At 66.1% G+C, this 110396-nt stretch carries 111 protein-coding genes, 2 tRNA genes, 2 pseudogenes and 1 riboswitch (2 of these 116 running past the window's edge); of the genes and pseudogenes, 58 read left to right on the top strand and 57 right to left on the bottom strand.

Annotated features, from left to right (window positions below; genetic code table 11):
• Positions 1 to 1957 carry the 5' portion of an ATP-dependent DNA helicase gene (locus AC59GX_RS09840; RefSeq protein WP_426283326.1) on the bottom strand. Its footprint begins 770 nt before the window's first position, so only the first 1957 of its 2727 coding nucleotides appear in the window; its start codon is at positions 1955 to 1957; its stop codon lies beyond the left edge, outside the window.
• A gap of 303 nt (positions 1958 to 2260) precedes the next feature.
• Here AC59GX_RS09840 and AC59GX_RS09845 point away from each other — a divergent pair, with 303 nt between their 5' ends.
• The 5 genes from AC59GX_RS09845 (at position 2261) to AC59GX_RS09865 (ending at position 7282) form a co-directional block, all read left to right on the top strand.
• On the top strand, positions 2261 to 2566 hold the full coding sequence (locus tag AC59GX_RS09845; protein ID WP_056053958.1) for a hypothetical protein: 306 nt from the start codon (positions 2261 to 2263) through the stop codon (positions 2564 to 2566).
• A gap of 57 nt (positions 2567 to 2623) precedes the next feature.
• Positions 2624 to 4189 carry a lysine--tRNA ligase gene (locus AC59GX_RS09850; RefSeq protein WP_426283324.1) on the top strand — a complete coding sequence of 522 codons (1566 nt, stop codon included), beginning with the start codon at positions 2624 to 2626 and terminating at the stop codon, positions 4187 to 4189.
• A 217-nt stretch (positions 4190 to 4406) separates the two neighbouring features.
• Positions 4407 to 4964, top strand: coding sequence for a 2'-5' RNA ligase family protein (locus tag AC59GX_RS09855; protein ID WP_497301617.1), 558 nt, complete (start codon positions 4407 to 4409; stop codon positions 4962 to 4964).
• A gap of 91 nt (positions 4965 to 5055) precedes the next feature.
• Positions 5056 to 6060, top strand: coding sequence for a histone deacetylase family protein (locus tag AC59GX_RS09860; RefSeq protein ID WP_497301619.1), 1005 nt, complete (start codon positions 5056 to 5058; stop codon positions 6058 to 6060).
• Positions 6050 to 7282, top strand: a complete 1233-nt coding sequence (locus tag AC59GX_RS09865; RefSeq protein WP_426283318.1) for an MFS transporter — start codon at positions 6050 to 6052, stop codon at positions 7280 to 7282. Before AC59GX_RS09860 ends, AC59GX_RS09865 begins: the two co-directional genes overlap by 11 nt.
• Before the next feature lie 167 nt (positions 7283 to 7449).
• Here AC59GX_RS09865 and AC59GX_RS09870 read toward each other — a convergent pair whose 3' ends face one another.
• Positions 7450 to 8679: a dipeptidase gene (locus tag AC59GX_RS09870; RefSeq protein WP_426283316.1), complete on the bottom strand. Its 1230-nt coding sequence runs from the start codon at positions 8677 to 8679 to the stop codon at positions 7450 to 7452.
• Positions 8680 to 8788: 109 nt separating this feature from the next.
• Here AC59GX_RS09870 and AC59GX_RS09875 point away from each other — a divergent pair, with 109 nt between their 5' ends.
• Positions 8789 to 9892, top strand: a complete 1104-nt coding sequence (locus tag AC59GX_RS09875; RefSeq protein ID WP_497301620.1) for an acyltransferase family protein — start codon at positions 8789 to 8791, stop codon at positions 9890 to 9892.
• On the opposite strand, the gene AC59GX_RS09880 is transcribed toward AC59GX_RS09875, so the two are convergent.
• From AC59GX_RS09880 to sucC, 4 genes are all read right to left on the bottom strand, one after another.
• Positions 9878 to 10633 (bottom strand): energy transducer TonB, encoded by a 756-nt coding sequence (locus AC59GX_RS09880; protein ID WP_426283313.1) that lies wholly within the window; start codon positions 10631 to 10633, stop codon positions 9878 to 9880. The genes AC59GX_RS09875 and AC59GX_RS09880 overlap by 15 nt on opposite strands.
• 508 nt (positions 10634 to 11141) lie before the next feature.
• On the bottom strand, positions 11142 to 12071 hold the full coding sequence (locus AC59GX_RS09885; protein WP_426283311.1) for an electron transfer flavoprotein subunit alpha/FixB family protein: 930 nt from the start codon (positions 12069 to 12071) through the stop codon (positions 11142 to 11144).
• On the bottom strand, positions 12068 to 12814 hold the full coding sequence (locus AC59GX_RS09890) for an electron transfer flavoprotein subunit beta/FixA family protein (RefSeq protein ID WP_056064107.1): 747 nt from the start codon (positions 12812 to 12814) through the stop codon (positions 12068 to 12070). The genes AC59GX_RS09885 and AC59GX_RS09890 overlap by 4 nt, the downstream gene beginning before the upstream one ends.
• A 247-nt stretch (positions 12815 to 13061) precedes the next feature.
• The gene (gene sucC / locus AC59GX_RS09895; protein WP_056053980.1) at positions 13062 to 14264 is read right to left on the bottom strand and encodes an ADP-forming succinate--CoA ligase subunit beta; all 1203 of its coding nucleotides are present in this window, start codon (positions 14262 to 14264) and stop codon (positions 13062 to 13064) included.
• Between the two features lie 340 nt (positions 14265 to 14604).
• Here sucC and AC59GX_RS09900 point away from each other — a divergent pair, with 340 nt between their 5' ends.
• The gene (locus tag AC59GX_RS09900; protein WP_056487867.1) at positions 14605 to 14934 is read left to right on the top strand and encodes a PilZ domain-containing protein; all 330 of its coding nucleotides are present in this window, start codon (positions 14605 to 14607) and stop codon (positions 14932 to 14934) included.
• A gap of 319 nt (positions 14935 to 15253) precedes the next feature.
• Here AC59GX_RS09900 and AC59GX_RS09905 read toward each other — a convergent pair whose 3' ends face one another.
• Positions 15254 to 16192 carry a ribose-phosphate pyrophosphokinase gene (locus tag AC59GX_RS09905; RefSeq protein WP_056064113.1) on the bottom strand — a complete coding sequence of 313 codons (939 nt, stop codon included), beginning with the start codon at positions 16190 to 16192 and terminating at the stop codon, positions 15254 to 15256.
• Between the two features lie 97 nt (positions 16193 to 16289).
• On the opposite strand from AC59GX_RS09905, the gene gltX reads away from it, so the two are divergent.
• The 11 genes from gltX to AC59GX_RS09960 all read left to right on the top strand — a co-directional run bounded on the left by gltX (position 16290) and on the right by AC59GX_RS09960 (position 24587).
• Positions 16290 to 17615, top strand: a complete 1326-nt coding sequence (gene gltX, locus AC59GX_RS09910; protein WP_426283307.1) for a glutamate--tRNA ligase — start codon at positions 16290 to 16292, stop codon at positions 17613 to 17615.
• A 527-nt stretch (positions 17616 to 18142) separates the two neighbouring features.
• Positions 18143 to 18808, top strand: a complete 666-nt coding sequence (locus AC59GX_RS09915) for a TonB family protein (protein WP_426283305.1) — start codon at positions 18143 to 18145, stop codon at positions 18806 to 18808.
• A gap of 56 nt (positions 18809 to 18864) precedes the next feature.
• Positions 18865 to 19212, top strand: a complete 348-nt coding sequence (locus tag AC59GX_RS09920; RefSeq protein ID WP_426283303.1) for a hypothetical protein — start codon at positions 18865 to 18867, stop codon at positions 19210 to 19212.
• 20 nt (positions 19213 to 19232) lie between these two features.
• Entirely contained in the window at positions 19233 to 20192 is a 960-nt protein-coding gene (gene ribD, locus AC59GX_RS09925) for a bifunctional diaminohydroxyphosphoribosylaminopyrimidine deaminase/5-amino-6-(5-phosphoribosylamino)uracil reductase RibD (RefSeq protein WP_426283301.1), read from the top strand.
• Positions 20192 to 20803: a riboflavin synthase gene (locus AC59GX_RS09930; RefSeq protein WP_107954251.1), complete on the top strand. Its 612-nt coding sequence runs from the start codon at positions 20192 to 20194 to the stop codon at positions 20801 to 20803. Before ribD ends, AC59GX_RS09930 begins: the two co-directional genes overlap by 1 nt.
• Positions 20787 to 21941: a 3,4-dihydroxy-2-butanone-4-phosphate synthase gene (gene ribB / locus AC59GX_RS09935; protein WP_136188794.1), complete on the top strand. Its 1155-nt coding sequence runs from the start codon at positions 20787 to 20789 to the stop codon at positions 21939 to 21941. Before AC59GX_RS09930 ends, ribB begins: the two co-directional genes overlap by 17 nt.
• Complete coding sequence (gene ribH, locus AC59GX_RS09940; RefSeq protein ID WP_426283299.1) at positions 21941 to 22363, top strand: 6,7-dimethyl-8-ribityllumazine synthase; 423 nt, start codon at positions 21941 to 21943, stop codon at positions 22361 to 22363. Before ribB ends, ribH begins: the two co-directional genes overlap by 1 nt.
• Positions 22360 to 22905 carry a GNAT family N-acetyltransferase gene (locus AC59GX_RS09945; protein ID WP_426283297.1) on the top strand — a complete coding sequence of 182 codons (546 nt, stop codon included), beginning with the start codon at positions 22360 to 22362 and terminating at the stop codon, positions 22903 to 22905. The genes ribH and AC59GX_RS09945 overlap by 4 nt, the downstream gene beginning before the upstream one ends.
• Positions 22898 to 23095 (top strand): DUF4169 family protein, encoded by a 198-nt coding sequence (locus AC59GX_RS09950; protein ID WP_426283296.1) that lies wholly within the window; start codon positions 22898 to 22900, stop codon positions 23093 to 23095. The genes AC59GX_RS09945 and AC59GX_RS09950 overlap by 8 nt, the downstream gene beginning before the upstream one ends.
• 253 nt (positions 23096 to 23348) lie before the next feature.
• Positions 23349 to 24164: a DUF1206 domain-containing protein gene (locus tag AC59GX_RS09955; protein WP_426283294.1), complete on the top strand. Its 816-nt coding sequence runs from the start codon at positions 23349 to 23351 to the stop codon at positions 24162 to 24164.
• Between the two features lie 48 nt (positions 24165 to 24212).
• On the top strand, positions 24213 to 24587 hold the full coding sequence (locus AC59GX_RS09960; protein ID WP_426283292.1) for a hypothetical protein: 375 nt from the start codon (positions 24213 to 24215) through the stop codon (positions 24585 to 24587).
• Between the two features lie 6 nt (positions 24588 to 24593).
• Here the strand turns inward: AC59GX_RS09960 and AC59GX_RS09965 are convergent, their stop codons facing one another.
• A complete protein-coding gene (locus AC59GX_RS09965; protein WP_426283291.1) occupies positions 24594 to 25088 on the bottom strand; it encodes a hypothetical protein in 495 nt (164 codons plus the stop codon).
• A 222-nt stretch (positions 25089 to 25310) separates the two neighbouring features.
• Positions 25311 to 26399 (bottom strand): alkene reductase, encoded by a 1089-nt coding sequence (locus AC59GX_RS09970; protein ID WP_426283289.1) that lies wholly within the window; start codon positions 26397 to 26399, stop codon positions 25311 to 25313.
• Between the two features lie 51 nt (positions 26400 to 26450).
• Here AC59GX_RS09970 and AC59GX_RS09975 point away from each other — a divergent pair, with 51 nt between their 5' ends.
• The 6 genes from AC59GX_RS09975 to AC59GX_RS10000 all read left to right on the top strand — a co-directional run bounded on the left by AC59GX_RS09975 (position 26451) and on the right by AC59GX_RS10000 (position 32527).
• Complete coding sequence (locus tag AC59GX_RS09975) at positions 26451 to 27443, top strand: DMT family transporter (RefSeq protein ID WP_426283287.1); 993 nt, start codon at positions 26451 to 26453, stop codon at positions 27441 to 27443.
• The gene (locus tag AC59GX_RS09980; protein WP_426283285.1) at positions 27440 to 28093 is read left to right on the top strand and encodes a COQ9 family protein; all 654 of its coding nucleotides are present in this window, start codon (positions 27440 to 27442) and stop codon (positions 28091 to 28093) included. The genes AC59GX_RS09975 and AC59GX_RS09980 overlap by 4 nt, the downstream gene beginning before the upstream one ends.
• Before the next feature lie 128 nt (positions 28094 to 28221).
• Positions 28222 to 28497 (top strand): FeoA family protein, encoded by a 276-nt coding sequence (locus AC59GX_RS09985; protein WP_056487822.1) that lies wholly within the window; start codon positions 28222 to 28224, stop codon positions 28495 to 28497.
• Positions 28498 to 28506: 9 nt separating this feature from the next.
• Entirely contained in the window at positions 28507 to 30381 is a 1875-nt protein-coding gene (gene feoB, locus AC59GX_RS09990) for a ferrous iron transporter B (protein ID WP_253071451.1), read from the top strand.
• Positions 30382 to 30389: 8 nt separating this feature from the next.
• Entirely contained in the window at positions 30390 to 30989 is a 600-nt protein-coding gene (gene ssb, locus AC59GX_RS09995) for a single-stranded DNA-binding protein (protein WP_426283282.1), read from the top strand.
• Positions 30990 to 30994: 5 nt separating this feature from the next.
• A complete protein-coding gene (locus AC59GX_RS10000) occupies positions 30995 to 32527 on the top strand; it encodes a sensor histidine kinase (protein ID WP_426283280.1) in 1533 nt (510 codons plus the stop codon).
• On the opposite strand, the gene AC59GX_RS10005 is transcribed toward AC59GX_RS10000, so the two are convergent.
• The 4 genes from AC59GX_RS10005 to metX form a co-directional block, all read right to left on the bottom strand.
• Positions 32517 to 32900 carry a response regulator gene (locus tag AC59GX_RS10005; RefSeq protein WP_136188802.1) on the bottom strand — a complete coding sequence of 128 codons (384 nt, stop codon included), beginning with the start codon at positions 32898 to 32900 and terminating at the stop codon, positions 32517 to 32519. The two genes, AC59GX_RS10000 and AC59GX_RS10005, sit on opposite strands and share 11 nt — an antisense overlap.
• Before the next feature lie 102 nt (positions 32901 to 33002).
• Entirely contained in the window at positions 33003 to 33590 is a 588-nt protein-coding gene (gene metW, locus AC59GX_RS10010) for a methionine biosynthesis protein MetW (RefSeq protein WP_426283278.1), read from the bottom strand.
• The gene (locus tag AC59GX_RS10015) at positions 33587 to 34021 is read right to left on the bottom strand and encodes a GNAT family N-acetyltransferase (RefSeq protein WP_426283276.1); all 435 of its coding nucleotides are present in this window, start codon (positions 34019 to 34021) and stop codon (positions 33587 to 33589) included. Before AC59GX_RS10015 ends, metW begins: the two co-directional genes overlap by 4 nt.
• Entirely contained in the window at positions 34018 to 35169 is a 1152-nt protein-coding gene (metX, locus tag AC59GX_RS10020) for a homoserine O-acetyltransferase MetX (RefSeq protein ID WP_426283273.1), read from the bottom strand. Before metX ends, AC59GX_RS10015 begins: the two co-directional genes overlap by 4 nt.
• Before the next feature lie 243 nt (positions 35170 to 35412).
• Here metX and hisC point away from each other — a divergent pair, with 243 nt between their 5' ends.
• Entirely contained in the window at positions 35413 to 36522 is a 1110-nt protein-coding gene (hisC, locus tag AC59GX_RS10025; protein WP_426283271.1) for a histidinol-phosphate transaminase, read from the top strand.
• The gene (locus AC59GX_RS10030; RefSeq protein WP_426283269.1) at positions 36522 to 37430 is read left to right on the top strand and encodes a prephenate/arogenate dehydrogenase family protein; all 909 of its coding nucleotides are present in this window, start codon (positions 36522 to 36524) and stop codon (positions 37428 to 37430) included. Before hisC ends, AC59GX_RS10030 begins: the two co-directional genes overlap by 1 nt.
• Before the next feature lie 120 nt (positions 37431 to 37550).
• Here the strand turns inward: AC59GX_RS10030 and AC59GX_RS10035 are convergent, their stop codons facing one another.
• From AC59GX_RS10035 to ftsE, 4 genes are read right to left on the bottom strand one after another with little or no spacing between them, the layout of a single operon-like run.
• Positions 37551 to 38231, bottom strand: a complete 681-nt coding sequence (locus tag AC59GX_RS10035) for a lysophospholipid acyltransferase family protein (RefSeq protein WP_497301627.1) — start codon at positions 38229 to 38231, stop codon at positions 37551 to 37553.
• Positions 38228 to 38764, bottom strand: coding sequence for a YdcF family protein (locus AC59GX_RS10040; RefSeq protein WP_426283266.1), 537 nt, complete (start codon positions 38762 to 38764; stop codon positions 38228 to 38230). Before AC59GX_RS10040 ends, AC59GX_RS10035 begins: the two co-directional genes overlap by 4 nt.
• Positions 38761 to 39654, bottom strand: a complete 894-nt coding sequence (locus AC59GX_RS10045; protein WP_426283499.1) for a cell division protein FtsX — start codon at positions 39652 to 39654, stop codon at positions 38761 to 38763. The genes AC59GX_RS10040 and AC59GX_RS10045 overlap by 4 nt, the downstream gene beginning before the upstream one ends.
• Complete coding sequence (gene ftsE / locus AC59GX_RS10050) at positions 39654 to 40370, bottom strand: cell division ATP-binding protein FtsE (protein WP_426283497.1); 717 nt, start codon at positions 40368 to 40370, stop codon at positions 39654 to 39656. The genes AC59GX_RS10045 and ftsE overlap by 1 nt, the downstream gene beginning before the upstream one ends.
• Positions 40371 to 40535: 165 nt before the next feature.
• Here ftsE and AC59GX_RS10055 point away from each other — a divergent pair, with 165 nt between their 5' ends.
• The 3 genes from AC59GX_RS10055 (at position 40536) to AC59GX_RS10065 (ending at position 41788) form a co-directional block, all read left to right on the top strand.
• Positions 40536 to 41303, top strand: a complete 768-nt coding sequence (locus tag AC59GX_RS10055; protein ID WP_426283264.1) for an MJ0042-type zinc finger domain-containing protein — start codon at positions 40536 to 40538, stop codon at positions 41301 to 41303.
• A 168-nt stretch (positions 41304 to 41471) separates the two neighbouring features.
• Positions 41472 to 41558, top strand: a tRNA-Leu gene (locus tag AC59GX_RS10060).
• 77 nt (positions 41559 to 41635) lie between these two features.
• Positions 41636 to 41788, top strand: coding sequence for a hypothetical protein (locus tag AC59GX_RS10065; RefSeq protein ID WP_165886441.1), 153 nt, complete (start codon positions 41636 to 41638; stop codon positions 41786 to 41788).
• Between the two features lie 179 nt (positions 41789 to 41967).
• On the opposite strand, the gene AC59GX_RS10070 is transcribed toward AC59GX_RS10065, so the two are convergent.
• The 6 genes from AC59GX_RS10070 to AC59GX_RS10095 all read right to left on the bottom strand — a co-directional run bounded on the left by AC59GX_RS10070 (position 41968) and on the right by AC59GX_RS10095 (position 50802).
• On the bottom strand, positions 41968 to 42219 hold the full coding sequence (locus tag AC59GX_RS10070; protein WP_056064202.1) for a hypothetical protein: 252 nt from the start codon (positions 42217 to 42219) through the stop codon (positions 41968 to 41970).
• A gap of 18 nt (positions 42220 to 42237) precedes the next feature.
• On the bottom strand, positions 42238 to 47265 hold the full coding sequence (locus AC59GX_RS10075) for a hypothetical protein (RefSeq protein WP_497301631.1): 5028 nt from the start codon (positions 47263 to 47265) through the stop codon (positions 42238 to 42240).
• A gap of 70 nt (positions 47266 to 47335) precedes the next feature.
• On the bottom strand, positions 47336 to 48472 hold the full coding sequence (locus AC59GX_RS10080; RefSeq protein ID WP_426283260.1) for a hypothetical protein: 1137 nt from the start codon (positions 48470 to 48472) through the stop codon (positions 47336 to 47338).
• A gap of 58 nt (positions 48473 to 48530) precedes the next feature.
• Positions 48531 to 49004, bottom strand: a complete 474-nt coding sequence (locus AC59GX_RS10085) for a DUF11 domain-containing protein (RefSeq protein WP_056064208.1) — start codon at positions 49002 to 49004, stop codon at positions 48531 to 48533.
• Positions 49005 to 49015: 11 nt separating this feature from the next.
• A complete protein-coding gene (locus AC59GX_RS10090; protein ID WP_426283257.1) occupies positions 49016 to 49948 on the bottom strand; it encodes a hypothetical protein in 933 nt (310 codons plus the stop codon).
• A 392-nt stretch (positions 49949 to 50340) separates the two neighbouring features.
• The gene (locus AC59GX_RS10095) at positions 50341 to 50802 is read right to left on the bottom strand and encodes a winged helix DNA-binding protein (RefSeq protein WP_056488335.1); all 462 of its coding nucleotides are present in this window, start codon (positions 50800 to 50802) and stop codon (positions 50341 to 50343) included.
• A 468-nt stretch (positions 50803 to 51270) separates the two neighbouring features.
• On the opposite strand from AC59GX_RS10095, the gene AC59GX_RS10100 reads away from it, so the two are divergent.
• From AC59GX_RS10100 to AC59GX_RS10120, 5 genes are read left to right on the top strand one after another with little or no spacing between them, the layout of a single operon-like run.
• The gene (locus tag AC59GX_RS10100) at positions 51271 to 52335 is read left to right on the top strand and encodes a type III polyketide synthase (protein WP_426283255.1); all 1065 of its coding nucleotides are present in this window, start codon (positions 51271 to 51273) and stop codon (positions 52333 to 52335) included.
• Positions 52332 to 53012 (top strand): methyltransferase domain-containing protein, encoded by a 681-nt coding sequence (locus tag AC59GX_RS10105; protein WP_426283253.1) that lies wholly within the window; start codon positions 52332 to 52334, stop codon positions 53010 to 53012. Before AC59GX_RS10100 ends, AC59GX_RS10105 begins: the two co-directional genes overlap by 4 nt.
• Complete coding sequence (locus AC59GX_RS10110) at positions 52991 to 54079, top strand: NAD(P)/FAD-dependent oxidoreductase (protein ID WP_426283252.1); 1089 nt, start codon at positions 52991 to 52993, stop codon at positions 54077 to 54079. The genes AC59GX_RS10105 and AC59GX_RS10110 overlap by 22 nt, the downstream gene beginning before the upstream one ends.
• A gap of 44 nt (positions 54080 to 54123) precedes the next feature.
• Positions 54124 to 54534, top strand: a complete 411-nt coding sequence (gene msrB / locus AC59GX_RS10115; RefSeq protein ID WP_426283250.1) for a peptide-methionine (R)-S-oxide reductase MsrB — start codon at positions 54124 to 54126, stop codon at positions 54532 to 54534.
• Positions 54535 to 54578: 44 nt separating this feature from the next.
• Positions 54579 to 56753, top strand: a complete 2175-nt coding sequence (locus AC59GX_RS10120; protein ID WP_426283248.1) for a transglycosylase domain-containing protein — start codon at positions 54579 to 54581, stop codon at positions 56751 to 56753.
• On the opposite strand, the gene AC59GX_RS10125 is transcribed toward AC59GX_RS10120, so the two are convergent.
• The 3 genes from AC59GX_RS10125 to AC59GX_RS10135 are packed head-to-tail and all read right to left on the bottom strand — an operon-like array spanning position 56729 to position 58431.
• Positions 56729 to 57403, bottom strand: coding sequence for a M48 family metallopeptidase (locus AC59GX_RS10125; RefSeq protein WP_497301634.1), 675 nt, complete (start codon positions 57401 to 57403; stop codon positions 56729 to 56731). The two genes, AC59GX_RS10120 and AC59GX_RS10125, sit on opposite strands and share 25 nt — an antisense overlap.
• A 15-nt stretch (positions 57404 to 57418) precedes the next feature.
• Positions 57419 to 57853, bottom strand: coding sequence for a YcgN family cysteine cluster protein (locus AC59GX_RS10130; RefSeq protein WP_133020171.1), 435 nt, complete (start codon positions 57851 to 57853; stop codon positions 57419 to 57421).
• Positions 57850 to 58431: an SCO family protein gene (locus tag AC59GX_RS10135; RefSeq protein ID WP_426283243.1), complete on the bottom strand. Its 582-nt coding sequence runs from the start codon at positions 58429 to 58431 to the stop codon at positions 57850 to 57852. Before AC59GX_RS10135 ends, AC59GX_RS10130 begins: the two co-directional genes overlap by 4 nt.
• 79 nt (positions 58432 to 58510) lie before the next feature.
• Here AC59GX_RS10135 and AC59GX_RS10140 point away from each other — a divergent pair, with 79 nt between their 5' ends.
• On the top strand, positions 58511 to 59119 hold the full coding sequence (locus AC59GX_RS10140; protein WP_244647334.1) for an ankyrin repeat domain-containing protein: 609 nt from the start codon (positions 58511 to 58513) through the stop codon (positions 59117 to 59119).
• A 145-nt stretch (positions 59120 to 59264) separates the two neighbouring features.
• Here the strand turns inward: AC59GX_RS10140 and AC59GX_RS10145 are convergent, their stop codons facing one another.
• From AC59GX_RS10145 to tsaD, 3 genes are read right to left on the bottom strand one after another with little or no spacing between them, the layout of a single operon-like run.
• Complete coding sequence (locus tag AC59GX_RS10145) at positions 59265 to 59762, bottom strand: MmcB family DNA repair protein (RefSeq protein ID WP_056064776.1); 498 nt, start codon at positions 59760 to 59762, stop codon at positions 59265 to 59267.
• Between the two features lie 59 nt (positions 59763 to 59821).
• On the bottom strand, positions 59822 to 60799 hold the full coding sequence (locus AC59GX_RS10150; protein WP_426283240.1) for an NAD(P)H-dependent glycerol-3-phosphate dehydrogenase: 978 nt from the start codon (positions 60797 to 60799) through the stop codon (positions 59822 to 59824).
• The gene (gene tsaD / locus AC59GX_RS10155; RefSeq protein WP_426283238.1) at positions 60796 to 61821 is read right to left on the bottom strand and encodes a tRNA (adenosine(37)-N6)-threonylcarbamoyltransferase complex transferase subunit TsaD; all 1026 of its coding nucleotides are present in this window, start codon (positions 61819 to 61821) and stop codon (positions 60796 to 60798) included. Before tsaD ends, AC59GX_RS10150 begins: the two co-directional genes overlap by 4 nt.
• 64 nt (positions 61822 to 61885) lie before the next feature.
• On the opposite strand from tsaD, the gene hemC reads away from it, so the two are divergent.
• On the top strand, positions 61886 to 62791 hold the full coding sequence (hemC, locus tag AC59GX_RS10160; protein WP_426283236.1) for a hydroxymethylbilane synthase: 906 nt from the start codon (positions 61886 to 61888) through the stop codon (positions 62789 to 62791).
• Complete coding sequence (locus AC59GX_RS10165) at positions 62788 to 64446, top strand: uroporphyrinogen-III synthase (RefSeq protein ID WP_426283235.1); 1659 nt, start codon at positions 62788 to 62790, stop codon at positions 64444 to 64446. Before hemC ends, AC59GX_RS10165 begins: the two co-directional genes overlap by 4 nt.
• Before the next feature lie 311 nt (positions 64447 to 64757).
• Here AC59GX_RS10165 and AC59GX_RS10170 read toward each other — a convergent pair whose 3' ends face one another.
• The 7 genes from AC59GX_RS10170 to glmM form a co-directional block, all read right to left on the bottom strand.
• On the bottom strand, positions 64758 to 65642 hold the full coding sequence (locus AC59GX_RS10170; RefSeq protein WP_056064245.1) for a bestrophin family protein: 885 nt from the start codon (positions 65640 to 65642) through the stop codon (positions 64758 to 64760).
• Between the two features lie 80 nt (positions 65643 to 65722).
• Positions 65723 to 66778, bottom strand: coding sequence for a dihydropteroate synthase (folP, locus tag AC59GX_RS10175; protein WP_497301636.1), 1056 nt, complete (start codon positions 66776 to 66778; stop codon positions 65723 to 65725).
• Between the two features lie 140 nt (positions 66779 to 66918).
• Complete coding sequence (locus AC59GX_RS10180; protein ID WP_426283231.1) at positions 66919 to 68058, bottom strand: site-specific DNA-methyltransferase; 1140 nt, start codon at positions 68056 to 68058, stop codon at positions 66919 to 66921.
• A gap of 176 nt (positions 68059 to 68234) precedes the next feature.
• Positions 68235 to 68873, bottom strand: coding sequence for a ribonuclease HII (gene rnhB, locus AC59GX_RS10185; protein ID WP_497301637.1), 639 nt, complete (start codon positions 68871 to 68873; stop codon positions 68235 to 68237).
• Complete coding sequence (thiD, locus tag AC59GX_RS10190; RefSeq protein ID WP_426283227.1) at positions 68861 to 69748, bottom strand: bifunctional hydroxymethylpyrimidine kinase/phosphomethylpyrimidine kinase; 888 nt, start codon at positions 69746 to 69748, stop codon at positions 68861 to 68863. The genes rnhB and thiD overlap by 13 nt, the downstream gene beginning before the upstream one ends.
• 338 nt (positions 69749 to 70086) lie before the next feature.
• Entirely contained in the window at positions 70087 to 70302 is a 216-nt protein-coding gene (locus AC59GX_RS10195; protein WP_056064261.1) for a DUF1272 domain-containing protein, read from the bottom strand.
• Positions 70302 to 71642 carry a phosphoglucosamine mutase gene (gene glmM / locus AC59GX_RS10200; protein ID WP_056487731.1) on the bottom strand — a complete coding sequence of 447 codons (1341 nt, stop codon included), beginning with the start codon at positions 71640 to 71642 and terminating at the stop codon, positions 70302 to 70304. Before glmM ends, AC59GX_RS10195 begins: the two co-directional genes overlap by 1 nt.
• A 69-nt stretch (positions 71643 to 71711) precedes the next feature.
• On the opposite strand from glmM, the gene AC59GX_RS10205 reads away from it, so the two are divergent.
• Together AC59GX_RS10205 and AC59GX_RS10210 are read left to right on the top strand one after the other, a co-directional pair.
• Positions 71712 to 72986 carry a dicarboxylate/amino acid:cation symporter gene (locus AC59GX_RS10205; protein ID WP_426283225.1) on the top strand — a complete coding sequence of 425 codons (1275 nt, stop codon included), beginning with the start codon at positions 71712 to 71714 and terminating at the stop codon, positions 72984 to 72986.
• A complete protein-coding gene (locus AC59GX_RS10210; protein ID WP_426283223.1) occupies positions 72961 to 73953 on the top strand; it encodes an aldo/keto reductase in 993 nt (330 codons plus the stop codon). Before AC59GX_RS10205 ends, AC59GX_RS10210 begins: the two co-directional genes overlap by 26 nt.
• A 121-nt stretch (positions 73954 to 74074) precedes the next feature.
• Here the strand turns inward: AC59GX_RS10210 and AC59GX_RS10215 are convergent, their stop codons facing one another.
• On the bottom strand, positions 74075 to 75868 hold the full coding sequence (locus AC59GX_RS10215) for a peptide MFS transporter (RefSeq protein ID WP_056487721.1): 1794 nt from the start codon (positions 75866 to 75868) through the stop codon (positions 74075 to 74077).
• Between the two features lie 117 nt (positions 75869 to 75985).
• Here AC59GX_RS10215 and AC59GX_RS10220 point away from each other — a divergent pair, with 117 nt between their 5' ends.
• Positions 75986 to 76561 carry a nitroreductase family protein gene (locus AC59GX_RS10220; protein WP_426283221.1) on the top strand — a complete coding sequence of 192 codons (576 nt, stop codon included), beginning with the start codon at positions 75986 to 75988 and terminating at the stop codon, positions 76559 to 76561.
• A 37-nt stretch (positions 76562 to 76598) separates the two neighbouring features.
• Positions 76599 to 76955 (top strand): GntR family transcriptional regulator, encoded by a 357-nt coding sequence (locus AC59GX_RS10225; protein WP_056053547.1) that lies wholly within the window; start codon positions 76599 to 76601, stop codon positions 76953 to 76955.
• Positions 76956 to 77175: 220 nt separating this feature from the next.
• Here the strand turns inward: AC59GX_RS10225 and AC59GX_RS10230 are convergent, their stop codons facing one another.
• Together AC59GX_RS10230 and AC59GX_RS10235 are read right to left on the bottom strand one after the other, a co-directional pair.
• The gene (locus AC59GX_RS10230; RefSeq protein WP_426283219.1) at positions 77176 to 77991 is read right to left on the bottom strand and encodes an arylamine N-acetyltransferase family protein; all 816 of its coding nucleotides are present in this window, start codon (positions 77989 to 77991) and stop codon (positions 77176 to 77178) included.
• 600 nt (positions 77992 to 78591) lie between these two features.
• Positions 78592 to 80304 carry an acyl-CoA dehydrogenase family protein gene (locus AC59GX_RS10235; RefSeq protein WP_426283217.1) on the bottom strand — a complete coding sequence of 571 codons (1713 nt, stop codon included), beginning with the start codon at positions 80302 to 80304 and terminating at the stop codon, positions 78592 to 78594.
• A gap of 46 nt (positions 80305 to 80350) precedes the next feature.
• Between AC59GX_RS10235 and AC59GX_RS10240 the strand changes: the two genes are divergently transcribed.
• Positions 80351 to 81370, top strand: a complete 1020-nt coding sequence (locus AC59GX_RS10240; protein WP_426283215.1) for an L-threonylcarbamoyladenylate synthase — start codon at positions 80351 to 80353, stop codon at positions 81368 to 81370.
• A 109-nt stretch (positions 81371 to 81479) separates the two neighbouring features.
• Here the strand turns inward: AC59GX_RS10240 and msrA are convergent, their stop codons facing one another.
• Positions 81480 to 82022: a peptide-methionine (S)-S-oxide reductase MsrA gene (gene msrA, locus AC59GX_RS10245; RefSeq protein ID WP_426283213.1), complete on the bottom strand. Its 543-nt coding sequence runs from the start codon at positions 82020 to 82022 to the stop codon at positions 81480 to 81482.
• Between the two features lie 59 nt (positions 82023 to 82081).
• Here msrA and galE point away from each other — a divergent pair, with 59 nt between their 5' ends.
• Positions 82082 to 83080 carry a UDP-glucose 4-epimerase GalE gene (galE, locus tag AC59GX_RS10250; protein ID WP_426283211.1) on the top strand — a complete coding sequence of 333 codons (999 nt, stop codon included), beginning with the start codon at positions 82082 to 82084 and terminating at the stop codon, positions 83078 to 83080.
• On the opposite strand, the gene AC59GX_RS10255 is transcribed toward galE, so the two are convergent.
• The 3 genes from AC59GX_RS10255 to folK all read right to left on the bottom strand — a co-directional run bounded on the left by AC59GX_RS10255 (position 83077) and on the right by folK (position 84396).
• Positions 83077 to 83550: a phosphatase PAP2 family protein gene (locus tag AC59GX_RS10255; RefSeq protein WP_497301642.1), complete on the bottom strand. Its 474-nt coding sequence runs from the start codon at positions 83548 to 83550 to the stop codon at positions 83077 to 83079. The two genes, galE and AC59GX_RS10255, sit on opposite strands and share 4 nt — an antisense overlap.
• A 239-nt stretch (positions 83551 to 83789) precedes the next feature.
• Positions 83790 to 83865, bottom strand: a tRNA-Lys gene (locus AC59GX_RS10260).
• Between the two features lie 21 nt (positions 83866 to 83886).
• Positions 83887 to 84396: a 2-amino-4-hydroxy-6-hydroxymethyldihydropteridine diphosphokinase gene (gene folK, locus AC59GX_RS10265; protein ID WP_426283105.1), complete on the bottom strand. Its 510-nt coding sequence runs from the start codon at positions 84394 to 84396 to the stop codon at positions 83887 to 83889.
• Positions 84397 to 84418: 22 nt separating this feature from the next.
• Here folK and AC59GX_RS10270 point away from each other — a divergent pair, with 22 nt between their 5' ends.
• The gene (locus AC59GX_RS10270) at positions 84419 to 85153 is read left to right on the top strand and encodes a uracil-DNA glycosylase (RefSeq protein ID WP_426283103.1); all 735 of its coding nucleotides are present in this window, start codon (positions 84419 to 84421) and stop codon (positions 85151 to 85153) included.
• A 133-nt stretch (positions 85154 to 85286) separates the two neighbouring features.
• Here the strand turns inward: AC59GX_RS10270 and AC59GX_RS10275 are convergent, their stop codons facing one another.
• Entirely contained in the window at positions 85287 to 86324 is a 1038-nt protein-coding gene (locus tag AC59GX_RS10275; protein WP_426283102.1) for an MBL fold metallo-hydrolase, read from the bottom strand.
• Positions 86325 to 86380: 56 nt separating this feature from the next.
• Here AC59GX_RS10275 and AC59GX_RS10280 point away from each other — a divergent pair, with 56 nt between their 5' ends.
• Positions 86381 to 86968: a DUF4337 domain-containing protein gene (locus AC59GX_RS10280; RefSeq protein ID WP_426283100.1), complete on the top strand. Its 588-nt coding sequence runs from the start codon at positions 86381 to 86383 to the stop codon at positions 86966 to 86968.
• Between the two features lie 137 nt (positions 86969 to 87105).
• On the opposite strand, the gene aguB is transcribed toward AC59GX_RS10280, so the two are convergent.
• A complete protein-coding gene (gene aguB, locus AC59GX_RS10285; protein ID WP_426283099.1) occupies positions 87106 to 87966 on the bottom strand; it encodes an N-carbamoylputrescine amidase in 861 nt (286 codons plus the stop codon).
• A 175-nt stretch (positions 87967 to 88141) separates the two neighbouring features.
• Here aguB and ung point away from each other — a divergent pair, with 175 nt between their 5' ends.
• Both ung and AC59GX_RS10295 read left to right on the top strand, forming a co-directional pair.
• Complete coding sequence (gene ung / locus AC59GX_RS10290) at positions 88142 to 88837, top strand: uracil-DNA glycosylase (RefSeq protein ID WP_426283098.1); 696 nt, start codon at positions 88142 to 88144, stop codon at positions 88835 to 88837.
• Entirely contained in the window at positions 88837 to 89136 is a 300-nt protein-coding gene (locus AC59GX_RS10295) for an alkylphosphonate utilization protein (protein ID WP_426283097.1), read from the top strand. Before ung ends, AC59GX_RS10295 begins: the two co-directional genes overlap by 1 nt.
• Before the next feature lie 36 nt (positions 89137 to 89172).
• Here the strand turns inward: AC59GX_RS10295 and AC59GX_RS10300 are convergent, their stop codons facing one another.
• Positions 89173 to 90027, bottom strand: a complete 855-nt coding sequence (locus AC59GX_RS10300) for a hypothetical protein (protein ID WP_426283096.1) — start codon at positions 90025 to 90027, stop codon at positions 89173 to 89175.
• 145 nt (positions 90028 to 90172) lie between these two features.
• Between AC59GX_RS10300 and AC59GX_RS10305 the strand changes: the two genes are divergently transcribed.
• Genes AC59GX_RS10305 through relB form a run of 3 tightly spaced genes read left to right on the top strand, consistent with a single transcriptional unit; the run spans position 90173 to position 90952 of the window.
• Positions 90173 to 90427 carry a type II toxin-antitoxin system Phd/YefM family antitoxin gene (locus tag AC59GX_RS10305; protein ID WP_426283095.1) on the top strand — a complete coding sequence of 85 codons (255 nt, stop codon included), beginning with the start codon at positions 90173 to 90175 and terminating at the stop codon, positions 90425 to 90427.
• Positions 90424 to 90690, top strand: a complete 267-nt coding sequence (locus AC59GX_RS10310; RefSeq protein WP_426283094.1) for a Txe/YoeB family addiction module toxin — start codon at positions 90424 to 90426, stop codon at positions 90688 to 90690. Before AC59GX_RS10305 ends, AC59GX_RS10310 begins: the two co-directional genes overlap by 4 nt.
• Before the next feature lie 43 nt (positions 90691 to 90733).
• The gene (gene relB / locus AC59GX_RS10315; RefSeq protein WP_497301646.1) at positions 90734 to 90952 is read left to right on the top strand and encodes a type II toxin-antitoxin system RelB family antitoxin; all 219 of its coding nucleotides are present in this window, start codon (positions 90734 to 90736) and stop codon (positions 90950 to 90952) included.
• 39 nt (positions 90953 to 90991) lie between these two features.
• Here relB and AC59GX_RS10320 read toward each other — a convergent pair whose 3' ends face one another.
• From AC59GX_RS10320 to AC59GX_RS10360, 9 genes and pseudogenes are all read right to left on the bottom strand, one after another.
• Positions 90992 to 91573 carry a Swt1 family HEPN domain-containing protein gene (locus tag AC59GX_RS10320; protein ID WP_426283092.1) on the bottom strand — a complete coding sequence of 194 codons (582 nt, stop codon included), beginning with the start codon at positions 91571 to 91573 and terminating at the stop codon, positions 90992 to 90994.
• Positions 91566 to 92096 (bottom strand): annotated as a pseudogene (locus tag AC59GX_RS10325) (DUF5343 domain-containing protein); the annotation flags it as partial. The gene AC59GX_RS10320 and the pseudogene AC59GX_RS10325, both read right to left, overlap by 8 nt.
• A gap of 147 nt (positions 92097 to 92243) precedes the next feature.
• Positions 92244 to 94211, bottom strand: coding sequence for a phosphomethylpyrimidine synthase ThiC (gene thiC, locus AC59GX_RS10330; protein ID WP_426283090.1), 1968 nt, complete (start codon positions 94209 to 94211; stop codon positions 92244 to 92246).
• Between the two features lie 39 nt (positions 94212 to 94250).
• Positions 94251 to 94360: riboswitch (TPP riboswitch) on the bottom strand.
• Positions 94361 to 94769: 409 nt separating this feature from the next.
• Entirely contained in the window at positions 94770 to 95642 is an 873-nt protein-coding gene (locus AC59GX_RS10335) for an outer membrane protein (RefSeq protein ID WP_056487675.1), read from the bottom strand.
• A 79-nt stretch (positions 95643 to 95721) separates the two neighbouring features.
• Complete coding sequence (locus tag AC59GX_RS10340; protein WP_333961058.1) at positions 95722 to 96771, bottom strand: ferritin-like domain-containing protein; 1050 nt, start codon at positions 96769 to 96771, stop codon at positions 95722 to 95724.
• Positions 96772 to 96820: 49 nt separating this feature from the next.
• Positions 96821 to 97813: a ferritin-like domain-containing protein gene (locus tag AC59GX_RS10345; RefSeq protein ID WP_056064415.1), complete on the bottom strand. Its 993-nt coding sequence runs from the start codon at positions 97811 to 97813 to the stop codon at positions 96821 to 96823.
• A 393-nt stretch (positions 97814 to 98206) separates the two neighbouring features.
• On the bottom strand, positions 98207 to 99049 hold the full coding sequence (locus tag AC59GX_RS10350; protein ID WP_107954165.1) for a MipA/OmpV family protein: 843 nt from the start codon (positions 99047 to 99049) through the stop codon (positions 98207 to 98209).
• 90 nt (positions 99050 to 99139) lie between these two features.
• Positions 99140 to 99529 carry a DUF2141 domain-containing protein gene (locus tag AC59GX_RS10355; protein ID WP_133020451.1) on the bottom strand — a complete coding sequence of 130 codons (390 nt, stop codon included), beginning with the start codon at positions 99527 to 99529 and terminating at the stop codon, positions 99140 to 99142.
• Positions 99426 to 99854: pseudogene (locus AC59GX_RS10360) on the bottom strand (sterol desaturase family protein); the annotation flags it as partial. The gene AC59GX_RS10355 and the pseudogene AC59GX_RS10360, both read right to left, overlap by 104 nt.
• 58 nt (positions 99855 to 99912) lie before the next feature.
• Here AC59GX_RS10360 and AC59GX_RS10365 point away from each other — a divergent pair.
• The 3 genes from AC59GX_RS10365 (at position 99913) to AC59GX_RS10375 (ending at position 102645) form a co-directional block, all read left to right on the top strand.
• The gene (locus AC59GX_RS10365) at positions 99913 to 100293 is read left to right on the top strand and encodes a hypothetical protein (protein WP_426283089.1); all 381 of its coding nucleotides are present in this window, start codon (positions 99913 to 99915) and stop codon (positions 100291 to 100293) included.
• A gap of 72 nt (positions 100294 to 100365) precedes the next feature.
• Entirely contained in the window at positions 100366 to 102327 is a 1962-nt protein-coding gene (locus AC59GX_RS10370; RefSeq protein ID WP_426283088.1) for a glycoside hydrolase family 127 protein, read from the top strand.
• A 117-nt stretch (positions 102328 to 102444) separates the two neighbouring features.
• Entirely contained in the window at positions 102445 to 102645 is a 201-nt protein-coding gene (locus AC59GX_RS10375; protein WP_426283086.1) for a hypothetical protein, read from the top strand.
• Positions 102646 to 102655: 10 nt separating this feature from the next.
• Here the strand turns inward: AC59GX_RS10375 and AC59GX_RS10380 are convergent, their stop codons facing one another.
• The gene (locus AC59GX_RS10380; protein ID WP_426283085.1) at positions 102656 to 103183 is read right to left on the bottom strand and encodes a GNAT family N-acetyltransferase; all 528 of its coding nucleotides are present in this window, start codon (positions 103181 to 103183) and stop codon (positions 102656 to 102658) included.
• Between the two features lie 444 nt (positions 103184 to 103627).
• On the opposite strand from AC59GX_RS10380, the gene crtY reads away from it, so the two are divergent.
• From crtY to AC59GX_RS10400, 4 genes are all read left to right on the top strand, one after another.
• Positions 103628 to 104794, top strand: coding sequence for a lycopene beta-cyclase CrtY (crtY, locus tag AC59GX_RS10385; protein ID WP_426283084.1), 1167 nt, complete (start codon positions 103628 to 103630; stop codon positions 104792 to 104794).
• Positions 104791 to 106269: a phytoene desaturase gene (locus tag AC59GX_RS10390; protein WP_426283083.1), complete on the top strand. Its 1479-nt coding sequence runs from the start codon at positions 104791 to 104793 to the stop codon at positions 106267 to 106269. Before crtY ends, AC59GX_RS10390 begins: the two co-directional genes overlap by 4 nt.
• 195 nt (positions 106270 to 106464) lie before the next feature.
• On the top strand, positions 106465 to 107046 hold the full coding sequence (locus AC59GX_RS10395) for an LOG family protein (RefSeq protein WP_426283082.1): 582 nt from the start codon (positions 106465 to 106467) through the stop codon (positions 107044 to 107046).
• Positions 107047 to 107230: 184 nt separating this feature from the next.
• The gene (locus AC59GX_RS10400) at positions 107231 to 108181 is read left to right on the top strand and encodes a phytoene/squalene synthase family protein (RefSeq protein ID WP_426283081.1); all 951 of its coding nucleotides are present in this window, start codon (positions 107231 to 107233) and stop codon (positions 108179 to 108181) included.
• 107 nt (positions 108182 to 108288) lie between these two features.
• Here AC59GX_RS10400 and AC59GX_RS10405 read toward each other — a convergent pair whose 3' ends face one another.
• Entirely contained in the window at positions 108289 to 108558 is a 270-nt protein-coding gene (locus AC59GX_RS10405) for a hypothetical protein (protein WP_426283080.1), read from the bottom strand.
• 82 nt (positions 108559 to 108640) lie between these two features.
• Here AC59GX_RS10405 and AC59GX_RS10410 point away from each other — a divergent pair, with 82 nt between their 5' ends.
• On the top strand, positions 108641 to 110396 hold the 5' portion of the coding sequence (locus tag AC59GX_RS10410) for an ABCB family ABC transporter ATP-binding protein/permease (protein ID WP_426283079.1). 74 nt of this gene lie beyond the right edge of the window; only the first 1756 of its 1830 coding nucleotides appear in the window; its start codon is at positions 108641 to 108643; the stop codon falls past the right edge of the window.

A 110396-nucleotide genomic window follows, 5' to 3' on the forward strand; every position in this document is an offset into this window, starting at 1 on the left:
CGGAGGTGACGAGCGCACCGTGCGCGGGCTTCAGGACGATTTCGGCGAACGGGCGGGTCGGATCGAGCCAGTGACGGTGGAGGCCGATATCGAACTCGCGCCCTTCGATCCGGTCGACCGCGAGCCAGTCGACGAAATCCCCATCGACCGGCCCGCCGACGCGCGCGAGCAGCGACAGCCACGACGCCACCGTCTCCGCGCGCCAGCCGATCGAGGCGATCGCGCCTTCGACTCGGGCTCGGGCGGGCGCGTCCATCCAGTCGGGGGCTTCGGCGAGGACGGCTTCGAGGCGGCGGCCGAGCGTTACGAGCGGGCGGACGAGCGCGTCGAGAGCTGCGGCGGCGGGCGCGGCGGCCTCGATCAGCGTCGCATCGGGTTCGGCAAGTTCGGTCTCCAGGCCGTAGCCCGCGTCGCCCGGTTGTTCGGCCCGCGCATAGGTCAGCCCACGGACGGCGGCGAGCAGCGTCTCGATCGGCCCGAACGGCGCACCCTCGCCAAGCCGTTGCAGCCACCCGTCGGACGCCAGCGCCCCCGCCGCCGTCACCGCGTCGGAGATCGCCCTGGCCCCCTGTTCGTCGTAGCTGGCGAGATCGGACAAGCGCGCCGCAAGACCCCGCCGCCGCCCGCGACCGCTCGATTCGGGGCCGAGAATCCAGCGGCGGAGTTCGATCGTCTCGGCGCCGGTCAGCGCGGTCGCGAACATCGAATCGGCGGCGTCGAAAATATGATGCCCCTCGTCGAACACGTACCGCGTCGGCCGCGTGGCGAGTTCGCGCCCCCTTGCCGCGTTGACCATCACCAGCGCGTGGTTGGCGATGACGATGTCGGCGTCGGACGAGGCGCGGGCGGCGCGCTCGATGAAGCACTTCCGGTAGTGCGGGCAGCCGGCATACACGCACTCGCCGCGCCGGTCGGTTAGCGCGGTCGAGCCGTTCCGGCGGAACAGCGTCGGCAGCCAGCCGGGCAGGTCGCCGCCGACCATGTCGCCGTCCGCGCTATACGCGGCCCAGCGCGCGACGAGGTGCGCGAGGATCGCCGCGCGGCCCGCGAACCCGCCTTGCAGCGCATCCTCCAGATTGAGCAGACAGAGATAATTCTCGCGACCTTTCCGCGTGACGACCTTGGCCTTCCGGATCGCCGCGTCGGGATAAAGGCGCGCGGTTTCCTGGCCGAGCTGGCGTTGCAGCGTCTTGGTGTAGGTCGAGATCCACACCGCACCGCCGGCCTTCTCCGCCCAGAGGGAGGCAGGAGCAAGATAGCCGAGCGTCTTGCCAATCCCGGTGCCGGCCTCGGCGAGGACGAGGTTCGGCGTATCGCGCATCGCCCGTGGCGCGAACGCGGCAGTGGCGGCGCCGGCATAGGCACGCTGGCCGGGACGTTCCTCGGCGCCGTGGCCGGTGAGATCAACGAGCCGCGCCTCGGCATCGCCCGGCTCGATCGTCACGGTACGCGGGGCGGGTCGCGGTGCGTGCTCCTCCCATTCGGGAAGCGACGAGAACAGCCAGCGTTCGTTGACCGCCGGCTTCTTCAGCCGCTCGGCAACGACCGGCGCCCAAGGCCAACGCAGCCGAAACAGCGATTGCGCCGCGGTCCACGCGCCCTCGCGCTCGGGCCAGTCGCCATCGGTGAGCGCCAGCATCGCTTCGGCCGCGCGGAGGAGGAACGGCGCAACTTCCCCGTCCTCGGTCGGCACGTCGAGGCCGGTGACCCGCGCAATCCCCTTCGGCGTCGGCACCGCGAACTGCGCGGGGCGGAGGAACGCGTAGAGTTCGAGCAGGTCGAGCCCCGACAGATCGGGATACCCGAGTCGCTGCCCGACCAGCGGCGCGTTGAGCATGATGACCGGCGTATCGGCAGCGATCCGGATCGCCTCGCCCCGCCCGATCGGACGCGCGCCGTCCGCGTTCGCGATCCAGATGCCGGCGTGGCTGGCGTGGAGGGCAGGATAGCGAAGCACCGCGCGACCTTGCGGGACACGGAACGAAAGGGCAACCTTTTGTGCTGCCAAGGGTGCTTCAGATTTGAATGCCTGCACAATCCTCCCCCGCCAGGGGGAGGTGGCAGGCGCAGCCTGACGGAGGGGGCGGCAGGCGACGACCCACGTTCCGTGTCCCCCCCTCCGACGCCTGCGGCGCCACCTCCCCCTTGCGGGGGAGGATTGTATCAGCACCCATATCGGCCGTTACGCAACCGGCACGGTTCACGTGCGTTGCGCACTCATCGATACCGAACTTTACCTACATCAACAGGGACGATCATCATGCGGAAGTTTCTCATGGCGCTGAGCGCGCTCTCGCTCGCAATCCCGGCAGCCGCCGTGATTCCTACGGGCAAGGCCGAAGCACGCTCCAAGCGCGAATATCGCGGCCATGACCGTCGTTACCGCGCCAAGCGTTGCCGTCATTCGAGCGGCACGACCGGTCTCGTCGCAGGCGGCGTCGGCGGCGCGGTGCTCGGCAATGCGGTCGGCGGCGGGCTGCTCGGCACGCTTGCCGGCGGCGCAGCAGGTGCCCTCGGTGGCCGTGCGGTCGACCGGACGATCACCGCGAAGGATCGTTGCCGCTAAGACGCATGCGGCAGTGGGGGTGACGGATCGGAGTGCACGCGCTAGTCGCGCTGCATCATGACCGACGAACTCCGCACCGCCGCCTTCGAGTCCAAAGCCTGGCCGTACGAGGAGGCGCGCAAACTCCTCAAGCGGTATCCGAACGGCAAGTCGGGCGACCCGGTACTGTTCGAGACGGGCTATGGACCATCGGGCCTGCCGCATATCGGCACGTTCAACGAAGTGTTGCGCACGACGATGGTGCGCAACGCCTTCCACGCCCTGAGCGATACGCCGACTCGGCTGATCGCGTTCTCGGACGATATGGACGGTCTCCGGAAAGTCCCGGACAACGTCCCCAACGGCGACATGCTGCGCGAGCATCTCGGCAAGCCGCTGACGCAGATCCCGGATCCGTTCGGCACGCACTCCAGCTTTGCCGCACACAATAATGCGATCCTGCGCGAATTTCTCGACCGCTACGGTTTCGACTACGAGTTCGCGTCGTCGACCGAATATTACACCGGCGGGCGTTTCGACGAGGCGCTGAAAGGCGTGCTCCGGCACTTCCAGGGCATTCAGGACGTAATGCTGCCGACGCTTCGCGCAGAACGCCGCGCGACCTATTCGCCGGTGTTGCCCATCTCGCCGACCAGCGGGATCGTGTTGCAGGTGCCGATCGAGGTGATCGATGCGGAGACGGGCCTGATCGCGTTCGAAGACGAAGGCCAGCGGATCGAGCAGAGCGTGCTGGGCGGCAAGGCGAAGCTGCAGTGGAAGGTCGACTGGGCGATGCGCTGGGTCGCGCTCGGCGTCGATTACGAGATGGCGGGCAAGGACCTGATCGATTCGGTCACGCAGTCGTCGAAGATCGCGCGCGTGCTCGGCGGGCGCCCGCCCGAGGGCTTCAACTACGAGATGTTCCTCGACGAGAATGGCGAGAAGATCTCGAAGTCGAAGGGTAATGGCCTGAGCCTCGAGCAGTGGCTGACCTATGGTCCCGAGGAATCGCTGGCGTTCTATGCGTACCGCGAGCCCAAGAAGGCGAAGTCGTTGCACATGGGCGTGATCCCGCGCGCTGTGGACGAATATTGGCAGTTCCGCGGCAATTACGCAGACCAGGACCTGAAGCAGAAGCTCGGCAATCCGGTGCATCACATCCATGATGGCAAGCTGCCGACCGGCGAGCTGCCGGTGACGTTCGGGCTGCTGCTCAACCTCGTCGGGGTGATGGGCGATGCGAGCAAGGAGCAGGTCTGGGGGTATCTGGCCAATTATGTGCCCGATGCGTCGGCGGAGAAGTATCCCGAGCTCGACCGGCTGATCGGCTATGCGCTGGCCTATAGCCGCGATTTCGTCGCGCCGACATTGAAGCGCCGTGCGCCCGAGGGCGTCGAGGTCGCGGCGCTGGAGCGGCTGGACGCGGAGCTCGCCGCGTTGCCGGCGGAGGCGAGCGCGGAGGATATCCAGAACATCGTCTACGAGATCGGCAAGACCGGCGGGTTCGAAACCCTGCGCGACTGGTTCAAGGCGCTGTACGAGACGTTGCTGGGGTCGGAGCAAGGCCCGCGGATGGGGAGCTTCATTGCGCTGTACGGGGTCGAGAACTCGCGGAAACTGATCGCGGAAGCGCTCGCCCGGTAAGACGACGCGTTCGAAGAAGTACCACCCCGGCGGAGGCCGGGGCCCAGTTGGGGGACGTTCATAACTGGACGCAGAGCGCCGTTACCACGACCTTTCCAACTGGGCCCCGGCCTTCGCCGGGGTGGTGGTTTCAGGTTGGCCGAGCGGCCGTATCGCCTCGACAGCTTAACGAGAACATATTAGCAACAAGTCCGCCTCCCCCGATTCGGAAACCGGCATGTTCCATCGACCGTTCGCGCGTCATCGCCTGTTCTTCGCGCTCCGCCCGCCACTCCCGCTAGCGCGCCAGATTACCGCCGCAGCGTCGTGGTTCGAAACCGACCGGGACAAGCTGCGCCCCGAGCATCTGCATGTGACGATCGATATCCTCGACGACCATGATCGCGTCTCGACCACGCTGGAACGCGACCTGAAAGCGATCGGCGATGCGGTCGAAGCAGTACCGTTCGCACTCCAGTTCGATACCGCGGTCGGCAGCGATCGCTCTATCGCCCTGCGTCCGCGCCACAAGAACGCCTCGCTCGCCGCACTGCATCAGCGGATTGCGGTAGCACGCGAGGCGGCAGGGCTACGCGCCCGCGAAGGCTATCGGTTCAGTCCTCACATGACGCTCGGCTACCGCGACGGCGTGTCGTTCACGCAACCCATTGCGCCGATCGGCTGGGACGTGGATACGTTCGTGCTGGTCCACAGCCATGTCGGTCGGACGCGCCACGACGTGATTGGGCGCTGGCTGCTCAGCGGCGACGACGATCGGCAACTGGCGCTGTTCTGAGCCGTCGGATTTGCCGAACGCGCGCGATCCCGTAGGACCCCGGACGCGATCGGTTGGTTCTTCCCTCATGACCGCGCACCAAGGAGCGAACATGCGGCTGTTCTTCGACGACTCCCAGCGAACCCACGCCCCTGCGCGCGAACTCCATAACGGCGCGTTCACTGCCTATGCGGAGACGCCAGCGCGCATCGACGCGATCCTGCACGCGATCGGTCCGGTCGAGACGCCGGAGGATCGTGGCGAGGCGCCGATCCTTGCGGTGCAGTCCCCCGCCTATGTCGCCTTCCTGAAGGACGCCGCGCGACTGTGGCGCGAAGCGGGGCGAGACGGCGACGCGATCCCCTACACCTTCCCGATCCGCGGCCGCCGTCCGCTCGACCTCACCCGAATCGACGCGCTGATCGGCGCACACAGCTTCGACGCGACCACGCCGATCACGCCCGAGGCCTGGGCCGCCTCCTATGGCAGCGCGCAGTCCGCGCTCGCCGCGACGCACGCGGTCCTCGACGGCGACCGCGCGGCGTTCGCGCTCTGCCGCCCGCCCGGCCATCACGCCGGCGCAGACTATTGCGGCGGATACTGCCACCTCAACACCGCCGCGATCGCCGCCCAAGCCGCCCGCGACGCCGGTATCGCGCGCGTCGCGATCCTCGACATCGACTATCACCACGGCAACGGTACGCAGGACATTTTCTATGCCCGGAGCGACGTGTTCTACGCCTCGGTCCACGCCGATCCCAAGACCGACTACCCCTTCTACTGGGGCCATGACGATGAAACCGGCGAGGGCGAAGGGGTCGGCACGACACTGAACATTCCCCTCCCCCATGGCACACGGATCGAGGCCTTCCGCACCGCGCAGACCACCGCGCTCGACACGATCGCCGCGTTCGATCCCGGCCTGCTCGTCGTCAGCTTCGGCGCGGATACGTGGGAGGGCGATCCGATCTCGCACTTCAAGCTGACCACGCCCGACTATACGGCGCTGGCCAGAGATATCTCCACACGGGGCTGGCCGACCGCGATCGTCATGGAAGGCGGCTACGCGATCAATGCACTCGGCCACAACGTCGCGAGCTTCCTGAGTGGCTTCTGAAGCGCCTATCGCTCTCGGCACGCCCGCCTATCGTCGGCTTACGTTGGCGATGCTGTTCGCAGGGTTCTCGACCTTTTCGCTGCTCTATTCGGTGCAGCCGTTGCTGCCGCTGTTCGCTGCCCAATTCGGGCTGACCGCGGAGGGCGCGTCGCTGGCGGTGTCGCTGGCGACGGGTCCGCTCGCGATCGGCATCCTGTTCGCGGGGTTCGTCTCGGACCGCGTCGGCCGGCGTCCGCTGATGATCGCGGCGATGTTCGCGGCGGGCGCGCTGACCTTGGCGGCGGCGGTCGTGCCGGGGTGGAGCGGGTTGCTCGTGCTGCGCTTCCTCACCGGCGTCGCGCTCGCAGGCGTGCCGGCGGTGGCGATGGCCTATGTCGCCGAAGAGGTCGATGCGGGCGCGGTCGGCGCGGCGATGGGGTTGTACATCGCGGGCAGCGCGCTCGGCGGGATGGCGGGGCGGCTGGTCGTGAGCATCGTCGCCGATCTCGAAGGCTGGCGCTGGGCACTCGCCGCAGTCGGCGTCGCGGGGCTCGGTATGGCGGAGGCATTCCGTCGGCTCGCGCCGCTATCGCGCAATTTCACGCCGAGCGTGGGCCGACCGGGCACATTGCTGCGCAGCGCCGGCGCGCTGTTCACCGATCGCGCGATGCCGTTGCTGTACCTCGAGGCGTTCCTGCTGATGGGCGTGTTCGTCACCGTCTACAACTATGCGGGCTTCCGGCTGATGAGCCCGCCCTATAGCCTCAGCCAGGCAGCGGTCGGCGGAGTGTTCCTGTTATACGTGCTGGGATCCGTGAGTTCGGCGAAGTTCGGGACGCTGGCGGGACGGCTTGGGCGACGGAAGGTGTTCTGGATCCCCGTCGTGCTGCTGATCGTCGGCGTCGCGCTGACCGCGATGACGCCGCTGGTGCTGGTAATCGCGGGGATCGCGGTCGTGACGATCGGCTTCTTCGGCGCGCATTCGATCGCGAGCGCCTGGGTCGGCCGGCGGGCGCAGGGTTCGCGGGGACAGGCGGCGGCGTTCTACCTGTTCTTCTATTACATGGGGTCGAGCGTGCTGGGATCCGCGGGCGGGTTCGCGTGGACGCATGCCGGATGGCCGGGGGTGACGGCGTTCTGCCTTTTGCTCGGCATGGCTGCGCTGGTGATCGGACTGGTGTTGCGCACGGTGCCCCCGCTGATAGTCGAGCCGCCCGCACCGCAGCGGATGCCGGATCCTTGAAGGGCGGATTCTCGCCTCCCTGAAAGGGAGGAGCTGGGGGTGGGTTGGCGAGTATGAGTCATCAGCCTTGGAATTCGCGGAACCAAACCCACCTCCGCCCCCTCCCTTCTAGGGAGGGGAGAAGAAGTCCGCCTTTGCTTATCCTTGGGTGAGGGCGGATCGATCGTTCACCGAGACGCCACATCGGTAGCATCAAGCGGCGGCATCCCCACCGTCCCCTTCGCAACCGCTTCCACCCGCTCCATGACGTGCAGGACATTGCCGCCCGATAGCTTCGCCAGATCGCCATCGCTCCATCCCCGCCGCGCCAGTTCGGCGAACAGCAGCGGATAGCCGTCGACGCCCTTCAAGCCGATCGGCCCGGTCCCCTGAATGCCGTCGAAATCGCCGCCGATCCCGACATGATCGTGACCGGCGATCTTCGCGATATGCTCGACATGATCGGCGACGGTCGCGGCGGTGACCTGAGGCTCGGAATGCGCGGCGTCCCATGCCACCAGCGGCGCAGGCGATTTCGCGCCATAGACGTTCGCGGGCACGCCGACGGACTTCGCATAGGCCGAGCGTGCCACATCCCAGGCCCGCCACTCGCCTGACAGGAACGACGGATAGAAGTTCACCATCACCACGCCGCCGTTCGTGCCAATCGCGCGGAGCAGGTCGTCGGGGATATTCCGCGGCGCATCCGCAATCGCCCGTGCGCTGGAGTGCGAGGCGATCACCGGCGCCCTGGTGACGGCGAGCGCGGCGGCCATCGTTGCGTCCGAGACGTGGGAGACGTCTACGATCATCCCGATCCGGTTCATCTCCGCGACCACCTGCCGCCCGAAGTCGCTCAGCCCGTTCGCACGTGGTGCGTCGGTCGAGCTGTCCGCCCAGTTCAGGCTCTTGCCGTGCGTCAGCGTCATGTACGCCACACCGAGCGCGCGATATTGGCGCAGCACCGACAGCCGCCCGTCGATCTGATGCCCGCCCTCGACGCCGATCAGTGAGGCGATCCGCCCGGCCTTCTCGATCCGACGGATGTCCGCGGCAGTGGTGGCGAGTTCGAACGTCGCCGGGTTCGCCGCGACGAAACGGCGGACGATGTCGATCTCCTCCAGCGTCATCTCCACCGCGCGCGGCGCATCGGCGGGAATGTAGACCGACCAGAACTGCCCGCCGACATGACCTTTGCGCAGGCGGGGAATATCGGTCTGGAGCGGGTTCGGCAGCCGCGCTGTGTCTACGGAAAGATCGACCGCCTCGACCTTCGCGTCGTGCAGTTCACGGATCTCCCAGGCCAGATCGTTATGCCCGTCGATCACCGGGCTGCGCTCCAGCACGCGCTCGACACGGCGTGATAGGGCCACGTCGGGGCTCGCCTGCGCGGCCAGCAGCAGGAATGCGGCGATCATGTCTTGGTCCCCCATGGCGTCCACTCCATCCTGAAGGAGGTGTTCGCGCGCGACAAGCCGGGTAAGGCGCTCGCCGAACGTGAGAAGAGGGTCGGGATTGGATACGGGAATGGCCGAACCGGCGCGCGAGGCGGATAGCCGGCTCTCCACCGCGATCGCGATCGCGCGGCTGATCGGGATCATGGGGATCGTCTACGTCCACGCTTGGACCGGACGCACTGCCGAGGAATTGGCGGCAGCGGCGTTCAGTTGGCAGGCGGTGCTGCGAACGGTGCTCGGCGAAGTGTTCGGGCGTAGCGCGGTGCCGCTGCTAGGGATGATCTCCGGCTGGCTGGTCGTCTCGACCGCGACGCGCCAGGGCTACGGCCCATTTCTGCTCGGCAAGGCGCGGACGATCCTGCTGCCGATGCTGCTGTGGAATGCGATCGCGATTGTGCTGGTGGGGGCGGCGGCGACGTTCGGCGACCTGAAAGCGCCGACGCCGACGAGCATCGGTTGGACGCTCAACGAACTGGTGCCGCTCGTGCATGCGAATGACGTCAACGTGCAGATGCCGTTCCTGCGCGACCTGTTCGTCTGCATGATGCTCGCCCCGGTTCTGGTACGTGCGTCGGCAGCGTGGCTGGCGCTGGTCGCATCGATCGTGATCGTGTGGAGCGTTTCCGGGGTGCACGTCCCGCTGTTGCTGCGACCGCAGATCCTGCTCTTCTTTACCGCTGGAATCGCCGCGCGGCGATTTGGCGTGGCGGAGCGGGTAGCGGGGTGGCCTGTCGCCCTATGCGCGCTGCCATTCGTCGCACTGATCGCGCCGCGGCTGTGGACCGCGCTGCTGGGGAACGCGTTCTTCGACGCGCATCCGCATGTGATGGCGGCATTCGATATCGTGTTTCGAGTGGCCTCCGCGGTGCTGTTCTGGCGGCTCGCTTGGGGCTTGGCTGGGAGCAACCTAGCGGACCGGTTGCGCGGGATCGAGCGGTACGGGTTTCTCGCATTCTGTGATCACCTGGTGCTGCTGTGGCTCTTCGGGCCGGTGATCGGATTGGCGACCGGCGCGCTGGGGGCGGGGTTGTATCCGGCATATCTGCTGGTCCAGCCGCTGCTGGTGCTCGGCGTCACGGTCGTGCTAGGGCAGGTGCAGATGGCGCTCTCGCCATCGGTCGCGCGGGGGCTTAGTGGCGGCCGGCTGGGGCGATCGGCGTCAGTTACCGCGTGACGGCGGATCGAGCTGGTTCACCCATTCCTGGTTGTGGACCACGGTAGAGCGAACCGGCCGACCGGCGGCGTCGAGCCAGGGGCGATAGCGGAAGCGCAGTTCGATCAGGCGGCAGGTGGTCGCATCGAGCACGCCGTTTCCACTGGAGCGCGTGACCATGCAGTGCGTGACGCTGCCGTCGGTCTCGACGGTGTAGCGAACGCCGACGACCCCGCCCGCGCCGATCACCGCCTCGGCATTGGGGAAATCCTTGTTCTTGAAGCGGCCCTTGATGAGGCGGGGCGGCGTTTCGTCGCCACCGTCGCCGTCGCCATTTCCGGAGCGACCGCTACCGGTGCCGTTCCCCTCGCCGCCTGCGCCGGTCCCTGGTCCGGGAACGGGGGCAGCGCCCGTGGTGGCGTCGCTGCCGGGGCCTGGTGTCAGTGTGACGATAACCGGGGGCGGTGGAACGATCGGGGTGATGATTGGCTTGAGAACGACGACTTCAGTCGCCTTCGAGCGAAGGTTCGCAGGGGACGCTGCGCCTTCGGGGCGATGGCTTTTCGCGGGGCGTGGGATGATCTTTTCAGGCGATGGCAGCGGTTTCGGGCCGACGGCAAACGTCTTCAGCGCGTCGGGGATGGCGCAGGGAATGCTGACGCCGAGCCCGAGGATCAGCGTGTAGCCGATGACGGCACAGAGTATCGCGGCGCTGCCAGCGGATATCAGGCGGTCGCGCGGGTTCGAGTGGACGCCGTACATGGTGGGTAATTGGGGAGGCGGGCGGTGGGCGGCAACGTCGTGGTTGGGGGTCGCATGTGCCGTTCAGTGGCTGAAACGTCCGACGTCTCTAGAGCGAGCCCGGTGTTCGCTGCTATCCTTGGAGCAAAGGTAGCGTGTTTCCCCGCGAAGGCGGGGACCCAGACTGGACTCCCGCCTTCGCGGGAGAACAACGAAGAGCGTGCTGTCGTCCGAACGCGGCCGTATCCTTGCTTCGCGGGGATGAGCACCGACCCTTTTTGAAGGGCACCGTTTTTAGTAACCTGGGCGTGCCCGGGGTGCTGTGTGGTGGATGCTGATACGAGCCCGCAATCACGGACGCGGACGTGCATCGATATTGGTCTGTACGAGGACGGGCGGCGCGACCGAAGTCACACCGCCCATTCGTGGCGCGCGACGCGGGAGTAAATCCCGCGTCGTCGGTCGGCGCTGGAGCGCCGCCGGCCGGGCTTGCTGTTGCGCTAGGCTTCGCCTCGCGCAGCGGCTTCGCCTACAGCTTCGCCGTCAACTCCGGCACGATCTTGAACAGATCGCCGACCAGGCCGATGTCCGCGACCTGGAAGATCGGTGCGTCCTCGTCCTTGTTGATCGCGATGATGACCTTCGAGTCCTTCATGCCGGCGAGATGCTGGATCGCGCCCGAGATACCGACCGCGACATACACTTCCGGCGCGACGATCTTGCCGGTCTGGCCGACCTGATAGTCGTTCGGGGCATAGCCTGCATCGACCGCGGCGCGCGAGGCACCGACGCCCGCGCCGAGCTTGTCGGCCAAGGGATCGATCATCGCGTGGAACTGGTCGCTCGATGCGAGCGCGCGGCCGCCCGAGACGATGATCTTCGCGCTGGTCAGCTCAGGACGCTCGTTCTTGGCGATCTCCGAACCGGCGAAGGTCGACAGACCCTTGTCTCCGGTCGATGCGACCGCTTCGATCTCGCCCGATCCACCCTCGGTCGCGGCCTTGGCGAATGCCGTGCCGCGCACCGTGATGACCTTCTTCGCGTCGGTCGACTGCACGGTTGCAATCGCGTTGCCGGCGTAGATCGGCCGCGTGAACGTGTCTTCGCTCTCGACCGACAGGATGTCGCTGATCTGCATCACGTCGAGCAGGGCTGCGACGCGCGGCGCGATGTTCTTGCCGTGCGTCGTCGACGGCGCGACGAACGCATCGTGCGCGCCCATCAGCTCGACGATCAACGGTGCGACGTTCTCGGCGAGCGCATGCGCGAACGCTGCGTCGTCGGCGACGTGCACCTTGCCTACGCCGGCAATCTTCGCAGCCTCGGCAGCGACGCCGTCGACGCCCTGGCCGACGACCAGCAGATGGACTTCACCGAGCTGCGAGGCGGCCGTAACCGCCGACAGCGTGGCATCCTTGACGGCCTGACCGTCATGTTCGACCCAGACGAGCGTCTTCACTTGGCGACTCCCATTTCCTTGAGCTTGCCGACCAGTGCGTCGACGTCGGCGACCTTGATCCCGGCCGAGCGCTTGGCGGGCTCGACCACCTTCAGCGTGGTCAGGCGCGGCGTCACGTCGACGCCGAAATCGGCCGGCGTCTTCTGCGCCATCGGCTTCGATTTCGCCTTCATGATGTTCGGCAGCGAGGCGTAGCGCGGCTCGTTGAGGCGAAGATCGGTGGTGATGATCGCGGGCAGCTTGAGCGTGTCCGTCTCTGCGCCGCCATCGACTTCGCGCGTCACGTTGACCGAACCGTCGGCGATCTCGACCTTCGACGCGAACGTGCCCTGGCCCCAGTTCAGGAGGCCGGCGAGCATCTGCCCGGTCTGGTTGTTGTCGTCGTCGATCGCCTGCTTGCCGAGGATCACGAGGTCGGGCTTTTCCTCCTCGACGATCTTGGCGAGGATCTTGGCGACGCCCAACGGCTCGACCTTGGTCTCGCTGACGACGAGGATCGCACGGTCGGCGCCCATCGCGAGCGCGGTGCGGAGCGTTTCCTGGCTCTTCTGCTCGCCGATCGAGACGACGACGATCTCCGTCACGCCCTTGTCCTTGAGGCGGATCGCTTCTTCGACCGCGATCTCGTCGAACGGGTTCATGCTCATCTTGACGTTCGCCAGATCGACGCCCGTTCCGTCCGCCTTCACGCGGGGCTTCACGTTGTAGTCAAGCACGCGCTTGACCGGCACCAGCACCTTCATCGGGGTTCCTTCCAAGGTGAAATCATTCGTTTCGATCACCGTCACAGTATGGCGGCGTTGGCGCGACAGATGGCCGTTTCGAGCCGTTTTCGCAAGTCCGGTATGGAAACATCGCTATGCCGTAGCGTCACGGCGAGATGCCGATCGGACCACCTGCCGGATAGTGTACGACATCAACGAAAAAGGGCCCGGACGTTTCCGTCCGAGCCCCTCTTTTCGCAGAATCAGTATGCGAGGTCGACGGCAGTTAGGCCGCGACCTTCTGCACTTCCGCGACGATCTTCTTAGCGGCATCGCCAAGGTCGTTCGCCGGGACGATCGCGAGGCCGGAGTTCGCGAGGATCTCCTTGCCCTTCTCGACATTCGTGCCCTCGAGGCGGACGACCAGCGGCACCGAGAGGTTCACTTCCTTCGCCGCGGCGACGATGCCGTCGGCGATGATGTCGCACTTCATGATGCCGCCGAAGATGTTGACGAGGATGCCCTTCACGTTCGGATCCGCGAGGATGATCTTGAACGCCGCCGTCACCTTCTCCTTGTTGGCGCCGCCGCCGACGTCGAGGAAGTTGGCCGGGAACATGCCGTTGAGCTTGATGATGTCCATCGTCGCCATCGCGAGGCCGGCGCCGTTGACCATGCAGCCGATGTCGCCATCAAGCTTGATGTAGGCGAGGTCGTACTTCGACGCCTCGAGCTCGGCGGGATCTTCCTCGGTCTCGTCGCGCAGTTCGAGCAGGTCCTTATGGCGGAACAGCGCGTTGCCGTCGAACGCGACCTTCGCGTCGAGCACCATCAGCTTGCCGTCGTTGGTAACCGCGAGCGGGTTGATCTCGATCTGCTCGGCATCGGTGCCCATGAACGCGTCATACAGCTTCGACGCGGTGTTCGCGGCCTGCTTGGCGAGATCGCCGGTGAGCTTCAGCGCAGCAGCGACGGCACGACCGTGATGCGGCATGAAGCCGGTCGCCTGGTCGATGTCGATCGACTGGATCTTCTCGGGCGTGTCGTGCGCGACCGCCTCGATGTCCATGCCGCCTTCGGTCGAGACGACCATCATCACCCGGCCGGTGGTGCGGTTGAGCGTCAGCGCGAGGTAGAATTCCTTGTCGATGTCGACGCCGTCGGTGACGTACAGGCGGTTGACCTGCTTGCCCGCGTCACCCGTCTGGATCGTGACGAGCGTGTTGCCGAGCATGTCGGTCGCGGCTGCACGAACCTCGTCCTCGGTCTTGGCGAGGCGGACGCCGCCCTTGGCATCGGGGCCGAGCTCGACGAACTTGCCCTTACCACGGCCACCGGCGTGGATCTGCGCCTTGACGACATAGAGCGGTCCGGGAAGCTTCTTCGAGGCCTCGACGGCCTCCTCGACGGTCAGCGCCGCGAAACCGGCAGGCACGGGGACGCCGAACTTGGCCAGCAGTTCCTTGGCCTGGTATTCATGGATGTTCATCGGGAAGGCTCCACGCAATTTTTAGGAAACTCGGGAATTGGTTGGGCGTAAAGCACAGGGCGGCCAGCAAATCCACCCTTAAGGCATTTGCAGTTGCGCATCATTATCATTAGATCGATTTAATGACCACGAGTGGCCTGATCTAAAGCAATTCCTTTTGCGTCGCGCTCCGCTGCCTCTACAGCAGGACCATGGCGATCCGACTCCGAATTATTGCGCTCCGCAGTTACCTCGCCGGTGCCGATGGTACATTCGTCCAGCCACGCGCGGCCAAACCTCAAGCGGCCGAATCGTAAGGCGTTTGGAGATTAGTAACCACTTGGGGAGCAGTGTTCCGGACATGACACAGCCCGTCCCCATCCCCCCCGCCGAACCGAAAGGCGAGGAGCTCCGTCAGGCGCTACGCAAGGCCGTCAAGATGCGCGCGCATTTGCGCGATCGGGGCCAGACGCGATTCGAGATCGAGGTGACGGATTTGTCGCTCTCGGGATTTCGTGCGGAGACGAGCTTTACGTTGTGGCCGGGGACGGTGGTGTGGCTGACGTTGCCGGGGCTGGCCGCGCTTGAGGCGGTGGTCGCGTGGCGCGACAAGTTCAAATATGGCTGCGCGTTCGCGAAACCGCTGCATCCGGCGGTGTTCGAGCATATTGTGGCACTGAGCCAGCGATAGGCGGGGCTACGCCCGCGCTGATGCGCGAGCGTAGCGGTGCGCAATTGCAAGCTCGGCCGGTGGGTCGCCCAAGCGAACCCATCCGACGGCGGCTTTGCCGACGTGGCAGTATTGTTCTCCTGCGGACGCAGGAGCTTAGGGTACTAAACGCGCAACTAAGGAAATTCTGGGTTCCTGCGTTCGCAGGAAAACACAGTGAGACAAGTTACGGTAGGCAAAGCCGCCGTCGGTCGGTTCGGCTTCACCGAACCGCCGGCCGAGTCGGACACTGCCCGCTATGCGAGCATTGGCGCGGACGCTGCCGCACCTGCGTCCGTCTTCAGTCGAACAGACTCGATACGCTAGTCTCATCCGCAATCCGCTTGATCGCCTCGCCGAGCAACGGCGCGATCTGGAGATGGCGGATCTTGCCGTGAGCGTCTTTGATGACCTCGTGGTTCCCGATCGAATCCGTGATCACCAACTCGCGCAGTTCCGAGCCTTCGACTCGGGCCACAGCCCCGCCCGACAGAACGCCGTGCGTGACATACGCGACCACGTCCTCAGCGCCCGCCTCCTTCAACGCAGCTGCCGCGTTGCACAGCGTCCCCGCCGAATCGACGATGTCGTCGACCAGGATGCAGAAGCGCCCCTCGACTTCGCCGATGATGTTCATCACCTCCGATTCGCCCGCGCGCTCGCGGCGCTTGTCGACGATCGCGAGCGGGGCGTTGTCGAGTCGCTTGGCGAGCACGCGCGCACGGACCACGCCGCCGACGTCCGGCGAAACGACCATCAGGTTCTTGCCCTTGAAGCGCGCGAGAATATCCGCCGACATCACCGGCGCCGCGTAGAGATTGTCCGTCGGGATATCGAAGAAGCCCTGGATCTGCCCGGCATGCAGGTCGACCGACAGCACGCGGTTAGCGCCCGCGACGGTGATCAGGTTCGCGACCAGCTTGGCGGAGATCGGCGTGCGCGGCCCTGGCTTCCGGTCCTGTCGCGCGTACCCCATGTACGGGATCACCGCGGTGATGCGGCGCGCCGACGCACGCTTCAGCGCGTCGATCATGATCAGCAATTCCATGAGGTTGTCGTTGGCGGGATAGCCGGTCGACTGGATCACGAACACGTCCTCGCCGCGGACGTTCTCGTTGATCTCGACGAAGACCTCCTCGTCCGCGAACCGCCGCACGCTGACGTCGGTCAGCGGGATCTCGAGATAAGCGGAGATCTCCTGCGCGAGTGGCAGGTTCGAATTGCCGGTCATCAGTTTCATGAAAGTCTTCCCCGCTCGATCACGCGCACCCCTTAGGCGCACGAATCGTGTCGTGGAAGGGTTTGCCCGCCGACCCGCCGCTCCGTACAGCGGCGGGATGACCGTGATCACCCGTTTCGCCCCCTCGCCCACCGGCCGACTGCACGTCGGCAACATCCGCACCGCGCTCCATAACTGGATGTTCGCGCGGGCGAATGGGGGGAAGTTCTTGCTGCGGATCGACGATACCGATCCCGAGCGCAGCGAAGAGCGCTTCGTAGACGCGATCCGTGCCGATCTGGACTGGCTCGGGATGACGCCCGACGCGGAGGAGCGGCAGTCGGCACGGTTCGCGCTGTACGAGGCGCGGTTCGCGGCACTGGTCGCGAGCGGCCACGTGTATCCCGCGTACGAGACGACGCAGGAGCTAGACCTGAAGCGCAAGATCCAGGCCGGGCGCGGGTTGCCGCCGATCTACGATCGCGCGGCGCTGGCGTTGGACGACTACGCGCGGGCGAAGCTCGAGGCGGACGGCGTGCAGCCGCACTGGCGGTTCAAGCTCGATCACGACTCGGCGATCGCGTGGGACGACCTGATCCGCGGCGTGGCGCATTTCGAGGCAAAGACGATGAGCGATCCGGTCATCCGGCGCGCGGACGGGTCGTGGCTGTATATGCTGCCGTCGGCGATCGACGATGCCGAGATGGGCGTGACGCACGTGGTGCGCGGCGAGGATCACGTGTCGAACACCGCGCTGCAGTTACAGATGTTCGCCGCGCTCGGCGTGACTCCGCCGCGGTTTGCGCATGAGGCCTTGCTGACCGGCGCGGAGGGCAAGCTGTCGAAGCGACTCGGCTCGCTTGGCGTCGATCATTTCCGCGAGGTCGGGATCGAGTCGCAGGCGGTGCGCGCGCTGCTGGCGCGGATCGGGACGAGCGACCCGGTCGAGCCGATCGCCGACGCCGCGCCGCTGATCGCGGGGTTCGACTTCGCGCGGTTCGGACGGGCGCCGGCGCGGTTCGACGAGGCGGAACTGGCGGCGTTGAACGCGCGGATCCTGCATGCGCTGCCGTATGAGGCGGTGGCCGAGCGGTTGCCCGAGGGCATGGACGTGGCGGCCTGGGACGCGGTGCGGCCGAACTTGGTGACGCTGGCGGATGCGGCGGACTGGTGGGGGGTGATCGAGGGGCCGGTCGCGGTCGAGGGCGACGTCGATGCGGCGTATCTCGATCAGGCGTTGGCGGCGGCTGAGGAGATCGACTGGTCGAGCGATCCCTGGCACGCGCTGACGGCTCGGTTGAAGGCGGAGACGGGGCGGAAGGGGAAGGCGTTGTTCCTGCCGCTGCGGCTGGCGCTTACGGGGCGGGATCACGGGCCGGACATGGCGGCGTTGTTGCCGCTGATCGGGCGCGAGCGGGCGCTGGAGCGGTTGGCGGTGCGCTGATCAAGCGTCCCCCCAAGTCCGGTCTTTCGGAAAGCTTGTTCTCCCGCGAAGGCGGGAGTCCAGTCTGGGCTCCCGCCTTCGCGGGAGAACAAGGAGGGGCGGGCCGGCGGTGGAATTGATCGCAACGGACTATACCTTTGCCGGTGGCCACTTTGCCCGCGGTCGAAGAAGCCCACCCTACCGAATGCCGCCACCCCGGCGAAGGCCGGGGCTCAGTTGGAAAGGTCGCGGTAACTAGCGCCGGCTTTAGTTAGCAATGTCCCCCAACTGGACCCCGGCCTTCGCCGGCGTGGCGGCGTGGGGGGATGGGAATGCTGAAAACTGGTCCGATTGGTGCGTCGAACCATTCCGGCCGGTCGAGCAAATCGCGATCGTATTCGACGCCGACGAAACGTCGATAAATAGCGCCAAAGACATTTCCTCACCCCATCTCCAACACCCTTGCCCCCAAAATGTAATGATGTACCATCCCAACCGGCGGTACCTATCTCGCCGCCATCCTCGAGGAGAAGCGAAGGAGACGGAAAATGTACGCGGATCGACTGAACCGGACGGGCGGATTCAATCCCGGGAGCCTCGGCGTCGCGCTGGCCATCAACTGCGCGGTGATCGGAGCGTTATTTTTTGCAGCGCCCAACGTGCTGCCGTTCGTGCCCGACAAGCCTCTCGTGACCTATGTGCCGTACACCCCGCCGCCGCCGCCCGAGCCGGTGCCGCCCGCCGATCCTCTGATCCGCCAGCAACCGCGCCCCGCCCCGCGTCCCGACGCGCCGATCCCGTTGGTGCCGACGATCACCGATAACGGCTTCACGGTCGCGCCCGATCCGCTCCCCTACACGCCGCCGATCGGAGTCGAAGGCACCGGAACCGGCACCGTCGCGGTCGATCCGCCGAAAGCTGCACCGGTATTCGTCCAGCCCGGCATCGACCCGCGTTATGCTGCCGAGTTCCAGCCGAGCTACCCGTCCGAAGAGCGTCGCGCCGAACGCGAAGGTCGCGTCGTGGTCCGCGTGCTGGTCGGCACCGACGGTCGCGTGAAGCAGGTCGAACGGGTCAGCGCGACCACCGACGCGTTCTACCGCGCGACGCTCGACCGCGCGCTGGCAAAGTGGCGGTTCAATCCCGCGACGCGCGACGGCGTTCCGGTCGAGGCATGGCGGTCGATGGCGCTGACATTCGTGCTCCAGAACTAAAGCTTGCGAGGGTGCGGGGCTGGCCTAGCCAGCTCCGCCCCCCTATCTTGGCGCGCATGGGCTTTTTCAGTCGTTTCACGCCGATCGTCGCCTATCGCGACCTGCGGCTCTTCCTCAGCCAGCGCCGGCCATACGAGCTCATTTTTCTCGTGGCGGCGCTCTGCGTCACCAGCTTCCTGATCTACGCGTTCATGAAGGACTCGTACGTCGAGAAGGAATACCGCCCGAAGATCATTTACGTCGAGCAATGGTCCGCGGATCGCACCGATGCGCAGATCGTCGCGCAGCAAAAGATCGACGCACCGATCAAGGCCAAGGCGGTCGCCGAGCAGAAGGCCCGCGAGGACGCCCAACGCGAGTCGTTCAAGCGGCTAGACGACAAGCTGAAGGCCATGGGGATCTGACCCAGGCCGACACGCGCTGGATGGGCGCCGCGCTGGCACTCGCCGAGCGCGGCCGAGGACGGACCGCGCCCAACCCCAATGTCGGCTGCGTGATCGTGCGCGAAGGCCGCGTCGTCGGGCGCGGCTGGACGCAGGCGGGCGGACGTCCGCATGCCGAGGCGATGGCCTTGGCCGAGGCTGGCGCGAAAGCACGAGGGGCTACGGCTTACGTGACGCTGGAGCCGTGCGCACATCGGTCTCCGCGCGGGCCTGCGTGCAGCGACCTGCTGATCGAGGCAGGCGTTGCGCGTGTTGTTGCCGCCCTCGAAGACCCCGACGCACGAACGTCAGGCTGGGGGTTTGCCCGGCTTCAGGCGGCCGGCATCACGGTGACGTGCGGTGTTCATGCGAACAAAGCCAGACGTTCGATGGCCGGCTTCCTGACCCGGCAGGCGCTCGGTCGTCCGCACGTCACCCTGAAGCTTGCGACATCGCTCGACGGCTGCATCGCGATGGCGGACGGATCGAGTCGCTGGATCACCGGTCCGCAAGCGCGCGCCCACGCCCATCTTGAGCGGAGTCGGCACGAAGCGATCCTCGTCGGTCGCGGCACGTATGACGCCGATGCGCCGCGACTCGACGTGCGGCTACCGGGGCTGGAAGCTCACGGACCGATGCGCGTGCTTTTATCTTCGGCGGTCCAAGACGTGTCCGGTTGGACCGTCATCCCTTCACCGCACGATATCGCCACCCTTCCAGGCGTCGACCACATCCTCGTCGAAGGCGGCGCGGCCGTAGCGTCGGCGTTCCTCGCGGCGGATCTGGTCGACCGGCTCCTTCTCTACCGCGCGCCGATCCTGATCGGCGGCGGCAAGCCGGCACTCCGCGACATCGGCTTGACCGACCTGACTGAAGCACATGGTCGCTGGGCGATCGTCGATGCGCGGCAACTTGGCATGGACCGGCTCGAGGTCTACGAGCGCGAACGAAACGAGGCATAATGTTCACCGGAATCGTCACCGACATAGGCACTGTCGCGAGCGTGGAGTCGCCAGACGACACACGCGTGGTCGTCAGCACCGCCTATGATACCGCGACCGTCGATCTCGGCGCGTCAATCTCTTGCTCCGGCGTCTGCCTGACGGTCGTGGATAAAGGCCCGAACTGGTTCGCGGTCGACGTCTCGGGCGAGACGATCAGCCGTACCGCCAAGGACCAATGGACCGAGGGTCGCAAGTTCAATCTCGAACGCGCCATGAAGCTCGGCGACGAACTCGGCGGCCATATCGTCACGGGCCATGTCGACGGCCTCGGCACCGTCGTCGCGCTTGCGGAAGAAGGCGGATCGCACCGCGTCACCATCCGCGCAGGGGCCGACATCGCGCCGTTTATCGCACCCAAGGGATCGGTGACGGTCGACGGCGTTTCGCTCACGGTAAACAGCGTTCAAGACATCGATGGAGAGGTCGAGTTCGGCCTCAACATCATCCCGCATACCTGGGCGGTCACCACGCTCGGGACGATCCAGATGGGGCAGTCGGTCAATATCGAGATCGACGTCCTCGCCCGCTATCTCCAACGCATGGAGCATTACCGTGTCAAAGCCAGCTGAATTAGCCCGTCTCAAGCACGGCTACCTGTCGAGCCCCGAAGAGATCATCGACGAGGCGCGCAACGGCCGGATGTTCATTTTGGTCGACGACGAGGATCGCGAGAACGAGGGCGACCTGGTCATCCCCGCGCAGATGGCGACCCCCGAGAAGATCAACTTCATGGCGAAGTTCGGTCGCGGCCTGATCTGCCTCGCGCTGACCAGGGAGCGCACCGAGGAGCTCGGGCTCGAGCTGATGAGCCGCAACAACGGCACCCGTCACGAGACCGCGTTCACCGTGTCGATCGAGGCGCTCGAAGGCGTCACCACCGGCATCTCGGCCGCCGATCGCGCGCGCACGATTGCGGTCGCGGTCGATGCGACCAAGGGCAAGCCGGACATCGTCACCCCTGGCCACGTCTTCCCGCTGGTCGCGCGCGACGGCGGCGTGCTGATCCGCGCCGGTCATACCGAGGCGGCGGTCGACGTCGCGCGGCTCGCCGGGCTCAACCCCTCAGGCGTGATCTGCGAGATCATGAACGAGGACGGCACGATGGCGCGGATGGACGACCTCGTCACCTTCGCACAGTTCCACAACGTCAAGATCGGCACGATCCGCGACCTGATCGCCTATCGCCGCCGCCACGATCACCTCGTCGAGAAGCGCGCGGAAGCCAAGTTTACCTCTGAATGGGGCGGCGACTGGAGCGCGCTGACGTTCTGGAACAAGGCGACCGGCACCGAGCAGGTCGCCCTGGTCAAGGGCAAGATCGACCCCGCCAAGCCGACGCTCGTCCGCATGCACGCGCTGTCGCCGTTCGCGGACATCTTCGGCGAATCGGGCGATCGCGGCCGGATCCTCGCACGCTCGATGCAGATGATCGCGGACGAGGGCGCGGGCGTGATCGTCGTGATCAACCGTCCGCGCAGCAACACCTTCACTTCCGCAGTGATGAAGAAGGCCGGCGCGGAGATCACCCCGGACATGGAGGAACTGCGCGACTACGGCGTCGGCGCGATGATCCTGACCGAACTCGGCGTCCACGACATGGTACTGATCACCAACACGCATCACACGCTGGTCGGCCTCGACGGCTACGGCCTGTCGATCGTCGGCGAGCGCCCGATCGCGTCCCTGAACACGGAAAAGAGCAACTGATGGCGCATCTCCTCATCGTCGAAGCCCGGTTCTACGATCACCTCAACGACCTGCTGGTCGAGGGTGCGAAGGCCGCGATCGAAGCGGCCGGCCACACGCACGAGACGATCACCGTGCCCGGCGCACTCGAAGTCCCCGGCGCGATCGCGCTGGCGGCCGAGAGCGAGACGTTCGACGCGTATGTCGCGCTCGGCGTCGTGATCCGCGGCGAGACCTATCATTTCGAGATCGTCGCAGGCGAGAGCGCACGCGGGATCATGCAGCTGACGATGGACGGCCTGCCTATCGGCAACGGCATCCTGACGACCGAGAACGAGGCGCAGGCGCTCACGCGGGCGCGTCCGACCGAGGGCGACAAGGGCGGTGGTGCAGCGAATGCGGCGCTGGCGATGCTGGCGCTTAAGGACCGCTTCATCGCATGACCGCGCCGGTGCTCCTGACGGAGCGCCTGTTGCTCCGGCCCTTGGGACCGGAGGATGCCGAGGCGTGGTATGCGTTCCACGCCGATCCCGTCACGATGCGCCATCTTGGCGGCGTGCAGTCGCGCAGCGTCGCCTGGCGCGGGCTGTGCGCGATGGCGGGTGCATGGAGCATCCGTGGCTTCTCGATGTTCGCGGTTACGCTGCGCGATACCGGCGAATGGATCGGCCGTGTCGGTCCGTGGCAGCCCGAGGACTGGCCGGGGACGGAAATCGGCTGGGGACTCGCATCGCAGTTCGCCGGTCGCGGGTTCGCGCGCGAGGCTGCGACGGCGGCGATCAACTATGCGGTGGACGTGCTCGGCTGGACCGACATCATTCACACCATCGCACCCGACAACGCCGAGTCAATCGCACTCGCGCAGCGGCTTGGGTCGACCAACCGCGGCCGAACGACACTGCCCCCGCCGCTCGAAGCGCTGCCGGTGGACGATTGGGGCCAGAGCGCCGCCGACTGGCGGGCGCGGAGAGCAGGCCGTGGGTAACGTGATCAACCTGCGGCTCGTCCGGAAGCAGCGCGCGCGAGACGAGGCATCGGTGCGGGCGGATCAGAACCGCAGGCTGTTCGGGCGGACGGTGGCCGAGAAGGCGGCCGACGCGGCTGCGAAGACTCGGATCGAGAAGACGCTGGATGGCGCGCGGCTCGATTCCATCTCCGACACGTTCGAAGAGTAACCTCGCCCTCGTCTTGCCGACGGCCGCTGTGGGTCCCTCCCCTTGCGAGCGCCAGACCGAACCAACGTCCAACCTACGATCGTCCTCCTGACGGGGGAGGATCGATGAGGTCCGCATTCGACAAATAGCGGCTCGCTTACCGAATGTCGGTCGTGCACCCTGAAGACAGTCGCGGCCTCGACCGCCTAGCCCGCCCCTGCGCAGGAACGTCCCACGTCGCGCACCGTTATGCCTGCGTAACAAGGGGGCTATCATGATCTCGGATGCGAATGCGACGTGGCTCGCCAAGCTCGGCTTTGCCGCGCGCGGCGTCGTGTATATCCTCGTCGGCTGGTTCGCGGTCGACGCGGCGCTGCACGGCGGCGAGATCGCCGACAACCAAGGCGCGATCGGATCGATGGCGGGCGGACCGCTCGGCCCGGTGCTGCTGGCGATCGTCGCGGCGGGGCTGCTCGGCTATGCGATCTGGCGCCTGACCGAGGCTGCGGCGAACCCGGAGCAAATCACCCGCGATGCCAAGGGCAGCCTCAAGCGGATCGGCCATGTCGTCAGCGGTATCGCTCATCTGATCCTCGCCTGGACCGCGACGCGGCTCGCGCTCGATCTGGGCAAGGGGAAGATCGCCGTCTCGCCCGGCGACGAAAGCGCGCGCGACTGGACCGCGCTGCTGCTCGATCAGCCGGCCGGGCGTGTGCTGGTCGGCGCGGTCGCGGTCGGCGTGCTGGTCGCTGCGTTCCAGCAGGCGCAAAAGGCGTGGCGGGGCGACTTCATCCATGACCTGCGCGGCGATGCGCCCGCGCCCGGCTATGTCTGCACGATGGGCCGGATCGGCTACGGCGCGCGCGCGCTGGTATTCCTGATCGTCGCGGGACTGTTCGGCCTCGCTGCGTGGACCGCGCATGCGAGCGACGCGGGCGGCGTGGCCGAGGCGCTGGAGCGGCTGCAATCGCAACCCGGCGGCAAGTGGCTGCTCGCGCTCACCGGGATCGGTCTCGCGCTGTTCGGTGCGTACAGTCTGGTCGAAGCTCGCTTCCGGCGGCTGCATGTCGACCTGCCGGGGACCGATTAAAGTGAACGACAGCATATCGTTAAGGTGCCGATGCTAGCGGACGGTGGCATGTACACGATCAGCTTCGACACCCCTACCAAGACACTCACTATCGTCACCGAGGGGTTCTGGTCGGTTGCGACGACCGCGGCGTTCTCCGCCGAACTTCTCGCGCGCGGCACGGCTGCACGCCTGTATCACGGCCGGTTCGTCGTGCTCGCCGATCTGCGCAAGGCGGCGATCCAGCCGTTGAAGGTGATCGATGCGCTCGAGGCGATGATGCCCAAGGCGCTGAAGGTCACGTCCGCACCGATCGCCGCGGTGGTTGCCTCGCATCTGGCGAAGCTCCAGACCGAACGCTACCTGAAGGCTGAAAACTGCCGGACGTTCCTCGATATCGATGAGGCGAAGGCGTGGCTTGCGAGCGACCTCCACGCCGCCTGACGGCGTTCAGTCCTCCGATGCGGTCTCGATCAAGGCCGCCTCTACCTCTTCGATCGTGATGCCGAACGCGCCGGCAAGCCCCGCCACCGACGCGCCGCGATCGGCGAGCGTGCGGATCCGAGCAGTGTCGACGATGGTCTTGTAGCTCCGCGTGTCACGGTCGGTCTTCGATTCCGCGCCGCTGCGCGCGAGCGCGCCCGAACGTCGGCGTTTGGAAATCTTGAGCGCCTCGACATCGGTGGTCGGCGGCGCCTCGAGTCGCGCCTTGATCCGCTGATCCTCTTCGATACGCCGGCTTTCGCGGGCGCGTTCGCGTTCCTGGGACTGGAGATCGCGTTGTGCAGCGCGCGACTCGGATCGCTGTTCGGACGCGGCCAGCCGCTCTTTCGCGCGCTGCTCGCGGCCGTTGGCGCGCTCCTCCGCCCGTTTCGCGGCCCGGTCGGCGGTGCCGGGCATGAGCGGCCCCGTTCCCCTGCCGCCGCTCGGCCAGCCGTCGGTCATTAGATATCCTGTCGTCACCGGTACGCTACCTAAAGCGCGGAAGCGCGCTGCTAAGCGATGGCGGCGCGGGTGACCAGAGGCAGCCCTTCGTGATCCTCCCCCGCCAGGGGGAGGTGTCGCCGCAGGTGACGGAGGGGGAAGACACGGAACAGCGGTTCGCGCGTGCCTCCCCCTCCGTCAGGCTGGCGCCTGCCACATCCCCCTTGCGGGGGAAGATCAAGCTCAGGCGTTCGCGGTTTCGAGCGCGGGGTAGTCGATGTAGCCCTCGGGGCCCTGGCTGTACCACGTCTTCGCGTCGTCCTTCGCGAGCGGTGCGCCGGTGCGCAGGCGCTCGGGCAGGTCCGGGTTGGCGATGAACGTGCGACCGAAGGTTATCGCATCGGCATTGCCCGAATCGAGCTCTGCCTGTGCCTCCTCGACCGTCGTGTAGTCCGAGTTGACGATCAGCACGCCCTTGAACACTTTCCGGATCGCCGGGCTGAGCTTCGGTACGTCTGTCTTGCCGAAGGTGCCGTCGGGACCAGGCTCGCGCAGTTCGAGGAACGCGATGCCGAGATCGGACAGCGCCTTCGCCGCTGCGGTGAACAGCTCCTTCGGGTTGCTATCGTCGACGCCCTGCGAATCGCCGTTCGGCGACAGGCGGACGCTGACACGGTCGGCACCGGCGACCGAGATCACGCGCTCGGCGACTTCACGCAGCAGGCGAACGCGGTTCTCGATCGAGCCGCCATACTGGTCGGTGCGGAAATTGGCGTTGTCGCGCAGGAACTGGTCGATCAGATAGCCGTTCGCCGCGTGGATCTGCACGCCGTCAAAGCCGGCCGCAAGTGCGTTCTTCGTTGCCAGTTCGTAGTCGGCCAGCAGGCGCGGGATCTCGTTGGTCTCGAGCGGACGTGCGACCTCGAAGTCCTTCTTGCCCTCGAACGTGTGGGCCTGGCCTTCGGTCGCGGTTGCCGACGACGACACGGGCTGCGTCTCGTAGACCGACGAGTGGCCCTGGCGACCCATGTGCCACAGCTGCGCGACGATCCGGCCGCCAGCGGCGTGGACCGAGTCGGTGACGGGCTTCCAGGCGGCGACCTGCGCATCGGTCCACAGGCCCGGCGCGAACGGCCAGCCAAGGCCTTCGCGGCTGATGCCGGTGGCTTCCGAGATGATCAGGCCAGCGCTCGCACGCTGCGTGTAATATTCGACCATGATGTCGGTCGGCACCGCATCCCTGTCGGCACGCCCGCGGGTGAGCGGCGCCATGATGATGCGGTTCGGCGCTTCGACGGCACCAAGGGTAATCGGATCGAAAAGGCTAGGCATGGAAGCTCCTTATTGGCCTGACGGGCGGAAGATAGGAGGCTACAGGGCGGCATGCATCGCCCCGACCCGCAAAGATTATCTAGCGTGCCCGATACGGCGCACGGTTTGACGCCGGCCGCGCAAAGTGTTGCCGCGCCGGGACTTATCGCTTTTGCGGCGCTTCTGGTGGCGAACGTCGCGCTGGCATTCGGGCCGTGGTTCGTCCGTGCGACCGAGGTCGGGCCGGTGGCGGCGGGGTTCTGGCGGCTCACACTCGCCGTGCCGTTCCTGATCGCGTTGGCGGTCCAGCAAGGCGCGCGGCCGACCCGGTTGAGCCGCGGCGTGTGGATCGGGCTGATCGTCGGTGGCGTGTGCTTCGCGGCCGATCTCGGTGCGTGGCATCTCGGCATCCGGCGCACGACGCTCGCCAATGCGACTCTGTTCGGCAACGCGGCGACGCTGATCTTTCCGATCTACGGTTTCCTGATCGCGAAGACGTGGCCGACGCGGACTCAAGGCTGGGCATTGGTACTGGCGGCGACGGGCGCTGCGCTGTTGCTCGGGCGCTCGTATCAGCTCGATGCGAAGAACCTTGTCGGCGACCTGCTCTGCATCCTCGCAGGCCTGCTCTACACGGTCTATTTCATCCTGATGGCGCGGGCGCGGGCGACGTTGGCGCCGCTGTCCGCGCTTACCTTGTCGACGCTCGCGGGGATCGTACCGCTGCTGGTGTTCGCGCTGGCGATGGGCGAGCGGGTGATGCCGACGCACTGGGGGCCGCTGATCGGGCTCGCACTGTGCAGCCAGGTGCTGGGGCAAGGGCTGATGATCTATGCGCTTGGGCGATTTTCGCCGCTGGTGATCGGGATCGCGTTGCTGATCCAGCCGGTGGTCGCCGGCGTGGTGGGCTGGCTGGTGTATGGCGAGCGGCTCGGCGCGGCGGATCTGGTCGGGGTCGTGATGGTCGCGGTCGCGCTGGTGCTCGTCCGCCGGGGACCTCCCCCGGAAGTCCCCCTTGAAGACGCGCTTGATACGCCTGATTTTGAACGGCAGGAGACGGTATGACCCAGGACCTTACGCTCGACGAAATCCGCGCCCTGCTGGCGCCCGGCATCGCCGCCAATGCTGCGTTCGACGGCTGGAGCGACGCCGCGCGCGACATGGCCGCGCAGGCCGAGGGGATCGACACCGACATCGCCGCGCTCGCGTTCAAGGACGGCCCGGTCGACATGATCGACGCGTGGTTCGCGCATATCGACGGCGTGATGCTGGCCGCGGTCCCGCCCGAGCGGTCGGCGCTGATGAAGATCCGCGAGAAGATCACCGCCCTGGTCGAGGCGCGGCTCGACGCGACGTCGATCGATCGCGAATCGCTGCGGCGCGCGCTCGCGATCCTCGCGCTCCCGCAGAACCTGGCGAAGGCGACGCGGCTAGGCTTGCGGACGGTCGACACGATCTGGCGTGCCGCCGGCGACGTCGCGACCGACTATAATTACTACACCAAGCGGACGATCCTGCTCGGCGTGTACGCGTCGACGATCACGGTGTTCCTCGACGACGAAAGCGAAGGTCTGGCCGAAACGCGCGCATTCCTCGGTCGCCGGATCAACGGGATCATGCAGTTCGAGAAGGCCAAGGCCGGGTTCCTCAAGCGCACCGAACACGGGTTCAGCCTGTCGCGATTCGTCGGCCGGCTGCGCTATCCGACTGCGTGAAGCCATCAACGCTCGGCTAAGTACCTCTGGCGTCAAGCTTTCGTCAGGATCGCGAGGCGTTGAGACGGTCGTAGCCCACGACGGTTAGGGCTTCCCTTCCCCGGGCGTTACTGATAATCACTCGCATCATGGACACTCGCCCCGATCGTTCCGTCAGCCTCGAAACGCTGCCTCGCAAGCAGCATGGCATCGTTGCCGCGATCGAATGGGCACGACTTGCCGATCCCGAGGCGCGCCGACTGCGCGAACTGGGTTTCGATGAGGGTGTCGATGTCGAGGTTTTGCACCGCGCGACGCTGGGCCAGGGCCCGATCGCCTGCCGTATCGGCCGGATGACGGTTGCGCTCCGCCGAGCCGTTGCTGGCGCGATCCACGTCTCGCCAATGCCTGCCGCGGCTGAATAATCCCATAAAATGAATGCAGCACCGCTGGTTGCGCTGGTCGGCAATCCCAATGCCGGCAAAAGCGCGCTGTTCAATGCGCTGACGGGTGCACGCCAGAAGGTCGGCAATTATCCCGGCGTCACGGTCGAGCGGAAGGTCGGGCGGCTGATGCTCGACGACGGCCGGCCGATCGAGCTGGTCGACCTCCCCGGCGCGTACAGCCTCGAACCCTCCTCCCCCGACGAGCGAGTCACGCGCGACGTCGTGACCGGCACACAGGACGGCGAGCGCCTGCCCGACGCGCTGGTCGTCGTCGTCGATGCCGCCAATCTCGACAACCACCTGCGCTTCACGCTCCAGCTGATCGCGCTCGGCCTGCCGGTCGTGGTCGCGCTCAACATGGTCGATCTCGCCGAGCGCGACGGGCTGAAGCTCGATCCCAAGGTGCTCGAACGCGAACTCGGCGTACCGGTGATCCCGACCGTCGCGGTGCGCAAGCGTGGCCTCGACGAGTTGAAGGCGGCGCTTTCCGGCATCGTCGTCAATGGCCCGATGCGCCTGCGCAAATCCGACGGCAGCGTGCAGGACGACATCGTCACGCTCCAGCGTCGCGCGCGCCAGATCGCGACGTCCGCGACCGTGTCCGAGACGCAGGTCCGCCGCTGGACGCACATGCTCGACGCGGTCGCGCTGCATCCTGTGGCTGGCCCGATCCTGCTGCTCGCGATCATGTTCCTGATGTTCCAGGCGGTGTTCAGCTGGGCACAGCCGTTCATGGACGCGATCGACGCGGGCTTTACCGCGTTGCAGGGGTTCCTGACCGCCGAACTGCCCGATTCGCTGCTCCGCTCGCTGCTGGTCGACGGCGTGATCGCGGGCGTCGGCGCAGTCATCGTCTTCCTGCCGCAGATCCTGATCCTGTTCCTCTTTATCCTCGTGCTCGAAGCCAGCGGCTACATGGTCCGCGCGGCGTTCCTGATGGACCGGGTGATGGCGAGCGTCGGGCTGTCTGGCCGTGCTTTCATCCCGCTGCTGTCGAGCTTCGCCTGCGCGATCCCCGGCATCATGGCGACGCGGACGATCGACGACGAGAAGGACCGGCTGACGACGATCCTGATCGCGCCGCTGATGACGTGTTCGGCGCGCCTGCCGGTCTACACGCTGATAATCGGCGCGTTCATTCCGAATACGCAGGTGCTGCCGTTCGTCGGGTTGCAGGGGCTGGTGATGCTCGGCCTGTACGTGATGGGCATCGTCGGTGCGTTCGTCGCCGCGCTGGTGCTGCGCCGGACGGTAACCAAGGGCGTGTCGTCGGGCTTCATGATGGAGATGCCGAAGTACCAGTGGCCGCAGTGGCGCGACGTCGGCATCGGCCTGTGGAGCCGCGCGCAGATCTTCCTGAAGCGCGCCGGCGGCATCATCCTGACCTCGACGATCATCCTGTGGGTGCTGCTGAGCTTCCCCAAGCCGCCCGAACAGCCCGCTGGCGCACCGAAGATCTCGGCGGTCGATTATTCGGTAGCCGGACGCATCGCCAACGGCATCGCGCCGGTGTTCGCGCCGATCGGCTTCAACCGCGACATCGTCCTCGCGCTGATCCCGGCGATGGCTGCGCGCGAAGTCGCGGTCGCGGCGATCGGCACGGTCTACGCGATCGACGATCCCGCCAGCAACCAGGGCGGCAAGGCGATGATCGAGAACCTCCGCGGTCGCTGGAGCCTGCCGACCGCGCTCGCCTTCCTGATGTGGTTCGTGTTCGCACCGCAGTGCATTTCGACGATCGCCGTCACCCGTCGCGAGACCAATGGGTGGAAATGGCCCGCCTTCATGGTTGGCTATTTGTTCGCCGCCGCCTACATCATGGCCGGAATCACATATTGGCTGGCGGTGTTCGCCGGCCTCTGAGGGGCATCATGGCAGGCAGCGTCAACAAGGTCATCATCGTCGGCAATCTGGGTCGCGACCCGGAGAGCAAGGCGTTCCAGAACGGCGGCAAGGTCGTCAACCTGCGCATCGCGACATCCGAGTCCTGGAAGGACAAGATGTCGGGCGAGCGCAAGGAAAAGACCGAATGGCATTCGGTCGCGATCTTCAACGAAGGTCTCGCAAACGTCGCCGAAAAGTATCTCCGCAAGGGCTCGAAGGTCTATATCGAGGGCGCGCTCCAGACCCGGAAGTGGCAGGACGCGCAGGGCCAGGACAAATATTCGACCGAGATCGTGCTGCAGGGCTTCAATAGCGTGCTGACGATGCTCGACGGTCCGAATGGCGGCGCAGGCGGTGGTGCAGGCGGCGGCGGTGGTAGCCGCGGCGGTGGCGACGACTGGGCCGGCGGCGGTGGCGGCAACGACTTCGGCGGCGGTTCGTCGGGTGGCGGCGGTTACGGCGGCGGCGGCGGTGGTCGTGGCGGCAGCGCACCCTCGGGTGGCGGTGGCGGTGGCGGCGCACGCGGCGGCAGCTTCGGGCAGACCGGCGGCTTCTCGGACGATCTCGACGACGACGTGCCGTTCTGATTGCCGTGACGACGCTGTATTCCGTTCCCAATACCGCCACGTTCGACGAGGCCGAGCGCTCTCGCGTGATCTCGGCCTACGATGTCGCCGGCGCGCGCGCGAAAGGCCAGCTCGACGACATCGTGGCGTTCGCAGCAGAGCTCTGCGGCGCCCCGGTCGCGTTGCTGAGCCTGGTCGAGGAGGAATATCAGCGTTTCCTGGCGCGGACCGGGTTCGACCTGGAGCAGACTCCGCGAAGCATGTCGTTCTGCGCGCACGCGATGCACCATCACGAGGTGATGGAAGTGCCCGACGCGCAGGCCGATCCGCGGTTCGTCGACAACCCGCTGGTGACCGGCGAACCGTATGTGCGGTTCTACGCCGGCGCGCCGCTCGTCTCGAGCGAGGGCGTGCCGCTGGGCGCACTCTGCGTGCTTGCGAACGAGCCTCGCGAAGGCCTGACCCGGTTCCAGCGCGATGGCCTCACGCTGCTGGCCAAGGCCGCGATGGGCCGGCTCGACGACCGCCGCACTGCGCGCGAACAGGCTATGGCCGAGGCCGAGGCGCGCCGCACGCTGGAGGCGAGCGACCTCAAGTTTCGCACGCTCGCCGACACCATGCCGCAGATGGTGTGGTCGACGCTGCCCGACGGCTTCCACGATTACTTCAACGCGCGGTGGTACGAGTTTACCGGCACGCCCGTCGGGACGACCGATGGCGAAGGTTGGAACGACATGTTCCATCCTGACGACCAGGATCGCGCCTGGGCGATCTGGCGTCAGTCGCTCGACACGGGCGAGCCTTACAACATCGAATACAGGCTTCGGCATTTCGACGGCACGTACCGCTGGGTGCTCGGCCGTGCGCTACCGGTCCGTGACGAAAACGGCGCGATCACGCGCTGGTTCGGGACCTGCACCGACATCCACGAACAGAAGCTGGCCTATGAGGAGCGCGAGGTCATCAGCCAGGAGCTGAGCCACCGCATCAAGAACATCTTCGCGGTGATCGCCGGACTGATCGCGTTCTCGGCGAGGGGAAAGCCGGAGTTCGCCGGGATCGCGACCGATTTGCGCCACCGCATCAACGCGCTAGGTCGCGCGCATGATTTCGTGCGCCCGCATAGCGTTAACTCACGACCATCGATGGCGCAGAATAGCCTGCATGGCTTGCTGCATGAATTGTTCGAGCCGTATCAGCGAATCGATGGCGCCCGTGTCAGCGTCGTGGGCGACGATGTGACGATAGATGATCGTTCCGCGACTCCGCTCGCGCTGATGTTTCACGAACTTGCAACCAACGCGACAAAATACGGTGCGCTAGCGACCGAACTCGGCACGGTGCGGATCACCGTCGCGGCCAATACCGATACGGTGACATTGCACTGGCGAGAGGTGGGAGGCCCGTCCGTCACCAAGCCTACGACGCCACCGGGCTTTGGCACGCAATTGATCGAGATGAGCGCGGTGCGTCAGTTAGGCGGCAACGTGAACCGGACGTGGAACGACGACGGCCTAATTGTCGCCCTGACTATTCCGAAGACCGCATTCAGCCGCTGACGCGAATGACGTCGTCGTGCGCGCTTGTGTCGTCGTTGCACGCCAAAGCGGCAGCCGCGAGGATGGCCGAATCGCTGAACGGCTTGCGAATATACCCTAGGCATTCCGCATCGCCAATCTGGGCGGGGTTTGCAGTCACGAACACGACCTTTACGCCGTAGTCCTGCGCCATCCGCCTGGCGATCTCCGGGCCGGTCGGTCCGTCGCGGAGGTTGATGTCGACGAAAGCGAAGTTGCAACCGGGTGCCGCCGCGATCGCGCTGTCGCGGTCAGCCGCGATCCCCGCGACGCCGTAGCCGGCATCCATGAGGATTCTCTCTAGGTCGAGCGCGACGAAGATTTCGTCTTCGACAATGAGGGCGGTCTTGGTCATCGGCGAAGTAACCAGTCGACCGCCGATCGGTTCCGCCAAATCGGTGATTTAGATCAACCGCTTGTCCCGATATGGCCTGATCGTTGCCGATTCCGCAATCGATTACCGTCGCAGCAGGAATACCGCGTGCTCGGCGAACAGGTTAGCACCCCCTGCCCCGGTGCGCTTGTCGCCCGACAGGAACCAGGCGTCCTCGACGGTGATCCCGCGCGCTTTCACGAAGGCGCGGAAATCGTCGATCGTGACGTGGTGGATGTTCGGCGTGTCGTACCAGCTCTCGGGCAATTGCCGCGTCACCGGCATGCGGCCGCCCCACAATAGCGACAGCCGCACACGCCAATGCGCGAAATTGGGGAAGCTGACGAATGCGCGCCGGCCGATCCGCAGCAGGTGATCGAGCACGAGATCAGGCGCGCGTGCGGTCTGCAGCGTCTGGCTGAGGATCGCGTAATCGAAGCTCGCGTCGGGATAGCCGGCAAGGTCGATATCGGCATCGCCCTGGATCACCGACAGGCCGCGCGCGACCGCAGAGGCCACGTTGTGCGCATCGATCTCCAGCCCGCGGGCGTCGACGTCGCGGGTATCGCGCAACGCCGCCATCAGCGCGCCGTCGCCACAGCCGATGTCGAGCACACGGCTGCCCTGCGCGACGTTCTCGGCGATGACGGCGAGGTCGGTACGTAAGGTCATGATGCGGTCCGCAGTTGCTCGGCGAGGCCGGGCGCGAGGCGTTCCATGTAGCGGTCGGCGCGGACCAGCGGGTGGAAGCCGAGGTCCGCATACACGCCATGCGCGTCGGCGGTGACGAGCCCGAACCTGCGCAACCCGGCGAACGACGGATGCTCGAGGAACCAGCTCACCATCCGTCGGCCGAGCCCCTGCCCGCGCGCCGACTCCTCGACCCACACGTCGGCAAGCCACGCGAAGGTGGCGTGATCGGTGATCATCCGCGCGAAGCCGACTTGCGCATCGTCCTGATACGCACCGAGACAATGCGAGCCTGCGATCGCGCGTTCGACCAGCGTGCGCTCGATCCCCGGCGACCAATAGCTGCTCGCGAGCCATGCGTGGATGCGATCGACCTGCAACCGGCTCGCGTCGTCGGACAGGATACTCGTCATCGGCCAGCCCTCAGGAAGCCGTCGACCACCCGGTTGAGATCGGGTGCCTCCAGCAGGAACGCGTCGTGGCCATAGGGGCTCGACAGCTCGACGAAGCTGACCGGTGCGCCCGCCGCGTTCAAGGCCTGGACGATCGCACGCGATTCTGAAGTCGGATATAGCCAGTCAGTGTCGAAACTGACGAGGCAGAAGCGCGATTTAGTCGCGCGAAACGCGTTGGCAAGCAGCCCGCCATGCTCCTCGGCGAGGTCGAAATAATCCATCGCCCGCGTGATGTAGAGGTACGAGTTCGCGTCGAACCGGTCGGTGAAGGCGAGCCCCTGATGGCGCAGATAGCTCTCGACCTGGAAATCCGCGTCGAACCCGAACGACTTCGCGTCGCGCGCCTGTAGGCGGCGGCCGAACTTCTCGGTCAGCCCCGCCTCCGACAGATACGTGATGTGCGCCGCCATCCGCGCCACCGCGAGCCCGGCGGTCGGCGCCGCGTCGTCATGATACTCACCCCCGCGCCAGTTCGGATCGGCCATCACCGCCTGCCGCCCGACCTCGTGGAAAGCGATGTTCTGCGCAGTATGACGCGCCGTCGAGGCGATCACCACGCACGCCTTCACCCGGTCGGGGAAGGTCGCGGGCCAGCTAAGAGCCTGCATGCCGCCCATCGATCCACCAACCACCGCGTGGAGAACGCCGACGCCAAGATGATCGAGCAGCATCGCCTGCGCGCGCACCATGTCGCGGATCGTGATGACCGGGAACCCCATCGCCCAGGGCCGTCCAGTCGCCGGATTGATCGTCGCGGGGCCGGACGTGCCCATGCAGCTGCCGAGCACATTCGCGCAGACGACGAAGTGCCGCGCAGGGTCGATCGGCTTCCCCTCGCCCACCATCCGCGTCCACCAGCCGGGCTTGCCGGTGCGGGGGTGATTCGACGCGACGTGCTGGTCGCCGGTCAGCGCGTGGCAGATCAGGACGGCGTTCGAGGCGTCTGCGTTGAGCGTGCCGTAAGTCTCGTAGGCGATATCCACCGGGGACAGCAGCACGCCGCCATCGAGCCTGAGCGGTCCCGGCAACGTGACGCGCCGCGCAAGGCCGAAGCGCTGGTCGGTGTCGTGGCCGGTGCTGGGGTCTATGGCAGGCGGGTCGAGCATGCCGCGCGCTACCATAGGGGGACGCCGTCATGCCAGCGCCGCTTCCTCGATCCTCCCCCGCCAGGGGGAGGTGGCTGGCCCTTGCCAGACGGAGGGGGAGGACAGGAAAACCGCTGTTGCGTCACCCTCCCCCTCCGTCGCCTTCGGCGCCACCTCCCCCTGGCGGGGGAGGATCGTGAAGTCCCCCACCCACCGCGCACAAAGATTGCCACCGCGCCACCGCGCCCGCTATGTCCCGCGGCCATGACAAACATCACGCCCGCTCCTGCGCCGAAGCCCTGGATCCTGGGGATCGCGCCGTACACGCCCGGTCGCTCGACGACCGATGACGGCCGCATTGTGATCAAGCTGTCGTCGAACGAGAACCCGCTCGGCACCAGCCCCGCCGCGAAGGCCGCATTCGATGCCGCCGACCGCACGCTGGAACGCTATCCGGATGCGGGCGCGGTCGAACTGCGCGAGGCGCTGGCGGCGCATTACGACCTTGATCCGGCGCGCGTGATCTACGGCACCGGCTCCGACGAGATCCTCCATCTGGTCGCGGGCGCCTATGCGGGCCCCGGCGACGAGATCATCCACGTCCGCTACGGCTTCGCGGTGTATGAGATCGCCACGCGCCGCGTCGGCGCCGAGCCCGTCATCGTCGACGACCGCGACTATGCGACCGACGTCGACGCGATCCTCGCCGCCGTCACCGAGCGCACCCGCGTGGTGTTCGTCGCGAACCCGAACAATCCGACCGGCACGTTCACGCCGCGGGCGGAAATCGCGCGGCTGCATGCCGGGCTGCCGAAGTCGGTGCTGCTCGTGCTCGACCAGGCCTATGCCGAATATCTGTCGCCCGAGGAGGACGATGCGGGGCTCGCGCTGGCGATGACCGAGGCGAACGTGCTGGTGACGCGGACCTTCTCGAAGATTCACGGGCTGGCCGCCGAGCGGATCGGCTGGGGTTATGCCTGCGCGCCGATCATCGACGCGATGCACCGCATCCGCGCACCGTTCAACGTCACCACCGCGGGTCAGGCCGCCGCGGTCGCCGCGATCGGCGACACCGCTTTCGTCGACGCGACGCGCGCGCATAACGACACGTGGCGCGGCTGGTTCGTCGAGCAGATCGGGCAGATGGGCAACGCCGGGCTTCGCGCCGTACCGTCGAAGGCGAACTTCGTGCTCGTGCTGTTCGAGGGCAAGCTGACCGCCGATGCCGCGTATCATGGGCTGATGGACGCGGGCTACATCGTCCGCTGGCTGCCCGGCCAGGGCCTGCCCAACGCGCTGCGCATCACGATCGGCACCGAAGAGGAAACGCGCGGCGTCACCGCGGCGCTGCGCAACTTGGTCGAAGCCGCCTGATGCTGCCGTTCGCGCGCGTCACGATCATCGGGCTGGGTCTGATCGGCTCGTCGGTCGCGCGCGCGGTGCAGGCGAAGATGCCGACGGTCCGCGTCACCGGCTACGATGTCGACGCGACCGTGCGCGAAGCCGCGGACCAGCTGCAATTCTGCGACGACGTCGCGGACTCAGCCGGCGCGGCGGTGATCGACGCCGACCTCGTAATCCTGTGCGTGCCCGTCGGCATCATGGGCGAGGTCGCCGCCGAGTTCGCGGCTGAGCTTCCCGCGGATGCGATCGTCAGCGACGTCGGCAGCTGCAAGGCCGAAATCGTCCGCGCGCTCACCGAAGCACTGCCCAACGCGACTGTCATTCCCGCGCACCCGGTCGCAGGCACCGAGCGGAGCGGCCCGGAGGCGGGGTTCGCGACGCTGTTCCGCCATCGCTGGTGCATCGTTACGCCACCAGAAGGCGCTGACCCGGTCGCGGTCGAGCGCGTGTCCGAGTTCTGGCGCAGGCTGGGCGCGCAGGTCGAGACGATGGCGCCCGAGCATCACGACCGCGTCCTCGCCGTCACCAGCCATCTGCCGCATCTGATCGCCTACACGATCGTCGGCACCGCCGGTGATCTGGAGGAAGTGACCCAGTCGGAGGTCATCAAATATTCCGCCGGTGGTTTCCGCGATTTCACGCGCATCGCCGCGTCGGACCCGACCATGTGGCGCGACATCTTCCTCAACAACCGCGAGGCGGTGCTGGAGATGTTGCAGCGATTCTCGGAAGATCTGAGTCATCTCCAGCGCGCGATCCGTTGGGGTGACGGCGATGCGCTGTTCGACCTATTCACGCGGACTCGGGCGATCCGGCGGAGTATCGTCGAGCAGGGGCAGGACGACGACGTGCAGGATTTCGGGCGTACGCACGGGTAAGAGTAACCACCCCGGCGGAGGCCGGGCCCAGTTGGGTAGGCCAGAGTAACAGCTCGCAACGCACATTAGCGACATCGCCCAACTGGGCCCCGGCCTTCGCCGGGGTGGTGCCTCCCCAACCTAATCCAGCGCGTTCATCGCCGCGTGGACCCGCTGCTCCGCTTCCTCACGCGGCAAACCAGGCGGCACCACTTCGCCGAACCGGAACGTGATCACCCCCGGCAGCTTCGGCCCCTTTTTCGGCCACACCAGCCCGCTGTCGCACGCGATCGGCACCGTCGGCATTTTCAGCGCGCGATACAGCCCCGCAAACCCCGGCTTCAGCGGCGGATGCTCGCCCGGCGACACCCGCGTCCCCTCCGGAAAGATCAGGATCGAGCGGCCGGTCGCCTTCGCCGCGGTCGCTTCGCGCATCATGCTGCGCATCGCCGTCGCCGATGCTTCGCGGTCGACGACGATCGCGCCGTAGCGCCGCGCCGCCCACCCCCAAGCCGGGATATCCGCAAGTTCGCGCTTCAACACGATCGCCGGACCGTCGAGCAGCGCCTGCAACTCAAGCGTCTCGAACATCGCCTGATGCTTGCACGCGTAGAAGGCCGGCTCGGTCGGTCGCGTCCCCTCCACGCGGATATGCACACCGAGTATCCACCGCGCGCACCAGCGGTGGAAGCGCGTCCAGATCGTCGAATGCACGATCACCGCGCGCGCGCCGAACAATGCCGAGATCGGCACGGTCACCACGATCGGCACCGAGATCGTGTAGAAAACGAGCATGAACGCCCAATTACGCAGCCAAATCATCCGCCAAATCCAATCCACAACGCGATCCGGCGAAGGATCAACTTGTTATATTCGTTGACCAAAGTCCCGAGCCGCGGCGTCCCCGGCACGCCATCGCCGAGGATCGCGACATTCTTGTCGAGCGCCGCCGCCAACTCCATCCGCGCGCGCGCGACGTGCCAGTCCGACGTCACCAGCCGCACCGAGCGGTATTTGTGCACGCGTACCCACTGCGCGGTCTCCTCCGCATTGGAGCGCGTATCGACCGCGTCCGCGCCCAGATCGATGCAGCACGCGAACAACGCGGGCGACGTACGATACTCGAGCGCAAGATCGATCGGCCGCACCCCTGGCGCGACGCCGGTCACCAGCATCCGCTTCGCCTGGTTATCGCGGAGCAGCGCGATGCCGCGGTCGATCCGCCCTGCCCCACCGGTCGGCACGACGATCGCATCCGTCGTGAACCCGTCGAGCGGCTTGGGCAGCAGCAGCATGAACAGCGCGAAGCCGAACGCCCAGGCGAGCGCCATGATGCCAAACAGCCGGACGATCACAGGATATGCCTCAGCGCGCGGACGATCGTCACGCGGGCGGCGAGCGTGGCGAGGACGACGAACGCGATCGGCAGCATCGCGAGGGCGACCCAGTCGACTCCGTCCAGCGTCACCCCGCCGAGCAGTTCCGAACCCAGTCCGTGCAACCGGATCCCGACGAACGCTACCACCAGCAACGCCGCGACACCGCCGCCAAGTCCGCCGATCGTCGCGTCGAGCGCGATCCGCCGCTGGAACAGACGCGCGACCTGGAGATCGGTCGAGCCGAGCATGTGCATGACCGCGATCGTCTCGCGGTGCGTCTCCAGCCCCGCGCGCGCGGCGAGCACGACGACCGCGGCTGTCGCGCTCGCCATCAGCAGGACCAGCGCCAGTGCGAGAAACGTCAGCGAGCCCATCACGTCGTTGACCGGCGACATCCAGCTTTCGTGGCGGTCGACGCGGACGATCGGGCTCAGGCGGCGGACACTGGTCGCGACCCGCGCCGCGACCGCCTCGTCCTGATTGCCAAGGTCGACGTCGATCATCGCCGGCACCGGCAATTGCGGATCGGCGCCATCGGACCCGAGCCAGGGTTGCAGCAGTCGTGTGAGTTCGGCGCGATCGACCGGCGTTGCCGTCGCCACCGCCGGCATTCTCCGCAGCGCAGCCAGCACGCGCGCCGCGACGGCGTCACGACGGACCGGATCGCCATCGACGACCTGCACTGTCAGCCGGCCCGCCAGTTGCCGATCGAGCAAGCGCGCCGCGCCCGCCGTCGCCAACCCCAGAGCTGCGGCAAGCATCGTCAGGAACAGCATGATCGCCATCACCCACGTCATCGCGCGCAGGCCGCCCGCTTCGTCGAGCACGCGGCGCTCGACCGATGATCGCGTCTTCGACACCCTCATCATTCGGGCCGCGTCGGCGGATAACGCAGCGCCCCCGTCGGATCGAGCAACCGACCGCGATCGAGCCGCATCATCTGCGCGCCCGGAATCCGCCCAAGCAGGTGGAAGTCGTGCGTCGCGACCACGACGGTCGTCCCCAGCTTGTTGAGCGATTCGAACAGGTGGAGCAGTCGCTCGGCCATGTCGGGATCGACGTTGCCGGTCGGCTCGTCCGCGACCAGGATCTCGGGGCGCGCGATCACCGCGCGGGCGATCGCGACGCGCTGTTGCTCGCCGCCCGACAATGTTGCCGGCCGCGCATCCGCACGCTCGGTCAGCCCGACCCAGGCGAGCATTTCGCGCACCGGTTGCTCTATATCCGTCTCTGGCATGCCGGCGACGCGCAACGGCAGCGCGATATTGTCCCAGGTCGACAGATGCGGGACCAGCCGGAAATCTTGGAACACCACGCCGATCCGACGCCGAAATCCGGGCAGCCGATCGCGCGACAACACCACCGCATCCTCGCCGAACAGCCGGATCACGCCGCGTGTCGGGCGCTGTGCGAGATAGAGAAGCTTGAGCAGCGAGGTTTTCCCCGCGCCGCTCGCACCGGTCAGGAAATAGAACGCGCCGCTGCGCAGCGTGAAGCTGAGGTCCGCCAGCGTCTCCGGCCCTGCATCGGACCCCGTGCCGTAGCGAAGCCCGACATTCTCGAATTGGACGATATTCGCCATGACGTGGTTGCGCCCGCTCTCGCCCGCTTGATGTTCGTGCCAATGCCCGTATCGGCGCTTTGCCATGAAAGCGCGCGCCGCTTCAAGCTTGCCACATATGCGGGCCGCGTGCTTATTCGGCACGAGATACGGTCGCGCTCCGGCGGCCGCTGGTGAAGCGTACCCATGATCCTCCAATGTCCCGAGTGCAGCACGCGCTATCTGGTCCCCGACAGCGCGATCGGGACCGAGGGGCGCACCGTGCGCTGCGCCAATTGCAAGCATAGCTGGTTCCAGGCCGCCGCACCGGACGTCGAAGATGCACTGGAGATACCGGAGCCGACGCCGCTTGCGCCGGCACCGCCACCGCTCGCCCCTCTGGCGCGGCCGCCGATCGCGGAGCCGGCCGAACGGTTCGCACCTTTCGCTCCTGCCGCACCAATCGCGCCCGAGCCTGCGGTCGTAGCACCCACATTCGTTCCACCGGTAACACCGCAGATCGAGAACCTGCCCGTTCGCCTGCGTCGCAACACGACGCGGCGCTGGACGATCGTCGCGGTGCTTGCCGGGCTGATGATGCTGATCGCGGCGGGGGCTATCGTGTATCTCGGTGCGCCAGGCGTCGCGGCCAAGCTCGGTCTCGGGACCGGCAGCGACGAGACACCGCTGCGGTTGCGCGACAATCCGATCGAGCGCCGCGAACTCGACAACGGCTCCGAACTGTTCGCAGTCAGCGGCCAGGTCACCAACCCGTCGAACCAACGCCAGCGCGTGCCCGACATCCGCGCCGAACTTCGCGATGCGCAGGGACGGCTGGTGTATAGCTGGACGATCACCCCGCAGCAGAGGACGCTGGCGCCTGGTGGCGCGATCGACTTCAACTCCGCGACGCTGAACGTGCCGGCGAACTCGAAGCGGTTGGAGCTGAGCTTTGCCGGCGAGGCGACCCGCTAAGTCTACGATCGCCTCACGCCAGCGGAAAAGCATCGTGTTGGCGCTGGAAAAAACGTGACGATCGGATTTGGCTAGCGGCTTTTTCGCAAAGGGCGTTGCACGATGCAGAAACCCTTGCTAGTGGCGCTCGCCTACCAGATGCCGGGTCCGCCCGGTGATGTTTCATGGGCGGCCATGGCGGAACTGGTAGACGCGCAACGTTGAGGTCGTTGTGGGCGAAAGCCCGTGGAAGTTCGAGTCTTCTTGGCCGCACCATTTTTCAGATTAGAGTAAACACCCCCTTCGAGGGTCCCCCTTTCGCTGCCGTGCGTTGGGCTTGGCGGAGGCATTGCATGAGTTCGATCGACGACACGATCATTGACACGCCCGAGGGCCCGATGACGTTTGCGCAGTGGAAGAAGAAGAACCCGGTCCAGCTGCCCTCGCGCCGGACCAAGGGGAAGAAGCTGCCCAACAAGGTGAAGCTGACCACCGACGAGAAATAGCGGTGGCTGGGGCTGGAGTGCCCGACCGATAAGCCGACATGCTCCCCTCCCTGGAAGGGAGGGGTTGGGGGTGGGTTGGCTAGCTTGTGTTACGACGGTTCGGATTTTGCGGAGGCCGACCCACCCCCGGCCCCTCCCTTCCAGGGAGGGGGGGAAGATAGCGGAAGCGGTTTTGCCGCTCAGTGCTTCCCCGAACTCCCTGACCCCTGCCGCGCCCGGATCATCCGCGCCTGGAACTTCACGCGTTGCCAGAACGTCGCGTCGTCGAGCCGCCATTGGCGGATCGCCTGCGTCGCCAGCGTCTCGATCAGCGCCTCGCTGGTCGCCGCATCCTGCGCCGCAAACGCCCGTGCGAGGTCCTCGACGCACGGACCGTGGTCGGTGAAGTCGCGCGGCAGCGGCATGGGTGTGGGCTGGCTCGGCATCGGCATATATCTCTCTCCCTGTAATTAACGTCGACCACCGAACAGGGCGCGCGTGGCGCCACCCAGCGTTGTCTGGTCGAACTTCAGCCGCATCGTGAGGTACGGCCCCTGCCGCGTGTAGCGGTCGTCCTCGAAATCGCGGTCGCGGTAGCCGGACAAATTGTAGCCGGCGCTGATCCACATGTTCTGCGCGGGCGACACGCCGACCGACGGTCCACCGCTCCACGACCAGGCGCCGCGCGACCACGCATGCTGGACCGAACCGCTGACGCCGATGTCGAACCGCGTGCCGACATCCTGGCGCAACTCGAACCCGGTCACGTCGATATACCCGTCATAGGTATCGTCGGCGAAGCGCCCGGCGACGTATTTCGCACCGTAATACAGAGTCGCCTCGGTGCCGTGGCCAAGCCCTTCGGGGCCGGTGCGATAGTTGACCGCCAGATTGTTGATGATCCGCGACGTCACCTGATCGCCGCCACCGTACGCCGGCACGCCGAGCGAATTGGTGTCGGTGAACCCGGCATCCGCGCTCTCGTGCCGCAGTTCGAGCCGTTCGAGCACCGACCAGCGGCTGTCGAGCGGACGCAGCGCGAGCGCGACGTCGGCGGTGGCATAGGTCGCGACCGCACCGGTCTTGTCCTTGATCGTGTACGCCTTGATGCTCGACGCGAGCGTCTTGCCCTGCCCCAGCGTGCGCAGGAAGTTGGTGGTGATCCCCCAGCGATCGCCGCTGTCGGCGTTGCGGTATTCGAGGCGGCCGTTCACCGACCAGCGGGCCTGGCGGTAGGTCGCGCCGAGCGTCACCGCGGCATAATCGCCATTGGTCTGGTCCTGCCCGACATAGCCACCCGAGGTGACCGGCTGGAACGCGTTGACGACCGCGCCGTCCGGAATTTGCCCCTTCAGCGTGTTGCTCGCGTCGAGCGTGCCGTCGACGGTCCAGTTCTTACCAACCGGCACCGACTGGCTGAGCCCGTATTGCGCATAGGTGCGCGCGCCGTTCTCGCCGATCGCCTGCTGGTTGAGCGTGCTCATCAGCTTGGCGCCGGTCCAGGGGGCGACGTCGACGCCGAACTGCTTGGTATGCGCGACATAGCCGTCGCCGTTCGCAATCTCGTACCCGCCGATCAGGCGGATGCCGGGCTTGATCCGGTAGGCGAGCTGGATCTGGTGGCGGATCGGGAAGTCGACGCTGTTGCTGTCGCCACCGGGCGCAAACTGCGTCTGCCCGGTGAGCGTCACCGCATTGCCGAACAGCGCTTGCGTGCCGCCAACCGTCAGCAGACGACTGTCGCGGTTCTTGCCGTCCATGCCGCGGTCCGACGCGAACTGTCCGCCGACGAAGATCGTGCCGGTGTCGCGGCGATATTCGAGGCGGGCCTCGCCGGCGGCGCGCGTGCCCGGGTTGGTCAACTGCTGCTGGTACCAGGCAACCCCGGTCACGCTCAGCCGATCGGTCAACCGCAGCCGGCCGTCGAGCCCGAACTTGCGCGTCCCCGCCTCGACCAGGTTCTGCTGGCCGACGCCGAACGCAGTATCTTGCTGGCGGGCATAGGCGAGCAGATCGAGCTTGGTGCCGTGGTGATCGACCTCCGCCAGATAGGCGAGGCCACGCCCCAGCCCACCGCGACCGCCCTTGGCGATCTCGCCGCGCAGTTCGGTATTAGCGGTGACGTGCGCCTTGATATCGGCGCCGAGCACGGTGGCCTTGCCTACGGTCTCGTCGCGGATGACCGCGGCGCCGACTTCGACGCGGCCGTTCGCGAGCTTGGTCGCGACGCGCGCGGCGGCTGCGAGCTTCGCCGACCTGCCGCCCTCGACCTCATAGTCGGCGACGATGAAGATCGGATTCAGGTTGCCGTCGCGGCTCAGGATCGGTTGGCGGAAGCGGACCGTGCCCATCGAGGTGTCGATGTCGTAGTCGATGTGCCGCGTGAGTTCGGTGCTGGCGACGATCAGTTCGGAGCGGAAGCGATCGCGGGTTTCGAGTCGTAATTTATCGCTGTTCGGCACGATGTTACGTCCCGACAGGCGGTAGGGACCGGACAGCCCGTTGCCCTGGATTTCGTCGCGCGAATAGAGCGTGTCGGTATGCGCGGCGAATCCGGTCGCACGCACTCGCTTGCCCTCGTACGCGGTCTTGATGCCGTTGAGCGTGCGGTTGTAGCGCGTCAGCTGCGTATCAGTGAAGCCGGTCTCGAAATCACCGAACAGCGCGTAGAACTCACGACGCTCGAGCCGCAGGTACAGCTTGCGACGCGTGGCCGCGTCATAGCCCTGGCGCGAGCCGTCGCCGTAGACGGTGTAGTAGCGGTCAGGGTCGATCGTACCGAGCAGACCGCGATCGGGATCGTATTTGCGGTCGCTGTCATAGGCGATCGTCGCCAGCCACGAGCCCTTGACGCGACCCTTGGCATAGAAAGCAAGCTGGCCATCGGTGACGACGCTGTTGCGCTGCGATTTGGGCAGGCCCGACTGGCGCTTGCTGAGCATGTCGTAGCCGAGCGAGCCTGCGCCGAACCCGACGACGACCCAATCCTTTTGCGATGCGGCCAGCCAGGCGCGGACTTCGCTGCTGTGGACGATCTTGTCCTCGGTCAGCGAGACGATCGCGTGGACGGCGCCTGCCTGCGTGGTCGGCTGGAGCGCGATGAAGGCCAGACCGTCGTCGCCGACCACCTGTGCGGTGGTGGACGATCGCTCACGACCGGCAAGCTGGCGGCCCTGTTCGAGTTCGGCCTCGACCGCCGCGGTATAGGGCGGGTCGACGGTGAAGGGGATCAGCGTGCCTGCGCGCACCGGACGACCGGTCTTGTCGGTCACGCGCACCGCGATCAGCGGGCGCGTCAGGCCGTCGGCGACGAGGCGGCTGCTGGCGGCGTCGAACACCGCGCGGACGCCGGGCCCGGAGTAATGCACCATGCGGTCGAGCGTCTTCACGACGCTGCCGTCGGCGGCGAGCACGCGTGCCTGAAGGCGATTGTCGCCGTCGATCAACGGGATACCCGTCCAGCGCGAAATTGCGATGTCGGTGCCGTCGCGCTGATCGGTGCCGTCGAACGCGAGCGGCTCGACCTGCTTGCCGTTGATCGTCAGCGCGACCCGCTGGCCGGGCGCGTGCTTGACGACCGCGCGGACGATCGGTGCGCGCGGGTTATGGTCGGCCTGTGGGAACAGCCAGTCGATGCCGGCCGTCTGATCGCCCGCCAGCCAATCGCGGCTGCCCGCGGCGACGGCGGCATCGGCGACCGTGACGGGGAGGCCCGCGTCCGTCGACGCAGCCTTGCCGGTCGGCTTCAGCTGGAAGTCGACGCGCTTGAGCAGGCCGCCGTCGCCCTCGACGAAGCGCGAGATCGAGCTGTTCGCCTGGCGCGTGTCGATGTCGCAGGCGACCGGCGCGTGCGTCGCGGGGATGCTTGACGTGTCGATCTGGACGACGTGGCGCCCGGCGCGGACGCCCTCGAAATGGTACAGCCCGTCGCGATCGGTGGAGACGAACGTGCCGTCCTCCATCAGGAGGCGGATTCCGGGCACGCCCTTGCGCTTGTCGACCGGATCGCCGCAATTTCCCTCGGTCACGCGGCCAATGATGGTCATCGCATCGGTGAACAGCAGCGGACGCAGGCGGACCGATGCCGCGGCCTCGTTGCTGGTGACGGTGCCCTGTCCGACGACGCGCGCGCGGTTGAGCGCTTCGCCGGTGGGTGCGCCGGGGGCGATGCTGACGACGTATTTGAGCTCGGTAGACGCACCGGCGGCGAGCACGGGTATGATGAAATCGAGGCTGCGGCCGTCGGTCGACACGGTCGGCTCGTCGCCGCCGCGCGCGGAATTGCGTTCGTAGCGCAGTCCCTTGGGCAACGTGTCGGCGACGTGGAGCCCGCGCGCGGGGACCGAATCGCGGTTCGTGATGCGCAACAGATACTGGACGAAATCGCCGGGCGCCGCTTCACGCACGGAAGCGACCTTAGTCAGCAGCAACGTACCGGCGCCGGGTGCGTCAAGTGGGATGTCCGCCGAAAATGGCTCCGGCGTCGATAGCGTGAACGTATCGCCGAAGCTGGCGTCCTTGAGGATGAACGGCGCGCCCTTAGGGTCCTTCAGCCCCGCCAGCGTTGCGCGATCGACGGTCGACGGCGCGACATAGGTGCCCGGCGGCGTGACCTTCAGCGCATAGCGTCCGGGTGCCGTCAGCGGAAAGCGATAGCGGCCGGTCTCGCCGGGATACACACGCCCGCTGCCATCGGTGACGCTCTCGCCCGTCACCATCGTAGAGGGGTAGCTGCTGACGCCGTCGTCGCCGAACACCGTCGCTGGCTGGCCTGCCTCGTCGACCAGCGACACGGTGGCGCCGTCGACCAGCGCACCAGTCCGCGAGTCGAACGTATAGCCGGCCGGATCGATCAGGATCGACGCGGTCGACGCGAAACTGAAATCGTCCTCGGCGAAGCTGAGTGTAATCTTCGCGCCGCGCGTACGCACTTCGCAGGGTTCGAGATCGGCGTATCTGCCGGTTTCGGTCGACGGAACGCCGCCGGCGAAGATGCCGCTGTCGGGCGTGGTTTCGGTCAGCGTCAGCGTAACGTTGCTCTCGCCGATATTAGCGGTGATGATCGACGTTTCGCGGACGGCGGGGTCATGATTGCCGGCCTGGTTGTCGAGCACCAGGATCATGTCCTCCTTGACGTCAAGCGCGGCGACCTTGGGCGCCGCCGCGAAGGTGGCTCCATCGATTGGCGCCGGGGTGAAGAGATACGTGGGGGCGGTCTGACATTTCGCGCCAGTGAAAGCGTAGTTCGCGGGCGCCAGCCGGAACGAGAGCGTCGTCGGACGCTTGCCACGGTTTACGTCGAGCGAGACCGTGTTGGACGGAACGGTGCGTAAGCCGGAATCGCTGCCCGCGTCGTCGAACGACAGCGTCGCGGTATTCTGGATACGGCCGGTTTGAGCACCCGCTTGCGCAACCGCCGGCGAGGTGCCGACGATCAGCCCGAGCAGGAGCATCTGGAGCAGCGCGCAAAGGCGCGAAAGGCGAAGGAAGCTGGACATGAAGGGTCCTCTCCCGACGCGCGTCTCCACGCGCCGGGATCGGTCGTTCCTTTGTGCGAGGGCGTGGAGCTTAGTTGATCGTCACGCGGAAGAGTGCCGCGACCGATGTCCCGCCGAGCAATGTCGGAATCGTCGCACTCACCGTCTTTGTGCTCGTGTTGTACGAACCGGTGTAGTTCAGCAGCGGTACGGTGACCGAACCATTGTCCGCCAGCGGAACGCCGCCGACGATACCCGTCAACAAGCAGGTGTTACCCAGCGCGATCGCGCCGATCGAAATCGAGTTGGCGACATAGGTCGTGTTGGGCGGGATTATGTCGGTCAGCGTGACATTGGACGCCGGCGTTCCCGTAGTGGCGTTGTTGACGACCAGGCAATATTGCACGACCGCACCTGGGATCGCCTTCGGCGCGACGAGCTGATTGATCGGATCGGACAGTACCAGCTGCGACTTCGCCACACTCAGGGAGACATTGCGCGTGGTGATCTCATAGCCGAGCGATGCGCGGCCCTGACCATTCAGTGCCGTATCGAGGCCCAGACCATCCGAGTCGTTATCGGCAAAGACCACGTCTACGACATTATCGTCGTTGAGCGCGACGCTGGCTGCCAGCGGCACACCCTGCGCGGCGATGTCGCCACCCGCAGCCACCTGGGCGATCAGCGTGATACCCGCGAGTGCGGCACTCTGCTGATTGGGGACGTCCGCGACGATGAACACGACCGCCGACGCATCGGCAGCGAGTTCGTTGATGTAGGTCGCGGTATCAGTGCCGACCTCATACGTGCCGTTGTTGTTCGCATCGACGAAGATCTTGATATTGCTGACGTCGAAATTGTCGCCCGTGAACAATCCCTGGATCGGCGTCTGGCTGGTCGACAACAGGAAATCCTGCGTGCCGTTGGTATTGTTGGTCACCTTGAACGTCGTCACCGCGCCGGCTTGGCCGATCGCGACCTGCGTGTTGGCGGGCTGGTTGGTGGTGACTGTGAGGTTGACCTTGCGATCGACCACGAAGCTGACCGGGTTCGACGCCGCCGTTTGCTGGACGCCGTTGACCGAATAGCTCGCCTGCGCGGTGTTGGTGACCGTCGTGCCGGCGTTGGTGCCGGCCGGTCCCGGTGCGGTCTGCGCCATTGCAGTCCCTGCGGACACGATGGCGGCCGTACCGGCCAGCAGCGTGCGTATTACCCCTTTTGCGTGCATCGTTAGGTCTTCCTTCTGTGATGGTTTTGGTCGGGTGTGGAGAGAGAGATCGGCCGGATCATTTGAGGACGGCCTGGAACGCGAACTGGCCCTGCGAACCCGCCGCTAACGGACTTGCGAGGCGCCACCGGACGCTGGTGACATCGTTGGGGCTCGCCGCGCGCGTGCTGCCGTCGGGGCTGCGGACGCGGAGGGTGGCGAGCGAACCGTAAGTTTTGCCGTCGACCGAGACGTCGGGCGCGGGCGAACCGGGATTGGCCGATCGGTAGGCGATCTGGCGCGGCAACGGGTTGTCGAGCACCACGTTGGCCAGCGGCTGCGCGCCGCTGTTGCGATAGGCGAGGACGAAGATCACCTTGTCGCCCGGCGTCACCTTGGTCGGCTTCACCAGCGTAACCCGGGTGGTGCCGTCGGCCGCGGCGCTGCGGGCCTCGACTAGGATGCTGCTGCTGACCTGCAACGGACCGGCAGCCGCGGAGGCTGCGGCGGCCGTGGCGACCAGAACGGCGGCAGTCATTGGACGCGTAATCATGGCTTTGCTCCTCATTGAATCTTGGCTTTGAACTGGACGGTATGGCTGGACCCGGCGGCGACCCGGCCGAGCGCGACGGTGACGCCGGCACCCTGCGCGGCGCTCGGGTCGAAGCGCCCGGCATCGTCGTCGACGCTATCGCTAAGCGGCGCACCGTCGAGCGTCAGGCTGCCGGGGACGAAGACGGTGCCGACAGGGATCGGGTCGGCGATCCGCGCGCCGGTGACGGCATCGGTGAAGCGCGCCTCCAGCGTGTAGGTGATGACCGCGTCGCGCACCGCGGTCTGCGATCCGTCGGCGGCACGCACCGACTGGCTCTTGAGCAGCACCGGGCCCGCGAGCGCGGTGCCGAGCGGGACCGAGACGGTAGCGAGGGCGCCGGTCGGCCCCACCACCGCATCGCCACCGCCATCACCCGCGCTCGGATAGACGTTGCCCGTCGCGCCGGATCCCGTCGTCGAGCGCGCGGTGACGGTCAGCACGGCGTTCGTGGCGCCACCGTCCGGCGTCGCGACCAGGATCGCTAGCAGCTTGAGCGACTGGCCGGGCGACAAGAGCGGCGTCTTGCCATCGACCGGCGCGACGTCCTTGGCAGGATCGTAGAGGCCATCGCCGTCGGTATCGATCACCAGCGCGCGCAACGTCGCCATGCCGGGCGACACGGATGCGGCCAGCACAAACGATTCGGCGCCATTGTCGAGATTGGTTAGCGTGAGGGGAATGGCGACCGGCTGCGCAGACACAACGATCGCGCCCTGCCCGTCGCGGACCAGCGCCACGTCGAGTCGCTCGGCGACAATGATCGTGACGGTGTTCGAGCTTGTCGACTGCGCCGTACCATCGACATCGTATCGCAGGCCGGCGGTATTGACGATCGGCGTACCCGCTGGCGTGCCGATCGGCGTAGCTATCGTTGGCGTCTGGGCAAGCAACGGCTGCGGCAATCCCGCGCTCAGTATGCAGGACAGCAGGCAAGGTGCCGCAGCGCGTCGAAACCGCCCGCTCTTTCCTCCATGCTGTGACATTAGACGAATCAATTTTGTTCCCTTCGATCGGGAACAAATTGTCCGAAGCCACTTAATCAAATACTACGAAATCATAATGGGATCATAAAGCCAAACTATGATAGTTAATGTGACAACATCCGTTTTCAGATGAACGTTCGTTACATCACATAGCAAAACGGTATCTTTCGTCATTGCCGTTCTATTGTTGAGCAATCCAGAACCGTAGTGGCTTTATTTACGCAGATACTGTCAAGGCGCAAAAAGGCCGGCCAGACGACGTCCCTGGAGAAGACGCGTCATGGCCGGCCGTGACAGGCGTAGTGATCGAGCTAGTCGCGAAGAAGCGCGCGCAGATAAGCCTTCATCTGCTGATCTCCGGTATAGCTCAGCGATATCTCGACGCGGCGCCGATCGGTCGGGTCGGTGACGCGGTCGATCAGTTTCAGTTTGTGCAGATGTTCGATCCAGCGCTGCGATGTGGTGACGGGTGCGTCGGACATGCTGACCAGCGCCTTGATGTTCATGGGCATACGATCGTCGCGCGACGCGAACAGCGCGAGGAGCATGTCCCAGGCCGGTTCATGGAACAGTTCGCCGGGCAGGAACTGCCGCCGCAATCGCCGTTGTTCGAGCACCGCATTCGCATGCTCGACGAGCGCGGCATCATTCGGTTCGTTCCCAGCCGGCACCGGTTCCGCGGCCTTGGCGACCCGTCCGTTGAATTCTTCGGCGACGGCCGACAATTTTGCAGTCAGATCCTTGATCAATTCCACGACGGTTTCGTTTTTCACCAAAGGCTCCCCATTGCCATCGACCCGTTACCATCGACCCCCGACCGGAACCGCCATGCCCGCAGCCTGTCGCTGCTATCGCACGTCAATCCTCGACCACCCCAGATACGGACTGAGACACCCCAACCTTCGAACTAAACGCCAAAACCTCAGTGCTGTCCTGCCGATTTGTTAAATGCGGAAACGCACGTCAACAAATAGAACTATATCTAAGTATGATATTCAAACTTATTTTATATTAATCAAATCGTTATGGGTCTTATAAGCTCGCCAGCTGTCCATTTTGGGTTTGGATGAGAACCACGAACCGGTATATTTTTAGCAACGCGCAAGTTAGGGTTGAGGATGCTTTAGGGCCAACATATCGCTTCAGACGCGAAACCGATTTGCGACGAACAGATATAGCGTGCGTCCCATAGTCCGATCGAACGTGCCATGCGTTGGGCGTCGATCGCAGGAAAGGGTATCGTGTCCGCTTATCTCAACGCCGTAGGGTCCGCCGTTCCCGGTCACGATATCCATGCGGCGTTCATCGCCTGGGCGCGAGGGCGCGTCGATGCCCGAGCCGAGCGCGTGTTCGACCGGATGGCGTCGCGATCGGGCATCGGCCACCGCTGGTCGGTATTGCCGCCGACCGCGGACGGTGGCTCACCGGTCGACGATGCCGGCTTCTACGCGACGGAACCCCATCCGGGGACGAGCGCGCGGATGGTCCTGTATGCCGAGCATGCGCCCGACCTCGCGATCCGCGCGATCGAGGCGTTGCGCGAGAAGGTCGCGGTCGAGGGCATCACGCATCTGGTCGTGGCCAGTTGCACGGGCTTCGTCGCGCCGGGGATCGACCAGATCATCGCGCGCAGGCTTGGTCTTTCGTCGAGCGTGGAGCGGCTGCTGATAGGCTTCATGGGGTGCTACGCGGCGATCGTCGCGTTGCGGAGTGCGCGGCATATCGTTCGCTCCGAGCCCGGCGCGCGCGTGCTGGTCGTCACCGTGGAGCTGTCCACGCTGCACCTGCAACCGGCCAACGACATCGAGGCGCTGCTGGCGATGCTGCAATTCGGCGATGGTGCCGCGGCGGCGCTGGTGACGGCGGATGCGACCGGGTTCGCGCTCGAAGCGCCGTTCGCCGCGTCGTTGCCCGATAGCGAGACGCTGATCCGCTGGGACGTCACGGATGCGGGCTTTGCGATGCATTTGTCGGGCGAAGTGCCGGGACGGATCGCCGCCGCGCTGTCCGACGAGGATTTCCGTGCGATCGTGAGTGCGGGGCAGCCGCCGGAATCGATCGATGGCTGGGCGGTCCATGCCGGCGGGCGATCGATCCTCGATGCGGTCGAGCATGCGATGCATTTGAACCCCGACGCACTGGCGGCGTCGCGGCAGGTGCTGGCGGACAATGGCAACATGTCGTCGGCGACCTTGATGTTCGTGTTCGAGCGATTGCTCGCCGGGCCGCCCGTGGAGCACGGCGTGGCGCTCGCGTTCGGGCCGGGGCTGGCGGCGGAGGGCTTCGGGTTCCGGAGCGCCGCATGAGCCTCGCGGTCCGCAGCCAGGCCGAAGAGCTGATGGACGCCGACGATCTCGATGCGGCGACCTATGCCGACGTCGTGGGCGATCTCGCGACGGTCAACACGGTGACGATGGCGCGCCGGCCGACGCTCGACTTTCTCGCGCGGGCGACTGCGGGGCGGAAGAGTTTCCGGTTGCTCGACGTAGGGTTCGGCGATGGCGACATGCTGCGCCGGATCGCAAATTGGGCGAAGGCGAAGGGTATCGAGGCGGAGCTGGTCGGGGTCGACCTGAACCCGCGCAGCGAACAGGCGGCGCGGGCGCATGGCGGCGACATCCGCTACGTCACGGGCGACTATGCCGACCTTGCCGGCGAGCCTTGGGACGTGATCGTCAGCAGCCTCGTCGCGCATCACATGAGCCACGACCAGTTGATCGCGTTCCTGCGGTTCATGGAAGGACATGCGAGTGCAGGATGGTTCGTCAACGACCTCCACCGGCACGGCTTCGCGCATTGGGGCTTCCCGGTTCTTGCGACGATCGCGCGCTGGCACCCGATCGTCCGCCACGACGGCACGCTGTCGATCGCGCGCAGCTATCGCCCAGACGAATGGCCGCCGCTGCTCGCCGAGGCCGGCATCACCGAGGCGAAAGTCCGCCGCGTATTCCCGTTCCGGTTATGCGTCGAACGCCTGCGCTAATCGTCGGCGGCGGACTCGCCGGGGCCGCGACCGCGATCTGCCTCGCGCGTGCCGGCCGGCCGCATCTGCTCGTTGAGCGATCGCGTGAGACCGGCGATGCGATCTGCGGCGGGTTCCTGAGCTGGCGGACGCTGGAGACGCTCGACGGACTCGGGATCGATCCCGACACGTTGAACCCCGACCGCGTGACGCGGGCCCGTATTTTCGCGGGCAATCGCCGTGCGGAGGCCGCCCTTCCCCATCCGGCGGTCTCGGTGTCGCGTCGTCGGCTTGATACAGTGCTGTTGGCGGAAGCCGAACGGCTCGGAACCCCGGTCGAGCGCGGGATCACCGTGCGCGAGATCGACGCGACGAGCGCACGGCTCGCAGACGGTGCGACGATCGCGACCGACGCGCTGTTCCTCGCCAGCGGCAAGCATGACGTACGCGGCATGGCGCGTCCCGAAGACGCGCGTGGCGACGACCCGACACTGGGAATACGGGTCCGGATCGCCCCCTCGCCTACCCTCAGCCGAGCGCTCGCCGATGGCATCGAACTGCATCTGTTCGACCGCGGCTATGCCGGGCTGGCGATGCAGGAGGACGGCACCGCGAACCTGTGCATGGCGGTGCATCGTTCGCGGCTCCAGGCGGCAGGGTCGCCCGCGCAATTGCTCGAAACGCTGGGTCGAGACATGCCCGCGCTCGGCGAATGGATCGCGCTGATCGCGCCGACCGCGTCGATCGATGCGATCGCCAACGTCCCTTACGGCTGGCGCCAACGCACCGGCGTCGACGCGATCTTCCGGCTCGGCGACCAAGCGGGCGTGATCCCTTCGCTCGCTGGCGAGGGGATGGGCATCGCGCTCGCCAGCGGCGTTGCGGCTGCGCGCGCCTACGAAAAAGGCGGCGCCGCCTCCGCCGCGCAGTGGCAGGAGACGTTCGCTCGCCGCCTCGCCCGCCCGATAGGTATCGCGAGCATCGTCCGTCACATCGCCGAAAGCGAACGCGCCGCGTGGCTGCTTCCGTTCATGCGGCCCGCACTGATCCAGGTCATCGCGAACGCAACCAGAATGGGGCAATATTGAAATCCGTCCCGCCAGCACGACCCGCCAGCAAGAGATGCATGTCCATGAATCAACTCAATCTTTCCGAGGCCGAATGGCGCAAGCGGCTGTCCCCCGAACAATATCACGTACTGCGCGAAGGTGGCACCGAGCGCGCCTTTGCGGGCGTCCTCAACGACAACAAGGCCGACGGCATCTATCGGTGCGCGGCGTGCAGCAACGAACTGTTCGACAGCGCCGACAAATATGATTCCGGCTCCGGCTGGCCGAGCTTTACCCAGCCGATCGGTCCCGACGCGGTCACCGATCACGCCGACCGCAGCCACGGCATGACCCGCATCGAGACGCGGTGCGCGCGCTGCGACAGCCATATGGGCCACGTCTTCCCGGACGGTCCGCCGCCGACCGGGCAGCGTTATTGCATGAACTCGCTCTCGCTCGAATTCCGGCCGCGCAAAGCGAACGTCGCGGCCTGATGTCGCTTGTAGGGCGGGACCATCGCGCGTAATTCTGCGGCCACATGGCTCGTACGCGTTCTGCTCCCCCGTCCCGTCGGTCCCCAACTCCCCCGGCGTCACGCTGGCGGCGGCGGCTGGTCGTCTTTCTCCAGGTCATGGTCGGGATCGGCGTCCTCGCGCTCGGCGCGCTGGCGATCGCGGTCTATATCGCGATGTCGCAGCTCCCCAGTTTCGACAGCCTGAAGTCCTCGCCCAACGGCCAGATGATCCGCGTCCATGCCGCCGACGGCACGGTGATCGTGTCGATGGGACCGAGCTTCGGCGAGTGGCTGCCTTACGGGCAGATCCCCAAGGTGATGCGCGACGCGACGGTGTCGGTCGAGGATCGGCGCTTTCGCTCGCATATCGGCGTCGATCCAGTCGGCATCGCGCGCTCCGTGAAGGTGCGGTTCGATCGCGGACACTGGACGCAAGGGGGATCGACGATCACGCAGCAGCTCGCGCGTACCGTCTTCCTCAACAACCAGAAGAAGTTCGGGCGGAAATTCCGCGAGGGCATCCTGGCGTTCGCGCTCGAATGGAAGTTCTCGAAGGATCAGATCCTCGAACTGTATCTGAACAAGGTCTATTATGGCGGCGGCGCCTACGGGATCGACGCGGCTTCGCGGAAGTTCTTCGGACACGGTGCGGATCATCTTAGCCTCGCCGAGGCTGCGGTCATCGCCGGCCTCGTCAAGGCGCCGTCCAACTATTCGCCGACCGCCGATGCCGAGGCCGCAATGGGCCGCGCCGGGGTGGTGCTGGAGACGATGCAGGAAACCGGCGCGATCACCGCGTCGGAGGCTGCCGATGCCGACGTATCCGGGCTGAAACTCGCGCCCGAGCCCAAACAGAACAGCGTGCGGTACTTCACCGACTGGGCGCTGCCGCAGCTCGATACGCTGATCGACGAGACGACCGAGCCACTCGAGGTGTGGACGACGCTCGACCTAACGATGCAGCGCCAGGCAGATGACGCGATCCGCGCGAATGCGCCTCCTGGAGCACAGGGCGCGCTGGTCGCGCTCGATCGTGGCGGCGAGGTCCGCGCGATGGTCGGCGGCAAGGATTACGTCTCGTCGATCTACAACCGCGCGACACAGGCGGTCCGCCAGCCGGGCTCGTCGTTCAAGCTGTTCGTGTACCTCGCCGCGCTCGAGGCTGGCCACAAGCCTGAGGACTCGATCGTCGACGAACCCGTCACGATCAACGGCTGGAGCCCACGCAACGATTCGCGGCGCAATTCCGGCGCGGTCTCGTTGCGGACCGCATTCGCCTATTCGCTCAACACCGTCGCCGCCAAACTCGGGCAGGAGGTCGGCTTCAACACGGTCGCCGACATGGCGCGGCGGTTCGGGATCACCACCCCGGTCAACGTCCATCCGTCGATGGTGCTCGGCACGTCTGAGGTCCGCGTGATCGACATGACGCGCGCGTTTGCTTCGGTCGCCAACAAGGGCGTTGCGGTGACTCCGTACGGGATCACGCGCGTGACCGCTAACGGCCAGACGATCTACACGCACGAGGTCGACCGCAGCCACGTGCTCGTCGCACCCTATGTCGCCGCCGAGATGACCGACCTGTTGCAGACCGCGGTCAACACCGGCACCGGGCGCGCTGCGCAGATCGGCCGCCCAGTCGCGGGCAAGACCGGCACCACCACCGCATCGAAGGACGGCTGGTTCCTCGGCTTCTCCAGCGGCATCACGACCGGCGTGTGGATGGGCCGCGACGACGCCAAGCCGATCGCCGGCCTGCATGGCGGCACCGCGCCGGCAAAGGCATGGGCGGCGTTCATGAAGCCTGCGACAGCCAACCGTCCGATCGAGCAGTTCGATACGAAGGTCACGCTACCCGAATGGCAGCTCGAGCCCGACGAGGAGAGCTATTTTGGCCAGCCAGACAATGGCCAGATGGCGGTCGACGCGGACGGCAATCCGATCGAGCAAGGCCAGCCGCCGGTGCCGACCGACGCGCAGACCGGCGACACGATCCCGCGGCCCGATGCGGATCAGCCCGAGGTGGCACCTGCTCCGCCTCCACAGCAGATGAACCAGGATTGGATCGACCGGGTCACCGGGCGTGAGCGGCGTGAGCCGTCACCGGCTGGCCGGCAACCTCTCCAACGCGATGTGCCACGCGACCAGGTGCAGACGCAGCGCTTCCAGAGCGATCAGGAAGAGCGTCCGAACCAGTGAAGCTCCGCGCCGTGCGTGCGTAGCCAGACGCGCGCGGGCGTCGGGTCTTCGCCGTACAATTGCTCCACGAGTGCGTGGAAGACCGGCGCGTGGTTCATGTGGACGCGGTGCGCGACTTCGTGCGCGACGGTGGCGCGACGGACCCAGCTTGGTGCGAGGATCAGCCGCCAGCTGTAGCGGATGATCCCGCTCGGCGCGCAGCTTCCCCAGCGGCCCTTGGCATCGCCGACCGCGACCTGCGCGACGCTGACCTTCGCCTTGGCGGCGTATTCGGCGGTCTCGGTCTCCAGCACGGCGAGCGCGGTGCGTTTGAGCCATGCTTCGACGCGACGGGCGATGGTTTCGGCCGGACCGGACAACGACAGGACCGAGCCTTCGCGGACCACGGTTCGGCGGCTGCCCGGCGTCCACTCGATCGTCAGGGGCTCGTCGGCGACGGCAAGGACCGCGCCGGGCACGAACGGGCGCGGCTGGGGGAGAAGCGCGCGCTGTTCGGCGATCCAGCCCGCCTTGTCTTCCGCCCACGCCAGCGCCTGCTTCAACGCTGCGCGCTTGGGAAGGACGAGCCTTGCCCGGCCACTCGCGGGATCGATTGACAGTCGCGCGCGGCGTGCGCGCGGGTGACGGACGATCTCCAGGCCCTCGATCATCGGGCTATCACTGCGTCACAGTTCCCGGTCGATGACGTGGTATTCGAGCTCGCCGGCCTCGTCCTCGCTGATCGTCCAGCCACGGACCGATTGCTTGGCGCGGTGGACGGCCTCGCGGTCGCCGCAGACGAGGTAATGCCATTCGGGCAGTTGCTCGCCGGCTGCGCGCAGGCGGTAGGCGCAGGTCGACGGCAGCCAGTCGATCCCGCGGACGTTGCCGGTCGTCAGCCGCACGCATTCGGGCACATAGGCGTGGCGGTGGCGGTAATCGGAGCATTGCCCGCTGCGCCGGTCGAGCAGGCGGCACGAGACGTTGGTCGCGACGAGCTCGCCGGTATCCTCGTCCTCGAGCTTGTGGATGCAGCATTTGCCGCAGCCGTCGCACAACGCTTCCCACTGGCCGCGATCGAGCTGGTCGATCGGCGTATCTTCCCAGAAGCGCGCGCTCATCGAGCCCAGCGCTTGATTTCCGTCACCACTGCGTCGGGCCCTTGTTCCTGCGGCAGCAAAGCGAGGGGCTTGCCGTCCGGGTCCATCAGATAGGCCTGGCGCGAGTGGTTTACGAGGTAGCCGCCGCCGGGGGAGGCGTCGCCCTTGCTCGAATAGACCGCGTATTCGGTCTTGATCCTGGCGATCTGGTCGTCGGTGCCGGTCAGCCCGACCATGCGCGGGTGAAACGCGGAGACGAACTGCTTGAGCACCGCGGGGGTGTCGCGCGTCGGGTCGACGGTCACGAACACGGGCACGATCTTCGCGGCGAGCGCGGGATCGCTCGCCTCGAGCTTTTTCACGGCGGCGCCGATCGCCTGGACATCCGTCGGACACACATCGGGACAGAAGGTGTAGCCGAAATACATGATCCGGTATTTGCCGTCGAAGTTGCGCTCGGTAACAGTCCGCCCGTTCTGGTCGGTCAGCGTGAAGGCGCCGCCGATCCGCGCACCTTCGAGCGGCGGTTTGGCGGGCGGTGCCGAGGCGGTGCACGCGGATAAGGCGAGTGCCGGTATGAGAAGGAAACGGAGGGTCATGGTCCCGCCAGCCTTGATCTGTTCGCTACTGCGGCGCAAGCGTCACCCTATATCCAGGACGAACCAAGGAAGTCTCTCGATGCGTATCCGCCTGATGCTCGCCGCTACCCTCCTGACGCCTGCGCTCGCCTGCGTCGCGGCGCCCGCGTTCGCGCAAGGCCAGTCGGAGGGGTACAAGTTCCTGTCCGCGGTGCGCGATGCGAAGAACAACGAGGTGCTGGAGATGCTCGGCAAGCCCGGCAGCAACATCATCAACACGCGCGACGTGACCAGCGGGGAGGGCGCGCTCCACATCGTCATCAAGCGCGGCGACGAGGTGTATCTGCGCTTCCTGCTGCAAAAGGGCGCGGATGCGAATTTGCGCGACGGCAAGGGCAACACGCCATTGCTGCTCGCCGTGACGCTGGGTCAGACGAACATGATCCCGATCCTGACCGCGGCTGGGGCGAATCCGAACCTCGCCAATTCGGCGGGCGAGACACCGCTGATCCGCGCGGTGCAGCGTCGCGATGTGGGCATGATCCGGGTGCTGCTTGCCGAGAACGCCGACCCCGACCAGGCGGACATCATGGCGGGCATGTCCGCGCGCGCCTATGCCAAGCAGGATGGACGCAACCCGATCGTGAGCAAGCTCCTGGAAGATGCGCCGAAGAAGGTGCGCAAGGCCGTGTCGGGCCCGAAGTTCTGAGTTTTGAAGTTCTGATCCTCCCCCGCCAGGGGGAGGTGGCTGGCGCTTGCCAGACGGAGGGGGAGGAATGGGTAACAGTCGTTGCGTGTTCCTCCCCCTCCGTCACCTGCGGTGCCACCTCCCCCTGGCGGGGGAGGATTTAGTGTCAGAACGCCAACCCGTCGGCGTCCGGGTCCATTTGCGCGATCAGCCGCCGTGCCGCGCGCCGGGCGAACGCCAGCGTACACCGTTTCCGCACATGCGCGGGCAGCGGCACGGTATGCGCCTCGCGCACGATCGCCGCGTCATAGCGGTCGGCGACGATGATCCCGGTACGCTCCGGCAGGAACGCGGGCCCGTTCAGCGGCCCGACGTCGAACCCGGCCGGGACCGCCCAGAAATACCGGTCGCAATGCCCGAGATAATCCGGCCACTTCCCGTCGCCTAGCAGATCGGCACGCGACACCTTGATCTCGACGATCACGATCTGGCCGCGCGCGTCCACCGCCATCAGGTCGGCACGGCGGCCGCCATCGAGCGGGACTTCGGTCATCGCGGTGAGATCGTGGCGCAGCAACATCCGGATCACGCCGCGCGCTACGTCGGCCGCACATAAGGGTGATCCAGGTTCGTCGATGCAGGAGTCCGGCGGCATATCGAGCATGCGGCGGAAATAGAACAATCCGCGAACGAGGCAAGCCCATTCGCGGATTGGTCGCGTCGTCAGCCCGCCTCGCCCTTCAGCGGCCGGGCGAGCAGATCGCCGATAACGTCGCTCACCGGAGCGCCCTCCAGCAGTCGGCAGACGGCTTCGGTGATCGGCATGTCGACGCGCGCGTCGCGCGCCGCTTCGCGCAAGACGGGCGCGGTGAAGGCGCCTTCCGCGACGGTCCGGCGATCTGCCAGCAAGGTCGCCGCCGACTCGCCGCGCCCGAGGCCGACACCCAGCGAGAAGTTGCGCGAACTGGTCGAGGAGCAGGTCAGCACGAGATCGCCCAGCCCGGAAAGCCCGGCGAGCGTCTCCGCGCGCGCGCCGCGTGCCAGCCCAAACCGCGTCATCTCGGCGAACCCGCGCGCGATCAACGCGGCGCGCGCGTTCTGGCCGAGCCCTGCCCCCTCGACCACACCGCAACCGATCGCGAGGACGTTCTTCACCGCGCCACCGATCTCCGCACCCGCGACGTCGGTCGAGGCGTAGGTGCGGAAATGGCGGGCCGCGAGGCGTGTCGCGAGCCGCTCGCCGAGCGCCGCATCCTCGCAGGCCAGCGTCACTGCGGTCGGTAACCCGGCAGCAACTTCGTGCGCGAAGGTCGGTCCCGAGAGCACCGCGATCGGCGCATCGGGATGTACCGCGCGCGCGACCTCGCCGACGAGACGCTTGCTCCCCGCCTCGATCCCCTTCGCGCAGAGCACGAGCGGAATGCGGCCGATCGGGGCGGCCGCGAGCACGCTGCCGACGTGCTGGGCGGGCGCGACGACGAGGATCGCATCCATGTCCGCGAGCGCGGCGAGGTCGTCGGTCGCGCGGATCCCCGGCGACAGCGCGACGCCGCCGAGGAACAGCGTGTTCTCATGGGCAGTGTTGATCGACTCGACCACCGCGCCCTCGCGTGCCCACAGGATCACCTCGCGACCACCATAGGCCGCGACCTGAGCCAGGGCCGTGCCCCACGCGCCGCCTCCGATGACGCCGATTTTCATGCCTTCACCCCTGCGCCACGCACGGCTTCGGCATTCGGATCGAGCGGCCAGCGCGGACGCGCGGCGACATCGAGCGGATCGGTGAGGCCCGCGGCGAACCGCTCGGCCCCCGCCCAGCCGATCATCGCGGCGTTGTCGGTGCACAGCCACAAGGGCGGCGCGACGAAGCGGAGCCCGTGCGCAGTTGCGAGCCCCTGCAACGCGGTACGGACCGCCGTGTTGGCCGCGACTCCGCCCGCGACGACGAGCGCGGTGGCGCCATGCGATGTCCGCAGAGCCTTGGTCGTGCGGTCGATCAGGCAGTCCACCACCGCCGCCTGGAACGAGGCGGCGATGTCCTCGGACGAATACTGGCCGACCACGCGCGCGACCGCGCTCTTCAGTCCGGCGAACGAGAAATGCGGCTCGGCCGAGCCTTTCAGTGGCCGCGGGAGGGGGACGGCCTTGGGATCCCCCAACGCCGCGGCCCGTTCGACGGCAGGACCACCGGGGAAGCCGAGGCCGAGCAGTTTGGCGGTCTTGTCGAAGGCCTCGCCCGCCGCATCGTCGATCGTCGTGGCAAGGCGCCGATACGCACCGACGCCCTCCACCAGCAGCAACTGGCAATGCCCGCCCGACACTAGCAGCAGCAGGTATGGGAACTCGAGGTCCGGGTCCGACAGGCGCGGCGACAGCGCGTGGCCTTCGAGATGATTGACCGCGATCAACGGCTTGCCCGCGGCGTGCGCGAGCGCCTTGCCGGTGACGAGCCCGACCATCACCCCGCCGATCAACCCCGGCCCCGCGGTCGCGGCGATCGCGTCGACATCGGCCAGCGTCAGCTTCGCGTCGGCCAGCGCCGCGACGATCAACGGCTCCAGCGCCTCGACATGCGCGCGCGCGGCGATTTCGGGGACGACGCCGCCGAACGGTGCGTGCGCCGCTTCCTGTCCGAGCAGCCGGTGCGCCAGAACCTGCCGGTCGCCGGTGACGAGCGCGGCGGCGGTTTCGTCGCAGGAGGATTCGATGCCGAGAATGATCATCGCGTGTCTGTATAGGCCTGCGTGAAGCTTGTCGAAGGGGGCCCCTTTCTGCATGGCATCCAGCATGACAGTTTTTCGGCTCGGTACGCGCGGTTCGCCGCTGGCGCTCACCCAGGCAGGCCTGGTTCGCGATGCCCTGTGCGCGGCACATGGCTGGTCGGCGGACAAGGTCGAGACGGTCGTGATCCGAACGACGGGCGACCGCGTGCAGGATCGCGCGCTCGCCGAGATCGGTGGTAAGGCGCTGTGGACCAGGGAACTCGATCGCGCGCTGCACGACGGCGACATCGACTGTGCGGTGCATTCGATGAAGGACGTCGAGACCATCCGGCCGCACACGCTGAGAATCGCCGCGATGCTGCCGCGCGCCGACGTGCGCGATCGGCTGATCGGAGCGGAGACCTTCGCCGACCTGCGTCCGGGCGCCGTCGTCGGCACGAGTTCACCGCGACGCCGCGCGCAGATGCTGAGGCTGCGGCCCGACCTGGAGATCGTTCTGATCCGCGGCAACGTCGACACGCGGCTCGGCCGGGTGGCGAGCGGCGAGATGGACGCCACGCTGCTCGCCGCCGCCGGGCTCGATCGCCTCGGGCGCGACGACGGCCATGCGATCCCGACCGATATCATGCTGCCCGCGCCGGCGCAGGGCGCGGTCGGGATCGAGGTTCTCGACGGCAGTGCCGCGCATGCGATCGTCGCCGCGATCGACCATGCCGACACCAGCCTGTGCGTGCTGACCGAGCGCGCGTTGCTCGCCCGGCTCGGCGCGGACTGCCATTCGCCAGTCGCGGCGCTCGCGTCGCTGGCAGGCGAGACGCTGACGTTGCGCGCCGAGCTGATCGCCGAGGACGGGACATGCGATGTCGCCGGATCGATCGAGGGCGGTGCCGGCGAAGACCTGGGTACGATGCTGGCGGTCGACCTTCTCACGCGCGCGCCGGCCAGCGTCCGTCGGTTGTTCGCGGCATGACGTCGCCCCACGCGGTCGTCGTCGTGCGGCCGGAGCCTGGCAATGCGCGGACTGCGGCGGCGCTGCGGGCGCTCGGGCTCGACGTGCGGCAGGTTCCACTGTTCGCCGTAACGCCCGTCGACTGGAGCGTACCGGATCCGGCGGGGTTCGACGGACTGTTGCTGACCAGCGCGAACGCGGTGCGGCATGGCGGTGCAGGACTGGACGCGTTGAAGCGCATGCCGGTGATCGCGGTCGGCGCTGCGACGGCAGCAGCGGCGACCGACTCGGGCTTTGCGGTCGCGGTCACCGGATCGGGCGATGCGCGCGATGCCGTCGCCGAAGCGCGTGATCGTGGTTTTGCGCGACTGCTGCATCTTGCCGGGCGCGATCGTGCCCCGACCGACGACGGGGTCGAGGCGGTCACCGTCTATGCCAGCGATGCCGTACCGATCGACGCAGCGGTGGCGCGATCGTTCGCCGATACCGTCGTGCTGCTGCACTCCGAACGCGCCGCGACCCGGCTGAAGGAGGTGCTGGATATTCCGGGCATCGACCGATCCGGCATCGAGATCGCCGCGATCAGCGCCGCCGTTGCCGAAGCGGCCGGAACCGGCTGGGCGACCGTCTCGATCGCGCCGCAACCGAGCGATCCAGCGCTCGTCGCGCTGGCTGCTGCACGTGCGAACATACGCGCGATTGACCATCCGGTGCGTGGCGGGGATAAGCACGCCATGAGCGACCATGTGCCGACCGATCGCCCACGGGCACGCGGACCCAGAATGGGCGTCATCATCGCCCTCACCGCGCTCGCGTTCATCGCCGGGCTCGGGCTGATGGCCTATGCGGCGAGGAAGCTGCCCTGGTTCGGCGCCACGGCGTCGACCACCGCTGGCGCACCCGTCGCAGGCCAGAAAGCCGCCGCGGGCAATTCCGGGTATATCCCGTCGCAACCGCTCGGCCCGGATGGCCAGCCCCAGGCGGCCGCGCCGGTCGACACCGCCGTGCTGGCAACCCGCGAGGCGACGCTGGCGGGCCAGTTGACCGCGCTCGAGGCGCGCACCGCAGCGATCACCACCGACGCAGCCGCAGCCGGTGGGCAGGCGACGCGCGCAGAGGGGCTTCTGGTGGCGTTCGCCGCGCGCCGTGCGCTCGATCGCGGGGTCGGGCTCGGCTATCTTGAGGAACAGTTGCGCCTGCGGTTCGGCCAAGCCCAGCCGCGTGCGACGATGCTGCTGATCCAGGCTGCGCGCCAACCGGTGACGCTCGAGGACCTGCGCCAGGGCCTCGATGCGATAGCGCCGGACATCACGAGTTCGACCGGCGAGAACTGGCTCGATACGATCCAGCATCAGATCGATTCACTGGTAGTCTTGCGCAAGGCGGGCACGCCCTCGCCGATGCCTGCCGACCGCCTCGCACGCGCGCGCCGACTGCTTGGCGCTGGCCAGGTCGAGGCGGCCCGCGCCGAAGTCGCTCGCCTCCCCGGCGCAGCCCAGGCCGGCAACTGGATCGACGCGGCACGACGCTATGTCGTCGCCCGCCAAGCGCTCGACCTGATCGAGAACACGGCATTGATCGGCCAGGCGGGACAGCCGCAACCGGCGCCGGTCGTCATGCCAACGCCACAAACGGCAACCGAAACGGACACCGCCCCGGACCCGTCGGGTATCTGAGCTGAACTCGTTTTCGCTGGTGAACAGCGATCGACGGCCAATGGCTTTGCATTCGGCTGTCGGCTGTCCAAGATTCGACGGCGAGACCGTTCGATCTCTTTCCGATTGCATGATAGCTCTCGAATAGCGTCGTACCGACAAATCGTCCCAGGAACACCCACGGGGTCACGCACTGAAGTCGGCGGTGTGTTTCGATCTACGACTGTCCGGAACCGATTTTGCGTGATCCGGCCTTAATTTTCTTCGACGCGCCAGCGGGACAGCCGTTCTGTAGAGGAGGTCGACGCTCCATGGCGCCGACCTTTGTGTTCCTACCACAGCACGCCGCGGACAGGCTGCAACGGCTCTGGAGCCTCGTCGCCGATCGCCTGGAGGAGGTCGATCTCGATCGTTCGGCACATTGCGTTCAGCGGGACGTCGTGGATCGTGTCCGCGAACGGATCGACCAGATCGTCGCCGATCTGCAGCACGGCCAGGAACATCAGCCCGGCGATCGTCGAGCCGATCGGCGTCGCGAACCCAAGCGTCTCGACTAGACCGATCGGCAATAGGATGCAGAACAGCCGCGTGAAGATGCTGGGGAAAAAGCGATACTGGTTTGGCAGAGGCGTGTTCTTGATGCGCTCCATGCCACCCTGCGCGTTGGCGATATCGACGAGGATCGCCTCGAATTGCGTCTGCTGGATGGTGTCGATCCAGCCGTTGCGGCGCGCTATATCGATTCGGCGGCCGGTGCCGTCGAGCAGGCCATTGGCGATATTGGTGCGATCGAGCGCGAACGACGCCTCTTCCTTCGACAGGAAGCGCAACACTTCGGGCGGTGCGGGCTGCTTGCGCAACTGACAGCGCAATGCGTTCACATACGCGATCTGGCGGAGCACGATCGTCCGCTTCATATCGTGGCCTTCGGGCTCTGGCAGCATGTTGCGCGCCATTCGCGCCAAATTGCGCGAGGCATTGATCATCAGGCCCCACAGCCCGCGGCTTTCCCACCAGCGCTGATACGCGGAGTTGTCGCGGAAGCCGAGGAACAGCGCCAGCGCGGTACCGAACAGCGTCAAGGGCAGGGCCGGCGCATGAAACGGCAGGACGTAATAGGTGATCGTGACGACGACGTCCCAGACGAAAAGACCCAGCAGCGGGCGCCAGACCTCGCTCAAAATTTGACTGAGGCGCGGTGTTGCAGTGACGATCAAACGAAAGCTCCCTTGTTAACAGGGCTTTTAATGGGCGAAGAGACGTTTCGCTGCAATGCAGCGACGATCAGCCGCCCCGCTTAGCCGCCAACGAGCGACTGATCGCGCAGACCTCGCCAGATCTTCACCGCCTGCACCGTCTCTGCGACGTCGTGGACGCGCAGGATCTGGACGCCGGCCTCGGCGCCCTTGAGTGCCAGCGCGAGCGAACCAGCGAGGCGCTGGTCGACCGGCGCTTCGTTCGATAGCGCGCCGATCAGACGCTTGCGGCTGGCGCCGAGCATGATCGGACAGCCGAGCCCGTGGAAGATCGCCAGACCGTTGAGCAGCGCGAGGTTCTCGGCGAGCGTCTTGCCGAAGCCGATGCCGGGATCGACCATGATCCGCGTGGCGTCGACGCCACCCGCGACGACGGCGGCAATTCGGGTTTCGAGGCAGTCGAACACGTCGGTCAGGACGTTGGTGTAGCCGCCGTTGCCGTGTCCGCCTTTCTTCGGGTCGGGCGAGTGCATCAGGACGACGGGGCAGCCACTTTTTGCGACAACATTCAGCGCGCGGTCGTCCCACAGGAGCGCAGCCACGTCGTTGACGATGTGCGCGCCGGCAGCGAGCGTCGCCTCCATGACCGCGGCCTTGCGCGTGTCGACCGAGACGATCGCACCGGCGCGTGCGAGGCGTTCGACGACGGGGACCAGACGAACGATCTCGTCGCCTTCCCAGACCGCGGGAGCGCCGGGACGGGTGGATTCCCCGCCGACGTCGATCAGCGTGGCCCCGACTGCGGCCATGTCGATTCCCGCGGCGGCCGCTGCGGCTGGGTCGTCGACATGCTTGCCACCGTCGGAGAAGCTGTCGGGGGTGACGTTGAGGATGCCGGCGACGATCGGCTGGTCGAAACGGAGTGTGCGTTCGCCGAATTGCAGTGCGGCGCGGGGGGTGGTGATGGCGGCGTGGAGGTGCGCGGCGCGCTCGCCCAGCGTTGCGACTTCGGCGACAGGGATGGTGCGGCGGGCGCGGCCTTCGATCACTTCGTACGCGGCGAACCACTGCATCCCGCCCGCCAGGCGCGCGACGCTGTTGTCTTCGTGGCCGATCGGGGTGTCGACGAACTGGACGGGGCGGAGGTGGAGGCTCATCGATCTACTCCGTCAGCGGGGCGTGTCGGATATGATCGTTCGCTCTCCCGGCCAAGCGCGATTTGTTTCCCCGCGAAGGCGGGGACCCAGACTGGACTCCCGCCTTCGCGGGAGAACATTGCAGGGCTACCCGGTGTTGTTCAGATCGTGTTCGCCAGCAAATACGTCTGGCGAAGGTCGTCGATCGGTTTCAGCCCCTTGTCGCTTTCGTAGTGCCAAAAGCTCCAGCCGTTACAGGCGGGGGCGTTCTGGAGCGTCGAGCCGAGCTTGTGAATCGAGCCGATCGTGCCGCAGTCGCTGAGCAGCGAGCCGTCCGCGCGGATCGTCGCGCGCCAGCGGCGCTTCGAGTCGGTCAGCACCGCACCGGGGGCGAGATACGCGTTCTCGACCAGCACGCCGAACGCGACTTTGGGCTGCGTGCGGGGGCTCATCATCGTCGCGAGTGCCGATTCGTCCAGCGGAAGAGCCGCCTCGATCCGTTCCTGCGCGGCTTCGATGTAGTCGCCTTCGCGGTCAATGCCGATCCAGTTGCGACCGAGACGCTTGGCGACCGCGCCGGTGGTGCCGGTGCCGAAGAACGGGTCGAGCACGACGTCGCCGGGCTTCGTGCACGCCAGCAGGATGCGGTAGAGCAGCGCCTCGGGCTTTTGCGTCGGATGGACCTTGGTGCCGTTCTTCTTCAGCCGCTCGCCGCCGCCGCAGGTCGGGAATTCCCAATCGCTGCGCATCTGGAGTTCGTCGTTGAGCGTCTTCATCGCGCGGTAGTTGAAGTGGTATTTCGCCTTCTCGCCCTTCGACGCCCAGATCAGCGTTTCATGTGCGTTGGTGAAGCGCGTGCCGCGGAAGTTCGGCATCGGGTTGGTCTTGCGCCAGACGATGTCGTTGAGGATCCAGTAGCCGAGATCCTGCACCGCCGCACCGACGCGGAAGATGTTGTGATAGCTGCCGATGACCCAGAGCGCGCCGTCGTCCTTGAGGATCCGGCGTGCTTCCTTGAGCCAGGCGCGGGTGAAGCGGTCATAGGCGGCGAAGGTGTCGAACTTGTCCCAGTCGTCGGTGACCGCGTCGACGTGGCTGCCGTCGGGGCGGTAGAGTTCACCGCCGAGCTGGAGATTATAGGGGGGATCGGCGAAGATCATGTCGATCGAGTTCGACGGGAGCGCCTTCATGTGCTCGATGCAGTCGCCGCGCAGGATCTGGTCGAGCGGAAGGACGGCTTGAACCGCCGGCTCCACTGCCTTTTTCGCACGCGGCCGTGCGATCGTGTCGATCAAACCCATGTTTTCCGCCCCTTATCGACGCCCATAGCGGCGGAATTGTCCGACTCCGTCAAGCAAACATTCGTTAACGGCGTTTCGATGCGATTCCGTCGCTGCGACCAAACGAGTCGCCGTTGCCCAGATGTTGAGTCGTGGGAGACTCGCGGCTCAAGCCCTTGGGGTGTGGCGCGAAAGACTCAGCTCGTCGTTTCCTGTGCGAAAAGTCCCTCGCGCGCCAGATAGGCGGCGGCGACGGGGGCGAAACTGCGGCGGTGAATCGGCGTGGGACCGTGATCGCGGAGCGCCTTCATGTGGTGCGCGCAGCCATAGCCCTTGTTCGAATGCCAGTTATATTCGGGGTGCACGTCGGCGGCGGCGATCATGATGAGGTCGCGCGTGTGCTTGGCGACGATCGAGGCGGCGGCGATCGACAGCGACTTCGCATCGCCGCCAACGAGGGGCGTGGCGGGGTAGGTCCAGCGGGGCAAGCGGTTGCCGTCGACGAGGACGTGGCCGGGGGCCTGGCCGAGTTCGATCGCCAGCGCGTCGACCGCGAGCGTCATCGCCTTCATCGTCGCCCAGTAGATGTTGAGCGAGTCGATCTCGTCGGGCTGGACGATGCCGATGCCGACGATCGCACAGCCTTTGAGACGGGCGCAGAGCCGTTCGCGCTCCGAAGCGGAGAGCTTCTTCGAATCGTCGATACCGCGGGGGACGCCTTTTGCGGGGAGGATCACGGCGGCGGCTACGACTGGCCCCGCGAGCGGGCCGCGGCCGGCTTCGTCGACACCGGCGACGGGGCCGACGCAGAGCTTTTCGTGTTTCATGCCGGGCATTGGCGGTCTTTCCACTGGTCGAACGGGCTGGGGCCGAGGGCGTGCCCCATTGGGCCGTGGCCTGCGCCTAGCCCCGGTGCGTTGGCAAGCGCGGCGCGGACGAACGCGATGGCGCGCTCGATTGCGGCGTCGAGCGGCAGGCCTTGGGCCAGCCCGGTGGCGATGCCGCTGGCGAGCGTGCAGCCGGTGCCATGCGCGTGGCGCGTTTCGATGCGGGGATTGGTCCAGCGGGTTTCGCCGGCGTCGGTGACGAGGCGGTCGGTGATGTGGGGGCCTTCGGCGTGGCCGCCTTTTATGAGGACGGCCGGGCCTAGTGCGCGGATTGCTTGCTCGCCGCCCAGGGCTATCAGTTCTGGGAGGTTGGGGGTTACGAGCGTGGCGATCCGCATGAGGCGAGTGAAGGCGGCGATCGTGTCGCGGTTCGCGAGGACGGAGCCGGAGGTCGCGATCATTACCGGGTCGAAGATGATGGGAAGTCTGCTCCCTGCCCTGGAAGGGAGGGGTTGGGGGTGGGTTGGCTTGGGGCTGGTGTCGCGCTTACCCAGCGGCCTACCCACCCCCGGCCCCTCCCTTTCAGGGAGGGGGGAAAGACGCTCTAGATATGCAGCGACCGCATGCGCCGTTTCAGCGGAGCCGATCATGCCGATCTTTACGGCGTCGATGCCGATGTCCGAAACGACCGAGTTCATCTGCGCGAGGACCATGTCGGTGGGGATCTGGTGGACCGCCTGCACGCCGAGCGTGTTCTGTGCGGTGATCGCGGTAACGGCCGTCATCGCGTGGCCGCCGAGCATGGTTACCGTCTTGATATCCGCCTGAATTCCTGCGCCGCCGCCCGAGTCGGAGCCGGCTATTATGAGAACCCGCGCTGTCATAAAGTGTCCCAGATCGGGGCGAAGTGCACGAAGTGCAGACGCTGGCGCGGGTCTGCACTTTGCCTGAGGCGGGGTTGGAATGGGGATGTCGGACTGGGGTTGGCGCAGTTGGCGGTCATGGTGTGCGCTATGGCATGATCGGTCGGATGTAGGACAGGGGTGCTGGACATACGCCTGCATCCACCCCGGCGGAGGCCGGGGCCCAATTGGGAGACGTTGCTAACCGCGGACTGCGATCTGTTACCTGGACCTTTCCAACTGGGCCCCGGCCTCCGCCGGGGTGGTAGGAGGGGTTGGGGTGGCAACAAGGAGCGAGGTCGCGCTTACCCAACCGGCGCCTAGTGCCGCCGCGCGCCCGCCGGCTTTTGCGGTGGCGCCTCGCCCAGCCTTGTCGGCCGATCGAGCAATTCGCCGCCGCAGTTCGGGCAGCGCTCGTCGAGTGCGTCCGCGCATTCTGCGCAGAAGGTGCATTCGAACGAGCAGATGAACGCGCCAGGTGCATCGGCGGGCAAGTCGGTGGTGCAGCGTTCGCAGGCGGGGCGCATCTCGAGCATCAGGCGGCCGCCTTCCGGACGGCGTCGCAGATGCGGTCGACGACGCGCTCGACCTGGGCCGGGTCGTCGCCTTCCGCCATCACGCGGATCACCGGTTCGGTGCCCGATGGACGGATGACCAGACGTCCGTTGCCGGCCAGTTCTGCCTCGGCCTGCGCGATCACCGCCTTTACGGCATCGTCATCGAGCGGCTTGCCACCGGCGAAACGGACGTTCTTGAGTAATTGCGGCAAGGGTTCGAAGCGGTGCAGCACTTCGCTCGCCAGTGCGCCCGAACGCTTGACCTCCGCCAGGATCTGCAGCGCCGCGACCAATCCGTCGCCGGTGGTCGCATAGTCGGACAGGATGATGTGGCCCGACTGCTCGCCGCCGACATTGTAGCCGCTCGAGCGCATCTTCTCGAGCACGTGGCGGTCGCCGACCTTGGTCCGGACGAGGCCGAGGCCCTGCGCCGCAAGGTGGCGCTCCAGGCCCAGGTTCGACATCACCGTCGCGACGAGGCCACCGCCCGCAAGCCGCCCCTGCCGCGCCCAGCTTGCCGCGATCGTCGCCATCAACTGGTCGCCGTCGACGATCGTGCCGGTCTCGTCGACGACGATCAGCCGGTCCGCGTCGCCGTCGAGCGCGATGCCGATGTCCGCGCCGCTGGCAACCACCGTCTCGGCGAGCGTCTGCGGCGCGGTCGAGCCGACGCCGTCGTTGATATTGGTACCGTTGGGGGTGACGCCGATCGCGACGACGTCCGCGCCGAGTTCCCACAGCGCCGACGGTGCGACCTTGTAGGCGGCGCCGTTCGCGCAATCGATCACGACCCGCATGCCGTCGAGGCGAAGATTCTCGGGGAAGGTCGACTTGGCGAAGTGGATGTAGCGACCCTGCGCATCGTCGATGCGGCGCGCGCGACCGATCTGGCTGGACGGCACGAGCGGGATGTCGCCGTCGATCAGCGCCTCGATCGCTTCCTCCGCTTCGTCCGACAGCTTGTAGCCGTCGGGGCCGAACAGCTTGATGCCGTTGTCCGCATAGGCGTTATGGCTAGCAGAGATCATGACACCGATATCGGCGCGCATCGAATGGGTGAGCATCGCGACCGCGGGTGTCGGCATTGGCCCGACCATGACGACGTCCATGCCGACACTGGTGAACCCTGCAACCAGTGCGGATTCGAGCATATAGCCAGACAGCCGCGTGTCCTTGCCGATCACGACGCGGTGGCGGTGATCGCCGCGCAGGAAGTAGGCGCCGGCGGCCATGCCGACCTTCATCGCCATCTCCGCCGTCATCGGCGAGACATTGGTGGCGCCACGAATGCCATCGGTGCCGAAGTATTTTCTTGCCATCGCGTCCGCTTTCCGTCCCGTATCGGTGTCCGAAGCCGTTGATAGCGCGGTCGAACACGAAGGGCGAGCATGTCGCAGACTACACGGATTCTGGCGGCCCTGATCGGTGGCATCGCGATGGGCATCGCTGCGGCGGCCTGGTCGCCGGCGAACGCGATCGCTGCGACGGCGGTGACGCAACCGATCGGCTCGGCGTGGCTGCACGGGTTGCAGATGGTGATCGTGCCGCTGGTCGTCGGGCTGCTCGTGACCGGTATCGGCGCGACGACCGAGGCCGCGCGCGCCGGGCGAATCACCGTGCGCGCGATGGTGATGATCGTCGTCATCCTGTGGAGCACGACGATCATGTCCGCGCTGGTCATGCCGTTGATCCTCGATGCCTTCCCATTGCCGCACGCGCTCGGCTCCGCACTACGCGCTGCGCTGACGGGCGCCGCGCCGGTCGGGCCGGTGCCGGGGATCGGTGCGTTCTTCGACACGATCGTGCCGACCAACATCGTCGCGGCCGCCTCCAGCGACTCGTTCCTGCCGCTGACCGTCTTCGCGCTGACCTTCGCGTTTGCGGTGACGAAGCTGCCCGACGATCGTAGTCGCATACTGACCGGTTTCTTCCAGGCGGTCGTCGACGCGCTGCTGATCATCATCAAGTGGGTGCTGAAGCTGGCACCGATCGGCATCTTCGCGCTCGCCTACGGGGTCGGCGCGCGCACCGGTACGGCGGCGTTCGGCGCGCTGCTGCACTATATCGTCTGCGTCTCGACAATCGGCTTCATCGTCCTGCTCGCCGCCTATCCGATCGGGATGATCGGCGGGCGGGTCGGCTTCGGCCGGTTCGCGCGCGCGGTCGCGCCGGCGCAGGCGGTGGCGATCAGCACGCAATCGTCGCTCGCCTCGCTGCCGGCAATGCTGAAGGCCTCGACCGATCTCGGCGCGTCGCCCGCCACCGCAGGGATCGTCCTGCCGCTGTCGGTCGCGGTGTTCCGCGCGACCAGCCCGGCGATGAACCTCGCAGTTGCGCTCTACGTCGCGCACTGGCTGGGGCTGCCGATCGGACCTGGGCAGATGGCGGCGGGCGTGGCGACCGCGGCGATCACCACGATGGGGTCGATCTCGCTGCCCGGCACGATCAGCTTCGTCGCCTCGGTCGCGCCGGTGGCGCTGGCGATGGGCATCCCGCTCGAGGTGCTGGGTCTGCTCATCGCAGTCGAGACCATACCCGACCTGTTTAGGACCGTCGGGAACGTGACGATGGACACCGCCGTTACCATCTCGGTCGCGGCGCGGTCCGATCACGGGAACGGCGCTCAGGAGATTCCGCATGAAGTATCGCACGCTCGGCCCTGATTTCGAGGTTTCCGCGCTGGGTCTCGGCTGCATGCCGATGGCCGGCATCGGCAAGGGCATGTACGGCGAGGCGAACGCCGACGAGAGTATCGCCACCATCCACCGCGCGATCGAGCTGGGCGTGACGCTGTTCGACACCGCCGAGATCTATGGCCCGCTGGTCAATGAGGAACTGGTCGGCAAGGCGATCCGGGGCAAGCGCGACGGCGTCGTGATCGCGACGAAGTTCGGGTTTCGGTATGACGAGAACGGGATGACGGGGGTGGACTCGACGCCGGCCAATGTGCGGCGGGCGTGCGAGGGATCGCTGAAGCGGCTTGGGGTCGAGACGATCGATCTGCTCTACCAGCACCGCGTTGATCCGGGCGTGCCGATCGAGGATACGGTCGGCGCGATGGGCGACCTCGTACGCGAGGGCAAGGTGCGGCATCTCGGGCTGTCGGAGGCTGGGCTCGATACGATCCGGCGGGCGGCGGCGACGCATCCGATCGCGGCTTTGCAGAGTGAGTATTCGCTTTGGGAGCGCGATGTGGAGGACGAGATCCTGCCGCTGTGTCGCGAGCTGGGGATCGGGTTCGTGCCGTATTCGCCGCTGGGACGCGGGTTTTTGACGGGGCAGATTACCGCTCGGTCGGATCTGCCGGAGGGTGACTATCGTCGCAACGATCCGCGGTACTCGGAGGAAAACTTTGCCAAGAACATGGAAATGGTCGCGGTGGTGAAGTCTATCGCCGACGCACATGACGCTTCGCCTGCGCAGGTGGCGCTCGCGTGGCTGTTGGCGCAGGGCGACGACATCGTGCCGATCCCGGGGTCGAAGCGCCGGGTTACGCTGGAGGACAGCATGAAGGCGGCGGATATTGCGCTGAGCGCGGACGATCTGGCGAAGCTGGATGCGGCGGCGCCGAGGGGTGGGACTGCCGGGCCGCGTTACGGCGAGAAGGCGATGTCGATGACGCGGATCTGACACCTAACTCCCCTCCCGCTTGCGGGAGGGGTCGGGGGAGGGGCCAACCGGTAGACCGGACGCCAGTACGTACGTCGCGCCCTCCCCTAACCCCTCCCGCAAGCGGGAGGGGGATTTCCTGTTACTGAACGCCGTGCATCCACTTCTTGATCAACGGCGAGATCAGCAGCAGCACGACGCCGATCCCTGCCGAGACCAGGCCGATGGTCCAGAACACGCCGGCGTAGGTGTCCAGGCTGACCTTCAGGTTCGTCACCTGCCCGCCGACCGTCTCGACGCTCGCCACCTGCGCGACGACGCCGGCGACATACTGCGCGACCGAGATCGACAGGAACCAGACGCCCATCATCAGCCCGACGACGCGCGCGATCGACAGCTTGGTGATCATGCTGAGACCGACCGGCGAGATGCAGAGCTCGGCGAACGAGTGGATGAAATACAGCCCGGCCAGCCACCAGATCGCGACCTTGAACGAAGGTCCGACCATGCTTGCGCCCCAGACGAGGAACAGGAAACCGACGCCGACGCCGATCAGCGCGATGCCGAACTTGACCGGGATCGACGGCTCCAGGCCCTTGGCGGCGAGCTTGGTCCACAGGATCGACATCACCGGTGCCAGCGCGACGATGAAGAACGCGTTGAAGAACTGCGTCTGGCCGGCCGAGATGCTGAAAAGGCCGAACACGCTGAGATCGGTGTTGCGATCCGCGAACAGCGTCAGCGAGGAGCCGGCCTGCTCGAACAGCGTCCAGAACACGACGTTGAACACGATCAGCACCATCGCGGCGAGCATCATTTGGAACTCGCGACGCTCGCCGTTGATGAACGACCAGATCAGGATGCCCGGCACCGCGATCAGGAACGTGCCGAACAGCAATTTGCCCATCAGCGACAGCGAGGCGATGTAGCCGACGATCCCGGAGCCCGGCACCGGCGGCACCGCGTTCATGAGGTTGACGAACAGCAGGTAGAAGATCGGGATACCGAGCAGCGCGAGCGCGTAGATGCCGAGCGCACGATCGGGACCGGTGCGAACCGGGGGCTCGCCATAGCCGTTTAGCTTGCCGCCATCGAACTGGATCAGCGTCCACGAAGCGAGCATGCCGATCGCGGCGAGCCCGAAGCCGGCCCACCAGCCGACCGCGACCGCGAGGAACGGGCAGAGCAGCTGCGAGAACAGCGAGCCCAAGTTGATCCCCATGTAGAAGATCGTGAACCCGGCATCGCGGCGCTTGTCGCCTTGTGCGTAGAGCTCGCCGACCATCGTCGAGATGTTGGGCTTGAAGAAGCCGTTGCCGACCGAGATCATGCAGAGCGCGAGCAGCATGATCGTGACGTAGAAGCTGCTGCGTTCGGCGCCCGATTCGAAGCCCCCCTTCTCCACCGTACGTGCGGTCGAGCCGTCGGGGGCGAGCAGCGAGACGGTGCCGTCGTCGTTGCCCTTGATCTTCAGCTTGTTCGCGCCGTCCACCAGATAGCGGACTTCGCTGTCCGCCTGATCGACGACTTCGATCGCGTAACGCTGGTTGGCGATCGTCGCGTACGGCTTGGCGGTCTCGCCGCCGAAGCAGAGCAGCAGATAGCCGAGCGCCATGATGATCGCGCCGAACTTAACCGCGCGCTTGGAGCCGAGATACTGGTCCGCGAGGTAGCCGCCGACCAGCGGGGTCAGATACACCAGCGCGGTATAGCCGCCGTAGAGCCCGGTCGCCTCGCGGTCGCCGAACACGAAATGCTTGGTGAGGTACAGCGTGAGCAGCGCGCGCATGCCGTAATAGCCGAACCGCTCCCACGCTTCGGTGGTGAACAGCCGCGCGAGCTGGCGGGGATGCCCGAACCAGGTTTCGCCGGACGCCGGGTTGATATGGGTGATATCCGGCTCTCGCGGGGTATCCGCGGTCGGGGTGTCCACCATTCTTACGCTCCCTGATACTCGTCTTGGCCGCCGTCGAACGCGGGGCCGTTATGGCGCGCAACCTAGCGGCAAAGCTCGGCCTGTAAATATCGCACATCATGGCTTATCTGCCGGGGCATGCTCAACGATCGCTCCACGCCGCTCTCGCTGCTCGCCACCCGCCGCTCGGGAAAGCCGCGCGACCTGGTCGCACCCGGCCCCGATTCCTACCAGCTGGCGACGATCCTCGAGATCGCGGCACGGACGCCCGATCACGGCAAGCTCGCGCCGTGGCGGTTCGTCGTCGTGGGTGACGACCACCGCGCGGCGCTGTCGTCGCTGATTACGGATGCGTATCTCGCGGAACGGCCCTCGGCTTCGCGGACAGAACTCGAGTCGCTCGACCAGTTCGCGCATCAGGCGCCGACGCTGGTGGTCGTGCTGTCGTCGCCGAAGGAGAGCAAGATTCCGCTTTGGGAACAGGAGCTTTCGGCGGGGGCGGCGTGCATGAACCTGCTCCATGCGGTGCATGCGGAGGGGTTTGCCGGCGGCTGGCTGACGGGGTGGCCGGCCTATTCTGATTTGGTGCGCGACGCGTTCGGGACGGCGGCGGAGCGGATCGCCGGGTTCATGTTCATCGGCACGCCGTCGCGCGCGCTCGACGAACGGCCTCGCCCGGATATGGCACGGCTCGTAAGCCATTGGGAATCCTGAGCCTCGACTTTCCGCCAGATTGCTGTATTAGAACAGCATGACAGCGCTCAGCAGCGACGACAGCCCCGTATATATCCGCCTTCGCAGCACGATCGCTGCGGGGATTTTGCGCGGCGACTATCGTGCGGGTGATCAGCTGCCGTCGGTGCGCGCGTTTGCCGCCGAGCAGGGTGCCAATCCGCTGACGGTCGCCAAGGCGTATCAGAGCTTTCAAGACGACGGCTATGTCGAGGTGCGGCGCGGGGTCGGGATGTTCGTGATGCCGGGTGCGGCGGAGGCTTTGCGGGTGGCGGAGCGCGAGAACTTCGTGACGACGCAGTGGCCGCGGATCCTGGGGCATATCGATCTGCTGGGCTTGGATGCGCATGATCTTCTGGAGCGGGAGCGGGCTTAGGCCCTCACCTGCCGTTCGTCGTACTTTCCCAGCTCGTCCTACGTCCTGCCCCCTTCCGTTCGTCCTGAGTAGTCGTCGAGTAGTGGCGAAGCCGCGTATCGAGAGGACGTATCGAAGGACAGGTTGGCGCGTGGAACCCATGCTTCGATACGCACCGTCGATACGCTCCTGACGGAGCTACTCGGTCGCTACTCAGCACGAACGGAACTGGGGTTGAACTTCAGAACAATCCCAGCGCGGCGACGTCCTCGACGCTCAGGTCGATCCCGAACAACAGGCTCATGCGGATGCGGTACACGCGCGGGTCTGTGATCTCGCCGACCGTCGTGTCCGTCCCCGAGCGCCGGCGGTAGTTGCGCCCGATCAGCGATGCGAAGCCGTTCGGGAGGACGATGCTGGCGATCGGGGTGTGGGTGAAACGGCTCGACGTGGCGGTCGAGGTCCAGTGGTTCGACATTGCCAGGTCCGCATCGAACACTTGCGCAAGCGTGAAGCTGTATTGCGGCTGGAATCCTCCCGTCTCGCCGCGACCGTCAGTGGTCATCGGATCACCGTCGCGGAGCAGCATCCAGCCTTGCTCGGTCGCTTCGAGGCGGAAACGGGCGCCGTCGGGGGCGGTTGCCTCGGCGCCGTCGGCGAGCGGGAGGACGGGCGTGTAGCTGCCGCCGAAGCCGGTGTCGGCGATCCAGTCCTGACCGTCGATCGTCACCAGCGCGAAGGTGTGCGTGAGCGGCGGTACGTCGGTCGTGGCGATCCACACGCGGGCTAGCAACGGGCGTGCGGTGAAGCCGAGTTCCGCGAGCGCGTCGAGGAAGAGGCGGTTGTGTTCGAAGCAATAGCCGCCGCGGCGTGCGGTGACGAGCTTGGCGAAGACTGAATCGGTGTCGATTGCGATGCCGCGGCCGAGGACGACGTCGAGGTCTTCGAACGGGATCGAGAGGCGGTGCGCGTGCTGGAGGCGGCCGAGGCCGATCGAGTCGAGCGTGGGCCGCGCGGGCATGGCAACACGGAGGAGATAGGCTTCGAGGTCGAACATCGGTCGGGCTTTCAGAGATTTTGTGTTTCCCCATACCGTCCGTTGGGCGGGGGCGTCGAGTGCTGGGCACCGGATGTTGCCTGTGACGCAGTGCCCCTCCCCCGTTCGTGCTGAGTGCAGTCGAAGCACCTTCGCGTGGGCGCATGCCCTTCGACTACGCTCAGGGCGAACGGAATGAGGGACGCCATCCCTGCTTGCTCCGTCGCTCCGGGCTTGTTCCAAGGACCACCGTTCCACGTTCTCATTTCCCCCGGATCTGCGGAACGATGCCGGAACGAGCCCGGCATGACGGTGTTGTTTGGCGCTGTCGCGAACAGAGGCGCGCCTCGCGATCCCCCCCGCAAGGGGGAGGTGGCTGGCGCTTGCCAGACGGAGGGGGCGGAAGGGCCACTTTCGTTGCGTGTTCCTCCCCCTCCGTCACCTTCGGTGCCACCTCCCCCTTGCGGGGGAGGATCGCGGCGGCCGTCGTGTCGACACAGACGGGAAGGAGAACGTCGCCATCGTCATCCCGTCATCCTGGGCTCGACCCAGGATCCAGAGCAAAGAGCGTTGCGGTGCTTGGCTCTGGATCCTGACTTTCGTCAGGATGACGGGGGGTGCTCAGGCCGCGAACAGGTCCGCTTCGATCGAGTAGAGCACCGCCGCGCTCGCATTGGCGGCCGCGTTGAGGCCCATCGCTTCGGGGACGATCTGGTCGAGGTAGAAGCGCACCGCTGCGGTCTTCATCCGGCCGAAATCGTCGCTGCCGGCGACCCCGCCCTGGCGCTCCATCAGCCAGCCGCAGGTCGCGACCGACAGCATCGTGAGGAAGGGGTAGCTCGCGGCGAGCTTGTCGTCTGCGTCCGCGGTTGCGAGTTTACGCCCGATCGCTTCGCAGGCGTCGACTAGGGCTAGCAACCGCTCGTCCTTCGCTTCAGCGCGGATGTCGGCGATCAGCGTGGCGAACGCGCCGCCGTTGTCGAGACCAAGTTTGCGCCCGACCAGATCCGCCGCCTGGATGCCGTTGGTGCCCTCGTAGATCGGCGTGATGCGGGCATCGCGGAAATACTGCGCGGCGCCGGTTTCCTCGACATAGCCCATGCCGCCGTGGACCTGGATGCCGAGCGACGCGACCTCGTTGCCGAGATCGGTGCCGTGCGCCTTCGCCAGCGGCGTGACGAGTTCGAGGCGGTTGCGCGCGGCGTGGTCGCCGAGGTTGGCGCGGTCGACCTGCCCTGCCGCGTAATAGACGAGCGCGCGTGCCGCCTGGGTTTGCGCCTTCATCCGCATCAGCATGCGGCGGACGTCGGGATGCTCGACGATCTTGACCGAGTCCTTGTTGGGCGAACCGGCGCGGGCGGATTGCACGCGGTCGAGCGCATAGGCGACCGCGCCCTGCGTCGCGCCTTCGGCGACCTGGACGCCCTGGAGGCCGACGTTCAACCGTGCGTTGTTCATCATCGTGAACATCGCGCGGATGCCGCCGAGCTCGGCGCCGATCAGCTCACCGATGCAGTCGTCGTTGTCCCCGAAGCTCAGCACGCAGGTGGGCGAGGCGTGGAGGCCTATCTTGTGCTCGATCGAGACGACGCGGACGTCGTTGAACTCGCCCGGCGTGCCGTCTTCCTGGAGGCGGAACTTGGGGACGAGGAACAGCGAGATGCCCTTGGTGCCGGCCGGTGCGCCCGGCGTCCGCGCGAGGACGAGGTGGACGATGTTCGGCGCCATGTCGTGATCGCCGAACGAGATGTAGATCTTGGTGCCCTTGATCGACCACTTGCCGTCGCCGAGCGGCGTGGCGGTCGCGCGCAATGCGCCGACATCGGAGCCCGCCTGCGGCTCGGTAAGGTTCATCGTGCCGGTCCACTCGCCGGTCGCGAGATGGGGGAGGTACAATGCCTGCTGCTCGGGAGAGCCGTGATGCTGGAGCGCCTCGATCGCGCCGACGGTCAACGTCGGGCAGAGCGCGAAGCCCATGTTGGCCGAGCCGAGCGTGTCGAGCACCGCGGTCTGGATCGCGAACGGCAGGCCCTGCCCGCCCCATTCCTCCTCGACGCCGATCGTGCCCCAGCCGCCCTCGACATAATCCTTGTACGCCTGCGCGAAGCCTTCGGGCATGACCACGCCACGGTCAGTCCATTTCGCGCCGACGGTGTCGCCGGTGCGATTGAGCGGGGCCCATTCGCCCGACGCTAGCTGGCCCACGCCTTCGAGGACCGCGTCGACGACGTCGTCGCTGGCGGCGGCATAGCGTTCAGTCGCGGCGATCTCGCCGATCCGCACGACATGGTCGAGCACGAAACGCTGTTCGGTGGTTGCTGGAGTGAAGGCCATCGCATCCTCTTATCGCTACGGTTTGGACCCGCTATACGCTTGTGGAATGACCCGTCCACACCCTCGGATTTTACCCTACGGCACGGCCGCGATCGCCGAAGCCGCCGCGCTGATTCGCGACGGGGGGATCGTCGCGGTGCCGACCGAGACGGTGTACGGGCTCGCTGCGGACGCGACGAATGCGGAGGCGGTGGCGCGGATTTACGCGGCGAAGGGGCGGCCGAGTTTCAATCCGTTGATCGTGCATGTGGCGGATCTGGCGGCGGCGGAGCGGATCGCGGTGTTCGATGCGGATGCGTTGGCGCTGGCGGCGGCATTCTGGCCGGGGCCGCTGACGTTGGTGCTGCCGGTGCGGGGGGATTCGGGGATCGCTTCGCTGGTGACGGCGGGGTTGGATACGATCGCGGTTCGAGTGCCTCGGCATCGGGCGATGCAGGAGTTGATCGCGGCATCGGGGCGGCCATTGGCGGCGCCTTCGGCCAATGCGAGTGGGGGGATTTCTCCGACGACGGCTGCGCATGTGGCGGGGAGTCTGGGAGGGAACGTGCCGTTGATTATCAACGACGGGGCTACCGAGGCTGGGCTTGAGTCGACGATCGTGGCGGGGCGGACTGTGCTGCGGCCGGGGCCGGTTACGGCGGAGGCTATCCAGCAGTACTTAGAGCCCCCCCCCGGCGGAGGCCGGGGCCAAGTTGGAACGTCGGAAGTAGCTACGCGCAACGCCGATCATGACAGTTTCCCAACTGGGCCCCGGCCTTCGCCGGGGGGGCGTGAGGGTGCGGTGACAGCGCCGGGGCAGCTTGAGAGTCACTATGCGCCGAACAAGGCGCTTCGGTTGAATGCAATGGAAGCGGCTCCGGACGAATGGCTTATCGGGTTCGGCGAAGTCGCGGGCGACGTAACCCTCTCCGCATCCGGAGACCTCCTCGAGGCCGCCGCGAAGCTGTTCGACCTGCTTCACGCAGCAGACGCGAACGACCGTCCCAAGATCGCTATCGCGCCGATTCCTCGCGACGGTATCGGCGAAGCGATCAACGACCGCTTGCGCCGCGCCGCTTACCGATAATCCGTTCCCCCTCGGAGGCGGGGGTCCAGGAGCCAAGTTGAAATTCGGTATTTAGCTGGGCCCCCGCCTCCGCGGGGGAACAACTGATCTAGCGTTCCCGGACCTGCCGTTACGCGTTTACCGCCGCCTTCGACCGTGCGGCAAAGCTCTTGCGGAGCTTCTGCAGCTTGGGTGGAATCACCGCCATGCAATACGGGTTCGAGCGGCCCGACGTTTCCCAGTAATCCTGGTGATAGCCTTCGGCCTCGTACCAAGTATCCATCGGCTCGATCGTGGTGACGATAGGCTTCGGCGAATCCGCCTGCGCCCGCTCGAGCGCCGCCTCCATCTCCGCCTTCTGCGCGTCGTCCGCGGGGAACATCGCCGAGCGATACTGCGTGCCGACGTCGTTGCCCTGCCGGTTCAGCGTCGTCGCGTCGTGCGTCGCGAAGAAGATGTCGAGCAGGTCGCTAAGCTTCAGCTGCTCCGGGTCGAAGCCGATGCGGATCGCCTCGGCATGGCCGGTGTCGCCGCCGCACACCTGTTTGTACGTCGGATCAGGGACATGCCCGCCGATATACCCGCTCTCGGCCGACTCCACGCCGATCACGTCCTTGAACACAGCCTCGGTGCACCAGAAGCAGCCGCCGGCCAGCGTTACATAATCCGTCATAACGATCTCCTTTCCGCCAATGTAGGAAGTCGCTACCCCGCAACAAAGAGGAGACGCGCGTGATTGACGGTAAGGTTATGGTGACTGGCGGGGCCGGCTATATCGGCAGCCACGCGGTGCTGGCGTTGCTCGACGCGGGGTATGACGTCGTCGTGCTCGACAATCTCGTCACGGGATTCGACTGGGCGGTCGATCCCCGCGCCGCACTCGTCGAGGCGAACGTCGCCGATGACGCGAAGGTCCGCGCGGCGATCCGCGAGCATGACGTCAAGGCGATCATGCATTTCGCGGGCTCGGTCGTGGTCCCTGAGTCGGTCAGCGATCCGCTCAAATATTACCGCAACAACACTGCCGCCAGCCGTGCGCTGATCGAGAGCGCAGTCGTCGAGGGCGTGCCGCACTTCATCTTCTCGTCGACCGCCGCGACCTATGGCACGCCCGAGAAGGTGCCCGTCGCGGAGGGCGATCCGACCGTGCCGATCAACCCCTACGGCATGTCGAAGCTGATGACCGAGGCGATGCTGCGCGACGTCGCCGCGGCGCATCCGATGAACTATGCGGCGTTGCGCTACTTCAACGTCGCCGGCGCGGATCCGCAGGGGCGCAGCGGCCAGTCGACGATCGGCGCCACCCATCTGATCAAGATCGCGGTCGAGGCGGCGACCGGCAAGCGCGACGCGGTAGGCGTCTACGGCACCGACTTCGACACCCCCGACGGTACCGGCGTGCGCGATTACATCCACGTCACCGACCTTGCCGCCGCGCATGTCGCCGCGCTGGAAGTCCTGGTCGCCGAACCCGGCAAGAGCCACACGCTCAACGCGGGCTATGGCAAGGGATTCTCGGTGCTCGAGGTGCTCGACGCGGTCGACAAGGTCACCAACCGGACGATCGAGCGTCGCCTGGAAGGGCGTCGCGCAGGCGATCCGGCGATGCTGATCTCCGACAATCGTGCGATCCTCGAGACGCTCGACTGGACGCCGCGCCACGCCGATCTCGACGGCATCGTTCGCGATGCGCTGGCGTGGGAGCGCGCGCTCGCCGAGAAGGGCCGCTAGGACGCGGCCGGATCGGTGAGCGGCGTGCCGAAAGCATGCCGCTCGCCGCCGATCGCCCGGCGCGCGCGCGCGGTCGCCAGCCACCAGGCGAGCGCCCACAGCGTGCCGAAGCTCCACCCGGCCAGCACGTCGCTCGGCCAGTGCACGCCGAGATACACGCGGCTGCAGCCGATCGCGCCGACCAGCAGGATCGCGACGACGAGCATATACGCCCGCGTCGCGCGATCCTGAGTCACCTGCGAGGCGAGGCCGGCGAGCGTCAGATAGACGATCGCGCTGTTCGCCGAATGCCCGCTGGGGAAGCTCATATGCGTGACGGTGACGAGGTGCGCGACGATGTCGGGACGCGGGCGGGCGACGTGCAGCTTGACCAGTTCGACGACGATATTGCCGCTGACACTCGACGCGACGATCGCGAGTGCGGTCAGCCAGAGCCGCTGGACGATCAACAGGCCGGCGACGATCACCACGACGATCGTCAGGACGATTCCGCCGCCCAGCGCGGTGACGTCGGCGGCGACCTTGGGCAGCCAGGACGGACCACCCCAGGCGCGCAGCCCTAGGATGATCGACCGGTCGAACGCGAACGGCCAATGATCGACCGCGAGACCGACGAGCAGGATGAGGACGATACCGACCGCAGCGACCGATGCGCCGGCGAGAACCGCGGGCAGGCGTCGTCGCGCGCTCTCGGGCGGCGTGCCGTCGATGGTGGGTCCGCCGGGGCTCGAACCCGGGACCTCTCGATTAAAAGTCGCTTGCTCTACCAACTGAGCTACGGACCCCCGCCATCGTGGACCGCGCACCTAGTCTCGCGGGTGCCGCCGGTCAACCATCTGTGCCAATTGGCGGATCGTCCGATGGGTCAGCGGATCGCGCCATTTCGGGACCAGAACGGCGAGGGGACCGAGCACGAAGCTGCGGGTGCGGAACGCGGCGTGCGGCACGGTGAGGCCCGGCGACGACCAGGCGCCGCCCGACCATAGGACGATGTCGAGGTCGAGCACGCGGCTGCCCCAGCGGCGGCCGGGGCGGCGACCGAATGTGCGCTCGATCCGTTTGAGGCGGACCAATAGCGCTGCGGGGTCCTCGGGAGTCTCGATCAGCGCGACGGCGTTGGCATAGCGGCGGTTCGAGGGGCCGAGCGGTGCGCTCGCCACGGTCGTCGATCGGGTCACGACACCGCCGAGGGTCTCCAGCGCGGCGGCGATCTCGCGCTCGGGGGCACCGTGGCGCCCGCGTCGGTTCGAGCCGAGCGCGATCGCGTAGGTGGTGCTAGCGCGCGCGATCATCGGGTGCGGGGTTGCAGGCGACATTTGGTCCGCCTAGCGCACTCCGATGGATTCCACACCTTACACCACCGAGCTTCCCGAAACCGTCGACGAGACCGGCGAGATCGACGTCACGACCGTCTTCGCGCCCGTCTCCGCGCTGCCCGAGACCGAGCCGCCGCATGACTGCCCGCTCTGCCCTCGCCTCGTCGCCGTGCGTGAGCAGCTTCGGACCGAGTTCCCGACCTGGTGGAACGCGCCGGTCCCTGCGTTCGGCGATCCGGCTGCGTGGCTCGGCATCATCGGCCTCGCCCCGGGGAAGCATGGCGCGAACCGCACGGGCCGCGCGTTCACCGGCGATTATGCAGGGCAGTTCCTGTACGAGACGCTCGGGCGGTTCGGGCTTGCGACCGGGACTTATGGTGCGAAAGCCGAGGACGGGCTGGCACTCGACGGCGCGATCATCCTCAACGCAGTGAAGTGCCTGCCGCCCGAGAACAAGCCGACGCCGGAGGAAATCCGCACCTGCCGGCCGTTCCTCGAGACGCAGGCGGATGCGGTGCCGACCGCTCGGGTGTTCGTGGCACTGGGGCATATCGCGCATCAGTCGGCGGTGAAGATGCTTGGCGGGCGGTTGCCCAAGGCGCGCTTCGCACATGGCGCGGAGCATGTGATGCCCGACGGCCGCATGCTGATCGATAGCTTTCATTGCTCGCGGTACAATGTGAATACGGGTGTGCTGACCGCGGATATGTTCGACGCGGTGTTCGCGCGGGCGCTGGAGTTACGCGGGGCGGTTTGAGCCGCCGTGGCGCTGCTCCCCTCCCTGGAAGGGAGGGGTTGGGGTGGGTCGGTGTCCGGATCGCGGATCGGTTGCGGCTCGAGCAGGCCTACCCACCCCCTACCCCTCCCTTTCAGGGAGGGGAGTTGGACGACTACTCGATCACCCAGGGCTCGCCGGCCTCTGGTGTGCGGAAGCGGTTCGCGAGAATGTGTTCGCGGATCAGCGCCGCGCGGAGATGCTCGGGGGGTTCGTTGATCCCCTCGGACGTCAGTTCGAACGTGCCCCAGTGGACGCCGATCGCATAGGCCGCGCCGAGCTGTTCGAACGCGGTCACCGCCTGGTCCGGGCCGATGTGGTTGTCGGTTTCGTGCCCTGCGAAATGATACGCGCCGATCGGCAGGATCGCGAGGCGGACAGGGCCGGCTGCGCGCGCTTCGGCTGCCCAGCGCATGTCGCCCGGCCCGGTGTCGCCCGCGAAATACAGGTTGCCGCCGGGCAGCGTCACGGTGAAGCCCGCCCATAACGTCTTGTCGCGGTCGCCGGGGTCGTACTCGCTCCAGTGATGCGCGCGCTCGACGACCACGTCGATGCCGGGGCGCAGCGTCACGCGGCCGCCCCAGTCGCGCGCGACTGCACGAACGCCGCTGCGCGCGAGGATCTGGTCGTTGCCGAGGCCGGTCACGATCAATGGTTTGTCGCGGTGCCAGAGCCGCTTCATCGCGGTCATGTCGAGATGGTCGCGGTGGTTGTGGCTGAGCAGGATGAGATCGATCTTCGGCAGGTCCGCGAGGCGCACGCCGGGTTCGCGGACTCGCTTCACACCAACGAACTGGACCGGGGACGAGCGCTCGAGCCACATCGGATCGGTCAGGATGTTAAGCCCTTGCGTCTGAACCAGCACGGTCGAATGGCCGATCCAGGTCACGCGCATCGTCTGGCCTTCGACACGGGCCGGGGGCCGCGTCGGGGTGACGGGCACCTTGGGCCAGCTTCGGTAGGGCGGCTTCACCAGATTGCGGAGCAGCGCGACCGGGCCCTGTTTCTGCTCGCCGGTACTGCCCTGCACTCCGTCGGGGTTGAAGAAGCGTTCGCCGTTGAAGTGATCGCTCAGCGGAAAGGTCTTTGTCGACGGCGTTGTGCAACCGGCGAGAAGCGTGAGCGCGGGCAGTATCGAGCGAGTGCGGATCATGGCGCGCTGACGACTATGTCACGCGATCATCAGCGTCCAGTCACGCGCGGAGGGCCATGACGACCAACATGGATGATGATTTCGAAGTACGCGGGTTGCATGAGCAACTGTCGGAGGAACGCGCGGTCAAGGGTGAGGCGTTCGACCAGCGGATCGCATTGTTCACCGCGATCCTGGCAACGCTGGCGGCGGTGACCAGTTTCCTCGGCGGGCATACGCAGAACGAGGCGTTGCTCCACAAGAACGAGGCGGTGCTGATCAAGGCGCAGGCGTCGGATGCGTGGGGCTATTACCAGGCGGAGGACTTGAAGCGGCATATCGCGCAGATGGAGGTCGACCTCGCGCCGCCTGGGTTCGGTGCGACTCAGATGGCGACGCACCGGGCGGATATCGCGCGGTACAAGGCGCGGGGGACGGCGTTGAAGCGGGAGGCGGAGACGCTCGATCGGCGCTCGGCGGCGGCGGATGGGGAGTCGGACGAGGCGCTGCGGCCGCATACGAAGCTGGCGCTGGCGGTGACCGCGATCCAGGTGGCGATCGCGCTGGCGTCGATTACGGCGCTGACCGGGCGGCGGTGGTTGCTGTGGGTTGCGGGGGCTGCTGCGCTAGTGGGGGCGTTGCTGGCTGGGTTGGCTTGGTTCTGATCCCTCGATCCTCCCCCGCCAGGGGGAGGTGTCGCCGAAGGTGACGGAGGGGGAGGACACGGAACCTCGGTCCCCCTTTCCTCCCCTCCGTCTGGCAAGCGCCAGCCACCTCCCCCTGGCGGGGGAGGATCGAGAGGTCAGATGTCCTGGACCAGACGGCCGTATAGATCTGGGCGGCGGTCGCGGAAGAAGCCGAAGGCGGCGCGGTGGCGCTTGACGATGTCGAGGTCGATCGTCGCGGTGATCACGCCTTCGTCGTCGCGGCCTAGCTCTGCCAGGATGTCGCCGCGCTCGTCGGCGATGAAGCTGGTGCCGTAGAAGGTCTGGCCGTGCTCGACGCCGACGCGGTTGGCGGCGACGATCGGCACGACGTTGCTGACCGCGTGGCCGACCATGGCGCGGCGCCAGAGCCGGGCGGTGTCGAGCGAGGTGTCGTGCGGTTCGCTGCCGATCGCGGTGGGGTAGAACAGCACTTCGGCGCCCATCAGCATCATCGCGCGCGCCGTCTCCGGGTACCATTGGTCCCAGCAGACGCCGACGCCTAGCGTCGTCCGTCCGGCGTCCGACGCATGCGGCCAGACCTTGAAGCCGGTGTTGCCGGGGCGGAAGTAGAACTTCTCCTCGTAGCCGGGGCCGTCGGGGATGTGGCTCTTGCGGTAGACGCCCTGGATGTTGCCGTCGGGGCCGATCATCGCGAGGCTGTTATAGTGATGCGGGCCGTCCGCCTCGAAGAAGCTGGTCGGGATGGTGACCTTGAGCGCCTCGGCGAGCGCCTGCATCGCGAGCACCGCCTTGTGCTCGCCGACCGGGGCGGCGTTGGCGAACAGGCCCTCGTCCTCGACGCGGCAGAAATACTCGCCTTCGAACAGTTCTGGCGGCAGGATGACCTGCGCGCCTTTCGCCGCAGCCTCGTGGACTAGGCGCGACACGTTGGCGATGTTGCGGTCGATGTTGGGCGTGAAACCCAGCTGCAGCGCGGCGACGGTGATCTCGGTCATGGCGGCGCATATAAGGTGACGCGCCATGGAGTGCGAGCCTTCTTGCTGTTCCCCCGCGGAGGCGGGGGTCCAGGGTAACGAGGGGCATCGTTTGTGATCCTGGGCCCCCGCCTTCGAGGGGGAACATCAGGAGGGGCGATTGACACTCCCCTGCCCTGTCCGACATGCGGCGGGGATGATCGATCACACGCTCCCGCCAAGCTGGCAGTCGCTGGAAACCGAGTTCGAGGCGCCGTACATGCGCGCGCTCGATGCGTTTCTGGAAGCCGAGCGGGCGGCGGGGGCTCGGGTGTTTCCGGAGGATGCGGACCGGTTTCGGGCTTTGGAGCTGACGCCGCTCGATCAGGTCAGGTGCGTCATCCTGGGGCAGGATCCGTATCATGGCGAGGGGCAGGCGCATGGGCTGAGCTTCTCGGTGCGGGAGGGCGTTCGGACGCCGCCTAGTCTGGTGAATATCTACAAGGAGCTGGAGGCGGATCTGGGGATCCCGCGGGCACGCCATGGCATGCTCGATCATTGGGCGGCGCAGGGCGTGTTGCTGCTCAATGCCGTGCTGAGCGTGCGGTTGGGGGAGGCTGCGTCGCATCAGAAGCGGGGGTGGGAGCGGTTTACCGATGCGGTCATCGCGGCGGTGAACGCGCAGGACAAACCGGTCGTGTTCCTGCTGTGGGGGGCGTATGCGCAGAAGAAGGCGGCGTTCGTCGACGACGTTGCGAAGGGCGGGCGGCATCTGGTGATCCAGTCCGCGCACCCGTCGCCGCTGGCGGCACGGACCGGTTTCTTCGGATCGCGGCCGTTCAGCCGGGCCAACGACTTTCTCGAAACCCATGGGCGCGCGCCGATCGACTGGGCGCTGCCGGAGACCGACTAATGAGCGACGAATATGTCTATGACGAAGCGACCGGCGAGTGGGTTGCGGGTGGTACGGCGACCGCGGTGGCGGCGGATGATGGCGCGGTGGTGGTGCGCGATTCGGTCGGCAACGTGCTGGCGGATGGCGACCAGGTGACGCTGATCAAGGACCTTACCGTGAAGGGTGCGGGGCAGACTCTCAAGCGCGGGACGGTGATCAAGTCGATACGGCTGACCGGCGACGCGCAGGAGATCGACTGTCGGTACGAGGGGATCAAGGGACTGGTGCTGCGCGCGGAGTTCGTTCGGAAGCGGTAGGTTGGGAGATGGGCGACGCCAAAGGTCACGATAAAGTTACGCTCGGAAACGGCGCCGGCCAGGACCTTCATGGTCATCCTCCCCCTCCTGGACGCGAACCCTCTCGGGATATTTGGGCGGGATCGTCGCCTTCGCGGCGGCGAGTTGCGCCTCGAACGTCTGGACGGACGGTGCGGAACCGGTTGACGCGGGACGGCGCTGGGCGACGGGTTCGGCGCGGATATCGGCGACTTCGAGCGCCATCACCAGCGCCTCGGGGGCCATCAGGCGGTGCGGTTCGGCGGGCATCGGCGGCGCGAGCGCGGCGAGCGTGGCCTCGACCGGCGACACCGGGATGGGCGCCGGCGCAGGCGACTGGCCGGGGGTGCGATAGCGATCCGGTTGGTGCGCCCGCAGGAGGAACATCAGCAGCCGATCGTTGAAGCGGACGCGCTGGCCGACGCGGTTGCCGTCGCGGTCGAACACCGGCTCGGGCGATCCATTGATCGCGCGATCGAAGGCGAGATCGACCAGCCGCAGCGACGCGGTCTGCACCGCCGCATCCCATGCCGCCGCGAACGCCGCGCCATCGGCCGCGCGGCGCAGGCGGTAACACGAGGTCGCCGACATGTTCACCTCGCGCGCGGCCTGCGTGACCGAGCCGGTATCCGCCAGCACGCCGATGAACGCCTGCTGCGTCGCGACCGTCCAGCCATCGTGCCGCACCTTCCGCCGGACCGGCACCCAGTCGTATTCGGCGAGATCGAAGTCCTCGACCGTCGGGAGATGCTCCGCCTCGACGATGGTCATCGCGGTGGTCCGTGCGGTTGGCTCGGGAGCGGCCGGTTCGAGAGTGGGGGCGATGTCGGGGATGACATCGCGGCGAGAGCGCGTGCGCGTAGGTTTGGTCATGGCCGGAGCGGATCAGGCGGGCGGCGTGTAGGACAGCGTTTGCGTGGGCTGTTGGACTTTTTACGCCGGAGGTGTGGCTCGACGGCATCCTTCACGACAGCCGCGCGTGATTGACATTGGACAGAATACTGTCCATCTTCCATCCATGCAGACCGTGACCTATTCCGAAGCGCGCGAGAACCTTAAGTCGGTGCTCGACAAGGCTGTGGCGGACCGCGCGCCCGTGATGATCACGCGCCAGCGCGGCGAGAATGTCGTGTTGATCTCGGCGAGCGAATGGGCCGGGATGGAAGAGACGCTGCATTTGATGGCGTCGCCGGCGAACGCGAAGAGGCTGCTGGACGGGATCGCACGGCTTGATGCCGGCGAGGGCGAAGAGCACGCGCTCATGCAACCTTGAAGGTCACTTTCGATCCGGAAGGCTGGTCCGAGTATCTCGGCTGGCAACAGGCGGACGCCAAGGTCCTGCAACGGATCAATGTCCTGATCGAGGAATGTAGGCGACACCCGTTCACCGGCATCGGTAGGCCTGAGCCGTTGCGGCAGAACCTCACGGGTTGGTGGTCGCGACGGATCACGGGCGAGCACCGACTGGTGTACCGGGTTCGTGGTGCGGGTGACGCGCAGGCACTCGAGGTGTTGTCGTGCCGGTATCATTATTGAGGCATATCGGTCAGTCTACTGTTCTTTAGAAAAGGCAGCGATGATGTTGGCAGTTCGATTGAGTGAGCAGACCGAGGGACGACTGGAAGCGCTTGCCGCACGCACCGGTAGGAGCAAGACCTTCTATGCACGGGCGGCAATCGAGGCGCATCTAGACGATCTCGAAGACTTCTATCTTGCCGAAGACCGACTGCGCGATTTCCGCGAGAGTGACGCTATCCCGCTCAGCACGCTGAAGGCCGATCTTGGTCTGGACGACTGAATTACCGCCGAAATTTGACAAAATTATATAAACGAATTATTACAATCCGATTACTCTGTTCCAATCAGCGATATACATGTAAAGCCGGTTAAACTCACTTGGAAGTAGCATTCTATTGTGAGCTATGAAGTTTCTCGACTTTTCTATTTCATCCATTCTCTGCGAAAGCCAATGCTGCGAGGGGATTACATCTTTGAAGCAATCCCATTTCGATACAATAATTTGGCCTAACTGACCGAAATCAGCGAACCCAAGAATATCTGTCTTTTGGCCTTCGAGCCAAGAATCCTTTAAGGCGGCGTTGCGTCGCCCCTGCGCATGCTGCAAGATTTTTAGAGGCAGCAATGATGCCCAGTCGGCTCCTTCGTTCTCTTCCAATCGCTCTCTAATAAAATCACGTATTTCATTTTCGAAGCAAAAGAGGAGCGCATAGAGCCTTGACATTTCAAGAGCTTCGTTCCTCCTTTGGACACCGAATGGCGCCAGCGATTCAGCCAGCAGCGATTCCTCTATAGCTGTCGTGCTCGCGCCGATCTGAATTCCGGCCTTCTGGAAAACGCTAGCTTCGGATTCGAACAGAAGACCTCGGAACAAAAACGCCCTGAGCTGGTCCTTATTCAACGAAGTGCTCCTTCAGCGATTTAAATATCGCATTATACACTTCTACGTCTTTGGTCGCGGGCAGATGGATTTGTACGTTATAATGCAATCCAGATAGCAGAACTGAGCTAGGACTGACCTTCGCCGGTGCAGCAGCATCCCGCTTCTTTAAAGGTTCAGCTTCCGCAGCAACATCCTTTCTAGGCGCTTCCGCAGACAAATCGGCAAGGCTCAGCAAAGCAAAGAAAGTTTTCGACATTCGCTGCGATACGTCATCACTGACATTGTGATAGCTCTTAAATTTTCCAGTTATAGCGACTTGATCCGACTTTGTTGGATGCGACTTTATTAGAAATATGTCTCCATACGCCTCCTTGAGCGCATCGTTCATTACAGCCTGAGAACGAGAGTGATCACGATATTCATGATAACGTTGTGTCGGCTGACCAGTAGCGGTTAAAAAACCAAGTGATTTCAGTAACGGAATAAATGCCCGATCATTCGATGATGCAAATCCCCAATCCTTAAGCAGTTGTGTCGTAACTTGCGATGGTGCTTAGCCGTCACGAATTTTACTAAACAGGTCCGGAATTCTGTTCGCCGCCTGGACCCAGGAACTCGACAATGCCATCAAAATGCCCCTTTTTCGGGCAGCTTATGATAACAAACTTTTTAATCAAGAGAATGATCGCTACTCCGACGCTGGAAGATAAATCTCGCCACCGCGCTCCTTAAACACCTCACTCATCGCGGCCATGCCCTTCTCCGCATCGGCATGCGTCGCGCCCTTGGCAAAGAGTGCGCGGGAATCATCGGCCTTCACGGTAACCCCCGCGGACAGGAACGTGTCAGCCGGTGCGTTCTGTTTCGCCGCGAAGTCGCGCACCTCCTGCGTGATCTTCATCGAGCAGAATTTCGGGCCGCACATCGAGCAGAAGTGGGCGGTCTTGGCGCCTTCGGCTGGCAGCGTCTGGTCGTGGTAGTGTTCGGCGGTGTCGGGGTCGAGGGAGAGGTTGAACTGGTCTCTCCAGCGGAACTCGAACCTTGCGCGGCTTAGCGCGTCGTCGCGCATCTGGGCGGCGGGGTGGCCTTTGGCGAGGTCGGCAGCGTGGGCGGCTAGTTTGTAGGTGACTACGCCAACCTTGACGTCGTCGCGGTCGGGGAGGCCCAGGTGCTCCTTGGGCGTGACGTAGCAGAGCATCGCGGTGCCGTACCAGCCGATCATCGCGGCGCCGATGCCGCTGGTGATGTGGTCGTAGCCGGGGGCTATGTCCGTGGTGAGTGGTCCTAGCGTGTAGAAGGGTGCTTCGCCGCAGACCTCGAGTTGCTTGTCCATGTTCTCCTTGATCTTGTGCATCGGCACGTGGCCGGGGCCTTCGATCATGACCTGGACGTCGCTCTTCCACGCGCGGTGGGTGAGTTCGCCGAGCGTGTAGAGTTCGCTGAACTGCGCTTCGTCGTTGGCGTCGGCGATGCTGCCGGGGCGCAGGCCGTCGCCGAGGCTGTAGGCGATGTCGTACGCCTTCATGATCTCGGTGATCTCGTCGAAGCGCTCGTAGAGGAAGCTCTCCTTGTGGTGGCTGAGGCACCATTTCGCCATGATCGAGCCGCCGCGCGAGACGATGCCGGTGACGCGTTTCGCGGTCATCGGGATGTAGGCGAGGCGCACGCCGGCGTGGATCGTGAAGTAATCGACGCCCTGTTCGGCCTGCTCGATGAGCGTGTCGCGGAAGATCTCCCAGGTGAGGTCCTCGGCGACGCCGCCGACCTTTTCGAGCGCCTGGTAGATGGGCACGGTGCCGATCGGGACTGGCGAGTTGCGCAGGATCCATTCGCGGGTGTCGTGGATGTTGCGGCCGGTGCTGAGGTCCATCACCGTGTCCGCGCCCCAGCGGATCGACCAGACGAGCTTGTCGACTTCGGCGGCGACGTTGCTGGCAACCGCGGAGTTGCCGATGTTGGCGTTGATCTTGACGAGGAAGTTGCGGCCGATCGCCATCGGTTCGGATTCGGGGTGGTTGATGTTGTTGGGGATGATCGCGCGACCGCGGGCGATCTCGTCGCGGACGAATTCGGGGGTTACGAAGTCGGGGATCTGCGCGCCGAAGCTTTCGCCGTCTCGCTTGTAGTCTTTCAGCATGGCTCGGCCGAGGTTTTCTCGGGTGGCGACGTATTCCATTTCTGGGGTGATGATGCCGCGGCGGGCGTAGTGCATCTGGCTGACGTTGTGGCCGGCGCGCGCGCGGAGGGGGCGCTTGATGGTGGCGGGGAATTGGGGGACGCCGGAGTCTTTGTTGCCGCCCTGCGATGCCGCTTGGGCGGTGCGGTCTGAACCGAGCCGGCTGGCGGCAAGATAGCCGTTGTCTTCGGGGCGGAGTTCTCGGGCTTCGTAGGATTCGACGTCGCCTCTGGCTTCGATCCAGGCGCGGCGGAGCTGGGGGAGGCCGGCGTTGATGTCGATCGTCGCGCGGGGGTCGGTGTAGGGGCCGCTGGTGTCGTAGACGCGTAACGGGGGTTCGGAGCAGCTCGGGTCGAGGATGATCTCGCGCATGGCGACGCGGACTTCCGGGCTGGAGGGGACCGCGACGTGGATTTTGCGCGAGCCTCGGATCGGGCCGGTGGTTACGCCGATGTCGGTGGTCTTTTGCGTGACGGCCATGCGCTTGCTCCTACGGGTCTCGGAGCAAGGCTTACGGTTCTGTGGCGACCGCTCCCTCCCTCCGCCGGTATCAACCGGATCAGGTTCAGCGGGTCGAAGGCTCCTGCCTTCCTCTCAAGCGCGGATTAGCGCTCCCCCGGGGTGGGGTGAGCATAGGGGGGTTGGGGTGGGGTGCAATGGGGAATTTGGGGGGGCTTGGGGTGCGGGGGCGAGACGTTTGGGCTTGGGGCTTGACCTTCGACTTCGCTCAGGGCGATCGGAAGCTTTAGCGATCCTCCCCCGCCAGGGGGAGGTGGCTGGCACTTGCCAGACGAAGGGGCGGTAAGGGATCACCGCTGTTGCGTGGCCCTCCCCCTCCGTCACCTTCGGTGCCACCTCCCCCTGGCGGGGGAGGATCGAGCACATAAAGAAAAGGCCGCTGCCCGGGTTGGGGCAACGGCCTTTTCTGTCACTCCGCGCGCCGTCAGTCGTAGCTGAGCTACGCCTTGTGGCGTGCTTTGCTGCGCTTGCCGGGCTTGGGCGAGTCATGCACCAGCTTGGTGCAGGCCGCCCTTCGCCTCAGAACCGGAAGCTCACCGTGCCGCGCAGCGAGTGCCAGCGGAACTGGTCGTCGCTGCGGCGGAAGGCCGTGCCGGCGGTGTTGGGGGCGAGCACGAACGGGTTGTTCGCGAGCAAGACCGGGCTGCCGGTGATCGCGCTGCCAGCGGTGACGAGGACGCGTGCGTCGTCATCCTTGTACTGGTGGTAGGTGTATTCCATGCCGATCGAGATGTTCTTGGTCAGCTTCTGCTCGATGCCGCCGCCACCGACATAGCCCCACTTCTTGTCCGAACCGGTGGCTGCGAACGCGTTGGCGGTGTTGGTGGTGAAGAACAGATTGTCGATCTTGGCATAGCCGGCGCCGCCGGTGGCGTAGAACAGCGTGTTGCGCGCGGCGAGACCGGCGCGGAGGCGGGCCGAGCCTTCCCACTTCAGCTTGCGTGCCATCGTGTAGCTGGCGGGCGTGGTCGAGAAGGCGGCGACGCTGTCGGTGATCTCGGACTTGCCGAATTCGCCGACGATGCCGACCACGAACGGACCGCGCTGCACGTCGAAGCCCGCGCGGCCGTAATACGACCAGCCGTCGTCGTCGTTGCGGCAACCATAAGCGGGCACCGCGGTGCGGGCGGAGCCGTTGCAGAAGCCCGGCGAGAAGGCGTTGGCGCCGGTGATGGTGTTGACGCTGTCGCTAAAATTGCCGTCGTTGTTGCGGTCGAACAGGATCGACGAGCCGACGTCGTTGCCCTGGACGTCATAGCCGCCGGCCGCGCCGATATAGACGCCCGAGAACGGCTTGGTGTCGGTGGTCATGTCCTGCGCGGCGGCCGGGACAGCGAAAATGCCCGCGGTCGCGAGACCGGCGAGCATGGTGAGCTTCGTGAAGTTGGTCATGGTCGTTCCCCAAACGAGGGCCGCGGCGCTCCCATTGCTCGCCGCGGCCCAAGGTTTCAGTTTCAGGCAGTGATCGCGATCACGCGTTGGCGCCGCTGGTCCGCAGCGAGTCGAGGCGGTTGTTGGTCCCGTTGGGGAAGAAGCCGCCGCCGATCTTTGCAGTGGGCGTCAGGTAGACGATGTTGTGCACCTGAGCGACCGAGCGGCTGTAGGCCAGGCCGTTCGCATCGGTGGGCACGATGTTCGAGATCGTCGGATCCGACCCGGTGATGCCCTGGTCGTCGTCGCCGATCACGCCGGTCGTCGCGTTGGTGACGGTGCCGTCGAGGCTGTCGCGCGCGTCGCTGATCTGGTTGGCGGCGGTGATGAGCGACGGGATCGGGTTCGGAGTCTGCAGACCCTTGCGATACAGGATCGTGCGGATCAGGCCTGCGTGATACGCCTCTGCCGCGAGGATGCCGGCGGCGGCCTCGAGATAGGTCTTGTTGGCGATCAGCGGTGCTGCGCCCTTATAGGCCGACACACCGACGTCTTCGAAGATGTACGCGCCGAGCAGGAAGCTGTTGTCGTCGGCATAGGGGTTGAACACACCCGTTGCACCGATGACGCCAGCCGCGCGGGCGGCCGCGGTGAACGCACCCGGAGCGGCAGCCGTGCCGACCGAGATGTCGATCGCAGGCTGGGCGACGGCGGCGCTGCCGAGCGCCGAGCGCAGGAAGGCGACGTGTGCGACTTCGTCGATCGCGATTTCGCGCGCGTATTCACGGACGACGGTATCCTGGAACGGCACCTGTGCGCCGCCGGTGACGGCACCCTGCGTACCGATGCCGGTCAGCATGTTGGCGTTGAGGCCGACACCGAATGCCGCGAAGGCGTAGAACTGCGCTTCGAGATATTCGAGGTTCAGTGCGACGTTGAGCACGTCGGCGTCGTTCAGTGCCGCAACCGGCGCCGGTCCCGGAGTCGGGGTCGGTGCGAGATCGGAATCGTCGCTGCCGCATGCCGAGAGCAGCGTGGCGCCGCCGATGGCGAGCGCGGAACCGCCGGCAAAGCGCAGGAAGTTACGACGTTCGTTGCGACGGCTGGCGATCGCGTCGAATATTTCCAGCTTGGTATTGAGATCGGTCATTGGGTTAATCCCCTGAATATCGAAGAAGAGCGGGTGATCGGACGACCGATCAGCTTGCCGCGATGCTCGTCTTGATGTTGCCGTTCATGCCGTTCGGGTAGAACCCGCCTGCCGACGCCGCACCCTTGTTGAGGTACACGATGTTGAGCACCTGGCTGGCCGAGCGGCTGAAGGCGACGCCGTTCGCATCGAGCGGAACGATGTTCGACGCGGTGACCGCGGCCTGCGTCGTGCTCAGGTTGATCGGCGTCTGCGAGATGGGCGAGATGCCCTGATCGAGATCGGTCGTACCGTCGAGGCTGTCGCGTGCGTTCGAGATCGCGTCGGCCGACTGGCGCAGCGACGGGGTCGCGATGCCCTTGCCGTACAGCGTCGTGCGGACGATCGCGGCGTGATACGCCTCGACCGCGAGCAGGCCGGCAGCGGCTTCGAGATAGGCCTTGCTGGTGAGCAGCGGGGCAGCGCCCTTGTATGCGGTCACGCCGACGTCTTCGAAGATGAACGCACCGAGCAGGAACGCTTCGTCCGATGCATAGGGATCGAACGCGGTGCCGGCGGGGACGAGGCCAGCAGCCTGGGCCGCGAGCGAGAACGCGCTGGTCGGCGAGACGCTGACGTCGATCACCGGCTGCGCGACGGCGGCGGTGCCGAGTGCGGTGCGGAGAAACTTGACGTGCGCGATCTCGTCCTGCGCGATCTCACGTGCGTACTGGCGGACGATCGGATCGGTGAAGTTGACCTGACGGCCACCGCGAACCGCACCCTGCGTGCTGGTACCGCTGAGCAGGCTGTTGTCGAGGCCGGTGCCGTAGGCGGCGTAGGAATAGAACTGCGCCTCGAGATATTCGAGGTTGAGTGCGAAGTTCAGGACGTCCGCATCGGTGATCGTCTGTGCCGACGCCGACGTGGAGAAGGACAGCGCGGTCGCACCGGCTGCGGTCATCGCAGCGGCGCCCAGCGCGGTCTTGAAGAATTCACGTCGCTCGCTGCGGCGTTCCACTCGCGCATCGAGGGCTTCGATCAGGTGCACGCTCTCGGTCATATCAGGGTCCTCCCCTTGCTGTTGCGGACGTCGAAATGCTCTGCGGCAGTCGCGCAACGGGGCATGCCCCGATCGGGTCGATTGCTCGAATCCCGCTCGTAACGCGCTCAATTACGGACATAAAAAAAGCCGTCCGTGGGGAGGAACGTACGCGCATGAAGAATGGATGCACGGTTCAAGGGGGTGCGATGAAATAAATTTCACGACCCGGCAGAGAGGCTTACCTGCTTGCGATGATTGGGGTTTTGGTGGCGGCTGGATGCCGGCTTCACCTTTCCCTGGTCCTCCCGGAAAACGCCCGGCAGGCCCTCTTTTCTCTCCCTACCGGAGAGAGAGAGAAAAGGTAACGCGTTCGGCGGATCGGGCCGAGCCGGATCCGCCGAAATCGATAGCTTAGAACGTGTAGGTCAGGCCGAGGGCGTAGAGCCACTGGTCCGCATCACCGACGTCGGCGACGATCGGGGTGTTCTTATACTTGCCGAGCATGCGACCGTAGAGGACGCCTGCGCCGACGCCGAAGCCGTGGCGCAGATCGCCCGAGAGGCTCTGCACGACGAACAGTGAGGCGTTCGCGCGACGGAAGCCGCTGTCGTTGATGTCGTAGGTGCGCAGGCCGCTGTTCAGCGAGCCGATCGGCGTCACGGCAGCATAGGTGCGGCCGAAGCCCTTGCCGGCATAATCCGCCGACACGCCGAGCGAGACGAGCGTACGGACCGACAGCGGCGTGGTGTAGTTCACCTGCGGGGTGATGACGTAGCTGTCATAGGTGCCCGAGACGTCGTGGACATACGCGACGCGCGCGGTGATCGTGTCGTAGTCGCTGGTGATGACGCCGGTCTTGCCGATGCCGACATAGCCGCCGAGCTCGTACGCGGTATCGATCTTGCCGAGTGCGCGGACCTGGCGGTTGTCGATGTCGCCGGTGCGATCGCGGCGGATACCGCCGATGACGCCGACTTCGTAGTTAATACCGACCTCGCCCGTGTTCGGGATCAGGTTGAAATAGAGCTGTGTGCCGCGGAGGAAGAAGTCATGCCCGCGCACCGTGCCGACGATGGCGCCGGCGGGGGTGAAGGAATTGCTGTCCGCACCCTCGTAATCGGGCATCGACACCGCACCGACCGCTATGGTGATACGGTTGTTGTCGCGCGGGTCGGTGATCGTTGGCGACGGGTTCGGATCGGTCTGGGCGAGCGCCGGGGTGGCGGTTGCCAGCACCGCGATTGCGGCAGACATGAGAAGGGTGAATGCGCGCAAGGAAATGCTCCGGAGAAAAAGGTTCCACGTCGCAACGCGGTAAAACCGTTTTCGGTCCGCTGCGATCGGTCAGAAGATGTAACGCATTTTTACCTGTTGCATTTCGGCATCACCGGCAAGCATGAACCGGGCGGCATCGAAACGCGGCGGACCGAAGCGGACGGCGGCATTGCGCGAGAACCCATAGCCCTCGCGCGGGATGCCCGCGATCGTATCGAGCTTCGCATTGCTGTTCTCGTCATGGATGATCGCGAGCGCGTAGCCGCGCTGTGGCAGGCCCGAAAAGCTGGTGGCGTGGACACTGGCGGGCAGCGTCCGCGTCAGTGCCTTGGCATCGTCGACGCAGGCGGGAAAATTATCGGGGTCCGCGGTGAGGCAGATCCGGATCATCCCCTTTGACGAGCGGAGATTGTCGACCTGGACATCGAGCCGCGTGACGGGCGCCGCCGCCGACAGCATCGCCCACGTCGTTGCGGCCGCGACTACGAACAGCCGCTTTCGCATGCGCGCCGGCAAGATCGCCGCGTTGCTTGTCGGTGCCGCAGAGCCGATCCCAAAAGCGGAAATAGAGGCCATAGTTGCACCCGTGTCGTTCGTGATGTCGCCGATGATGGCTCGCCGTGATCAGCCAGCCGCCCCATGCGCCCCGCCACATGAACCGGGGGAAAACCTCCCCACGTCATGCGATGCGTTACCCCATAGCCGTCGTGATCGTCAGTACCAGACCCGGCGCGCCGATGTTGATCGGAATCAACCGCACCAGTAGCGAAATTACCACAGCGCCGTGATTGGCTCGATCGGATCGCCTCGATCAGGAGGCCGCGAGACGTCGTTGTAGGCACATGATAGTGTCGAGCGATTACAACATGATGGAGTCGTCGATGGTTCTGCTCGCGTTGATCCTGACCGTAACCGGGTATTCCGGTATGCCCCCCGCGACCCGTGCAGGGTTCGAGGCGCTGGGGCGGCGTACCGATAGGCAGTGCCCGGCACGCCATGTACGGACGATTACCCCCGGCGACCTAGATTATCTCCAGGACGGGTTCGAGCGGAACCTGTCGAGGCTGGACCGCGCGCGGTTGGCTGCCATCAATACCGCGGACCGGCGTTGCGCCCACCGCGACGGGCTGGCGTGCCAGACCTCGGCGACGATGGGTGCGATGCAGACCACGCGGCTCGTGTCCCGGTTCGCCAGCTATGTGTGTGCGCACCGGGTACCCTGACCCTCTGCCTCTTTCGCCGGCACGACACGCCTGCTACTCAGACAAATAATGAGAGCATAAGAGGGTGTCGTTATGGTCGAGCTGTGCCGCGGGGGCCAATCCCGCCGGAAATTCCTGACGGGTGTCGCGACCGGTGCTCTGACCGTGGGCTCGCTGTCGATCGGTTCGCAGGCGTTTGCGTTCGTGCCGCCAGAGGTGGTGCCCGTGACGGTGCCGACCGCGACATTGCAGGCGTTCGACCTGGCCGACGTCACGCTTGGCGAGGGGCCGTTCCTGCATGCGCAGCGCAAAACCGAGGCGTATCTGCTCGCGCTGCAACCCGACCGGATGCTCCACAATTTCCGGGTGAATGCCGGGCTGGCGCCGAAAGCACCGGTCTACGGCGGCTGGGAATCGGATCCGCTGTGGGCCGACATCAACTGCCACGGGCATACGCTGGGTCATTATCTGTCGGCGTGTGCGCTCGCCTATCGATCGACCGGCGACCGGCGGTTCAAGGCGCGGATCGACCATATCGCGCGCGAACTGGCGGCGTGCCAGGCGGCGTCGGGGACCGGGCTGGTCTGTGCGTTCCCGGATGGGCCGGCGCTGGTGGCGGCGCATCTGCGCGGCGATCCGATCACCGGCGTGCCGTGGTACACGCTGCACAAGGTGTATGCGGGCCTGCGCGATGCAACGCTGCTGGCGGACAGCGATACGGCGCGTGCGGTGCTGCTGCGGCTGGCCGACTGGGCGGTGGTCGCGAGCCGTCCGCTGAGCGACGCGCAGTTCGAGACCATGCTGGATACCGAGCATGGCGGCATGAACGAGGTGTTCGCCGACCTCTACACGATGACCGGGACCGCCGAGTATCGGACGATGGCGGAGCGGTTCTCGCACAAGGCGATCCTCGCGCCGCTGGCCAAGAGCCGCGACCATCTCGACGGGCTGCATGCCAATACGCAGGTGCCGAAGATCATCGGTTTCCAGCGGGTGTGGGAGGTGACGGGGAAGCCCGAATACCGCGATGCGTCCGAATTCTTCTGGAAAACGGTGGCGCTGACGCGGTCGTTCGCGACCGGCGGGCACGGCGACAACGAGCATTTCTTTCCGGTCGCCGATTTCGCCGAGCATGTCCTGTCGGCGAAGGGATCGGAGACGTGTTGCCAGCACAACATGCTGAAGCTGACGCGGGCGCTGTTCCTGCACGATCCGCAGGCGGGCTATGCCGATTATTACGAGCGGACGCTGTATAACGGGATCCTCGCGTCGCAGGACCCGGATAGCGGCATGGCGACGTACTTCCAGGGTGCGCGGCCGGGCTACATGAAGCTGTATCACACGCCCGAGAACTCGTTCTGGTGCTGCACCGGCACGGGGATGGAGAACCACGTCAAATACCGCGACTCGATCTATTTCCACGACGACCGCGCGCTGTACGTGAATTTGTTCGTGCCCTCCGCCGTGCGCTGGAAGGACAAGGACGCGGTGCTGACGCAGGTGACGGCGTTCCCCGATGCGGCGACGACGACGCTGCGCTGGACGTTGAAGCGGCCGGCCGAGCTGACGCTGAAGCTGCGCCATCCGGGGTGGAGCCGGACCGCGGTGGTGCTGGTGAACGGGGTCGAGGCGGTGCGGTCGACCGGTCCGGGCCGGTATCTGGAATTGGCGCGGGGGTGGCGCGACGGCGATACGGTGGAGTTGCGGCTGGATATGCGCGCCGGGGTCGAGCGGTCGCCGGCCGCACCGGATATCGTCGCGTTCACTTACGGGCCGCTGGTGATGGCGGGCAGCTTAGGGCGCGAGGGGCTGGCGCCGGGATCGGACATCATCGTCAACGAGCGCAAATATGGCGAATATAATGCCGCGCCGTTCACGCCGCCGACTCTGGCGGGCGATCCCGATACGATCGCAGAGAAGATGCGCGCGGGGGACCGGCCGCTGGAGTTCACGATCCTCGCGGCGGACCGGCAGCCGGTGCGGATGGTGCCGTATTTCCGCGTGGCGCATGAGCGGTATGCGACCTACTGGCCGATCGCGCCGGGATTGGCGTAGGTCGGGCGGTGTAGTCCCGGCACGTTCGTGCGGTTGCGATAGCCTCTATGCAGTGCGGCGAAACCTGATAGCCTCCCTCTCCAGAGCAGGACGACCTGCCAATACGGAGAGAGATGCATGGCACATCAAAACGCCGCGCGCGGGGATACCGGCACGAATACCAGCGCCCATTCCGGCAGGGATCACAAGAGCCTGATCTACGTGATCGCGGGGAGTATATTGGCGCTGGGGCTGGTGTTGATGGCGTTCTACGACCGGGCGGGCGATCCCATGCCGATCGCGTCGGCGCAAAATCCGGTGGTTACTGCGCAGAAATAGCGCCGGGTCTTTACGACGCCGCGGCTCGGTCGAAGATCAGGATCGGCGCGTCTCGGTAGGTCCCCGTGATGCGGAGGCGGTAGCCTAGCCGTTCCGCGAGACGGATCGAGGGGGCGTTGGCGGGGTCTATGATGCAGGTCGTCGCGGGGATGCGCGCGTCGGTCCAGGCGAGGATCGCGGCGAGCGCTTCGGAGGCGTAGCCCTTGCCTTGCGCGTCGCCGGTTAGCGTCCAGCCGACTTCGGGGGTGGCGTCGATCGGGGGGTCGATGGCTCTGCGGGCTTCGATGAGGCCGAGTTCGCCGATGAGGTGGCCTGTGGCAGTCTCGCGGGCGATCCAGCTGCCGTAGCCGAACAGCGTCCATTGGCCGATCGAGCGGAGGAGGCGGATCCAGACGTCCTCGCGCGATCGGGGCTGGCCGCCGATCGTCGTGTAGACGCGCGGGTCGGTCCACATCGCGGCGCAGTCTTCGAGGTCTGTGGCGGCGTGGGCGGTCAGGGTTAGCCGGTCGGTGGTTAGCGTGGGGGCGGATGTGGGCATTCGTGCTGTCTAAGAGCGATCTTGGTGGAAGGGTATCTGTCGCCGCGCACTCTCCCCTCCCTGGAAGGGAGGGGTCGGGGGTGGGTCGGCCAGCTTGAGCCACTGGCGTTCCGGTTTGCGGAAACCGACCCACCCCCAGCCCCTCCCTTCCAGGGAGGGGAGCAGCTTGGGCTTTCCTCCTTCCCTCAGCGCTGAAGCCGTTTTCCTCAACTCCTCGATCCTCCCCCGCCAGGGGGAGGTGTTGCCGGAGGTGACGGAGGGGGCGGATGCGGAACGGAGGCTTCCCTTTCCTCCCCCTCCGTCTGGCTAGGGCCAGCCACCTCCCCCTGGCGGGGGAGGATTGGACGTGAGCCCTGCCCCACCCCCGGCAACGCAGGTTGTCTTCGCGGGCGATTGGTTCGGAAAGGTTGTTTTCGTGTCCCCCGCTTTGCGCTAGTCGGAGGCATGGCATCGACGATCTCCTGCGACGTTGCGATCGTTGGCGCGGGTTTGGCCGGCGGGATGATCGCGCTAGCGCTGAAAGCAAAGCATCCGGCGTTGGACGTGCGGCTGATCGACGCTGCGCCAGTCGTCGGCGGCAATCATCTCTGGTCGTTCTTCGGCAGCGACGTGGCGCAAGGCGATCGGTGGATCGTCGCACCGCTCGTGGTGCATGCGTGGCGCGGATACGACGTGCGCTTCCCGGCGCACGAACGGACGATCGATGCGACCTATTATTCGATCGAGAGCACGCGGCTCGACCGCGAAGTCCGCCGCGTGCTGCCGACGCATGCGCTGATGCTCGGGCGGAAAGTGTCGGGAGCTAGTGCGACCGCGGTGGTGCTGGCGGATGGTGACCGGATCGAGGCGACCGGCGTGATCGACGCGCGGGGGGCGGGCGATTTGTCGCTGCTCGATCTCGCGTGGCAGAAGTTTCTCGGGCGCGAACTGGCGTTGAGCGTGCCGCACGAAAGCCCGCGGCCGATGGTGATGGACGCGACCATTCCGCAGATCGACGGGTATCGGTTCGTCTATTGCCTGCCGTTCGCCGCGGATCGGATGTTCGTCGAGGACACCTATTATAGCGACACGCCCGATCTCGATATTCCGGTGCTAGGTGCGCGGATTGACGAGTATGTCGCCGGGCGCGGCTGGGACGTAGAGCGCGTCGTTCGCGAAGAGTCCGGCGTGTTGCCGGTCGCGATGGGCGGCGATTTCGAGGCGTATTGGCGGTCGGGCGGTGCTCGGGTGGCGAAGGCCGGGATGCGCGCGGGGATGTTTCACCCGACGACGGGGTACTCGCTGCCTGACGCGGTGCGGACCGCTGCTATGCTTGCAGGGCTCAGCGATTTTTCGGGCGCGAAACTCCACGATGCGACGCACGCGATGGCGCGGGCGACGTGGAAGTCGCGCGGGTTCTATCGGATGCTCGACACGATGTTGTTCCGCGCCGCCGAGCCGGAGGAACGCTACCGCATCCTCGAGCGCTTCTACCGCCTCTCCCCATCGCTCATCGGCCGTTTCTATGCCGGCCGCTCGACGCTTTCCGACAAGGCGCGCGTTCTGACCGGCAAGCCCCCCGTCCCCATCGTGCGCGCCGTCCGCGCCATCGCAGGCAGTATGTCATCATGAAGACCGCAATAGTCATCGGCGCAGGTTTCGGCGGGCTGGCGCTCGCGATCCGGCTGCAATCGGCGGGCGTGCAGACGACGATCGTCGAGAGCCGCGACAAGCCGGGTGGCCGCGGGTATTTCTGGGAGCGCGACGGGTTCACGTTCGATGCGGGGCCGACGGTCATCACCGATCCGGACTGCCTGCGCGAGCTGTGGGCGCTGACCGGACGCGACATGAGCGAGGACGTGACGCTCGATCCGGTGCTGCCGTTCTACCGCCTGAACTGGCCAGACGGGACGAATTTCGACTATACCAACGACGACGTGCAGATGCGCGCCGAGATCGAGAAACTGCACCCCGGCGACTGGGCGGGGTACGAGAAGTTCCTGCAATATTCGGCGGGGGTCTTCCACGAGGGCTATGAGAAGCTCGGCCATGTCGCGTTCCTCGACTTCGGGTCGATGATCAAGGCGGCGCCGGCGCTGGCGAAATACCAGGCGTGGCGGTCGGTCTACTCGATCGTGTCGAGCTTCGTGAAGTCGGAGAAGCTGCGCGAGGCGTTGAGCTTCCACACGCTTCTGGTCGGCGGCAATCCGATGACGACGAGCGCGATCTATGCGCTGATCCACAAGCTGGAGCGTGACGGCGGGGTATGGTTCGCGCGCGGCGGGACCAACCGGCTGGTGGCGGCGCTGGTGACTCAGTTCGAGCGGCTGGGCGGCGTGCTGCGGCTCGACGATCCGGTGACGTCGATCGAGACTCTCGGGGACCGTGCGACTGGCGTGACCTGCGCAAGCGGTTGGTCGGGTCAGGCGGATGCAATCGCGGCGAACAGCGACATCATGCACACCTATCGCGACCTGCTGGCGACGTCGCGCAGCGCTAAGCGCAAGACCGGGTCGCTTGAGCGGAAGAAATATTCGCCGTCGCTGTTCGTGGTGCATTTCGGGATAAAGGGCACCTGGCCCGGCATCCCGCACCACATGATCCTGTTCGGGCCGCGCTATAAGGGGCTGCTCGAGGACATCTACGATCACGGCGTGCTGTCGGAAGATTTCTCGCTGTACCTGCATCATCCGACCGTGACCGATCCTTCGCTGGCGCCGGAGGGGCATTCGACCTTCTATGCGTTGGCGCCGGTGCCGCATCTCGGGAAATTCCCGGTGGATTGGGACGAGATCGGGCCGATCCTGGAGAAGCGCATCCTCGACGAGATCGGGCGGCGGTTGATCCCGGATATCCACGAGCGGATCGTGACGAAGTTCTCGTATGCGCCGAAGGATTTCGCGGAGGATCTGAATGCGCATCTGGGTAGCGCGTTCTCGCTGGAGCCGGTGTTGACGCAGAGCGCGTATTTCCGAGTGCACAACCGCGACGAGCATATTCCGAATTTGTACTTCGTGGGGGCTGGCACGCATCCGGGTGCGGGCATTCCGGGGGTTGTCGGGAGCGCGAAGGCTACGGCTCGGTTGATGTTGGAAGGCGAGAAGTAAGGGCTTTGTTCACGCGAAGGCGCGAAGGCGCTGAGATTTTTGTGAAGAGCATCGCGCCATGCTGCACGGTCCGTTTTCGCGGTTTGTGGTGTGTAGATCGCTTTGCGACGGGAAAGACATCTTCGCGCCTTTGCGCCTTCGCGTGAACCCATTCTTCTCTTGCGACACCCCGCGCGCTTCCCCTAGCGGTGCGGGATGAAGAGACTTGCTGTGTATTGCGGGTCGGCGACGCCGGCTGATCCCACCTATATCGAAGGCGCTCGGGCGCTCGGACGCGCCTTTGCCGAGCGGGGGATTGGCCTCGTCTATGGCGGCGGTCGGACCGGGCTGATGGGCGCGATTGCGGATGGGGCGCTTGAAGGCGGCGGCGAGGTTATCGGGGTCATTCCTCAGGCCTTGGTCGATGCGGAGGTTGCGCATCGGGGGCTGACCGAGTTGCACGTCGTCAGCGGCATGCATCAGCGCAAGCAGATGTTTACCGATCTTTCCGATGGGTTCGTGACGATCCCAGGCGGGACGGGGACGATGGACGAGCTATGGGAAGCGTTGAGCTGGGCGCAGCTTGGCTATCATGCGGATCCGGTCGGGCTGCTGAATACCGCTGGGTATTATGATCACCTGATCGCGTTCTGGGAGAAGATGGGCGAGGTCGGCTTTCTGCGTCCGCAACACCGGGATCTGTTGATCGTGGCGGATACGCTGGACGTGCTGCTCGACCGGATGGGGCGCCACGTGCCGACGCAGCCGATCGTGCGGATGAACGCGGCCGATTTGTGAGTTTGACGGCCCCCTCCAGCACCAGCCGCCATCCCAACGTTCGCCGCCACCCCGGCGGAGGCCGGGGCCCAGTTGGGAAGGTTGCAGTAACGACGCGCAGCGCCAGCCAATTGATGTCCCCCAACTGGGCCCCGGCCTTCGCCGGGGTGGTGCATGTAACGGTGGTGGCGTGCGAGGTGATGACGTGACCCACCCCCTCCCCTCGCGCGAGGCGATCGTCGCGACCGCGCATGAGTCGATCTCGCGTGGGTCGAAGAGCTTTGCCGCTGCCAGCCTGTTGTTCGACAGGCCGACGCGCGAGCGGGCTTGGCTATTGTACGCGTGGTGCCGTCGGTGTGATGATATCGCCGATGGGCAGGATCATGGGCACGGGATGACCGTGGTCGAGGACGCCCCGGCCCGGCTCGTCTCGCTGTCGGCCATGACCGAGCAGGCGCTGGCGGGTGAAGTCGTCGGCGAGCCGGCGTTCGATGCGCTGCGGATCTTCGCCGCCGAGACCCGGCTGCCGAAGCGGTTCGCGCGCGACCTGATCGAGGGATTCGCGCTGGATGCGCGCGAGTGGCGGCCGCGGTCGGAGAACGATCTCTACAAATATTGCTACCATGTCGCCGGTGTCGTCGGGTGCATGATGGCGGTGGCTATGGGCGTCGATCCCGAGGACGAGGACACGCTCGACCGCGCCTGCGACCTGGGGATGGCGTTCCAGCTCGCCAATATCGCACGCGATGTCGAGGAGGATGACCGCGTAGGGCGATGCTACCTGCCCGAGGAGTGGCTGGTCGAAATGGACTTTCCGCCGGGGCAGCACATGAAGCCGCCGTTTCGCTCACGGCTGGCGGTGTTGACGAAGCGGATGGCGGATCGGGCGGCGGCGTTCGAGGCTAGCGCGCGGGAGGGGACGCCGGCGCTGTCGTTCCGCTCGGCTTGGGCGGTGTTGTCGGCGGCGGGGATATACGGCGCGATCGGGCGGACCGTGGCGGCTCGGGGGGAGCATGCGTGGGATCACCGGGTGACGACGTCGGGGATGCAGAAGCTGGGGTTTATCCTGACCGCAGCGCGAGAGGCGGCGCGGCGGGATACGCTGTATCCGCGGACTAAGCGGGATACTCGGTTGTGGACGCGACCTAGGACTTAAGTATCGTCATCCTCGCGAAGGCGGGGATCCATAATCTATGCCGTGTCGGTGGATCGAGCCGTTTGCCAGTATGGGTTCCCGCCTTCGCGGGAATGACAATACGGGGGTCAGCCCTGTGATTTGGCCTTGCCGGCCTTCGCCATCAACTGGCCTTGCGCACGGCAGTTTGCGCCGATCATGGGATACGGAACGTCGGTGTTCTGTGCCAGCTGGTCGGGGAGCGCCGCACGGCACTGCGCCATCGTCTCGTAGCGCACCGGGATCACCCGCGCCTCGGTGCAGTTCACATTGCCGTCACCGCAGCCCATGATGGCCATGACGTAGAACAGCGGTTCCATTTCATTCTCCAGTGGATCGCGGCGGCCGACATCGGACACGATAACAAAAGCGACGAAGTGGCAGGATTGTTCCCCCAACTGCTTTCGCCGGGGCTTGACTGCGCCTACATCGCATCGATCCATGCCACCTGACACCTACACCTCCACCCGCGCGGACCAGCCCTTGCTGCCGACGCTCCGCCGCTTCCTGCCGTTCCTGTGGCCGGCGGGGCAACCCAAGCTGAAGGTGCGGATCGTCGTCGCGATGCTGCTCGTGATCGCGTCGAAGCTGATCCAGGTGTTCGGCGCCGCGTTCACGCTGAAATACGCGGTCGACCGGATGGCGGGGAACGATCGCACCGCGCTGACGCTCGTCGTGCTGCTGGTGGTCGGGTACGCGGCGTCGCGGTTCGGGACGACGCTGTTCGACAATCTGCGCAACGCGGTGTTCGAGCGCGTCGGGCAGGACGCGTCGCGGCGGCTGGCGGCGCAGGTGTTTCGCCATCTGCATGCGCTGAGCCTCGATTTTCACCTGTCGCGGCGGACGGGCGCGGTCACCAAGGTGGTTGAGCGCGGGACCAAGAGCATCGACACGATGCTGTATTTCCTGCTCTTCAACATCGCGCCGACCGTGTTCGAGCTGGTGCTGGTGCTCGGGCTGTTCTGGACCAAGTTCGGCTGGCCTTTAGTCGTCGCGACCGTCGTGATGGTGGTTGGCTATATCCTCTTCACGCGGATGGTGACGGACTGGCGCAATGCCTTGCGCGCGCGGATGAACGACCTCGATACCGGGGCGGTCGCGCATGCTGTGGATTCGCTGCTGAACTTCGAGACGGTGAAGTATTTTGGCGCGGAGGAGCGCGAGGCACGGCGCTACGACAGCGCGATCACGGCGTATTCCGAGGCGGCGGTGAAGAGCGAGAATTCGCTCGCGTGGCTGAACCTCGGCCAGGCGCTGATCACCAACGTGATGCTGGCGGGCGGCATGGGCTTCGTCGTGTGGCTGTGGAGCCGCGGCGAGGCGTCGGCGGGCGACGTGGTGTTCGTGTCGACGCTGCTGGCGCAGCTGTTCCGGCCGCTCGATCTGCTGGGGATGGTGTATCGGACGATCCGGCAAGGTGCGCTCGACATGGCGGCGATGTTCGACCTGATCGATACGCCCGCGACCGTGGTTGATGCGCCGGGTGCGCCGGCGCTGGCGGTGAGCGCGGGGCATGTGCGGTTCGAGGGGGTGTCGTTCGGGTACGATGCCGGACGGCCGATCCTGCGCGACCTGGAGCTGGACGTGCCGGCGGGATCTACGCTGGCCGTCGTTGGGCCATCGGGGGCGGGCAAGTCTACGCTCGCGCGGTTGCTGTACCGGTTTTATGACCTGACGGGCGGGCGGATTACCGTCGATGGGCAGGATATTTCAGAGGTGCGGCAGGCGTCGTTGCGTGCCGCGATCGGCATCGTGCCGCAGGATACGGTGCTGTTTAACGACACGATCGGGTATAATATCGCCTATGGTCGCGAGGGGGCCGAGATGCCGGAGGTCGAGGTTGCCGCGAAGGGCGCGGCGATCGCCGGGTTCATCGAGCGCCAGCCGCTCGGGTATGAGACGCGGGTGGGCGAACGCGGGTTGAAGCTGTCGGGGGGCGAGAAACAGCGCGTGGCGATCGCGCGGACGCTGCTGAAGAACCCGCCGATATTGATTCTGGACGAGGCGACTTCGGCGCTGGATAGCCGGACCGAGGCTGAGATCCTCGATACGCTTGAGGCGATCGAGCGCGGGCGCACGACGATCGTGATTGCACACCGGCTTTCCACGGTGGTGCATGCGGACCAGATCGTCGTGCTGGAGGCGGGGCGGATCGTCGAGAAGGGGACGCATGCGGACTTGCTGCGGCAGGGGGGCG

This window comes from Sphingomonas sp. 320_CC (assembly GCF_059691795.1).

Bases quoted from the DNA above. Each gene is read 5' to 3' on its own strand.
- AC59GX_RS10150 (WP_426283240.1), bottom strand. From the start codon at position 60,799: ATGAAAATCGGCGTCATCGGAGGCGGCGCGTGGGGCACGGCCCTGGCT.
- metX (WP_426283273.1), bottom strand. From the start codon at position 35,169: ATGCTCGACCCGCCTGCCATAGACCCCAGCACCGGCCACGACACCGAC.
- AC59GX_RS10135 (WP_426283243.1), bottom strand. From the start codon at position 58,431: ATGACCCTCCGTTTCCTTCTCATACCGGCACTCGCCTTATCCGCGTGC.
- AC59GX_RS10070 (WP_056064202.1), bottom strand. From the start codon at position 42,219: ATGCCGATGCCGAGCCAGCCCACACCCATGCCGCTGCCGCGCGACTTC.
- ribH (WP_426283299.1), top strand. From the start codon at position 21,941: ATGGCGCATCTCCTCATCGTCGAAGCCCGGTTCTACGATCACCTCAAC.
- AC59GX_RS09955 (WP_426283294.1), top strand. From the start codon at position 23,349: ATGATCTCGGATGCGAATGCGACGTGGCTCGCCAAGCTCGGCTTTGCC.
- AC59GX_RS10030 (WP_426283269.1), top strand. From the start codon at position 36,522: ATGCTGCCGTTCGCGCGCGTCACGATCATCGGGCTGGGTCTGATCGGC.
- AC59GX_RS10340 (WP_333961058.1), bottom strand. From the start codon at position 96,771: ATGACCGATCTCAATACCAAGCTGGAAATATTCGACGCGATCGCCAGC.
- AC59GX_RS10005 (WP_136188802.1), bottom strand. From the start codon at position 32,900: ATGACCAAGACCGCCCTCATTGTCGAAGACGAAATCTTCGTCGCGCTC.
- AC59GX_RS10065 (WP_165886441.1), top strand. From the start codon at position 41,636: ATGAGTTCGATCGACGACACGATCATTGACACGCCCGAGGGCCCGATG.
- AC59GX_RS10125 (WP_497301634.1), bottom strand. From the start codon at position 57,403: ATGATCGAGGGCCTGGAGATCGTCCGTCACCCGCGCGCACGCCGCGCG.
- AC59GX_RS10375 (WP_426283086.1), top strand. From the start codon at position 102,445: ATGGCACATCAAAACGCCGCGCGCGGGGATACCGGCACGAATACCAGC.
- AC59GX_RS10085 (WP_056064208.1), bottom strand. From the start codon at position 49,004: ATGATTACGCGTCCAATGACTGCCGCCGTTCTGGTCGCCACGGCCGCC.
- AC59GX_RS10140 (WP_244647334.1), top strand. From the start codon at position 58,511: ATGCGTATCCGCCTGATGCTCGCCGCTACCCTCCTGACGCCTGCGCTC.
- AC59GX_RS09845 (WP_056053958.1), top strand. From the start codon at position 2,261: ATGCGGAAGTTTCTCATGGCGCTGAGCGCGCTCTCGCTCGCAATCCCG.
- AC59GX_RS10230 (WP_426283219.1), bottom strand. From the start codon at position 77,991: ATGTTCGACCTCGAAGCCTATCTCCTCCGTGTTGCCATGCCCGCGCGG.
- AC59GX_RS10075 (WP_497301631.1), bottom strand. From the start codon at position 47,265: ATGTCCAGCTTCCTTCGCCTTTCGCGCCTTTGCGCGCTGCTCCAGATG.
- AC59GX_RS09965 (WP_426283291.1), bottom strand. From the start codon at position 25,088: ATGACCGACGGCTGGCCGAGCGGCGGCAGGGGAACGGGGCCGCTCATG.
- ftsE (WP_426283497.1), bottom strand. From the start codon at position 40,370: ATGGCGAATATCGTCCAATTCGAGAATGTCGGGCTTCGCTACGGCACG.
- AC59GX_RS10220 (WP_426283221.1), top strand. From the start codon at position 75,986: ATGCTCAACGATCGCTCCACGCCGCTCTCGCTGCTCGCCACCCGCCGC.
- AC59GX_RS09900 (WP_056487867.1), top strand. From the start codon at position 14,605: ATGACACAGCCCGTCCCCATCCCCCCCGCCGAACCGAAAGGCGAGGAG.
- AC59GX_RS09880 (WP_426283313.1), bottom strand. From the start codon at position 10,633: ATGTACGGCGTCCACTCGAACCCGCGCGACCGCCTGATATCCGCTGGC.
- AC59GX_RS09930 (WP_107954251.1), top strand. From the start codon at position 20,192: ATGTTCACCGGAATCGTCACCGACATAGGCACTGTCGCGAGCGTGGAG.
- AC59GX_RS10395 (WP_426283082.1), top strand. From the start codon at position 106,465: ATGAAGAGACTTGCTGTGTATTGCGGGTCGGCGACGCCGGCTGATCCC.
- AC59GX_RS10035 (WP_497301627.1), bottom strand. From the start codon at position 38,231: ATGATTTGGCTGCGTAATTGGGCGTTCATGCTCGTTTTCTACACGATC.
- AC59GX_RS10015 (WP_426283276.1), bottom strand. From the start codon at position 34,021: ATGACGAGTATCCTGTCCGACGACGCGAGCCGGTTGCAGGTCGATCGC.
- AC59GX_RS10055 (WP_426283264.1), top strand. From the start codon at position 40,536: ATGATCCTCCAATGTCCCGAGTGCAGCACGCGCTATCTGGTCCCCGAC.
- AC59GX_RS10355 (WP_133020451.1), bottom strand. From the start codon at position 99,529: ATGCTGTCGGCGGCGGCGCCCGTCACGCGGCTCGATGTCCAGGTCGAC.
- AC59GX_RS09870 (WP_426283316.1), bottom strand. From the start codon at position 8,679: ATGATCGCCGCATTCCTGCTGCTGGCCGCGCAGGCGAGCCCCGACGTG.
- AC59GX_RS10270 (WP_426283103.1), top strand. From the start codon at position 84,419: ATGGATTCCACACCTTACACCACCGAGCTTCCCGAAACCGTCGACGAG.
- crtY (WP_426283084.1), top strand. From the start codon at position 103,628: ATGGCATCGACGATCTCCTGCGACGTTGCGATCGTTGGCGCGGGTTTG.
- AC59GX_RS10380 (WP_426283085.1), bottom strand. From the start codon at position 103,183: ATGCCCACATCCGCCCCCACGCTAACCACCGACCGGCTAACCCTGACC.
- AC59GX_RS10215 (WP_056487721.1), bottom strand. From the start codon at position 75,868: ATGGTGGACACCCCGACCGCGGATACCCCGCGAGAGCCGGATATCACC.
- folK (WP_426283105.1), bottom strand. From the start codon at position 84,396: ATGTCGCCTGCAACCCCGCACCCGATGATCGCGCGCGCTAGCACCACC.
- folP (WP_497301636.1), bottom strand. From the start codon at position 66,778: ATGAGCCTCCACCTCCGCCCCGTCCAGTTCGTCGACACCCCGATCGGC.
- AC59GX_RS09915 (WP_426283305.1), top strand. From the start codon at position 18,143: ATGTACGCGGATCGACTGAACCGGACGGGCGGATTCAATCCCGGGAGC.
- ribD (WP_426283301.1), top strand. From the start codon at position 19,233: ATGGGCGCCGCGCTGGCACTCGCCGAGCGCGGCCGAGGACGGACCGCG.
- aguB (WP_426283099.1), bottom strand. From the start codon at position 87,966: ATGACCGAGATCACCGTCGCCGCGCTGCAGCTGGGTTTCACGCCCAAC.
- AC59GX_RS09920 (WP_426283303.1), top strand. From the start codon at position 18,865: ATGGGCTTTTTCAGTCGTTTCACGCCGATCGTCGCCTATCGCGACCTG.
- AC59GX_RS10165 (WP_426283235.1), top strand. From the start codon at position 62,788: ATGACGTCGCCCCACGCGGTCGTCGTCGTGCGGCCGGAGCCTGGCAAT.
- AC59GX_RS10205 (WP_426283225.1), top strand. From the start codon at position 71,712: ATGTCGCAGACTACACGGATTCTGGCGGCCCTGATCGGTGGCATCGCG.
- AC59GX_RS10275 (WP_426283102.1), bottom strand. From the start codon at position 86,324: ATGATCCGCACTCGCTCGATACTGCCCGCGCTCACGCTTCTCGCCGGT.
- AC59GX_RS10295 (WP_426283097.1), top strand. From the start codon at position 88,837: ATGAGCGACGAATATGTCTATGACGAAGCGACCGGCGAGTGGGTTGCG.
- AC59GX_RS10335 (WP_056487675.1), bottom strand. From the start codon at position 95,642: ATGACCAACTTCACGAAGCTCACCATGCTCGCCGGTCTCGCGACCGCG.
- AC59GX_RS10305 (WP_426283095.1), top strand. From the start codon at position 90,173: ATGCAGACCGTGACCTATTCCGAAGCGCGCGAGAACCTTAAGTCGGTG.
- AC59GX_RS10080 (WP_426283260.1), bottom strand. From the start codon at position 48,472: ATGCACGCAAAAGGGGTAATACGCACGCTGCTGGCCGGTACGGCCGCC.
- AC59GX_RS09890 (WP_056064107.1), bottom strand. From the start codon at position 12,814: ATGAAGGTGCTGGTGCCGGTCAAGCGCGTGCTTGACTACAACGTGAAG.
- AC59GX_RS09970 (WP_426283289.1), bottom strand. From the start codon at position 26,399: ATGCCTAGCCTTTTCGATCCGATTACCCTTGGTGCCGTCGAAGCGCCG.
- sucC (WP_056053980.1), bottom strand. From the start codon at position 14,264: ATGAACATCCATGAATACCAGGCCAAGGAACTGCTGGCCAAGTTCGGC.
- AC59GX_RS09905 (WP_056064113.1), bottom strand. From the start codon at position 16,192: ATGAAACTGATGACCGGCAATTCGAACCTGCCACTCGCGCAGGAGATC.
- AC59GX_RS09975 (WP_426283287.1), top strand. From the start codon at position 26,451: ATGCATCGCCCCGACCCGCAAAGATTATCTAGCGTGCCCGATACGGCG.
- thiC (WP_426283090.1), bottom strand. From the start codon at position 94,211: ATGGCCGTCACGCAAAAGACCACCGACATCGGCGTAACCACCGGCCCG.
- tsaD (WP_426283238.1), bottom strand. From the start codon at position 61,821: ATGATCATTCTCGGCATCGAATCCTCCTGCGACGAAACCGCCGCCGCG.
- msrB (WP_426283250.1), top strand. From the start codon at position 54,124: ATGAATCAACTCAATCTTTCCGAGGCCGAATGGCGCAAGCGGCTGTCC.
- hemC (WP_426283236.1), top strand. From the start codon at position 61,886: ATGACAGTTTTTCGGCTCGGTACGCGCGGTTCGCCGCTGGCGCTCACC.
- AC59GX_RS10225 (WP_056053547.1), top strand. From the start codon at position 76,599: ATGACAGCGCTCAGCAGCGACGACAGCCCCGTATATATCCGCCTTCGC.
- AC59GX_RS10145 (WP_056064776.1), bottom strand. From the start codon at position 59,762: ATGCTCGATATGCCGCCGGACTCCTGCATCGACGAACCTGGATCACCC.
- AC59GX_RS09860 (WP_497301619.1), top strand. From the start codon at position 5,056: ATGCGGCTGTTCTTCGACGACTCCCAGCGAACCCACGCCCCTGCGCGC.
- ssb (WP_426283282.1), top strand. From the start codon at position 30,390: ATGGCAGGCAGCGTCAACAAGGTCATCATCGTCGGCAATCTGGGTCGC.
- AC59GX_RS10390 (WP_426283083.1), top strand. From the start codon at position 104,791: ATGAAGACCGCAATAGTCATCGGCGCAGGTTTCGGCGGGCTGGCGCTC.
- AC59GX_RS10045 (WP_426283499.1), bottom strand. From the start codon at position 39,654: ATGAGGGTGTCGAAGACGCGATCATCGGTCGAGCGCCGCGTGCTCGAC.
- AC59GX_RS10345 (WP_056064415.1), bottom strand. From the start codon at position 97,813: ATGACCGAGAGCGTGCACCTGATCGAAGCCCTCGATGCGCGAGTGGAA.
- AC59GX_RS10365 (WP_426283089.1), top strand. From the start codon at position 99,913: ATGATAGTGTCGAGCGATTACAACATGATGGAGTCGTCGATGGTTCTG.
- AC59GX_RS10130 (WP_133020171.1), bottom strand. From the start codon at position 57,853: ATGAGCGCGCGCTTCTGGGAAGATACGCCGATCGACCAGCTCGATCGC.
- gltX (WP_426283307.1), top strand. From the start codon at position 16,290: ATGACCGTGATCACCCGTTTCGCCCCCTCGCCCACCGGCCGACTGCAC.
- AC59GX_RS10300 (WP_426283096.1), bottom strand. From the start codon at position 90,027: ATGACCAAACCTACGCGCACGCGCTCTCGCCGCGATGTCATCCCCGAC.
- hisC (WP_426283271.1), top strand. From the start codon at position 35,413: ATGACAAACATCACGCCCGCTCCTGCGCCGAAGCCCTGGATCCTGGGG.
- metW (WP_426283278.1), bottom strand. From the start codon at position 33,590: ATGACCTTACGTACCGACCTCGCCGTCATCGCCGAGAACGTCGCGCAG.
- relB (WP_497301646.1), top strand. From the start codon at position 90,734: ATGTTGGCAGTTCGATTGAGTGAGCAGACCGAGGGACGACTGGAAGCG.
- AC59GX_RS09980 (WP_426283285.1), top strand. From the start codon at position 27,440: ATGACCCAGGACCTTACGCTCGACGAAATCCGCGCCCTGCTGGCGCCC.
- rnhB (WP_497301637.1), bottom strand. From the start codon at position 68,873: ATGCCCGGCATGAAACACGAAAAGCTCTGCGTCGGCCCCGTCGCCGGT.
- AC59GX_RS10180 (WP_426283231.1), bottom strand. From the start codon at position 68,058: ATGGGTTTGATCGACACGATCGCACGGCCGCGTGCGAAAAAGGCAGTG.
- AC59GX_RS10280 (WP_426283100.1), top strand. From the start codon at position 86,381: ATGACGACCAACATGGATGATGATTTCGAAGTACGCGGGTTGCATGAG.
- msrA (WP_426283213.1), bottom strand. From the start codon at position 82,022: ATGACGGATTATGTAACGCTGGCCGGCGGCTGCTTCTGGTGCACCGAG.
- AC59GX_RS10105 (WP_426283253.1), top strand. From the start codon at position 52,332: ATGAGCCTCGCGGTCCGCAGCCAGGCCGAAGAGCTGATGGACGCCGAC.
- AC59GX_RS10350 (WP_107954165.1), bottom strand. From the start codon at position 99,049: ATGTCTGCCGCAATCGCGGTGCTGGCAACCGCCACCCCGGCGCTCGCC.
- AC59GX_RS09875 (WP_497301620.1), top strand. From the start codon at position 8,789: ATGGCCGAACCGGCGCGCGAGGCGGATAGCCGGCTCTCCACCGCGATC.
- feoB (WP_253071451.1), top strand. From the start codon at position 28,507: ATGAATGCAGCACCGCTGGTTGCGCTGGTCGGCAATCCCAATGCCGGC.
- ung (WP_426283098.1), top strand. From the start codon at position 88,142: ATGATCGATCACACGCTCCCGCCAAGCTGGCAGTCGCTGGAAACCGAG.
- AC59GX_RS10370 (WP_426283088.1), top strand. From the start codon at position 100,366: ATGGTCGAGCTGTGCCGCGGGGGCCAATCCCGCCGGAAATTCCTGACG.
- AC59GX_RS10210 (WP_426283223.1), top strand. From the start codon at position 72,961: ATGAAGTATCGCACGCTCGGCCCTGATTTCGAGGTTTCCGCGCTGGGT.
- glmM (WP_056487731.1), bottom strand. From the start codon at position 71,642: ATGGCAAGAAAATACTTCGGCACCGATGGCATTCGTGGCGCCACCAAT.
- thiD (WP_426283227.1), bottom strand. From the start codon at position 69,748: ATGACAGCGCGGGTTCTCATAATAGCCGGCTCCGACTCGGGCGGCGGC.
- AC59GX_RS09985 (WP_056487822.1), top strand. From the start codon at position 28,222: ATGGACACTCGCCCCGATCGTTCCGTCAGCCTCGAAACGCTGCCTCGC.
- AC59GX_RS10120 (WP_426283248.1), top strand. From the start codon at position 54,579: ATGGCTCGTACGCGTTCTGCTCCCCCGTCCCGTCGGTCCCCAACTCCC.
- AC59GX_RS10110 (WP_426283252.1), top strand. From the start codon at position 52,991: ATGCGTCGAACGCCTGCGCTAATCGTCGGCGGCGGACTCGCCGGGGCC.
- AC59GX_RS09850 (WP_426283324.1), top strand. From the start codon at position 2,624: ATGACCGACGAACTCCGCACCGCCGCCTTCGAGTCCAAAGCCTGGCCG.
- AC59GX_RS10235 (WP_426283217.1), bottom strand. From the start codon at position 80,304: ATGGCCTTCACTCCAGCAACCACCGAACAGCGTTTCGTGCTCGACCAT.
- AC59GX_RS09945 (WP_426283297.1), top strand. From the start codon at position 22,360: ATGACCGCGCCGGTGCTCCTGACGGAGCGCCTGTTGCTCCGGCCCTTG.
- AC59GX_RS10240 (WP_426283215.1), top strand. From the start codon at position 80,351: ATGACCCGTCCACACCCTCGGATTTTACCCTACGGCACGGCCGCGATC.
- AC59GX_RS09960 (WP_426283292.1), top strand. From the start codon at position 24,213: ATGTACACGATCAGCTTCGACACCCCTACCAAGACACTCACTATCGTC.
- AC59GX_RS09855 (WP_497301617.1), top strand. From the start codon at position 4,407: ATGTTCCATCGACCGTTCGCGCGTCATCGCCTGTTCTTCGCGCTCCGC.
- AC59GX_RS10195 (WP_056064261.1), bottom strand. From the start codon at position 70,302: ATGCTCGAGATGCGCCCCGCCTGCGAACGCTGCACCACCGACTTGCCC.